Source organism: Hydrogenophaga sp. ANAO-22, assembly GCF_042466645.1.
Classification (GTDB): Bacteria; Pseudomonadota; Gammaproteobacteria; order Burkholderiales; family Burkholderiaceae_C; genus Hydrogenophaga.
In genome coordinates this window covers 5,669,855-5,783,376 of the sequence record NZ_CP159956.1, presented here as the reverse complement: position 1 = coordinate 5,783,376, position 113,522 = coordinate 5,669,855, and the positions used below count along the sequence as shown (strand labels likewise).

The 113,522-nt window shown below is 67.8% G+C and carries 95 protein-coding genes, 4 tRNA genes and 4 pseudogenes (2 of these 103 running past the window's edge); 47 read left to right on the top strand and 56 right to left on the bottom strand.

Annotation, left to right across the window (positions count from 1 at the left end; all coding sequences use genetic code 11):
* From ABSY19_RS28095 to ABSY19_RS28055, 9 genes are all read right to left on the bottom strand, one after another.
* On the bottom strand, positions 1 to 454 hold the 5' portion of the coding sequence (locus tag ABSY19_RS28095; RefSeq protein WP_382157800.1) for an acetyl-CoA C-acyltransferase. Its footprint begins 722 nt before the window's first position; 454 of the gene's 1,176 nt are visible here — the first part of the coding sequence; the start codon lies at positions 452 to 454; its stop codon lies off the left edge, out of view.
* A gap of 140 nt (positions 455 to 594) precedes the next feature.
* Positions 595 to 2,709, bottom strand: coding sequence for a 3-hydroxyacyl-CoA dehydrogenase NAD-binding domain-containing protein (locus ABSY19_RS28090; protein WP_382157798.1), 2,115 nt, complete (start codon positions 2,707 to 2,709; stop codon positions 595 to 597).
* 343 nt (positions 2,710 to 3,052) lie between these two features.
* On the bottom strand, positions 3,053 to 3,748 hold the full coding sequence (locus tag ABSY19_RS28085; RefSeq protein ID WP_382157796.1) for an ABC transporter ATP-binding protein: 696 nt from the start codon (positions 3,746 to 3,748) through the stop codon (positions 3,053 to 3,055).
* Positions 3,748 to 4,530 carry an ABC transporter ATP-binding protein gene (locus ABSY19_RS28080; protein WP_382157794.1) on the bottom strand — a complete coding sequence of 261 codons (783 nt, stop codon included), beginning with the start codon at positions 4,528 to 4,530 and terminating at the stop codon, positions 3,748 to 3,750. The genes ABSY19_RS28085 and ABSY19_RS28080 overlap by 1 nt, the downstream gene beginning before the upstream one ends.
* 2 nt (positions 4,531 to 4,532) lie before the next feature.
* Entirely contained in the window at positions 4,533 to 5,825 is a 1,293-nt protein-coding gene (locus tag ABSY19_RS28075) for a branched-chain amino acid ABC transporter permease (protein ID WP_382157792.1), read from the bottom strand.
* Positions 5,826 to 5,828: 3 nt separating this feature from the next.
* Positions 5,829 to 6,863: a branched-chain amino acid ABC transporter permease gene (locus ABSY19_RS28070; protein ID WP_382157790.1), complete on the bottom strand. Its 1,035-nt coding sequence runs from the start codon at positions 6,861 to 6,863 to the stop codon at positions 5,829 to 5,831.
* An 81-nt stretch (positions 6,864 to 6,944) separates the two neighbouring features.
* Positions 6,945 to 8,180, bottom strand: a complete 1,236-nt coding sequence (locus ABSY19_RS28065) for a branched-chain amino acid ABC transporter substrate-binding protein (RefSeq protein ID WP_382157788.1) — start codon at positions 8,178 to 8,180, stop codon at positions 6,945 to 6,947.
* Positions 8,181 to 8,316: 136 nt separating this feature from the next.
* Entirely contained in the window at positions 8,317 to 9,960 is a 1,644-nt protein-coding gene (locus tag ABSY19_RS28060; protein WP_382157786.1) for a 3-(methylthio)propionyl-CoA ligase, read from the bottom strand.
* Positions 9,961 to 10,141: 181 nt separating this feature from the next.
* Positions 10,142 to 11,860, bottom strand: a complete 1,719-nt coding sequence (locus tag ABSY19_RS28055) for a carboxylesterase/lipase family protein (protein ID WP_382157784.1) — start codon at positions 11,858 to 11,860, stop codon at positions 10,142 to 10,144.
* A gap of 219 nt (positions 11,861 to 12,079) precedes the next feature.
* On the opposite strand from ABSY19_RS28055, the gene ABSY19_RS28050 reads away from it, so the two are divergent.
* From ABSY19_RS28050 to ABSY19_RS28030, 5 genes are read left to right on the top strand one after another with little or no spacing between them, the layout of a single operon-like run.
* Positions 12,080 to 13,075 (top strand): AraC family transcriptional regulator, encoded by a 996-nt coding sequence (locus ABSY19_RS28050; protein WP_382157782.1) that lies wholly within the window; start codon positions 12,080 to 12,082, stop codon positions 13,073 to 13,075.
* Positions 13,076 to 13,119: 44 nt separating this feature from the next.
* Complete coding sequence (locus ABSY19_RS28045) at positions 13,120 to 14,607, top strand: YdiU family protein (RefSeq protein WP_382157780.1); 1,488 nt, start codon at positions 13,120 to 13,122, stop codon at positions 14,605 to 14,607.
* Between the two features lie 11 nt (positions 14,608 to 14,618).
* Positions 14,619 to 15,041, top strand: coding sequence for a peptide-methionine (R)-S-oxide reductase MsrB (gene msrB, locus ABSY19_RS28040; RefSeq protein ID WP_382157778.1), 423 nt, complete (start codon positions 14,619 to 14,621; stop codon positions 15,039 to 15,041).
* Positions 15,038 to 15,958, top strand: a complete 921-nt coding sequence (cysK, locus tag ABSY19_RS28035) for a cysteine synthase A (protein WP_382157776.1) — start codon at positions 15,038 to 15,040, stop codon at positions 15,956 to 15,958. Before msrB ends, cysK begins: the two co-directional genes overlap by 4 nt.
* Positions 15,955 to 16,980, top strand: coding sequence for an LLM class flavin-dependent oxidoreductase (locus ABSY19_RS28030; RefSeq protein WP_382157775.1), 1,026 nt, complete (start codon positions 15,955 to 15,957; stop codon positions 16,978 to 16,980). Before cysK ends, ABSY19_RS28030 begins: the two co-directional genes overlap by 4 nt.
* An 87-nt stretch (positions 16,981 to 17,067) precedes the next feature.
* Here the strand turns inward: ABSY19_RS28030 and ABSY19_RS28025 are convergent, their stop codons facing one another.
* Positions 17,068 to 18,027: a YcjF family protein gene (locus ABSY19_RS28025; protein WP_382157773.1), complete on the bottom strand. Its 960-nt coding sequence runs from the start codon at positions 18,025 to 18,027 to the stop codon at positions 17,068 to 17,070.
* A 140-nt stretch (positions 18,028 to 18,167) separates the two neighbouring features.
* Between ABSY19_RS28025 and ABSY19_RS28020 the strand changes: the two genes are divergently transcribed.
* The 3 genes from ABSY19_RS28020 to ABSY19_RS28010 all read left to right on the top strand — a co-directional run bounded on the left by ABSY19_RS28020 (position 18,168) and on the right by ABSY19_RS28010 (position 19,936).
* Positions 18,168 to 18,716, top strand: coding sequence for a septation protein A (locus ABSY19_RS28020; protein ID WP_382157771.1), 549 nt, complete (start codon positions 18,168 to 18,170; stop codon positions 18,714 to 18,716).
* A 61-nt stretch (positions 18,717 to 18,777) separates the two neighbouring features.
* Positions 18,778 to 19,056 carry a BolA family protein gene (locus ABSY19_RS28015; protein WP_382157769.1) on the top strand — a complete coding sequence of 93 codons (279 nt, stop codon included), beginning with the start codon at positions 18,778 to 18,780 and terminating at the stop codon, positions 19,054 to 19,056.
* Between the two features lie 100 nt (positions 19,057 to 19,156).
* A complete protein-coding gene (locus ABSY19_RS28010) occupies positions 19,157 to 19,936 on the top strand; it encodes a peptidylprolyl isomerase (protein ID WP_382157767.1) in 780 nt (259 codons plus the stop codon).
* Positions 19,937 to 20,005: 69 nt separating this feature from the next.
* Here the strand turns inward: ABSY19_RS28010 and ABSY19_RS28005 are convergent, their stop codons facing one another.
* Both ABSY19_RS28005 and ABSY19_RS28000 read right to left on the bottom strand, forming a co-directional pair.
* A complete protein-coding gene (locus tag ABSY19_RS28005; RefSeq protein ID WP_382163976.1) occupies positions 20,006 to 20,701 on the bottom strand; it encodes a heparan-alpha-glucosaminide N-acetyltransferase in 696 nt (231 codons plus the stop codon).
* Between the two features lie 55 nt (positions 20,702 to 20,756).
* Positions 20,757 to 21,512, bottom strand: a complete 756-nt coding sequence (locus tag ABSY19_RS28000; RefSeq protein WP_382157765.1) for an alpha/beta fold hydrolase — start codon at positions 21,510 to 21,512, stop codon at positions 20,757 to 20,759.
* A 69-nt stretch (positions 21,513 to 21,581) separates the two neighbouring features.
* On the opposite strand from ABSY19_RS28000, the gene ABSY19_RS27995 reads away from it, so the two are divergent.
* The gene (locus ABSY19_RS27995) at positions 21,582 to 23,549 is read left to right on the top strand and encodes a U32 family peptidase (RefSeq protein WP_382157763.1); all 1,968 of its coding nucleotides are present in this window, start codon (positions 21,582 to 21,584) and stop codon (positions 23,547 to 23,549) included.
* Between the two features lie 5 nt (positions 23,550 to 23,554).
* Here ABSY19_RS27995 and ABSY19_RS27990 read toward each other — a convergent pair whose 3' ends face one another.
* The 4 genes from ABSY19_RS27990 to purL are packed head-to-tail and all read right to left on the bottom strand — an operon-like array spanning position 23,555 to position 29,671.
* Positions 23,555 to 24,526: a DUF808 domain-containing protein gene (locus ABSY19_RS27990; protein WP_382157761.1), complete on the bottom strand. Its 972-nt coding sequence runs from the start codon at positions 24,524 to 24,526 to the stop codon at positions 23,555 to 23,557.
* Positions 24,527 to 24,538: 12 nt separating this feature from the next.
* On the bottom strand, positions 24,539 to 25,372 hold the full coding sequence (locus ABSY19_RS27985) for a phytanoyl-CoA dioxygenase family protein (protein ID WP_382157759.1): 834 nt from the start codon (positions 25,370 to 25,372) through the stop codon (positions 24,539 to 24,541).
* A gap of 3 nt (positions 25,373 to 25,375) precedes the next feature.
* On the bottom strand, positions 25,376 to 25,648 hold the full coding sequence (locus tag ABSY19_RS27980) for a DUF2164 domain-containing protein (RefSeq protein ID WP_291114870.1): 273 nt from the start codon (positions 25,646 to 25,648) through the stop codon (positions 25,376 to 25,378).
* A gap of 12 nt (positions 25,649 to 25,660) precedes the next feature.
* Positions 25,661 to 29,671 (bottom strand): phosphoribosylformylglycinamidine synthase, encoded by a 4,011-nt coding sequence (purL, locus tag ABSY19_RS27975; RefSeq protein ID WP_382157757.1) that lies wholly within the window; start codon positions 29,669 to 29,671, stop codon positions 25,661 to 25,663.
* 127 nt (positions 29,672 to 29,798) lie between these two features.
* Here purL and map point away from each other — a divergent pair, with 127 nt between their 5' ends.
* On the top strand, positions 29,799 to 30,623 hold the full coding sequence (map, locus tag ABSY19_RS27970) for a type I methionyl aminopeptidase (RefSeq protein ID WP_382157755.1): 825 nt from the start codon (positions 29,799 to 29,801) through the stop codon (positions 30,621 to 30,623).
* Between the two features lie 4 nt (positions 30,624 to 30,627).
* A complete protein-coding gene (locus ABSY19_RS27965) occupies positions 30,628 to 33,315 on the top strand; it encodes a [protein-PII] uridylyltransferase (protein WP_382163974.1) in 2,688 nt (895 codons plus the stop codon).
* Positions 33,316 to 33,592: 277 nt separating this feature from the next.
* Here ABSY19_RS27965 and ABSY19_RS27960 read toward each other — a convergent pair whose 3' ends face one another.
* The 4 genes from ABSY19_RS27960 to def all read right to left on the bottom strand — a co-directional run bounded on the left by ABSY19_RS27960 (position 33,593) and on the right by def (position 39,977).
* Positions 33,593 to 36,757 (bottom strand): efflux RND transporter permease subunit, encoded by a 3,165-nt coding sequence (locus tag ABSY19_RS27960; protein ID WP_382157753.1) that lies wholly within the window; start codon positions 36,755 to 36,757, stop codon positions 33,593 to 33,595.
* Between the two features lie 10 nt (positions 36,758 to 36,767).
* The gene (locus tag ABSY19_RS27955) at positions 36,768 to 37,889 is read right to left on the bottom strand and encodes an efflux RND transporter periplasmic adaptor subunit (RefSeq protein WP_382157751.1); all 1,122 of its coding nucleotides are present in this window, start codon (positions 37,887 to 37,889) and stop codon (positions 36,768 to 36,770) included.
* A complete protein-coding gene (locus ABSY19_RS27950) occupies positions 37,886 to 39,316 on the bottom strand; it encodes an efflux transporter outer membrane subunit (RefSeq protein WP_382157749.1) in 1,431 nt (476 codons plus the stop codon). The genes ABSY19_RS27955 and ABSY19_RS27950 overlap by 4 nt, the downstream gene beginning before the upstream one ends.
* Before the next feature lie 121 nt (positions 39,317 to 39,437).
* On the bottom strand, positions 39,438 to 39,977 hold the full coding sequence (gene def, locus ABSY19_RS27945) for a peptide deformylase (protein ID WP_382157747.1): 540 nt from the start codon (positions 39,975 to 39,977) through the stop codon (positions 39,438 to 39,440).
* A gap of 459 nt (positions 39,978 to 40,436) precedes the next feature.
* Between def and ABSY19_RS27940 the strand changes: the two genes are divergently transcribed.
* Together ABSY19_RS27940 and ABSY19_RS27935 are read left to right on the top strand one after the other, a co-directional pair.
* Positions 40,437 to 41,900 (top strand): collagen-like triple helix repeat-containing protein, encoded by a 1,464-nt coding sequence (locus ABSY19_RS27940; RefSeq protein WP_382157745.1) that lies wholly within the window; start codon positions 40,437 to 40,439, stop codon positions 41,898 to 41,900.
* 213 nt (positions 41,901 to 42,113) lie between these two features.
* Entirely contained in the window at positions 42,114 to 43,613 is a 1,500-nt protein-coding gene (locus ABSY19_RS27935) for a ShlB/FhaC/HecB family hemolysin secretion/activation protein (RefSeq protein ID WP_382157743.1), read from the top strand.
* 4 nt (positions 43,614 to 43,617) lie between these two features.
* Here the strand turns inward: ABSY19_RS27935 and ligA are convergent, their stop codons facing one another.
* From ligA to smc, 3 genes are read right to left on the bottom strand one after another with little or no spacing between them, the layout of a single operon-like run.
* Positions 43,618 to 45,690 carry an NAD-dependent DNA ligase LigA gene (gene ligA / locus ABSY19_RS27930; protein ID WP_382157741.1) on the bottom strand — a complete coding sequence of 691 codons (2,073 nt, stop codon included), beginning with the start codon at positions 45,688 to 45,690 and terminating at the stop codon, positions 43,618 to 43,620.
* On the bottom strand, positions 45,691 to 46,827 hold the full coding sequence (locus ABSY19_RS27925; RefSeq protein ID WP_382157739.1) for a cell division protein ZipA C-terminal FtsZ-binding domain-containing protein: 1,137 nt from the start codon (positions 46,825 to 46,827) through the stop codon (positions 45,691 to 45,693).
* A 14-nt stretch (positions 46,828 to 46,841) separates the two neighbouring features.
* Entirely contained in the window at positions 46,842 to 50,360 is a 3,519-nt protein-coding gene (gene smc, locus ABSY19_RS27920; protein WP_382157737.1) for a chromosome segregation protein SMC, read from the bottom strand.
* Positions 50,361 to 50,510: 150 nt separating this feature from the next.
* Here smc and dapC point away from each other — a divergent pair, with 150 nt between their 5' ends.
* The 8 genes from dapC to ABSY19_RS27880 all read left to right on the top strand — a co-directional run bounded on the left by dapC (position 50,511) and on the right by ABSY19_RS27880 (position 60,135).
* On the top strand, positions 50,511 to 51,734 hold the full coding sequence (gene dapC, locus ABSY19_RS27915) for a succinyldiaminopimelate transaminase (protein ID WP_382157735.1): 1,224 nt from the start codon (positions 50,511 to 50,513) through the stop codon (positions 51,732 to 51,734).
* A gap of 53 nt (positions 51,735 to 51,787) precedes the next feature.
* The gene (dapD, locus tag ABSY19_RS27910; protein ID WP_291121525.1) at positions 51,788 to 52,612 is read left to right on the top strand and encodes a 2,3,4,5-tetrahydropyridine-2,6-dicarboxylate N-succinyltransferase; all 825 of its coding nucleotides are present in this window, start codon (positions 51,788 to 51,790) and stop codon (positions 52,610 to 52,612) included.
* A gap of 145 nt (positions 52,613 to 52,757) precedes the next feature.
* Positions 52,758 to 53,918, top strand: a complete 1,161-nt coding sequence (locus tag ABSY19_RS27905; protein ID WP_382157733.1) for a PilT/PilU family type 4a pilus ATPase — start codon at positions 52,758 to 52,760, stop codon at positions 53,916 to 53,918.
* Positions 53,919 to 53,922: 4 nt separating this feature from the next.
* The gene (gene dapE, locus ABSY19_RS27900) at positions 53,923 to 55,095 is read left to right on the top strand and encodes a succinyl-diaminopimelate desuccinylase (RefSeq protein WP_382157731.1); all 1,173 of its coding nucleotides are present in this window, start codon (positions 53,923 to 53,925) and stop codon (positions 55,093 to 55,095) included.
* Between the two features lie 7 nt (positions 55,096 to 55,102).
* Complete coding sequence (prmB, locus tag ABSY19_RS27895) at positions 55,103 to 56,008, top strand: 50S ribosomal protein L3 N(5)-glutamine methyltransferase (RefSeq protein WP_382157729.1); 906 nt, start codon at positions 55,103 to 55,105, stop codon at positions 56,006 to 56,008.
* A complete protein-coding gene (locus ABSY19_RS27890) occupies positions 56,005 to 58,011 on the top strand; it encodes an ABC-F family ATP-binding cassette domain-containing protein (RefSeq protein WP_382157727.1) in 2,007 nt (668 codons plus the stop codon). Before prmB ends, ABSY19_RS27890 begins: the two co-directional genes overlap by 4 nt.
* A gap of 107 nt (positions 58,012 to 58,118) precedes the next feature.
* Complete coding sequence (locus tag ABSY19_RS27885; RefSeq protein WP_382157725.1) at positions 58,119 to 58,367, top strand: GlsB/YeaQ/YmgE family stress response membrane protein; 249 nt, start codon at positions 58,119 to 58,121, stop codon at positions 58,365 to 58,367.
* Between the two features lie 400 nt (positions 58,368 to 58,767).
* Positions 58,768 to 60,135: a cellulose biosynthesis cyclic di-GMP-binding regulatory protein BcsB gene (locus ABSY19_RS27880; protein WP_382157723.1), complete on the top strand. Its 1,368-nt coding sequence runs from the start codon at positions 58,768 to 58,770 to the stop codon at positions 60,133 to 60,135.
* 65 nt (positions 60,136 to 60,200) lie between these two features.
* Here the strand turns inward: ABSY19_RS27880 and ABSY19_RS27875 are convergent.
* The 7 genes and pseudogenes from ABSY19_RS27875 to tolB form a co-directional block, all read right to left on the bottom strand.
* A tRNA-Lys gene (locus ABSY19_RS27875) sits at positions 60,201 to 60,276 on the bottom strand.
* A gap of 44 nt (positions 60,277 to 60,320) precedes the next feature.
* Positions 60,321 to 60,396 (bottom strand) — tRNA-Lys (locus tag ABSY19_RS27870).
* Between the two features lie 74 nt (positions 60,397 to 60,470).
* A complete protein-coding gene (locus tag ABSY19_RS27865; protein ID WP_382157722.1) occupies positions 60,471 to 61,298 on the bottom strand; it encodes a ThiF family adenylyltransferase in 828 nt (275 codons plus the stop codon).
* Positions 61,295 to 62,407 (bottom strand): YeeE/YedE family protein, encoded by a 1,113-nt coding sequence (locus ABSY19_RS27860; RefSeq protein ID WP_382157720.1) that lies wholly within the window; start codon positions 62,405 to 62,407, stop codon positions 61,295 to 61,297. Before ABSY19_RS27860 ends, ABSY19_RS27865 begins: the two co-directional genes overlap by 4 nt.
* A 79-nt stretch (positions 62,408 to 62,486) precedes the next feature.
* Positions 62,487 to 63,269, bottom strand: a complete 783-nt coding sequence (gene ybgF / locus ABSY19_RS27855) for a tol-pal system protein YbgF (RefSeq protein ID WP_382157718.1) — start codon at positions 63,267 to 63,269, stop codon at positions 62,487 to 62,489.
* Between the two features lie 5 nt (positions 63,270 to 63,274).
* Positions 63,275 to 63,855, bottom strand: a pseudogene (gene pal / locus ABSY19_RS27850) (peptidoglycan-associated lipoprotein Pal).
* Between the two features lie 78 nt (positions 63,856 to 63,933).
* Positions 63,934 to 65,226: a Tol-Pal system beta propeller repeat protein TolB gene (gene tolB / locus ABSY19_RS27845; protein WP_382157716.1), complete on the bottom strand. Its 1,293-nt coding sequence runs from the start codon at positions 65,224 to 65,226 to the stop codon at positions 63,934 to 63,936.
* A 216-nt stretch (positions 65,227 to 65,442) separates the two neighbouring features.
* Here tolB and msbA point away from each other — a divergent pair, with 216 nt between their 5' ends.
* The gene (gene msbA / locus ABSY19_RS27840; protein WP_382163972.1) at positions 65,443 to 67,251 is read left to right on the top strand and encodes a lipid A export permease/ATP-binding protein MsbA; all 1,809 of its coding nucleotides are present in this window, start codon (positions 65,443 to 65,445) and stop codon (positions 67,249 to 67,251) included.
* A 100-nt stretch (positions 67,252 to 67,351) separates the two neighbouring features.
* Here msbA and ABSY19_RS27835 read toward each other — a convergent pair whose 3' ends face one another.
* Genes ABSY19_RS27835 through ABSY19_RS27795 form a run of 9 tightly spaced genes read right to left on the bottom strand, consistent with a single transcriptional unit; the run spans position 67,352 to position 74,924 of the window.
* Positions 67,352 to 68,917, bottom strand: a complete 1,566-nt coding sequence (locus ABSY19_RS27835) for a ribonuclease E/G (protein WP_382157714.1) — start codon at positions 68,915 to 68,917, stop codon at positions 67,352 to 67,354.
* A 28-nt stretch (positions 68,918 to 68,945) separates the two neighbouring features.
* Positions 68,946 to 69,563, bottom strand: coding sequence for a Maf family protein (locus tag ABSY19_RS27830; protein ID WP_382157712.1), 618 nt, complete (start codon positions 69,561 to 69,563; stop codon positions 68,946 to 68,948).
* Positions 69,560 to 70,027, bottom strand: coding sequence for a 23S rRNA (pseudouridine(1915)-N(3))-methyltransferase RlmH (gene rlmH / locus ABSY19_RS27825; protein ID WP_382157710.1), 468 nt, complete (start codon positions 70,025 to 70,027; stop codon positions 69,560 to 69,562). Before rlmH ends, ABSY19_RS27830 begins: the two co-directional genes overlap by 4 nt.
* Complete coding sequence (gene rsfS, locus ABSY19_RS27820) at positions 70,024 to 70,713, bottom strand: ribosome silencing factor (protein WP_382157708.1); 690 nt, start codon at positions 70,711 to 70,713, stop codon at positions 70,024 to 70,026. Before rsfS ends, rlmH begins: the two co-directional genes overlap by 4 nt.
* The gene (gene nadD, locus ABSY19_RS27815; protein WP_382157706.1) at positions 70,710 to 71,354 is read right to left on the bottom strand and encodes a nicotinate (nicotinamide) nucleotide adenylyltransferase; all 645 of its coding nucleotides are present in this window, start codon (positions 71,352 to 71,354) and stop codon (positions 70,710 to 70,712) included. Before nadD ends, rsfS begins: the two co-directional genes overlap by 4 nt.
* Complete coding sequence (hemF, locus tag ABSY19_RS27810) at positions 71,354 to 72,271, bottom strand: oxygen-dependent coproporphyrinogen oxidase (protein WP_382163970.1); 918 nt, start codon at positions 72,269 to 72,271, stop codon at positions 71,354 to 71,356. The genes nadD and hemF overlap by 1 nt, the downstream gene beginning before the upstream one ends.
* A 2-nt stretch (positions 72,272 to 72,273) precedes the next feature.
* On the bottom strand, positions 72,274 to 72,915 hold the full coding sequence (locus tag ABSY19_RS27805; protein ID WP_382157704.1) for a 1-acyl-sn-glycerol-3-phosphate acyltransferase: 642 nt from the start codon (positions 72,913 to 72,915) through the stop codon (positions 72,274 to 72,276).
* Positions 72,912 to 74,186, bottom strand: a complete 1,275-nt coding sequence (gene purD, locus ABSY19_RS27800) for a phosphoribosylamine--glycine ligase (protein ID WP_382157702.1) — start codon at positions 74,184 to 74,186, stop codon at positions 72,912 to 72,914. Before purD ends, ABSY19_RS27805 begins: the two co-directional genes overlap by 4 nt.
* Positions 74,187 to 74,198: 12 nt before the next feature.
* Positions 74,199 to 74,924 carry a YebC/PmpR family DNA-binding transcriptional regulator gene (locus ABSY19_RS27795; RefSeq protein WP_382157700.1) on the bottom strand — a complete coding sequence of 242 codons (726 nt, stop codon included), beginning with the start codon at positions 74,922 to 74,924 and terminating at the stop codon, positions 74,199 to 74,201.
* A gap of 91 nt (positions 74,925 to 75,015) precedes the next feature.
* On the opposite strand from ABSY19_RS27795, the gene ABSY19_RS27790 reads away from it, so the two are divergent.
* A complete protein-coding gene (locus tag ABSY19_RS27790; RefSeq protein ID WP_382157698.1) occupies positions 75,016 to 76,566 on the top strand; it encodes a helicase HerA-like C-terminal domain-containing protein in 1,551 nt (516 codons plus the stop codon).
* A gap of 68 nt (positions 76,567 to 76,634) precedes the next feature.
* Here the strand turns inward: ABSY19_RS27790 and clpA are convergent, their stop codons facing one another.
* The 3 genes and pseudogenes from clpA to icd form a co-directional block, all read right to left on the bottom strand.
* Positions 76,635 to 78,971 (bottom strand): ATP-dependent Clp protease ATP-binding subunit ClpA, encoded by a 2,337-nt coding sequence (gene clpA / locus ABSY19_RS27785; protein ID WP_291117064.1) that lies wholly within the window; start codon positions 78,969 to 78,971, stop codon positions 76,635 to 76,637.
* Between the two features lie 97 nt (positions 78,972 to 79,068).
* Positions 79,069 to 79,427: pseudogene (gene clpS / locus ABSY19_RS27780) on the bottom strand (ATP-dependent Clp protease adapter ClpS).
* A gap of 235 nt (positions 79,428 to 79,662) precedes the next feature.
* Positions 79,663 to 80,916: an NADP-dependent isocitrate dehydrogenase gene (icd, locus tag ABSY19_RS27775; RefSeq protein WP_382163968.1), complete on the bottom strand. Its 1,254-nt coding sequence runs from the start codon at positions 80,914 to 80,916 to the stop codon at positions 79,663 to 79,665.
* Positions 80,917 to 81,046: 130 nt separating this feature from the next.
* Between icd and ABSY19_RS27770 the strand changes: the two genes are divergently transcribed.
* Positions 81,047 to 81,496 (top strand): DUF192 domain-containing protein, encoded by a 450-nt coding sequence (locus ABSY19_RS27770; RefSeq protein WP_382157697.1) that lies wholly within the window; start codon positions 81,047 to 81,049, stop codon positions 81,494 to 81,496.
* Between the two features lie 46 nt (positions 81,497 to 81,542).
* Here the strand turns inward: ABSY19_RS27770 and ABSY19_RS27765 are convergent.
* The 3 genes and pseudogenes from ABSY19_RS27765 to xseA all read right to left on the bottom strand — a co-directional run bounded on the left by ABSY19_RS27765 (position 81,543) and on the right by xseA (position 86,030).
* A pseudogene (locus ABSY19_RS27765) lies at positions 81,543 to 83,779 on the bottom strand (NADP-dependent isocitrate dehydrogenase).
* 235 nt (positions 83,780 to 84,014) lie between these two features.
* The gene (locus ABSY19_RS27760; RefSeq protein WP_291117076.1) at positions 84,015 to 84,596 is read right to left on the bottom strand and encodes a superoxide dismutase; all 582 of its coding nucleotides are present in this window, start codon (positions 84,594 to 84,596) and stop codon (positions 84,015 to 84,017) included.
* Positions 84,597 to 84,731: 135 nt separating this feature from the next.
* The gene (xseA, locus tag ABSY19_RS27755; protein WP_382163967.1) at positions 84,732 to 86,030 is read right to left on the bottom strand and encodes an exodeoxyribonuclease VII large subunit; all 1,299 of its coding nucleotides are present in this window, start codon (positions 86,028 to 86,030) and stop codon (positions 84,732 to 84,734) included.
* A gap of 358 nt (positions 86,031 to 86,388) precedes the next feature.
* Here xseA and ABSY19_RS27750 point away from each other — a divergent pair, with 358 nt between their 5' ends.
* The 6 genes from ABSY19_RS27750 (at position 86,389) to adk (ending at position 90,394) form a co-directional block, all read left to right on the top strand.
* Complete coding sequence (locus ABSY19_RS27750; RefSeq protein WP_382157694.1) at positions 86,389 to 87,036, top strand: MotA/TolQ/ExbB proton channel family protein; 648 nt, start codon at positions 86,389 to 86,391, stop codon at positions 87,034 to 87,036.
* Positions 87,033 to 87,467 (top strand): biopolymer transporter ExbD, encoded by a 435-nt coding sequence (locus ABSY19_RS27745; protein ID WP_291117082.1) that lies wholly within the window; start codon positions 87,033 to 87,035, stop codon positions 87,465 to 87,467. Before ABSY19_RS27750 ends, ABSY19_RS27745 begins: the two co-directional genes overlap by 4 nt.
* Positions 87,468 to 87,486: 19 nt before the next feature.
* Positions 87,487 to 88,557: a tetraacyldisaccharide 4'-kinase gene (gene lpxK / locus ABSY19_RS27740; RefSeq protein ID WP_382157692.1), complete on the top strand. Its 1,071-nt coding sequence runs from the start codon at positions 87,487 to 87,489 to the stop codon at positions 88,555 to 88,557.
* A 35-nt stretch (positions 88,558 to 88,592) separates the two neighbouring features.
* Positions 88,593 to 88,799 (top strand): Trm112 family protein, encoded by a 207-nt coding sequence (locus tag ABSY19_RS27735; RefSeq protein ID WP_291117088.1) that lies wholly within the window; start codon positions 88,593 to 88,595, stop codon positions 88,797 to 88,799.
* Positions 88,796 to 89,581 (top strand): 3-deoxy-manno-octulosonate cytidylyltransferase, encoded by a 786-nt coding sequence (gene kdsB / locus ABSY19_RS27730; RefSeq protein ID WP_382157690.1) that lies wholly within the window; start codon positions 88,796 to 88,798, stop codon positions 89,579 to 89,581. The genes ABSY19_RS27735 and kdsB overlap by 4 nt, the downstream gene beginning before the upstream one ends.
* Before the next feature lie 156 nt (positions 89,582 to 89,737).
* Positions 89,738 to 90,394, top strand: a complete 657-nt coding sequence (adk, locus tag ABSY19_RS27725) for an adenylate kinase (protein WP_382157688.1) — start codon at positions 89,738 to 89,740, stop codon at positions 90,392 to 90,394.
* A 61-nt stretch (positions 90,395 to 90,455) separates the two neighbouring features.
* Here the strand turns inward: adk and ABSY19_RS27720 are convergent, their stop codons facing one another.
* The 3 genes from ABSY19_RS27720 to ABSY19_RS27710 are packed head-to-tail and all read right to left on the bottom strand — an operon-like array spanning position 90,456 to position 92,338.
* Positions 90,456 to 90,935, bottom strand: a complete 480-nt coding sequence (locus ABSY19_RS27720; RefSeq protein ID WP_382157686.1) for a DUF6152 family protein — start codon at positions 90,933 to 90,935, stop codon at positions 90,456 to 90,458.
* Positions 90,936 to 90,951: 16 nt separating this feature from the next.
* Entirely contained in the window at positions 90,952 to 91,371 is a 420-nt protein-coding gene (locus ABSY19_RS27715; protein ID WP_382157684.1) for a hypothetical protein, read from the bottom strand.
* Positions 91,372 to 91,375: 4 nt separating this feature from the next.
* Positions 91,376 to 92,338 carry an asparaginase gene (locus tag ABSY19_RS27710; RefSeq protein ID WP_382157682.1) on the bottom strand — a complete coding sequence of 321 codons (963 nt, stop codon included), beginning with the start codon at positions 92,336 to 92,338 and terminating at the stop codon, positions 91,376 to 91,378.
* Positions 92,339 to 92,477: 139 nt separating this feature from the next.
* Between ABSY19_RS27710 and lexA the strand changes: the two genes are divergently transcribed.
* The 3 genes from lexA (at position 92,478) to ABSY19_RS27695 (ending at position 94,786) form a co-directional block, all read left to right on the top strand.
* A complete protein-coding gene (lexA, locus tag ABSY19_RS27705) occupies positions 92,478 to 93,155 on the top strand; it encodes a transcriptional repressor LexA (protein ID WP_382163966.1) in 678 nt (225 codons plus the stop codon).
* 141 nt (positions 93,156 to 93,296) lie between these two features.
* On the top strand, positions 93,297 to 93,662 hold the full coding sequence (locus tag ABSY19_RS27700; protein WP_382157680.1) for a hypothetical protein: 366 nt from the start codon (positions 93,297 to 93,299) through the stop codon (positions 93,660 to 93,662).
* 116 nt (positions 93,663 to 93,778) lie between these two features.
* On the top strand, positions 93,779 to 94,786 hold the full coding sequence (locus ABSY19_RS27695) for a D-2-hydroxyacid dehydrogenase family protein (RefSeq protein WP_382157678.1): 1,008 nt from the start codon (positions 93,779 to 93,781) through the stop codon (positions 94,784 to 94,786).
* 70 nt (positions 94,787 to 94,856) lie between these two features.
* Here ABSY19_RS27695 and ABSY19_RS27690 read toward each other — a convergent pair whose 3' ends face one another.
* Complete coding sequence (locus tag ABSY19_RS27690) at positions 94,857 to 96,980, bottom strand: FimV family protein (protein WP_382157676.1); 2,124 nt, start codon at positions 96,978 to 96,980, stop codon at positions 94,857 to 94,859.
* 76 nt (positions 96,981 to 97,056) lie between these two features.
* Here ABSY19_RS27690 and ABSY19_RS27685 point away from each other — a divergent pair, with 76 nt between their 5' ends.
* The 14 genes from ABSY19_RS27685 to ABSY19_RS27620 all read left to right on the top strand — a co-directional run bounded on the left by ABSY19_RS27685 (position 97,057) and on the right by ABSY19_RS27620 (position 108,974).
* Entirely contained in the window at positions 97,057 to 98,577 is a 1,521-nt protein-coding gene (locus tag ABSY19_RS27685) for a 3-hydroxyacyl-CoA dehydrogenase (RefSeq protein ID WP_382157674.1), read from the top strand.
* Between the two features lie 26 nt (positions 98,578 to 98,603).
* Positions 98,604 to 99,383: an oxepin-CoA hydrolase, alternative type gene (locus ABSY19_RS27680; protein ID WP_382157672.1), complete on the top strand. Its 780-nt coding sequence runs from the start codon at positions 98,604 to 98,606 to the stop codon at positions 99,381 to 99,383.
* A gap of 85 nt (positions 99,384 to 99,468) precedes the next feature.
* Positions 99,469 to 100,188 (top strand): Crp/Fnr family transcriptional regulator, encoded by a 720-nt coding sequence (locus ABSY19_RS27675; protein ID WP_382157670.1) that lies wholly within the window; start codon positions 99,469 to 99,471, stop codon positions 100,186 to 100,188.
* 64 nt (positions 100,189 to 100,252) lie between these two features.
* A complete protein-coding gene (locus ABSY19_RS27670) occupies positions 100,253 to 101,338 on the top strand; it encodes a phosphotransferase family protein (protein WP_382157668.1) in 1,086 nt (361 codons plus the stop codon).
* Between the two features lie 39 nt (positions 101,339 to 101,377).
* Positions 101,378 to 102,637 (top strand): acyl-CoA dehydrogenase family protein, encoded by a 1,260-nt coding sequence (locus ABSY19_RS27665; RefSeq protein WP_382157666.1) that lies wholly within the window; start codon positions 101,378 to 101,380, stop codon positions 102,635 to 102,637.
* Positions 102,638 to 102,727: 90 nt separating this feature from the next.
* Entirely contained in the window at positions 102,728 to 103,432 is a 705-nt protein-coding gene (locus ABSY19_RS27660; protein WP_382157664.1) for a glutathione binding-like protein, read from the top strand.
* A 47-nt stretch (positions 103,433 to 103,479) separates the two neighbouring features.
* A tRNA-Pro gene (locus ABSY19_RS27655) sits at positions 103,480 to 103,556 on the top strand.
* A 59-nt stretch (positions 103,557 to 103,615) separates the two neighbouring features.
* Positions 103,616 to 103,692, top strand: a tRNA-Arg gene (locus tag ABSY19_RS27650).
* 89 nt (positions 103,693 to 103,781) lie between these two features.
* Complete coding sequence (locus tag ABSY19_RS27645) at positions 103,782 to 104,258, top strand: flavodoxin domain-containing protein (protein WP_382157662.1); 477 nt, start codon at positions 103,782 to 103,784, stop codon at positions 104,256 to 104,258.
* Between the two features lie 110 nt (positions 104,259 to 104,368).
* Positions 104,369 to 105,556, top strand: coding sequence for an ABC transporter substrate-binding protein (locus ABSY19_RS27640; protein WP_382157660.1), 1,188 nt, complete (start codon positions 104,369 to 104,371; stop codon positions 105,554 to 105,556).
* Between the two features lie 97 nt (positions 105,557 to 105,653).
* Positions 105,654 to 106,517 (top strand): branched-chain amino acid ABC transporter permease, encoded by an 864-nt coding sequence (locus tag ABSY19_RS27635; protein ID WP_382157657.1) that lies wholly within the window; start codon positions 105,654 to 105,656, stop codon positions 106,515 to 106,517.
* A complete protein-coding gene (locus ABSY19_RS27630) occupies positions 106,514 to 107,506 on the top strand; it encodes a branched-chain amino acid ABC transporter permease (protein WP_382157655.1) in 993 nt (330 codons plus the stop codon). Before ABSY19_RS27635 ends, ABSY19_RS27630 begins: the two co-directional genes overlap by 4 nt.
* Positions 107,503 to 108,267, top strand: coding sequence for an ABC transporter ATP-binding protein (locus ABSY19_RS27625; protein WP_382157653.1), 765 nt, complete (start codon positions 107,503 to 107,505; stop codon positions 108,265 to 108,267). The genes ABSY19_RS27630 and ABSY19_RS27625 overlap by 4 nt, the downstream gene beginning before the upstream one ends.
* Positions 108,264 to 108,974, top strand: a complete 711-nt coding sequence (locus ABSY19_RS27620) for an ABC transporter ATP-binding protein (protein ID WP_382157651.1) — start codon at positions 108,264 to 108,266, stop codon at positions 108,972 to 108,974. The genes ABSY19_RS27625 and ABSY19_RS27620 overlap by 4 nt, the downstream gene beginning before the upstream one ends.
* A 310-nt stretch (positions 108,975 to 109,284) precedes the next feature.
* Here ABSY19_RS27620 and ABSY19_RS27615 read toward each other — a convergent pair whose 3' ends face one another.
* The 7 genes and pseudogenes from ABSY19_RS27615 to ABSY19_RS27585 all read right to left on the bottom strand — a co-directional run.
* Positions 109,285 to 109,644, bottom strand: a complete 360-nt coding sequence (locus ABSY19_RS27615; protein ID WP_382157649.1) for a hypothetical protein — start codon at positions 109,642 to 109,644, stop codon at positions 109,285 to 109,287.
* 19 nt (positions 109,645 to 109,663) lie between these two features.
* Positions 109,664 to 110,308 carry a LysE family translocator gene (locus ABSY19_RS27610; protein WP_382157647.1) on the bottom strand — a complete coding sequence of 215 codons (645 nt, stop codon included), beginning with the start codon at positions 110,306 to 110,308 and terminating at the stop codon, positions 109,664 to 109,666.
* A gap of 193 nt (positions 110,309 to 110,501) precedes the next feature.
* Positions 110,502 to 111,335 carry a hypothetical protein gene (locus ABSY19_RS27605; protein WP_382157645.1) on the bottom strand — a complete coding sequence of 278 codons (834 nt, stop codon included), beginning with the start codon at positions 111,333 to 111,335 and terminating at the stop codon, positions 110,502 to 110,504.
* A 58-nt stretch (positions 111,336 to 111,393) separates the two neighbouring features.
* Entirely contained in the window at positions 111,394 to 111,927 is a 534-nt protein-coding gene (locus ABSY19_RS27600; protein ID WP_382157643.1) for a glycosyltransferase family 4 protein, read from the bottom strand.
* 95 nt (positions 111,928 to 112,022) lie between these two features.
* A pseudogene (locus ABSY19_RS27595) lies at positions 112,023 to 112,448 on the bottom strand (hypothetical protein); the annotation flags it as partial.
* Between the two features lie 3 nt (positions 112,449 to 112,451).
* Positions 112,452 to 112,874, bottom strand: coding sequence for a 6-pyruvoyl tetrahydropterin synthase family protein (locus ABSY19_RS27590; RefSeq protein WP_382157641.1), 423 nt, complete (start codon positions 112,872 to 112,874; stop codon positions 112,452 to 112,454).
* Positions 112,875 to 112,905: 31 nt separating this feature from the next.
* Positions 112,906 to 113,522, bottom strand: the 3' portion of a protein-coding gene (locus tag ABSY19_RS27585) for a zinc-binding alcohol dehydrogenase (RefSeq protein WP_382157639.1). The gene runs 388 nt beyond the window's last position; only the last 617 of its 1,005 coding nucleotides appear in the window; its start codon lies off the right edge, out of view; the stop codon is at positions 112,906 to 112,908.

Below are 113,522 nucleotides of genomic sequence, written 5' to 3'. Positions count from 1 at the left end.
CGGTCTGCAGCATGTTCCAGTAGATCTCGGGCTTGTTCTTCACCAGCCAGGGGTCGGCCAGCATGTGGGTGTTCATTTCCTGCTGCACGCAGGAAATGCTCTCCACACCGCCGGCCACGTACACGTCGCCCTCGCCCGCGATGATGCGTTGCGCGGCCATGGCGATGGTCTGCAGGCCGGACGAGCAGAAACGGTTGACCGTCATGCCCGAGGTGGTGATGGGCAGGCCGGCGCGCAGCGCGATCTGGCGCGCGATGTTGGCGCCGGTGGCGCCTTCGGGGTTGGCGCAGCCCATGATGACGTCGTCCACTTCAGCGGCTTCGATGCCGGCGCGCTGCACGGCGTGCTGCACCGCATGGCCGCCGAGCGTGGCGCCATGGGTCATGTTGAAAGCGCCCTTCCAGCTCTTGGCCAGGGGGGTGCGGGCGGTGGAAACGATGACGGCGTTGGTCATGATGAATTCCTAGTTATCTTGCGAATTGAACGGTGAGACGAGAGAGCCGCCGCAGCCCAGGGCACCCACGGAACCGGCTTCGCCGGGCCAAGGGTGCGTCCCCCCATGGGGGGAAGACGCGAAGCGGCGCAGGGGGGCCATCACGAATTGAAGGTCTTGCCTTCTGCGACCAGTCGGGCCAGCAGCGGTGCCGGCTCCCAGAATTTCGCGTCGTCCAGCGGGTTCTTGGCGAAGCGCTTCATGCTCTGCACCACGTTGAACAGGCCCACCGTGTCCGCGTAGATCATCGGACCGCCGCGGTGGATCGGGAAGCCGTAGCCGAAGATGTAGACCACGTCGATGTCGCTGGCCTTGTTGGCAATGCCCTCTTCCAGGATGTGCGCGGCCTCGTTCACCAGCGAGTACACCAGGCGCTGCACGATCTCCTCGTCGGAAATCTTGCGCGGCGTGATGCCGAGCGACTTGCGGTGGTCCTCGATCATTTTCACCACTTCGGCATTCGGGATCGCGTCGCGCTTGCCCGGCACGTAGTCGTACCAGCCGGCGCTGGTCTTCTGGCCGAAACGGCCCTTCTCGCACAGCAGGTCGGCCGTCTTGCTGTACTTCATGTCCGGCTTTTCCTGGTAGCGGCGCTTGCGGATCGCCCAGCCGATGTCGTTGCCGGCCAGGTCGCCCATGCGGAACGGGCCCATGGCCATGCCGAACTTCTCCATCGCCTTGTCCACCTGCTCGGGCGTGCAGCCCTCGTCCAGCAGGAAGCCGCCCTGGCGGCCGTACTGCTCGATCATGCGGTTGCCGATGAAGCCGTCGCACACGCCGGAGACCACCGCCGTCTTCTTGATCTTCTTGGCCACGGCCATCACGGTGGCCATCACGTCCTTGGCGGTCTTCTCGCCGCGCACCACTTCCAGCAGCTTCATCACGTTGGCCGGGCTGAAGAAGTGCAGGCCCACCACGTCCTGCGGGCGCTGGGTGAAATTGGCGATCTGGTTCACGTCCAGCGTGGAGGTGTTGGAGGCCAGGATCGCGCCGGGCTTCATCACGCGGTCGAGTTCCTTGAACACCTTTTCCTTCACGCCGATCTCTTCGAACACAGCCTCGATCACGAGGTCGGCCGAGCCGATGTCGTCGTAGCTCAGCGTGGTGCTCAGCAGGGCCATGCGCTGCTCGTACTTGTCCTGCTTGAGCTTGCCCTTCTTCACCTGGGCTTCGTAGTTCTTGCGGATGGTCGCGACGCCGCGATCCAGCGCCTCCTGCTTCATCTCCAGGATCTTCACCGGGATGCCGGCGTTGAGGAAGTTCATGGAGATGCCGCCGCCCATGGTGCCGGCGCCGATGACGGCCACCGAGGCGATCTCGCGCTTGGGCGTGTCTTCCGGCACATCGGGAATCTTGCTCGCGGCGCGCTCGGCCGTGAACAGGTGGCGCAGCGCACGGCACTCGGGCGTCCACATCAGGTTGATGAAGATCTCGCGCTCGAAGGCCATGCCGTCGTCGAACTTCTTCTTGGTGGCGGCTTCCACCGCGTCCACGCACTTGGCCGGCGCCGGGAAGTTCTTGGACATGCCCTTGACCATGTTGCGCGCGAACTGGAAGTACGCATCGCCCTTGGGGTGCTTGCACGGCAGGTCGCGCACCCGGGGCAGCGCGCTGCCGTCGGCGTGCTTCGCGGCCATCTCGCGGGCCAGGGCCAGGGCTTCCTCGGCCAGGCTCTCGGGCGAGGCCGACAGCTTGTTGAACAGCATCTGGCCGGGCACCTGCGCGAGCATCTCGCTCTTGACCGGCTCGCCGCTCACGATCATGTTCAGCGCGGGCTCCACGCCCAGCGCGCGCGGCAGGCGCTGCGTGCCGCCGGCGCCGGGAATCAGGCCCAGCTTCACTTCGGGCAGCGCCACGTTGGTGCCGGGCGCGGCGATGCGGTAGTGGCAGCCCAGGGCCAGCTCCAAGCCGCCGCCCATGGCGACGGAGTGGATCGCGGCGATGACCGGCTTGGAGGCGTTTTCCACCGCCAGGATCACCGACAGCAAGTTCGGCTCGGCCAGCGCCTTGGGCGAACCGAACTCGCGGATGTCCGCCCCACCCGAAAACGCCTTGCCCGCCCCCGTCAGCACGATGGCCTTCACGGCCGGATCGGCCTCGGCCTTGGCCAGCCCGTCGGTGATGCCCTGGCGGGTGGACAGCCCCAGGCCGTTGACCGGCGGGTTGTTCATGGTGATGACGGCCACATCGCCGTGGACCTGGTACTCAGCGGTCATGAAAAAGCTCCTTCGTTGTATGTCGGACAGTGCCTGAGGGCGTTGACTGTGACGCTCTTCTTTAAAAAGAACGATCGTTCGATTCTAGAAAGATTGTGCAACGCCGCAAGACCCGGGTGTCGCCGGCTTGTCTCGGGGAGGGCGAACCACAAAAATCCAGCCGGAGCGCGTGCCCCGATCCAGGATGCCGTGGGTCCGGCTCCGCCGGCCCACAGGCATCGCCCCCCAGTGGGGGGTGCCGCCGCAGGCGGCGCGGGGGAGTCCCGGCGCCGGGCCGCCCCAAGCCGGGAAAGCCCCCTTGGGGGGCAGCGACCCGCGCAGCGGCGGAGCGTGGGGGCCACACCTAAACCTCCAGCCACTCCTTGCGGGTGTAAGGATCGGCGCGCAGGCTCTCCGGCGTGCCCTGGAACACGATGCTGCCGTGCCCCATGACCAGCGCGCGATCCGAAATCGCCATGGCAATCGTCAGCTTCTGCTCGATCAGCAGCACCGAGATCCCGCGCGACTTGAGCGTCTGCAGGTACTGGCCGACCAGCTCCACGATCTTGGGCGCCAGGCCCTCGGTGGGCTCGTCGATGATGATGAGGTCGGGGTCGCCCATGAGGGCGCGGCACAGCGTGAGCATCTGCTGCTCGCCGCCCGAGAGCACGCCCGCTTCGGTGTGCTGGCGCTCGCGCAGGCGCGGGAACATGCCGTACATGTCCTCGAAGCTCCAGCGCGAGCCCTTGCCGCGGCCCTTCTGCCCCAGCATCAGGTTCTGGTGCACGGTGAGCGTGGGGAAGATGTCGCGGTTTTCCGGCACGTAGCCCAGACCCAGGTGGGCCACCTCATAGGCCTTCTTGCCCATGATCTGCTGGCCCTTCCAGTGGATGCTGCCCTGGCATTCCACCAGGCCCATGACGGCCTTGGCGGTGGTGGAGCGGCCCGAGCCGTTGCGGCCCAGCAGCGCGACGATCTCGCCGGGCTGCACGTCGAAGCTCACACCGTGCAGGACGTGGCTCTTGCCGTAGTAGGCGTGGAGGTTTTCGATCTTGAGCATCAGTGCGCCGCTCCTTGTGCGTCTGCCACGTGCGAGCCCAGGTAGGCCTCCTGCACGCGCTGGTTGGCCCGGACGGCGGCGGGCGTGTCGAAGGCGAGCACCTCGCCATAGACGACCACGGCGATGCGGTCTGCCAGGCCGAACACCACGCCCATGTCGTGCTCCACCGTGAGCAGGGTCTTGCCCACGGTCACTTCCTTGATGAGGCTGATGAACCGGCTGGTTTCGCTCTTGCTCATGCCGGCGGTGGGCTCGTCGAGCAGGATCACGTTGGCGCCGCCGGCGATGGTGATGCCGATCTCGAGCGCGCGCTGCTCGGCGTAGGTCAGGTTCATGGCCAGCGTGTCGCGCTTGCGGTCGAGTTTGATCATCTCCATGAGCTGCTCGGCGCGCTCGTTGGCGTCGTCCAGGTCGGCCAGGAACTTCAGGAAGGTGTACTTGTAGCCCAGGCTCCAGAGCACGCCGCAGCGCAGGTTCTCGAACACGCTGAGCTTGGGGAAGATGTTGGTGATCTGGAAGCTGCGCGAGAGCCCCGCGCGGTTGATCTCGAACGGCTTTTTGCCGTCGATGCGCTGGCCGTTGAGCAGCACCTGGCCGCTGGTGGGCGCGAAGCGCCCGCTGATGAGGTTGAACAGCGTGGACTTGCCCGCGCCGTTGGGGCCGATGATGCCCACGCGCTCGCCCGCCTTCACAGCCAGGTTCACGCCCCGGATGATCTCGGTCTTGCCGAAGCTCTTGCGCAGGTCCTTGAGTTCCAGCGCGTAGGTTGATGGTGCGTTCATGCTCACAGCGCCTCCCGCCGCTTGATTTCTTTTTCGATGTATTCCTGGATCTCGCCCCATTCGCGCAGGAAGGCGCGGCGCGTGAGTTCGAACAGGCCCAGGCCGGTGAGCATGACCATGCCCGCGCCGAACCAGCTGTTGATGCCCTTGGCGTCCAGCGGCACGCCGAGGAAGCGCAGTTCGGAGCCCAGGGTGGTGTTGAGCTGCAGGTGGTAGACCATCTCGATCATGGCCGCCGCGCCCACCAGCATCACCAGGGCGGTGCCGGCCAGCGCGAGGTAGCTCACCCAGAGTTCGCGCAGGCGCCCGAAGGCGGCCACGCGCAGGTTCATCATGATCAGGCTGGCGATGCCGCCGGGGGCGTACATCACCATGAACAGGAAGATCAGGCCCAGGTAGAGCAGCCAGGCCTTGGTGAACTCCGAGAGCAGCACGAAGGCCAGCACCATGAGGATGCCGCCGATGATGGGCCCGAAGAAGAAGGTGGCGCCACCCAGGAAGGTGAACAGCAGGTAGGCGCCCGAGCGCGCCGCGCCCACCACCTCGGCGGTGACGATCTCGAAGTTCAAGGCCCCCAGGCCGCCCGAGATGCCGGCGAAGAAGCCGGCGATGATGAACGCCATGTAGCGCACGCGCTGGGTGTCGTAGCCCACGAACTCCACGCGCTCGGGGTTGTCGCGCACGGCGTTGAGCATGCGGCCCAGCGGCGTGCGGGTGAAGGCGAACATGAGCCCGACCGAGATGAAGGTGTAGACGGCGATCAGGTAGTACACCTGCACCTGCGGCCCGTAGGTGATGCCCATGAAGGGCTTGCCGGCCATGCGGTCGCCCGAGACGCCGCCTTCGCCACCGAAGAACTCGGGGATCATGAGCGAGAGCGCGAACACGAGTTCGCCCAGGCCCAGCGTGATCATGGCGAAGGTGGTGCCCGACTTGCGGGTGGTCACGTAGCCGAACAGCACCGCGAAGCCCACGCCCGCGAGGCCGCCCACGATGGGGATCAGCGACACCGGCAGGGGCAGCGAGCCGGCGGTCACGCTGTTGAGCGCGTGGATCGCCAGAAAGGAGCCCAGGCCGGTGTAGACCGCGTGCCCGAAGCTGAGCATGCCGCCCTGCCCCAGCAGGATGTTGTAGGACAGGCAGGCGATGATGGCGATGCCCATCTGCGAGAGCACCGTCATCGCCAGGCCGCTGGTGAAGATCCTCGGCGCCACGATGAGCAGCAGCGCGAAGAGGCCCCAGGTCAGCCAGCGCCCGACGTTGAGCGGCTTGAATGCGTAATGTTTGGAGGTCATCGCTCAGCCCTCCCGTTTGCCGAGCAGGCCACGCGGCCGGAAGATCAGGATCAGCACCAGGAACAGGTACGGCAGGATGGGCGCGACCTGGGACAGCGTGAGCTTGACGTACGAGTTGTTGGCCACGGCGTCCGACAGCGGCAGGCCGATCTGCTGGGCCAGCGTCGCCAGCGAGTACTCGAAGGCCACGGCGAAGGTCTGGATGACGCCGATGAGGATGGAGGCGACGAAGGCGCCCGAGAGCGAGCCCATGCCACCGACCACCACCACCACGAAGATCACCGAGCCCACCGTGGCGGCCATGGCCGGTTCGGTGAGGAAGGTGCTGCCACCGATGACGCCGGCCAGGCCGGCCAGCGCGGAGCCCGCGCCGAACACCAGCATGAAGACGCGCGGCACGTTGTGGCCCAGCGATTCGACGGCTTCGGGGTGGGTGAGCGCGGCCTGGATCACCAGGCCGATGCGGGTGCGCGTGAGCAGCAGCCAGACCGAGGCCAGCATCACCACCGCCACCAGCATCATGAAACCGCGTGTGGCCGGGAACGGCGAGCAGACCACGCGGATGGCCGCGTCGGCGGCGCTGCACAGCTCGGGCGGCGCGGCGCCCCAGACCATGCGCAGGCCTTCGACGGAGTTGTTGATCAGGGTGAAGACCGGACCGCGCAACTCTTCGGGCGGGCGGAACTCGACCGCGATGCGGCCCCAGACGAGCTGCACCAGCTCGACGATGACGTAGGACAGGCCGAAGGTCACCAGCAGTTCAGGCACGTGGCCGTACTTGTGCACCTTGCGCAGGCACTGGCGTTCGAACGCCGCACCCAGCAGGCCCACCACGATCGGCGCGATCAGCAGCGCGGGCCAGAAGCCCACGAACTGCGCCACCGTGTAACCCACGTAGGCCCCCAGCATGTAGAAGCTGGCGTGCGCGAAGTTGAGCACGCCCATCATGCTGAAGATCAGCGTGAGACCCGAACTCAGCATGAACAGCAGGAGCCCGTAGCTCAGCCCGTTCAGCATCGAGATGATGAAAAACTCCATTCCCTCAAACCTTCCTCATCGATGAATGAAAAAGAGCCCGATACGGCAACCCGCTCGGGCTCTTTGGATGGGTGTGGTGGTTTACCCGGGGCGCTTCATCTGGCAGCTCGTGGGCGTGCTCGACACGTAGTTGGGGTACTCCGCCACCGGCGCCAGCGTCATGCCGGTCTTCTCGGGGCTGTAGGGGTACTTGGCATCGGCCTTCTGCCAGACCGACATGTACAGCGGCTGCTGCAGCTGGTGGTCGTTCTTGCGCATCTGCACCTCGCCGTTGAAGCTCTTGACGGTGAGGCCTTCCATGGCGGCGGCCACCTTCACGGGGTCGGTGGACTTGGCCTTGGCCATGGCCGCGCCGAGGAACTCGAAGATGCGGATGGTGGAGCCGGTGTAGAAGTCGTCGTTGTACTTCTGGTTGAACTCCTTCATCCAGGCGTCCATCTGCCCACCCATGTTGTAGTGGTTGTAGGCGATCTGGTAGACCCGGCCGGCGCCGTTGGAGCCCAGCGCGGTGGGCGTGCCGGTGACGCCGGCGTAGTAGGTGAAGAACTTGCCGGTGTAGCCGTTCTCGTTGGCCGCCTTGATCAGCAGCGAGAGGTCGGAACCCCAGTTGCCGGTGATCACGGTGTCGGCGCCCGAGGCCTTGATCTTGGCGATGTAGGGGGCGAAGTCGCGCGTCTGGGCCAGCGGGTGCAGGTCTTCACCGACGAACTGGATGTCCGGGCGCTTGCGCGTGAGGGCTTCCTTGCCGAACTTCACGACCTGGTGGCCGTGCGAGTAGTTCTGGTTCAGGAAGTACACCTTCTTGATGTCGGGCTGCTTGGCGATGAAGCTGGCCATGGCTTCCATCTTCATGGAGGTGTCGGCATCGAAGCGGAAGTGCCAGTAGCTGCACTTGCTGTTGGTCAGGTCCGGGTCCACGGCGGAGTCGTTGAGGTACAGGACTTCCTTGCCGGGGTTGCGGGCGTTGTGCTTCTCGACCGCGTCGGCCAGCGCCAGCGCGACGGAGGAGCCATTGCCCTGGATGATGTAGCGCGCGCCCTGGTCGATCGCGGCCTTGAGCGCGTTCAGGCTTTCGGCCGGGCTCAGCTTGTTGTCGATCGGGGTGACTTCGAACTTCACGCCGGCCGGGTTGCCCTTGCCGCTGAACTTTTCGGCGAAGAACTGGTAGCCCTTGATCTGGCTCACGCCCACGGGACCGAGCAGGCCGGTCAGCGGGTCGATCCGGATCATCTTGACGGTTTCACCCGCCTGGGCAAACGATGCGCCAGCGGCCACCAGCATGGCGGCGCCTGCAATCATCTTCACGGTCAGTTTCATACCTATGTCTCCTTGTTGTTGACGAATCGAATAGGCGCAGCGTAAGGGCTTCTGGTGCGGTGCAGCGTAGGGGATTGCCCGGGCTTCTATCACGCAGGCGACAAGGTGCCTTGCGATGGTGCGCCCGGGCCCCTTTTCACACGCCCGGCAGCACGTAGTCCTTGAGCTGCTCGCGCAGGGTCATCTTCTGCATCTTGCCGGTGGCGCCCAGCGGGATCGCCTCGACGAACACCACGTCGTCCGGGATCTGCCATTTGGCGATCTTGCCTTCGTAGAAGGCCAGCAATTCCTCGCGGCTGAGTTCGGTGCCGGGCTTCTTCACCACCACCACGATGGGGCGCTCGTCCCACTTGGGGTGCTTCATGCCCACGCAGGCGGCCATGGCCACGGACGGGTGCGCCATCGCGATGTTTTCCACGTCGATCGAGCTGATCCACTCGCCGCCGGACTTGATCACGTCCTTGCTGCGGTCGGTGATCTGCATGAAACCGTCGGCGTCGATGGTGGCCACGTCGCCGGTGGGGAACCAGCCGTGCCCCTGCGCGTCGTAGCGCAGCGGGTCGCCGCCCTCGCCCTTGAAGTAGCTGGCGATGATCCAGGGGCCGCGCACCAGCAGGTCGCCGTAGGCCTTGCCGTCCCAGGGCAGCTCTTCGCCGGCCTCGTTGACGATCTTCATGTCGGCGCCGAAGATGGCGCGGCCTTGCTTGAGGCGAACCTTGAGCTGCTCGGTCGGCGACAGCGCCAGCTGTGCGTTCTTCAGCGTGCAGACCGTGCCCAGCGGCGACATCTCGGTCATGCCCCAGGCGTGCAGCACGTCCACGCCGTACACGTCGTTGAAGGCGCTGATCATGGCCGGCGGGCAGGCCGAGCCGCCGATGACGGTGCGGTTGAGCGTGCTGAACTTGAGGTTGTTGGCCTGCAGGTGGCCCAGCAGCATCTGCCAGACGGTGGGCACGCCGGCGGCCATGGTGACCTTCTCGGCCTCGATCAGTTCGTAGACCGATTTGCCGTCCAGCGCCGCACCGGGGAACACCAGCTTGCAGCCGACGGCCGCCGCCGCGTAAGGCAGGCCCCAGGCGTTGACGTGGAACATGGGCACCACGGGCAGCACGCTGTCGCGCGCCGAGAGGCACATGGCGTCGGGCAGCGCCGCGCCGAATGCGTGCAGCAGCGTGGAGCGGTGCGAGTACAGCGCGGCCTTGGGGTTGCCGGTGGTGCCGCTCGTGTAGCACATGCTCGAGGCGGAGTTCTCGTCGAAGGTCGGCCAGTCGTAGGTCGTGGGCTGTTGGCCCATCCAGGCCTCGTAGCTCCGCAGGCCGGGAATGCCGCTGTCGGCCGGCAGCTTGTCCGCGTCGCACAGCGCGATCCAGTGCTTCACCGTCGGGCACTTGGCCGCCACCGCCTTGACCAGCGGCAGGAAAGTCATGTCGAAACAGACCGCCTTGTCTTCCGCGTGGTTGACGATCCAGACCAGTTGCTCGGGGTGCAGGCGCGGGTTGAGGGTGTGCAGCACGCGGCCGGTGCCGCTCACGCCGAAATACAGTTCCAGATGGCGATAACCGTTCCAGGCCAGCGTGGCCACGCGGTCGCCCTGGGGCAGGTCCAGGCCGTCCAGCGCATTGGCCACCTGGCGCGAGCGGCTCGCGATCTGGCCCCAGGTGCTGCGGTGGATGTCGCCTTCCACACGGCGGGACACGATTTCGCCACTCGCGTGGTGCCGCTCGGCATGCACGATCAGTGAGGAAATCAAAAGGGGTTGGCTCTGCATCTGGCCCAGCATGGGGAGTCTCCTGTCGATGAGGGGGTTGGAATCGGCGTTCATCGTAGCGGGTTGCCCCGCACGGCTGCCCCGGGGATATCCAGGGGGGATGCCCTCGGTGTCCGTTGCGGGACACGATACCTCGGCCTTCATCAACATGGTGTTGCGTCGAATGGGGTGAATGGCGGTGGCTTGATCTGCCTCAAGGCACGGCGCTGATCTGCGCGGCCGTGAGCGAGGCGTTGAAATGCAGCTGACCGGGCCAGGCCGGCCAGGCGGCGCCCAGTGTGGCGTGGTTGGGGTTGCCGGTGCGGGCGAACTGGCCGACGCTGGCCATCATGTGGCCCGACAGCGCCTCGCGCCCTGCCCGGTTGGCGTTGCCGCCGATGGCGTTGGCGAACAGCGAGGGGCCGAAGTTGCCGAACACGAACGGCAGGTCAAAGGCGTGCGCGGCGCCGTACACCGTGTTCCACGGCGCGGGTTGCTGCGCCCAGTCGAACCGGTAGTGCCAGATGTCGGCCTGCTGCGTGCGCAGCGTGTTGAGCACGTTGTCGCGGCCGGCGCCGAAGGACGCCGCCGTGAGTTGCGCGGCCCGCGCGGTCCAGCCGGTCACGGCCGCGTTGGACGGCAGGTACGCGGCGTTGAGGAAGTCGCCCTCGGTCAGCAGCGTCGGCGCATTCGGGTCGAAGCCGAACAGCAGGTTGAAGAGCTGGGCGTCGGTCACGATGAAGCCGGCGGGCCCGCCCAGCAGCGTGAGGAAGCCGGGGAACAGCTTGCCCTCTTCCGCCGTGGTGCCGGCCAGAACGGGGACCTTGTTGTAACGGCCCGCCGCGAACTCGTTGATCGGGTTCAGCGGCAGCACCGTGCCGTCGGGAATCGGGCCTGAACCTGTGAGGTTGTTGGCCAGCAAGGTGGTGAGCACGGTGCCGCCGGCCTTGCCGCGCAGGTAGTCCGCCACCTGCGGCGCCGACTGCGTGGCGATGTAGGCCTGCGCCGTGGGCAGGTCGACGGCCAGGCCATCGGCGATCACCAGCCGGGCCAGCAGCGCGTTGCCTTGCGCCAGCGAAGCCGCTGCGTCGTTCAGCGAGGGGATGGTACCCACCGGCAGGTTGCTCGCCAGGGATATGCCGCCCGAGATCGGCACGGCCTTGTGGAACAGACCCGCGCCCAGCGGCGAGGCGACCAGCGACCAGACGTTGGTCGCGCCGGCCGACTGGCCCATCAGCGTCACGTTGGCCGCGTTGCCACCGAAGACGGCGGCGTTCTGCTGCACGAACTTGAGGCCCTGCACGATGTCGAGCAGGGCGAAGTTGCCCGAATCCTCCGCGCTGTCGAGCCCGGTCTTGAGCTGCGGCAGGTTCATGAAGCCCAGCACGCCCAGGCGGTAGTTGAGCGTGACCACCACCGCATTGGCGCTGCGCGCCAGGGCCGCGCCGTCGTAGATCGGGTCGGCGGTGTAGCCGGTGATGTTGCTGCCGCCGTGCACGAAGACGATCACGGGCAGCCCGGTGGTGGCGCTGGCCGGCCGCCACACATTGAGGAACAGGCAGTCCTCGCTGCCCACCGGCGTGTTCAGCGTCGCGCCGATCGTGGCGTCGAAACGGTTGTTGGCGCCCGGCCCGTAGAGGCGGCCGTTCTGCAGACAGGCCGCGCCGAACTGGGTGGTGTCGCGTGTGCCGCTCCAGGCCGCCGCCGCCGCGGGCGCCTTCCAGCGCCGCGCGCCGACGGGCGGCTGGGCGAACGGAATGCCCTTCCAGGCATAGGTGCCGTTGGAGGCCGCGTCGTTGCGGCCCTTGATCGTGCCCTGCGCGATCTGCCGGACCTCGGGCCCGGGCGGCGTCTCGGCAGACCCGCCTCCGCCACAGGCCGCCAGAGCCAGGCAGGCTGCGCCCGCCACCCACCACCGTGTGCTGCTGCTCATGTCTTGTCTCCAGTCGTTCTTGGAAGCGATAACCCGCTTGCGCCGGGGCCTGAAATCCTTTTGAATTCCAGCTTCCCGCCGATGCCCACTGTCCTCGGAAATTCTAGGAACGGGTGCCCGATACGCCGCTATCGCAACACGACCAATCGAGTGACTTCACGACGCCACCACCCCAGCCGAAGAAGCAGTTCCGCCCTCTGGGTCAAATGCCTCGCCGACATGTTTGCCTCCCGGGGCCTGGACGCGCCGCGCCTGCTGGCCGGCGCGCGCATCGACGACGCCCTGCTGCAGGACCCGGACGGGCGGGTCGAGGTCGATGACATCACCCGCCTGTGGGAACTGGCCGTCGCCTGGTCGGGCAACCCGGCCCTGGGCATGGACCGCGAGCTGCCGGCGCGGCATGTCAACTTCGACATGGTGGGTTACGTGATGCTGGCCAGCCCCACCCTCAAGGCCGGGCTGATCAACCTCTCGCGCTACTACGCCGTGATCTCGGACGCGATCACGCTCGACCTCGAACCCGACGGCAGCAACCACTGGATGGTGCTGGGCCTCATCGGCAACACCCGGCCGCTGCCACGCCAGCGGCTCGAATACAGCCTGCTGACGGTGGCCACGCTGTGCCGCTGGATCACGCGGCGCGACGTGCAGCCCCAGGCCGTGGAGTTCGTCGACCCCGAGCCGGCGGATGCCCGGCCCTATGTGGCGGCGTTCGGCTGCCCGGTGCGCTTCGGCCAGCCGCGCAACCGGCTGCTGCTGACCAACCGGGACCTGGAGATGCCGCTGCTCTCCAGCGACCCGGTGCTGTTCGACATGCACCAGCGCGTGATCGAGTCGCGCCTGGTGCGGCTGGGCCATGCCAGCACCGGCCAGCGCGTGACCGAAGAAATCATCCACCGCCTGCACCTGGGCGAGCCGCGCCGCGAAGACATCGCCAGCAGCCTGGCCATGGCCGACCGCACCCTGCAGCGCCGCCTGCGCGAGGAAGACACCAACTTCCAGCAGCTGCTGGACGACGCCCGGCGCGACCTGGCGCAGAAGTACCTGGCCGAAGACCGCTACACCCTGGGCCAGGTGGCCGACTTGCTGGGTTTTGCCGACCAGAGCAACTTCTTCCGCGCCAACAAGCGCTGGTTCGGCGTGTCGCCGGGGCAGTACCGCGCCCGCCTGGCCGAGAGCGAGCCGCTGGCCGCGTCGCTGAACGCGTCGGATTGACCCTGCGCCCCGCCATGTCGGCCCCGATGCGGACAATGGCGGACATGAACCGACCCGTCGACATGGCCGCCCAACTGGACCTGGGCCTGGCCTGGCACAACCGCTTCGCCAGCCTGGGCGAGGCCTTCTACACCTTCAGAGCCCCCACGCCCCTGCCCTCGCCCCACTGGGTGGGCACCAGCCCGGCGGTGGCCGATCTGCTGGGCCTGGACCGGGCCTGGCTGTCCTCGCCCGCCGCGCTCGATGCCTTCACCGGCAACCTGCCCATCGCCGGCACGCAACCGCTGGCCAGCGTGTACAGCGGCCACCAGTTCGGCCACTGGGCCGGCCAGCTGGGCGATGGCCGCGCCATCCTGCTCGGCGAGGCGGACACGCCTTCGGGCCCGCAGGAGGTGCAGCTCAAGGGCGCCGGCCTCACGCCGTATTCGCGCATGGGCGACGGCCGCGCGGTGCTGCGCAGCTCCATCCGCGAATTCCTCTGCAGCGAGGCCATGCACGCCCTGGGCATTCCCACCAGCCGCGCGCTGTGCGTCACGGGCTCGCCCGCGCCGGTGCGCCGCGAAGAGATCGAAACCGCCGCCGTGGTCACGCGCGTGGCTCCCAGCTTCATCCGCTTCGGCCATTTCGAGCACTTTTCGCACCACGGGCTGCACGACGAGTTGCGCCAGCTGGCCGACTTCGTGATCGACCGCTTCTACCCGGCCTGCCGTGAAGCACCGGGCAACCCCTACGCAGCCCTGCTGGAGGCCGTGAGCGCGCGCACCGCCGAGATGGTGGCGCAGTGGCAGGCGGTGGGTTTCTGCCACGGGGTGATGAACACCGACAACATGAGCATCCTGGGCCTGACGATCGACTACGGGCCGTTCCAGTTTCTCGACGCCTTCAACCCCGGCCACATCTGCAACCACTCGGACACCGGCGGGCGCTACGCCTACAACCGCCAGCCCAACATCGCCTACTGGAACCTGTTTGCCCTGGGCCAGGCGTTGCTGCCGCTGATGGACGACCAGCAGCAGGCGTTGGACGCGCTGGAGCCCTACAAGGCGCTGATGCCGGCCGCGCTGCAGCGCCGCATGAACGCCAAGCTGGGCCTGGGCCGCACGGAAGACGGCGACGCCGAGCTCACCGAGTCGCTGATGAAGCTCATGGCCGCCGATGCGGTGGACTTCACCATCTTCTGGCGCCGCCTGATCCACGCCGTGGCCGGGCCGCTCGACCCGGTGCGCGACCTGTTCCTGCAGCGCGAGGCCTTTGACGCCTGGGCCGTTCGCTGGCGCGAGCGCCTGCAGGCCGAACCCGGTTTCGATGCCACCACCACGCAGGCCCGCATGCTGCGCACCAACCCGCAGGTGGTGCTGCGCAACCACCTGGGCGAAATCGCCATCCAGCGCGCCAAGCAAGGTGACTTCAGCGAGCTCGCCCGGTTGCAAAACGCGCTCGAGCACCCATTTGAAGCCCTTGCCGGCCAGGAAGACCTGGCCGCCTTCCCGCCCGAGTGGGCCCAACAAATCGAAATCAGCTGCTCGTCCTAGGAGACCTCCCGATGAACTTCCCCGTTCAGAAAACCGAAGCCGAGTGGCGCGAAGTGCTGGCCGCCAAAGGTGCCGAGCCGCGCGCCTTCGACGTGACCCGCCATGCCCACACCGAGCGCCCGTTCACCGGCAAGTTCGAGCAGGTCTGGGCCGATGGCAGCTACCACTGCATCTGCTGCGGCAACAAGCTGTTCGACGCCGACACCAAGTTCGACGCCGGCTGCGGCTGGCCCAGCTTCTCGCTGGCCGTGCCGGGTGCCATCACCGAAATCACCGACCGCAGCCACGGCATGGTGCGCGTGGAAACCGTGTGCAGCCAGTGCGGCGCGCACCTGGGCCACGTGTTCGAGGACGGCCCCGCCCCCACCGGCCTGCGCTACTGCATGAACTCCGCTTCGCTGGAACACCAACCCAAGAAGGACAACACGCCATGAAAGCCCAGAACGTTCTCGAAACCATCGGCCGTACCCCGCACATCCGCGTGCAGCGCCTGTTCGGCGACGCGAGCCAGCAGGTGTGGATCAAGTCCGAGCGCAGCAACCCGGGCGGCTCCATCAAGGACCGCATCGCCCTGTCCATGGTGGAAGACGCCGAGCGCTCGGGCGCGCTGCAGCCGGGCGGCACCATCGTCGAACCCACCTCGGGCAACACCGGCATCGGCCTGGCCATGGTGGCCGCCGTCAAGGGCTACAAGCTGATCCTGGTGATGCCCGACAGCATGTCGGTCGAGCGCCGCCGCCTGATGCTGGCCTACGGCGCCACCTTCGACCTGACCCCGCGTGAGAAGGGCATGAAGGGCTCGATCGCGCGCGCCGAGGAAATCGTGGCCGCCACCCCCGGTGCGTGGATGCCGCAGCAGTTCAACAACCCGGCCAACGTGGACGTGCACGTGCGCACCACCGCCGAGGAGATCGCGGCCGACTTCCCCGACGGCATCGACGTGCTCATCACCGGCGTGGGCACGGGCGGCCACATCACCGGCGTGGCGCGCGTGCTCAAGGCGCGCTGGCCCCAGCTCAAGGTGTTCGCGGTGGAGCCGGCGGCCTCGCCCGTCATCTCCGGCGGCAACCCCTCGCCCCACCCCATCCAGGGCATCGGCGCGGGCTTCATCCCCAACAACCTCGACACCAGCCTGCTCGACGGCGTGATCCAGGTCGATGCGGAGCCGGCGCGCGAGATGGCGCGGCGCAGCGCGCGCGAAGAAGGCCTCCTGGTCGGCATCTCCTCGGGTGCCACGCTGGCGGCCATCGCGCAGAAGCTGCCCGAGCTGCCGGCCAAGGCCGTGGTGCTCGGCTTCAACTACGACACCGGCGAACGGTATCTCTCGATCGAAGGCTTCCTCCCGGCATGAAAAACCTCTCCGACATCCGCCTGTCCATGCTCGACCTGGTGGCCGTGCGCGAAGGCGGCACCGTGGCCGACGCGCTGGCGGTGGCCCTGCGCACCGCCCAGCACGCCGAGTCGCTCGGTTTCACGCGCTACTGGCTGGCCGAGCACCACAACATGAGCGGCATCGCCAGCTCGGCCACGGCCGTGCTGATCGGCCACATCGCGGGCGGCACGAAGCGCATGCGCATCGGTTCGGGTGGCGTCATGCTGCCCAACCACGCGCCGCTGGTGGTGGCCGAAGCCTTCGGCACCCTGGCCGAGCTTTACCCCGGCCGCATCGACCTCGGCCTGGGCCGTGCGCCCGGCACCGACCCGCACACCATGCGCGCGCTGCGGCGCGACCGCGTGGAGACCGAGGCCGATTTCCCGCGCGACGTGGCCGAGCTGCAGCACCTGCTGGGCCCGGCCTCGCCCGGCCAGCGCCTGATCGCCAACCCCGGCGCGGGCACGAACGTGCCGATCTGGCTGCTGGGTTCGAGCCTGTTCTCCGCGCAACTGGCGGCCGAGCGCGGCCTGCCTTATGCCTTTGCCTCGCACTTCGCGCCGCGCCTGCTGCTGCAGGCGCTGGACGTGTACCGCACGCACTTCCAGCCCTCGGCCACGCTGGCCGAGCCCTACGCCGTCGTGGGCGTGCCGCTGGTGGCCGCGCCCACCGACGAAGAGGCCGAGTACCTCGCGAGCAGCACCTACCAGCGCGTGCTGGGCATCCTCACCGGCAAGCGCGGCCAGCTGCCGCCACCGGTGAAGGGCTTCATGCAAGGCCTGCACGCGCAGGAACAGGCGGCGATCGCCGATTTCCTGGCCGCCGCCGTGATCGGCGGGCCCGAGACCGTGCGCGCGGGCCTGCAGTCGCTGGCCCAGGTGACCCAGGCCGACGAGTTCATGATCGTGAGCGACCTGTTCGACCCCGCGCTGCGCCTGCGCTCGCTGAGCATCGCTGCCGAGGCGATGTCGATGCAGCAGTCGGTCGCGGACCCCGCCTGACCAGAGCGCCCGCGGAACCGGCTTTGCCGGGCCGCTGGGTGCGCCCCCTTGAGGGGGAGACGCCGAAGGCGGCGCAGGGATGCTTCTCTACACCCCGCCGCGCACCATCTGCATCACCTGGGCGGCGTCCAGCGACGCCGCCTTCTGCTGGATCTGCGGCAGGTACTGCGCCTGCATCTGCTTGGCCGGGCCCAGCAGGTCCTGGAAGCTCTGCTTGAGCAGCTCGGTGCTCATCACACGCCCGCCCGCGTAGTAGCGCCGGGCCACCTGGCCCAGCGCGTAGGTGGTGGCGAACGAAAACGCCATGCCGGTGGCCGCGCCGCCCAGGCGGCCCACGGTGCGCCCGGCGGCCTTGCCGAGCAGGCCACCGAGCAGCTTGCGGCCGAACTGCTCCAGGTACTGCGAGGTCAGGCCCACGCCCACCGCCGCGATGAACTCGCGGATGTGGCCCTGGTCCAGCTCCACGCCGTGCGCCTTGCCGATGGCGTAGACCATCTTCACCTGCAACGGGATGATGGCCATCGAGGCCCAGGACTGCGGCAGCAGCTCCAGCGCGCCGTTGAGCAGCGCGTAGTTCAGGATGGACCTGTCCAGATCCACGCCCTGCGCCACGCTGGCCGCCACCACCGGGGGCGCCACGGGCACGGCGACCGGCACCGCCTTCTCCGCCGCGTCCAGGACGGCGTCCGCCTCGCGCTCGAAGGCGGCGGCCTCGCTCGCGTCCAGCTTCAGGCGGGCCTTGAGATCGTTCAGGAAAGCCGCCTCGGCCGGGCTTTGCCGTCCGTCGGCGTCGCACACACAGACCGCCATTTCGTAGGCGAGCTGCCGTTGCCCGGCGTCCGGCAGGCCGGCCACCGCATCGGCCAGCGACACGCGCTTGAGCAGCACGTCCTGGTACAGGCGCACCAGCACGGTGCCACCCGATTCGTGCGGCAGCGATTCGGCCATGCGCCGGATCGCTTCGCGCTCGGCGTCGGCCTTGTTGCCGTCGGCGAACGCGGCCAGCAAGGCGATGGAGAGGATGGACTGCTGTTCCTGTGGGGTCATGCGCGCGAGGCTCCTGGAGAAAGGGTGAATCGGGACCGGGGACACGATAGAGAGCCTCTGCCGGGCCGCAAGTTCCGCTCGGCCGCCGCGCCCAAAGCCCCGCTTAAGGATGCGTCATATCCAAGCCCGATAATCGCCGCATGCGTTTTCTCATCGATTTTTTCCCCATCGGGCTTTTCGTCGTGGCCTACAAGATGGCCGACATCTACACCGCCACCGGTGTGCTGATGGCCGCCACCCTGGTCCAGACCGCCCTCATCTACGCGATCGACCGCAAGCTGCAGACCCTGCACAAGGTCACGCTGGTGTTGGTGCTGGTGTTCGGTGCGCTCACGCTGTTCCTGCAGGACGAGCGCTTCATCAAATGGAAGCCCACCGTGTTGTACGCGAGCATGGCCATCGTGCTGGCCGCGGCCCTGTGGATCTGGAAGAAGAATTTCCTGCAGATCCTGCTGGGCAGCCAGCTCAACCTGCCCACGAACGTGTGGGCCCGGCTCACCGTGGCCTGGGTCGGCTACTTCCTGTTCATGGCCGGCATCAACGCCTACGTAGCGGCCTATTACTCGACCGAAGACTGGGTGAACTTCAAGCTCTGGGGCTATGTGTTCCCGGTGGTCTTCATCGTCGGCCAGGGCCTGTACATCGCGCGTTACCTCAAGGACGACGACGCCGTGGAGAAGAAGCCATGAGCACCCGCCCGGCCGCTCCGAAGGGGGCTCGCACCGCAGCCCGCAGGGCGGAGGTACTCCAATGAGCGACACCGCCGTGGTCCCCACCGCCGCCGCGATCGAGGCGCGCCTGCGCGAAGCCCTCACCCCCACCCTGCTCGAAGTGCTGGACGAAAGCGCGGCCCACGCCGGCCATGCGGGCGCCAATGGCCTGGGCTATGGCACGCATTTCCGCGTGCGCATCGGCGGGCCCGCGTTCGTCGGCCGCACGCGGGTGGCGCAGCACCGCCTTGTGTATGATGCGCTGCAAAAATTCACCGAGGCGGGGCTGCATGCCCTGGCCATCGAAATCAAGGCCTGAAGGCCGACCACACCCCATTCAGCCGCTACGTTCTGATACCTGATTGCTGAAACCCTGCCCCTGGCGGCGGCTCCAACCCCCTTTTATCCCGAGGAACACCATGAAATTCTCCCTGACGGCCCTCACCGCGGCTGCCCTCATCACGGCAGCGCCCTGGGCCCTGGCCCAGAACGTGGCCATCGTCAACGGCAAGCCCGTGCCCACGGCGCGCCTGACGGTGCTGGAGCAGCAGATCGCCGCCTCGGGCCGCCCGGTGGACGACAACGTGCGCGCCCAGCTCAAGGAAGAAGTGGTGCTGCGCGAAGTCTTCATGCAGGAAGCGCAGAAGCGCGGCATCGCCGCCACCGAGGAATACAAGAACCAGATGGAACTGGCGCGCCAGACCATCATGATCCGTGCCCTCTTCACCGACTACCAGAAGAAGAACCCGGTGACCGACGCCGACGTCAAGGCCGAGTACGACAAGTTCGTGGCGGCCAACGGCGGCAAGGAATACCGCGCGCGCCACATCCTGGTGGAGAAGGAAGACGAAGCCAAGGCCATCATCGCCAGCCTCAAGAAGGGTGGCAAGTTCGAAGAGATCGCCAAGAAGCAGTCGAAGGACCCGGGATCCGGCGCCAACGGGGGTGACCTGGACTGGGCGGCCGCGGCCAGCTATGTGCCGGAATTCTCCGAAGCCATGGTCAAGCTCGAAAAGGGCCAGCTGACGCAGGAGCCGGTGAAGACGCAGTTCGGCTGGCACATCATCCGTGTGGACGACGTGCGCACCGCCGAGCTGCCCAAGCTGGAAGACATCAAGCCGCAGATCGAGCAGCAGATGCAGCAGCAGAAGCTGGCCGAGTTCCAGAAGACGCTGCGCGAAAAGGCCAAGATCCAGTAAAGCGTTTCGCCTCTTACACAAAAAAGCGCGGCCGGTCCGCGCTTTTTTTGTGCCCGGCGCTCGTCCCGCTCAGCGCATCTGGGCGGCGACCCAGACCAGGCCCAGCAGCGCCGGCTGGTGCAGCAGGTAATAAGACAGGCTCCAGCGCCCCAGCGTCACCAGGCCCCTTCGCACACCGGTGGCCGCCGCGTCGGCCGTGCCCAGCAAGTGCGGCCGGTGCCGCAGGGCCCACTGGCCGGCCGCCATGCCCCACCACATCACGCCCAGCCAGGGCGCCAGCGGCACATAGTCTTCGGTGATGGGCTTGCGGTTGATCAGGCCGAGCCAGTTGAGGGCCGGGCTGTTGAGCACGTCCAGCGCCGGCCAGGTGGCGATGGCGTGTGGCGCGGCGAACTTGAGCGCGATGACCAGCGCGCCCAGCCACCACAGACAGGCGCCCCACCCCGCCGTGAGCCGCACGATGATCAGCATGGCCGCGATGCCGTGCAGCACGCCGAAGTAGATGAAGCTGTTCGGGAACATGGCCACCGAGCCCGCCGTGACCAGCAGCGCCGCCCCGGCCACCTGCAGCCAGCGCCGCCAGAAGCGCACCCAGGTTTGCCCCTGGTGCAGGGCCACGGCCTGGGACAGGCCGGCGGTGAACAGGAACAGGCTGACGATGGCCGTTCTCTGCCCGGTCCAGACCGGGTCGCGGTAGAAGTCTTCGTTGATGAAGCCGAAGAAGTCGAGGTCAAAGCAGAAATGGAACGCGGTCATCCACAGCATGGCCGCCGCGCGCAGCAGGTCGATGCGGTCCAGGCGCTGTGCCACGGCGGTGCTTTCAGGCGGCGGCTGCGCGGTGGATGTCCAGCAGCATCTCGGCCAGGGCCTGCGGTTCGCTGACCATCGGGTCGTGCCCGGTGGCCAACTCCAGCACCTGCCAGCCGGGTTCGCGGCGCACGCGCTCGCGCGCGGGAGCGATGGTGGCCAGCGCGGGCGAGGTGCAGTCGATGAAGGTGCGGGGCACGGCATTCACGAGCGCGGCATCGAAATCCAGCGGCTGCGGGTAGAGCCGGTAAGGCTGGGGGGTCTGACGGCGGTTCACCCAGTCGCGGTCGGCGCCCTCCAGCCCGAACAGCTTGGCGTCGGGCGGCGGGAAGCTCAGGCCGCCACTGGGTTTCGCGGCATCGGCGCGGGCCTGTTTGGTTTCGGCCGAATGGTGGCTGCTCCAGCTGTCGCCGGGATACGGCACGGCCGCGTCGAGGTAGACCAGGTGCGCCAGGCAGCCGGGGCGCTCGCGCTGCAGGCGGTCGGCCACGCCGGTGACCACCACGCCCGCGTAGCTGTGGCCCACCAGCACGATGCGCTGCAGCTCTTCGGCCTCGACCAGGCCGAACACGTCCTGGATGTGGGTGTGCAGGTCCACGGCCGGGCTGAGCAGGTGGGCGCGCTCGCCCACGCCGGTGAGGGTGACGGCGTGCGCCTCCACGCCCGCGCCGCGCAGCAGTGGCAGCACGCGGCGCCAGCACCAGGCGCCGTGCCAGGCCCCGTGGACCAGCACGACAGCGGTTTTTGAGGGGTTGGGACTTGGGGTCATGGGCGTTCTCCGGGACAATATCGGGCTGTTTTTCCTGGCCCGATTCTGCCCGCTCCACGACCGACCGCCATGCTGCCCCACCAGATTGAACTGCTTTCCCCCGCCCGCGACGCCGAGATCGGCATCGAGGCGGTGAACCACGGCGCCGATGCGATCTACATCGGCGGGCCCTCGTTCGGCGCGCGCACCAGCGCCGACAACCGCGTGCAGGACATCGCGCGCGTGGCCAGGCACGCGCACCGCTTCGGCAGCCGCGTCTACGTGACCATGAACACCATCCTGCGCGACGACGAGCTGGAGGGCGCGCGCAAGCTCGCCTGGCAGCTGTACGACGCGGGCGTGGACGCGCTGATCGTGCAGGACATGGGCCTGCTGGAGATCGACCTGCCCCCGATCCAGCTGCACGCGAGCACGCAGACCGACATCCGCACGCCCGAGAAGGCGCGTTTCCTGCAGGACGCGGGCCTGTCCAAGCTGGTGCTGGCGCGCGAGCTCACGCTGCCGCAGATCGCCGCGATCCGCGACGTGCTCGACGCCGAGCGCTGCCAGATCGAGTTCTTCATCCACGGCGCGCTGTGTGTGGCCTACAGCGGCCAGTGCTACGTGAGCCATGCCCACACCGGGCGCAGCGCCAACCGGGGCGACTGCTCGCAGGCCTGCCGCCTGCCCTACGAGGTGAAGGACAGCCAGGGCCGCATCGTCGCGCACGACAAGCACGTGCTCTCGATGAAGGACAACAACCAGAGCGACAACCTGCGCGAGCTCATCGACGTGGGCGCGCGCAGCTTCAAGATCGAAGGCCGCTACAAGGACATGGGCTACGTCAAGAACATCACGGCGCACTACCGCCGCCTGTTCGATCAGATCCTGGACGAGCGGCCCGAGCTGGGCCGGGCCTCCAGCGGCCGCTGCAGCTTCGGCTTCACACCCGACCCCGGCCAGAACTTCAACCGCGAGTTCACCGACTACTTCGTGCAGGGCCGCCAGGAGGACATCGGCGCCTTCGACACGCCCAAGAACCCGGGCCGGCCCATCGGCTGGGTGAGCAAGGTCGGGCCCAACTTCGTCGAGATCGAAACCGACGACCCGGCCACCGTGGTGCACAACGGCGACGGCCTGTGTTACCTCGACCTGCACAAGGAGCTGGTGGGCCTGCAGATCAACCGCGCCGAACCCACGGGCACGCCGGGCCAGTGGCGCGTGTTCCCCAAGGACGCGATCGAGGGCCTGCGCCACCTCAAGCGCGGCACGGTGGTCAACCGCAACCGCGACATGGACTGGGTGCGCACGCTGGAGAAAAAGTCGGCCGACCGCCGCATCGGCGTCTGGCTGCGGCTGGACGAGACGCCCGAGGGCCTGACGCTGACCGCGACCGACGAGGACGGCCACTGCGCCGCTGCCACCCTGCCCGGCGCGCTGGAGCCGGCCAAGGACGCCGCCCAGGCCGAGGCCCGGCTGCGCGAAGGGCTCTCTCGCCTGGGTGAGACGGTGTTCGAGCCGATCGACGTGTCGCTGCAGCTCTCGCAACCCTGGTTCGTGCCGGCCTCGCTGCTCAACCCGCTGCGGCGCGACGCCATCGCCGCGCTGGAAGCCGCGCGCGCCTCGGCCTGGCAGCGCCTGCCCCGCGCCATCCCGGTGGAGCCACCGGTGAGCTACCCGGAAGACACCCTGACCTATCTGGCCAACGTGTTCAACCACAAGGCGCGCGACTTCTACGCGAAGCACGGCGTGAAGGTGATCGCCGCGGCCTACGAGAGCCACGAGGAAGAAGGTGAAGTGAGCCTGATGATCACCAAACACTGCGTGCGCTTCTCGCTCAGCCTGTGCCCCAAGCAGGCCAAGGGCGTCACCGGTGTGCAGGGCACGATCCGCGCCGAGCCCATGAGCATCACGCACGGCAACGAGAAACTCACGCTGCGCTTCGACTGCAAGCCCTGCGAGATGCACGTGGTCGGGCGCATCAAGCCCGCCGTGATGCAGGCCGTGCCGGCCAGTCCGCTGAAGTTCTACCGCACGCGGCCTGCCACGACCGCCTGAGGCACTCAGGCGGTCTTCGCGCCGCCGCGCAGGCGCTTGCCCAGGCTCACCAGGGCCAGCACCACCCCACCGGCGACCAGGCCCGCGAGCGCGCCCGCCAGGCTGGAAGCGAGCGAGCCGATCCAGCCCAGCGTGGCGGCGAAGGCCTCGATGCCATGGCCCAGCGCTGGGATGCCATGCACCAGGATGCCACCGCCGACCAGGAACATGGCGGCGGTGCCGACCACCGACAGCGTTTTCATCAGCCAGGGCGCAGCCGCGAGGATGCCGCGGCCCAGGGACTGTTTCCACGCCGCGGCCTGCTGGTTGAGGTGCAGGCCCAGGTCGTCGAGCTTGACGATGCCCGCCACCAGGCCGTAGACGCCGATGGTCATGATCAGCGAGATGCCCACCAGCACGGCGATGCGCTGGCCCATGCCGACGGCGGCCACCGTGCCCAGGGTGATCACGATGATCTCGGCCGACAGGATGAAGTCGGTGCGCACCGCGCCCTTGATCTTCTGCTGCTCGAACGCCACCAGATCGACGCTTTCGTTGGCCGCGGCCTCCACCAGCGCTTCGCGGTGCGCCGCGTCCTCGGCCTGGTGCGGGCCGAAGGCGTGCCAGAGCTTTTCCGCGCCTTCAAAGCACAGGAACAGGCCGCCGAGCATCAGCAGCGGCGTGATGGCCCAGGGGGCGATCACGCTGATGACCAGCGCGCTGGGCACCAGGATGGCCTTGTTGAGGAGCGAGCCCTTGGCCACCGCCCAGACCACGGGCAGTTCGCGGTCGGCCTTCACGCCGGTGACCTGCTGGGCGTTGAGCGCGAGGTCGTCGCCCAGCACGCCGGCGGTCTTCTTGGCCGCCAGCTGGGTCATGGCGGCCACGTCGTCCGCCACGGCCGCGCTCTTGCGCGCCGCCACCTTGGTCATCAGGGCCACATCGTCGAGGATGGTGGCGATGTCGTCGATCAGCGCGAGCAGGCTGGTTCCGGCCATGGGGTGGCCCTTTCAGGAGTGGGTGGGGCCGGCGGCGGGCCAGACGGAGGGGAACAGGGGATCGTCGAGCTCGGCGCCATCGGCCATGCGCTCGGCCAGACCGGGAAACGGCGGCGAGGTGCGCCAGGGCCGGGGCGCATGGCGCGCGTCTTCGCCCAGGTAGCGGGCGGAGAACACGCGCCGGCGCTGCCCCGGGCCCACACCGCTGGAGGCGTGCAGCGCGAGCATGTGGAAGGCCACGCAGTCGCCGGGCTCGAGTGCCCAGGCCAGTTGGCGGAAACGGTCGGGCTCGGCGTCGATGGCCGGCAGTTCGGCCAGCGTGCCTTCGGGGAACCAGCGGGCCTGCTGGTCGCGGAAGGTGCGCGGCATGTACCAGGTGCCGGCGTGCGAACCGGCCACGAAACGCAGCGTGCTGGCCAGCGGCACCGGGTCCACGGGAATCCAGAAGCTCACGTTCTGGCGGCCACTGACGTTGTAGTACGGCTGGTCCTGGTGCCAGGGCGTGGGCTGGCGCGTGCCGGGCTCCTTGACCAGCAAATGGTCGTGGTAGATCCGGGCCGTGCGGCTGTGCATGAGCTGGGTGGCGATGTGCGGCAGGGCCGAATCGCGCAGGATGCGCTGGTACGACGGGTTGTCCTGCCAGGTGCAGAAGTCCTCGACGAAACGGCCCGGGTCGTCGGGTTCGCTCGCCACCAGCGCCAGCGGGCTCAGATGCGCCAGGTTGTGCTCGATGCCGCGTTCGAGCAGGGCCAGTTCGTCCGCGTTGAACACCCCGCGCAGCACCACGGCGCCGTCGGTGGCGAAATCGGTGGCGGTGCCCTCAGGCAGAAAGAGTTCTCGGGCCATGTGTCATCTCCCCTTGGCGGGTTTCTCCCGCTTGCGCCAGTAGGTGAAAGCGTCCTCGTGCACTTCGATGTCGAGCTCCGCCACGCGCGCCTGCAGGCGTTCCTGCACATCGGCCACGGCCTGGTTGTAGACCGCGGGCGCGATCTCCTCCAGGAAAAAGCCCAGCAGGCCACCGGCGGCGATGTTGCCGATGCGCTCGTCCATGTTCGCGTCGAAGTAACGCTGGATCGAGGCGATCGCCTCGTCGCGGGTGGTTTTGGGCAGTTCGATGGCCATGGGTGCGTCCGGTCAGCCGACCCACTTGCGCGCGTTGCGCCACAGGCGCATCCAGGCGCTGAAAGCGGCCGGGTCCTGGTCGGTCCAGCTCATCTGGATGTTGCGGAACACGCGCTCGGGGTGCGGCATCATGGCCGTGAAGCGGCCGTCGGCCGTGGTCACCGCCGTCAGGCCGCCCGGGCTGCCGTTGGGGTTGAACGGGTAGGCCTCGGTGGCCGCGCCGCCGTGGTCGGTGAAGCGCATCGCCGCGATGGCCTTGCTGGCGTCGCCCCGGTGGTGGAAGTTGGCGTAACCCTCGCCATGCGCCACCGCGATGGGCAGGCGGCTGCCGGCCATGCCCTGCAGGAACAGGCTGGGCGAGTCCAGCACTTCCACCAGGGACAGGCGCGCCTCGAAGCGCTCGCTCTGGTTGGTGGTGAAGCGCGGCCAGGCCTCGGCACCGGGAATGATGTCGGCCAGCTCGGCGAACATCTGGCAGCCATTGCACACGCCCAGGCCGAAGGTGTCGTCGCGGCCGAAGAAGGCCTGGAACTGCTCGGACAGACCGGGGTTGAAGGTGATGCTGCGCGCCCAGCCGATGCCCGCGCCCAGCGTGTCGCCGTAGCTGAAGCCGCCGCAGGCCACCACGCCCTTGAAGTCGGCCAGCTTCGCACGGCCGGTCTGCAGGTCGGTCATGTGCACGTCGAAGGCCTCGAACCCGGCCTGGGTGAAGGCGTAGGCCATCTCCACGTGCGAGTTCACGCCCTGCTCGCGCAGGATGGCGACCTTGGGCCGGGCCAGGTTGAGGTACGGTGCGGCCACGTTGTCGGTGGCGTCGAACGTCAGCTTCGTGTGAAGGCCGGCGTCGTCGGGCCGGCCGGCGGCCGCGTGTTCGGCGTCGGCGCCCGCCGGGTTGTCGCGTTGCTGGTTGATCTTCCAGCTCACGCTGTCCCAGACCTGTTGCAGGTCGAACAGGCTCGCCGAGAACACGGCCTTGGTGTCGCGCCAGACCTGCAGCTGGCCCTTGCCGGCGTCCATGGTGGACGAGGCCGGGCGGGTTTTGCCGACGAAGTGGCTGTGTTTGGACAGGCCGTGCTCGCGCAGGGTCTGCATCACCGCGTTGCGGTCTTCGGTGCGCACCTGCAGCAGCACGCCCAGCTCTTCGCTGAACAAGGCCTTGAGCGTGAGTTCCTCGCGTCGCGCGCTGACCTGGCCGGCCCAGTTCTTGGCGTCGCCCATCTCGGCGCGGCTGTCGCTGATGCCGTCGCCTTCGGTCACGAGCAGGTCCACGTTGAGCGCCACGCCCACGTGGCCGGCGAAGGCCATTTCGGCGGCGGCGGCCAGCAGGCCCCCGTCGCTGCGGTCGTGGTAGGCCAGGATCTGGCCCTGGGCCCGCAGCGCGTTCACCGCGTTGACCAGGCTCACCAGGTCCTGGGCGTCGTCCAGGTCGGGCACCTCGCCCCCGCCCTGCCCCAGCACCTGGGCCAGCACGCTGCCGCCCATGCGGTGGCGGCCCTTGCCGAGGTCGATCAGCACCAGCGTGGTGTCTTCGAGCGCATTGTTGAGTTGCGGCGTGAGCGTGCCGCGCACGTCGGCCAGCGTGGCGAAGGCGCTCACGATCAGGCTGACCGGCGAAGTCACTTTCTTCGTCTCGCCGCCTTCGCTCCATTGGGTGCGCATGGACAGGCTGTCCTTGCCCACCGGGATGGAAATGCCCAGCGCCGGGCAGAGTTCCAGGCCCACGGCCTTGACGGTCTCGTACAGCGCCGCGTCTTCGCCCGGTTCGCCGCAGGCGGCCATCCAGTTGGCGGAGAGCTTCACGCGCGGCAGCTCGATGGGCGCGGCCAGCAGGTTGGTGATGGCCTCGGCCACCGCCATGCGGCCCGACGCGGCGGCGTCGAGCGCGGCCAGCGGCGTGCGCTCGCCCATGCTCATGGCCTCGCCGGCGAAGCCCTTGTAGTCGGCCAGCGTCACGGCGCAGTCCGCCACCGGCACCTGCCAGGGGCCGACCATCTGGTCGCGGTGCGACAGGCCGCCCACGGTGCGGTCGCCGATGGTGATGAGGAAGCGCTTGGAGGCCACGGTCGGGTGGCTGAGCACGTCGATCACGGCCTGCTGCAGGTTCACGCCGGTGAGCGCCAGCGGGGCCACCTGACGCGCCACGCTTTTCACGTCGCGGTGCATCTTGGGCGGTTTGCCCAGCAGCACGTTCATCGGCATGTCAACGGGACTCTGTTGACCCTCATCGGCCAGCACCAGCTGGCGCTCTTCGGTGGCCACGCCGATCACGGCGAACGGGCAGCGCTCGCGCTCGCAGAAGGCCTGGAACGTGGCCAGCGACTCGGGGGCGATCGCCAGCACGTAGCGCTCCTGGCTCTCGTTGCACCAGATTTCCTTGGGCGCCAGGCCGCTTTCTTCCAGCGGCACGGCGCGCAGGTCGAAGCGCGCGCCGCGGCCGGCGTCGTTGGTGAGTTCGGGGAAGGCGTTGGAGAGGCCGCCCGCGCCCACGTCGTGGATCGCCAGGATGGGATTGTTCTCGCCCTGCTGCCAGCAGTGGTTGATGACCTCCTGCGCGCGGCGCTCGATTTCGGGGTTGCCGCGCTGCACGGAGTCGAAGTCCAGCGAGGCGGCGTTGGTGCCCGTGGCCATGGAACTGGCCGCGCTGCCGCCCATGCCGATCTTCATGCCCGGGCCGCCGAGCTGGATGAGCAGGGAGCCGGCCGGGAATTCGATCTTCTTCGTCTGGATGGCGTCGATCACGCCGACACCGCCGGCGATCATGATGGGCTTGTGGTAGCCGCGCTGCACGCCGTCCACCGCCAGTTCGTACTCCCGGAAATAGCCCAGCAGGTTGGGCCGGCCGAACTCGTTGTTGAAGGCCGCGCCGCCCAGGGGGCCCTCGGTCATGATCTGCAGCGGGCTGGCGATGTGCTCGGGCTTGCCGCCCGGCTGGTCGGAGAGGCCGCCCCAGAGCTTGCCGACGGTGAAGCCGGTCAGGCCGGCCTTGGGCTTGGAACCCCGGCCGGTGGCGCCCTCGTCGCGGATTTCGCCGCCCGCGCCGGTGGAGGCGCCCGGGAACGGGGAAATGGCGGTCGGGTGGTTGTGGGTCTCCACCTTCATCAGCACGTGGTGCGTGGCGGTTTCGGCGGCGTAGGCCGGCGAGGCGTCGCCGCCGGCGCGGGCCACGAAGCGCTCGACCACGCTGCCTTCCATGATGGAGGCGTTGTCCGAGTAGGCCACCACGGTGTGCTGCGGCGCCTGCTGGTGGGTGTGGCGAATCATGCCGAACAGGCTCTTGTCCTGCGCCACGCCGTCGATGGTGAACTGCGCGTTGAAGATCTTGTGGCGGCAGTGCTCGCTGTTGGCCTGCGCGAACATCATCAGCTCGACGTCGGTCGGGTTGCGCTTGAGGCCGTTGAAGGCGTTGACGAGGTAGTCGATCTCGTCGTCGGCCAGGGCCAAGCCCCAGTCGGCGTTGGCGCGCTCCAATGCGGTGCGACCACCGCCGAGCACGTCGACCTGCTCCATGGGCGCGGGGTGCAGCTCGGTGAACAGCGCCTGGGCTTGGCTGCGATCGAGCGAGACGTTTTCCGTCATGCGGTCGTGCAGCAGGTCGGCCACGGCGCGCAGCTGCTCTTCGGACAGGCTGGCCTTCTTGCCCAGCAGGCCGGACTTGAGGCCAACCCGGTACTCGACCAGGCGCTCGACCCGGTGCAGGCTCAGCCCGCAGTTGTGGGCGATGTCGGTCGCCTTGGAGGCCCAGGGCGAGACCGTCCCCAGGCGTGGCATCACCAGCAGGGCTGGCGCGCCGGCCGTTTCCAGCTGGGCGTGCGCCGGGGTGCCCGGTTCGCCGTAGGTCAGCAGCTCGCCCACGCGCTGGAGCGTGGCCGCGTCGGGCTCGCCGTCGAAGCTCGCCAGGTGCACGAAGCGGGCCGAAAGGCCGTTGATCTTGTCGGAAATGCCCGCGAGGCGGGGCAGGAGCTGCTGGACTTTGAAGTCGCTGACGGCGTTGCCGCCTTCAAAAAAGCGCAGGTGCAGGGACACGTTGGGAGCCTGAGGTGCGTTGACCCGCCGGCGGCAGGTGGAAAACCCGGAATTTTACCCGGCCGCCCCCATGGCCTTGCCTTGCCGGGGGCCCTCCAGACGGGGTCAGATGGGATAATCGCGCCCCATGAGCATCACCTACAAAGACGAAGCCGGCATCGCGGGCATGCGCACGGCCTGCCGCCTGGCGTCCGAAGTGCTGGACTACCTCACACCGCTGATCCAGCCGGGCATCACCACGCTGGAAATCGACCGCCTGGCGGCCGAGTACATGAAGCAGCAGGGCACCGTCTCGGCCACCATCGGCTACCAGCCCAGCGGCTACCCGCCGTACCCGGGCCACCTGTGCACGTCCATCAACCACGTGGTCTGCCACGGCATCCCGAACGAAAAACCGCTCAAGAAGGGTGACATCCTCAACGTCGACGTGACGGTGATCAAGGACGGCTGGTTCGGCGACAACAGCCGCATGTTCCTGATCGGCGGCGAGGCCGCGTGCTCGGTGCAGGCGCGCCGGCTCTGCCAGGTGACCTACGAGGCGATGTGGAAGGGCATCGTGATGGTTCGCCCCGGCATCCGCCTGGGCGACATCGGCCACGCGATCCAGACCTTTGCCGAGGGCAACGGTTTCTCGGTGGTGCGCGAGTTCTGCGGCCACGGCATCGGCCAGCGCTTCCACGAAGACCCGCAGGTGCTGCACTACGGCCGCCCCGGCACGCTGGACGAGCTCAAGCCCGGCATGACCTTCACCATCGAGCCCATGATCAACGCCGGCAAGCGCGACATCAAGGAAATGGGCGACGGCTGGACCATCGTCACGCGCGACCGCTCGCTCTCGGCCCAGTGGGAACACACCGTGCTGGTCACCGAGACCGGCTACGAGGTGCTCACCCTGTCGGCCGGCAGCCTGCCCGCGCCCGCCTTCGTGACACCGGCGCCCGCCCTTGCCTGAGGCCATGGCGCCCGCGCCGGTGCCCGCCGCGCCCGACCTCGGCACCCTGCGGCAGCAATACCGCACGGACAAGGCCGCCCTGCTCGACCAGCTGGGCGTGCAGGGCTCGTCCACCCGGGGCGTGCGCAAGGCGCTGCAGCAACTCTCCCGCCTGACCGACCAGACCCTGCGCGAGCTGTGGTCCCTGGCGGGCTTCGGGCCCGGTTTCTCGCTCATCGCCGTGGGCGGTTTCGGGCGCGGCGAGCTGTTTCCCCATTCCGACGTGGACGTGCTGGTGCTGCTGCCCGACGGCAGCCGGCCCGACGACGACGCCGCGCTCAAGGCCCGCCTCGAAGGCTTCATCGGCGCCTGCTGGGACCTGGGCCTGGAGATCGGCTCCAGCGTGCGCACCATCGCCGACTGCGTGGACGAGGCGGCGAAAGACGTGACGGTGCAGACCTCGCTGCTCGAATGCCGGCTCATCGCGGGCAGCAAGAACGCCTTTTCCACCCTGGTGAACCAGCTGGCCGAGGCCATGGACCCCAAGGCCTTCTTCGTGGCCAAGACGCTGGAAATGCGCCAGCGCCACACCAAGTTCGAGAACACGCCCTACTCCCTGGAGCCCAACTGCAAGGAGTCGCCCGGTGGCCTGCGCGACCTGCAGATCATCCTGTGGGTGGCCAAAGCCGCCGGCCTGGGCCGCAGTTGGGACGAACTGGCCCGCAAGGGCCTGGCCACGCCCCTGGAGGCGCGGCAGATCAAGGCCAACGAGGCCCTGCTCAGCCTGATCCGCGCGCGCCTGCACCTGCTGGCCCACCGCCGCGAAGACCGGCTGGTGTTCGACCTGCAGAACGCCGTGGCCGAGTCCTTCGGCTTCAAGGCCCAGGTGCCCGCCGGCATGGCCAGCAGCGCCAAGGGCACGCGCCGCGCCAGCGAGGCGCTGATGAAGCGCTACTACTGGGCGGCCAAGGCCGTGACCCAGTTGAACCAGATCCTGCTGCTCAACATCCAGGAGCGGCTGCAGAGCGACGTGGCCGGCGTGGACCGCCTGCGCCCGCTCAACGAACGCTTCTTCGACAAGGGCGGCATGCTCGAGGTGGCGAGCGACAACCTGTACGTGCAGCAGCCGCACGCCATCCTGGAAACCTTCCACCTCTACCAGACCACCGTGGGCATCAAGGGCCTGTCGGCGCGCACCCTGCGCGCGCTGTACAACGCCCGCCCGGTGATGAACGCGCGCTTTCGCGCCGACCCGGTCAACCGCGCGCAGTTCCTGCAGATCCTGAAGGAGCCCGAGGGCATCACGCACGCCATGCGGCTGATGAACCAGACCTCCGTGCTCGGGCGCTACCTCTGGGTGTTCCGCCACATCGTGGGGCAGATGCAGCACGACCTGTTCCACGTCTACACGGTGGACCAGCACATCCTGATGGTGTTGCGCAACGTGCGCCGCTTCTTCATCGCCGAGCACTCGCACGAGTACCCGTTCTGCTCGCAGCTCGCGGCCGGCTGGGACAAGCCCTGGATCCTCTACATCGCGGCGCTGTTCCACGACATCGCCAAGGGCCGGGGCGGCGACCACTCCGACCTGGGCGCGCGCGACGTGCGCACCTTCTGCCACCAGCACGGCATCGACCGCGAAGACACGAAGCTGATCCAGTACCTGGTGGCCGAGCACCTCACCATGAGCCGCATGGCGCAGAAGGAGGACCTGAGCGACCCCGACGTGATCGCCGCCTTCGCCAGGCGCGTGGGCAACGAGCGTTACCTCACGGCGCTGTACCTGCTCACCGTGGCCGACATCCGGGGCACCAGCCCCAAGGTGTGGAACGCCTGGAAGGGCAAGCTGCTGGAAGACCTGTACCGCTACACCTTGCGCGCGCTGGGTGGCCGGGCGCCCGACCCCGGGGCGGTGATCGAAGGCCGCAAGCGCGAGGCGCTGTCCATGCTGGCCCTGCACGCCCTGCCCCACCAGGCGCACAAGGCGCTGTGGGACACGCTGGACGTGAGCTACTTCATGCGCCACCAGGCCGACGAGATCGCCTGGCACACGCGCGTGCTCTCTCGCCAGATCGCGCAGGCGGCGGCCAAGCCCGCCGCCAAGCTCGAAGAAGGGGCCGAGGCGCCGATCGACAAGTGCATCGTGCGCGCGCGCATCTCGCCCGAGGGTGAGGGCCTGCAGGTGCTGGTGTACGCGCCCGACCAGCCCGATTTGTTCGTGCGCATCTGCGGTTATTTCGACAGCTCGCACTTCAGCATCCTGGACGCGCGCGTGCACACCACGCTGACCGGCCATGCGCTGGACACCTTCCAGGTGGTGGCACCGACGATGTCGGAGCACTACCGGGAGCTGATCGCGATGGTGGAGAACAACCTGGCGCAGACGATCGACGAACGCGGCCCCTTGCCCGCGCCGACCAAGGGCCGGCTTTCGCGGCGGGTGAAGAGCTTCCCCATCACGCCGCGGGTGGATCTGCGGCCGGACGAGAAGGCGCAGCGCTGGTTGCTGTCGGTTTCGGCGAGCGACCGCGCTGGGCTGCTTTATGGCATCACGCGGGTTCTCGCGCGCTACGACATCAACGTGCAGCTCGCCAAGGTGACCACCCTGGGGGAACGGGTGGAAGATACCTTCCTGATCAGTGGCGCGCAGTTGCAGATGAACAAGCGGCAGATCGAGATCGAGACGGAGCTTCTGGAGACGCTTGAGGGCTGACTTGGTTGGCGGCCCGCGAGGGCGGGTGCCCTGCTCCGCGGGTGTCCCCCGGCGGCTGGTGCCGCCTCCTCCTTTACCCCGCTGCGCAGAACACCCACCCTCGCGGGCTCGGAAGCACTGTTGGCACGCCACCCACCGCCAGTCCACCCGTCGGCAGGATCAGGAGGAAGGCGGCAGGAGCAGCGCAGCGAAGTAAAGGAGGAGAGGCGGCGAAGCCGACTCGGGGGACATTCGCGGAGCTGCCCCTGCCGCCTTCCTCCTGATCTACCCAAACCCTTCAGGCGCGAAGGGTCCCCGTCTCCACAGGGTCATGCCCATCGGCCGCCGGCTTGCGCCGGAACAAGCCGGCGAACCACAGCGACACATCGTCCACGATGGTGAACACCGCCGGAATCACCAACAGGCTCAGGAAGGTCGAGGTGATCAGGCCGCCGATCACCGCCACCGCCATCGGTGAACGGAAGCTGCCATCGGCCGCGCCCCAGCCAATCGCGATCGGCAACATGCCCGCGCCCATGGCAATGGTCGTCATCACGATCGGCCGGGCCCGCTTGTGGCAGGCGTCCAGGATCGCGTCGAGCCGGCTCAACCCGTGCTCGCGCCGCGCCTCGATGGCGTACTCCACCAGCAGGATCGAGTTCTTCGTCGCCACCCCCATCAGCATGATCAGACCGATCAGCGACGGCATGGAGAAGCTCTTGTTCGCCAGCAGCAGCGCCACGAAAGCCCCGCCCAGCGACAACGGCAGCGCCGCCAGGATGGTCACCGGGTGCAGGAACGCCTTGAACAGCAGCACCAGCACGATGTAGATGCACAACACGCCGGTCAGCATCGCCAGGCCGAAGCTGGCGAACAGCTCGCCCTGCACTTCCGCGTCGCCGATCTCCAGCACCGACACGCCCGGTGGCAGGTTGCGCAGGCTGGGCAGCTTTTCCACCGCCATCTTCATGTCGCCCAGCGCGATGCCCGCGAGCTCCACCTCGAAGTTGATGTTGCGCGCGCGGTCGTAGCGGTCGATCACCGCCGGCCCGCCGCCGAAGTCGAGCTGGGCCACCTGCCCCAGCATCACCGGGCCCTTGCTGCCCGGCACCGCGAGGCGGTTGAGCACCTCGAGGTCGTGCCGCGCGCCCACGTCCAGCTTGACCACGATGGGGATCTGCCGCTCGGGCAGGTTCATCTTGGGCAAGGCGTTGTCGTAGTCGCCCACGGTGGCGATGCGCAGCGTCTCGGCGATGGCCGAGCTCGTGACGCCGAGTTCGGCGGCGCGCGCGAGATCGGGCGTGACGATGATTTCCGTGCGCACCAGCGCGGCGGTGGACTGGATGCTGCCCACCCCCTGGATGGTGCGCAGGTCGCGCTCGATGGCGCGCGCCGCGGTGCTCAGCGCATGGGCATCGCTGCCGGTGAGCGTGAGGATGTATTTCTCGCCCGAGCCGCCCAGGCCCACCTTGCTGCGCACGCCCGGCAGGTTCGACATCGCCTCGCGCAGCTGGTTTTCAATGCCCTGCTTGCGCGGCCGTTCGCCGCGCGGGTCGAGCTGGATGGTCAGCGCGGCCTTGCGCGACTCGGCCGCGCCCTGCGGCGCGAACGGGTCGGTGCCGGCCGTGCCCGAACCGATGGTGGTGTAGACCGAGCGCACGTGCGGCACCGCCGCCACCAGCACCCGCGCGCGCTCGGCCGTGGAGATGGTCTGTTCCAGCGTCGCGCCGGGCGACAGCTCCAGGAACACCTGGGTCTGCGAGTTGTCGTCGGGCGGGATGAAGCCCTGCGGCAGCAGCGGGATCAGCAACAGCGAACCGACGAAGAACAGGCCCGCGCCGATGCTGGTGATCCAGCGGTGGCGGATGCACCAGCGCGCCCAGTTCTGGTAGGTGTTGAGCCAGCCGGGCTCCTCCTGGTTGTTGACCCAGCGCCAGGCCGCGGCGGTGACGGGGTTGGACGCCGCCCAGCGCGGCATCTCTCGGGACACGAAGGGCTTGAGGATGTAGGCCGCCATCATCGGCGTGAGCGCGCGCGCCACCACCAGCGAGGCGAACACCGCGAGCGCGGCGGTCCAGCCGAACTGCTTGAAGAACTTGCCCGGAATGCCGGCCATGAAGGCCGTGGGCAGGAACACCGCGATCAGGGTGAAGGTGGTGGCGATCACCGCCAGACCGATCTCGTCGGCCGCCTCCATCGCGGCCTGGTACGGTGACTTGCCCATGCGCATGTGGCGCACGATGTTCTCCACCTCCACGATGGCGTCGTCCACCAGGATGCCGATCACCAGCGAGAGCGCCAGCAGCGTCACCACGTTGATGGTGAAGCCCATGTAGTACATGCCGATGAAAGCCGGGATGGCCGACAGCGGCAGGGCCACGGCCGAGACGATGGTGGCGCGGATGTCGCGCAGGAAGAGCCACACCACCAGCACGGCGAGCAAGGCGCCCTCGTAGAGCAGCGTCATGGAGGCGTCGAACTCTTCTTTCACCGGCGTCACGAAGTCGAACGATTCGGTGATCCGCAGGTCCGGCCGCGCCGTCTGCAGGTCCTTGAGGCGCGCGCGCACCCCGTCGCCCACCTCGATCTCGCTCGCGCCCCGGCTGCGCGCGACCTCGAAGCCCACCACCGGCTTGCCATCGAGGAAGGCGGCGGCGGTCGGTTCGGCCACGGTGTCGCGCACCTCGGCGATCTGGTCCAGGCGGATGCGGCGGCCATCGCTGAGCGCGATTTCCATCTTCGACAGCGCCTCGGCCGAGGCCAGTTGCGACAAGGTGCGCAGCGGCTGCTGGCTGCCGCCCAGGTCCACCCGGCCGCCCGCGCTCTCGATCTGCACACGCGCCAGCTGGCGCGACACGTCGGTGGCGGTGGTGCCCAGCGACTGCAGCTTGAGCGGGTCGAGCAGCACCTGCACCTCGCGGTCCACGCCGCCGACGCGGCTGACGGCGCCCACGCCGGTCACCGACAACAGCTGCTTGGACACGTCGTTGTCGACGAACCAGGACAGGGCCTCGGCGTCCATCTTGTCGGAGGACACCGTGTAGGCCAGCACCGCGCCACCGGCCAGTTCCACCTTGTTGACGATGGGGTCGCGCAGGTCGGTGGGCAGCTCGCTGCGCACCTTGGCCACCGCCGAGCGCACGTCGTCCAGCGCTTCCTGGGTGTTCTTCTCGATGCGGAACTCCACCGTCAGCGAGACCGTGCCGTCCTGCACCTTGGTGTAGATGTGCTTGAGGCCCTGCAGCGAGGCCAGGCTGTTCTCGATGATGCGGGCGACGTCGTTTTCGAGCTGGTTGGGCGAGGCGCCCGGCAGCGCCGCCACCACGGTGATGGTGGGCAGATCCAGGTCGGGGAAGTTCTGCACCTTCATCTGCTTGAAGGAGAACAGGCCCGCCAGCGTGAGCATGACGAACAGCATCGCCGCCGGGATGGGGTTCTTGATGGACCAGGCGGAGACGTTCATGGCCGCGCCCTCACTGAACGACCTTGACCAGGTCGGCTTCGTTCAGGAAGCCCGCGCCCTGCACCGCCACCGCCTCGTCCGCCTTGAGGCCTTCGAGCACCTCGACGCGCTCTTGCACCCGCCGCCCGGTCTGCACCTTGCGCTGGTTGGCCTTGCTCTGCGCGTCGATCACGAACACGTAGTTGCTGCCGTCGCGCACCACGATGGCCTGGCTGGGCACGGTGAGCGCCTCGCTCTGCCCGAGGTCGAAGCTGCCCTTGGCGAAGGTGCCGGCCTTGAGTTCGGCGTGGCGCGGCAGGTCCACGAAGACCAGGATGTTGCGCGTCTGCGGGTCGGCGCTGGGCGCGATGGCGCGCACCTGGCCGTTGATCTCCAGGCCGGTGGCCCCCGTGACCTGCACCTTCTGGCCGACGCGGATGCGGCCCACCTCGTTGGGCGTGACCTCGCCGCGCCATTCCATGCGGCTCTGGCGCACCATGCGGAACAGCTCCTGCCCGGCGCCCACCACCGCGCCCACGGTGGCGGTGCGCGCGGAGATCACGCCGTCGTCGGGCGCGAGCACGCGCGTATTGCCCAGGCGCACCTCGGTCGCGCCGAAGGCGGCCTTGGCGGCCTCGAACTGCGCGCGGGCCACCCGTTCCTGCGTGAGGTACTGCGCCACCTGCGATTTCGACAGCGCGCCGGTGTCCTGGATCGAGCGCGCGCGGTCGGCGTCGGCCTTGGCGTTCTCGAAGCTGGCCTCGGCCTGCGCCAGGCTGGCCTGGCTCTGCAGGCTGTCGGCCTTGGTGGTTTCGTTGGCGAACACGGCCAGCACCTGGCCCTTGCGCACCACGTCGCCCACGTTCACGTTCACTGAGGCCAGGCGCAGGCCGTTGACCTCGGCACCCACGCTGGCCTCCTGCCAGGCGGTGATGTTGCCGTTGGCCTGCAGGCGGATCGGCAGGTCGCCGCGCGTGGGCTTGGCCACGGTGACGGTGAGCGAGGGCCTTGGCGCGGCTTCGGCGGCGGGCGTGGGCGCGTCGGCGTTGCCCGGCTTCTTGATGAAGACCCAGAACACGCCCAGAAGGACGACGGCCAGGGCGATGGCCAGCCAGAGCCAGCGTTTGCGCGATTGCGGAGGAACGGCGTTCATGATGGGTCTTTGAGGGCGTCGGGGTTGTTCACGGGGTCGAAGCCGCCACCGAGGGCGACGTACAACTGGATCCAGGCGTTGATGCGTTCCTGCTGCAGGGCCACGGCGCTGCTGTCGGCCGCGAGCTTGAGGCGGCGCGCCTCTTCCAGCTCGTTCAGGCTGGCCAGGCCCACGCGGTAGCGCGCCTCGGTGGCCTGGAAGGATTGGCCGTAGCCGGCCACGGCGGTGTCGGTGGAGGCCACGCGCTCGCGCAGGCTGGAGATGCTCACCAGCGCCTGCTCCACCTCGGCCACGGCCTGGCGCAAGGTGCCGGCGTAGGCGATGGCGGCGGCTTCGTAGCGCGCCTGGGCGCTGTCGGTGTTGGCGCGCAGGGCATCGCGCCCGAGCAGCGGCATGCTCAGCGTGAGCGGGCCGACCGACCAGGTGTTGAAGGTGCCCTCGGCGCCGCCGCCCGAAAAGCGGTTGCGCAGCAGGCTGCCCGAGAGCGACAGGCTGGGCAGCAAGGCGGCGCGGGCCACGCCCACCTCTTCGCTCGCCGCCACGAGGTCGCGCTGGGCGCGGTACACGTCGGGGCGCTGGCGGATCACCTCGGCCGGCACGGCGTTCACCGAGAGCAACTGGTCCATGCGCGGGGATTGCAACAGCGCCTGCAGGTCGGGCGCGGCGGTCAGCCGCTGCCGCACGTCGGGCTCGGGCACGCCGGTGAGCGCGGTGAGCGACTTCACCTGGCGCTCACAGACTTCGTCCTGTTGCCGGAAGCGCGCGGCGCCCTCGGCACCGCTGGCGCGCGCCAGCGCGGCCACGGCCGGCGCCGTGAGGCCGGCGCGTTCGGAGACCGCGTTGTTCTCGGCTGTCACGGCGCGCGAGTCGCGGTCGCGCGCGGCCACCGCCAGTTGCTCGCGGCACAGGCGCTGGGCGAAGTACAGCTGCGCGAGTTCCGAGGCCACCAGCACGCGGGCCTGGTGCCAGCCGGCGCCGGCCGCTTCCTGTTGCGCCTCGGCGCTGCCGCGGCGGGCCTCGTTGCCGCCCCACAGGTCGATCGCCCATGAGGCCTGCAGGCCGGCACTCAGCGAGGTGCCCAGCGGCTGGGTCGGGTCGGTGCGGCCGCGGCTGGCGTTGGCCACCGCGTTGAGCTGCGGGCCGGTCTCGGCCTCCACACCCAGGCGTGCCGCGCGGGCGGCAAACACCTGTGCGCGCGCCGATGCGGCGGAAGGGCTTTGGGCCTGTGCGCGCGCCACCCAGTCGGTCAGCACCGGGTCATCGAACCGGCTCCACCAGGCGGTGAGCTGTTCGGTGCTGCCCTGGTGTGCCAGCGGCGGTGCGTACCAGGTGGATGGCAAGTCCACCGGCACAGTCGCGGGCGGCTTGGTCACGCTGCAGGCGCTCAGTACGGCCGCGCTGGCCGCCACGACAAGCATTCGCTTCATGGAAAGGGAGTCCCTGTTCGGTTGTTATGCCGGGGACTGACTCTAGTCGATTTCGCTGACTGGATATTTCAATACGTTTCAACTGCGGCGCGGTTTGTAACAGCCGTTTGGAGGCGGTTTTTCAGTCGTCTTCGGCGGCCGCCAGACCGGGGAACAGCACCTCGGTGAAGCCGAAGCGGCGGAAGTCGCGCACCCGCATCGGGTACAGCGTGCCCCAGAGGTGGTCGCATTCGTGCTGCACCACGCGGGCGTGAAAGCCTTCGGCTTCGCGGTCGATCGAACGGCCCTGCACGTCAACGCCCTGGTAGCGGATGCGCCGCCAGCGCGGCACCACGCCACGCATGCCCGGCACCGACAGGCAACCTTCCCAGTCTTCCTCCTCTTCGTCCCCCAGCGGCGTGATCACGGGGTTGATCAGCACCGTGCGCGGCACCGGCGGCGCATCGGGGTAGCGGGGGTTGGGCAGGCCGCTGCCGAACAGCACCACCTGCAGATCAACCCCGATCTGCGGCGCGGCCAGGCCGGCGCCGTGGGCCGCGGCCATGGTGTCCTGCAAGTCGACCACGAGCTGGTGCAGCTCGGGGGTGTCGAACGAGGTGACGGGCTGGGCGTGCCGCAGCAGGCGCGGATCCCCCATTTTGAGGATGGTCTGGATGCTCATGTCGCTTCGATGTGGAATTGGAAGTGGAAATGGGTGGTGCCGCTGCCGTGTCAAAAGTCGCGGGACATTGGGATTTCTGCCGGCAGCTCACATTTGACCAATTGGAAAATCATTCCATGGAAATTGAAATGAAAGACAGATTGCCCTGATGAATAAAGTTTGCATTTCCCGTTGCAATACAGCTTTCCCTTCGTCAAAGGGCCCAATATCGCCCGGACGCAGCGAGATTGAGCCGCTCTTTCTGAGCAAGAAAACCCTGCTGCGAATTGCAACAACAGTCTCTAGACTGGTCGCGGGAGTCAGCCATTTCGTGCCGGAGGTCCGCACCGGAAATTAATTCCGAGGCGAGGTGAAACAAATTAATGTTATTCCCCGACCCGTCGATGAATTGCTGGCAACCGCCCCCGGAATTGGCCGAGGGTGTCTGCACTTGCTTTATTTTTTACCAGGAGGATATCCATGAAAAGGATTATCGATCGTTCCCACGGCCCGGCTCGGGCCGGCTTGACCGTGCTCGCTGCGGCCCTGCTGGTCCTTGGCGGGTGCTCTGGCACGGGTTCACTCAACACCGCCGGCGACGGCGCGGCCGTTTCCTCGGGCGGAGGCTCGGGTGGTGGTGGTGGTGGCGGCAATGGCGGTGGGGGAAGCGGTGGTGGCCTCAGCGGCTCCCCGCTGGCCGCGGTCGTGCGCGAGCAAGGCAACACGGTCACCGACCTGGGCCAGGCCGTCTCCGGCCTGAGCGGCACGGTGTCCAACGTGGTCAAACCCCTGGTGGGCGGTGCCTCGGCGCAAGGCGTGGATGGCGTGGTCGGCCACACCGGCGGCGTGGTCAGCGCCCTGGGCTCGGCGGTGGCCAACGGCGTCGGCCAGATCGGCAAGGTCGACAACCCCCTGGGCGTCACCGCGGCCGGCCTGGGCGGCGCGGTGGATCAGGCGGGCAACGCGGTGTCCAGCGCGGGTGACGTCGTCACCGGCCTGGGCCAGAACCCGGCCACTTCGGCCCTGCGTCCGGTGACCAACGTCGCGGGCCAGGCCGTGGATCAGGCCGGCCAGGTGGTCAGCCGCGTGGGTCAGGGTCTGGAAACGCAGTTGGGCACGGGCCCGGCCAACCAGTTGCTGGGCGGCACCAGCAAGGTGGTGGAGACGGTGGTGAACACCGGCGTGGGCGCCACGCAGACCGTGGGCAAGGCCACGGGCCTGGGTCCCGTGGTGGACCGCGTCATCGACCCCGTTTCAGCGGCCGTGGGCCAGGCGGGCGGGCAGCTCGCGGGCAGCAACACGCCGCTCACCCGGGAAGTGGGCGAGGTCCTCGGCAACACCTCGCGCACGCTCGGCCACACGGGTGACCTGGTGAGCGGGCCCGCCAACGGCGGCGCCGTCAGCCCGGTCGAACAGGTGGGCCGCGCGATCAACACCGCGATCGTGCCCATCACCACCGGTGTGACGCAAGTGGCGACCCGGGTGGACGATGCCACCGGCGTCGGCACACCCGTCGGCAACCTGCTGGTGACCACCGGCGGCGCGGTGCAACAGCTGGGCATGGGTGTGCAGGGCAACGGCAGCCAGCCCGTGGTCAACAGCCTGGGTGAGGTGGTCAACCAGACTGGCGGCCTGGTCGCCAACATCGGCGGCGCCGTGGGCGGCACCACGGGGGGTGGCGGCGGCGCGGGGGGCGTGCTGGCACCCGTCGTCGGTGCCGTGAGCGGCCTGACCGGCGGCGCCGTTGGTGGCGGCAGCACGGGCGGTGCGGTCAACGTGCTCGCGCCCGTGGTCAACACCGTCGGCGCGTTGACCGGAGGCATCACCGCCACCGTGGGTGGCGGCGCCGCTGCCGGCGGTGGAACCTCCACCCCACTGACGACCACCCTGACCAACACCCTCGGTGGCATCACCGGTGGCCTGACCGGCGCGCTGCGCCGCTGACGCACGGAGGGCGGGAGCACATGCCAAGCCAGTTCACGCGACCACTGCTGCTGGCGGGGGCCGCCTGGTGGGTGGCCACGGGTGCGGGGGCGCAAGCCCTCGCCCCGGTCGGCAGCCCGCTGGACACCCTGCCCCGCGCTGCCCACGCAGCCGGGCGCGGATGTGCGGGTGGACGTGGATGTGCAGGCCCCCGCCCCATCAGGCGCCGAGGTGTTGAACGCGCGGCTCACACCGCGCAAGTTCGACATCGAGGGCGTGCAGTCGATTCCCTTCGAGGCGGTGGCCGCGCTGTTCGCGCCGTTGGCCGGGCAGTCGGTCACGGTGGGCGACATCGTGGCGCGCGCCCAGCAGGCGACCGCGCTGTACCAGCAGCGCGGCTACGCGCTCTCGTTCTTCTTCGTGCCCAAGCAGGACTTCCAGCACGGTGTGGTGCGCGTGGTGGCCGTGGAAGGCCATGTGCAGACGGTGCGCATCGAAGGCCACCCCGGCAAGGCCGAGGCCCGGTTGCGCGAGATCGCCGAGCACATCCGCCAGGAGAAGCCGCTGCGCACGACCACTTTCGAACACTTCACCGCCCTGCTCGGCCGTCTGCCGGGCATGGGCATCCAGGCGCAGGTGCAACTGCCCACGAGCACCGACGGGGCCAGCACACTGGTCATCCAGGCGAACCAGAAGCCCTATGACATCGCCGTGGGCCTGGAGACGCGCAAGCCGAATCCGCGCGCCGTGGTCACCGGCGTGCTGAACGATCCCCTCGTGGCCGGCAGCCAGCTCGGCGTCTCCACCCTGTTGTCCACGGCGGACAACGACCGGTACAACGCCCTGCACTACGAGCAAGTCCTCGACAGCCGAGGAGGGTCGGTCAGAGGGTCGCTTTCGCATTACCGAGGCGATCCCGACGAGCAACTCGGGGTGAGCAACCCGCTGCAGCGAAGAACCGAGGTCGAGCGGGCCGAACTCACGGCCAGCCTGCCGTTGAAACTGTCACGGGAAACCAGCTGGGTGGCCAGCACCGGGCTGTACGGCGTGAACACGCGCGACAGCCTCGCCAACCCCGCCAACGGCGCGCAATTGACCGACGACACCCAGGTGCGCGCCGTGTTCGGCCAGTTGAGCTACACCGCGCAGAAGCCCAACGACAGCGTGCAGCTCAACCTGCGGCTGACCCATGGCCTCTCGGGCCTCGGTGCCGAGGCGGGCATCACCAGCAACGTGCCCGGGCTCTCAGGCCCCAGCGCGGTGAAGCTGGACTTCGCGCGCCTGCAGGCCGAGGCCAGCCACCAGCACCGCTTCGCCAACCGCTTCGGCACCGCGGTGTCCTTCGCCATGCAATACAGCCCGCACAACCTGCCCAGCAGCGAGAAGCTGTCTTTCGGCGGCAACCGTTTCGCGCGCGGCTACGGCGCCGGTGAAGCGGTGGGCGACTCGGGCTGGGGCCTGGGGCTGGAGCTCAACCGCGTGTTCGCCGTCGACGGCACCTGGGTGCGGCAGTGGCAGCCCTATGTGCTGCTGGAGGCTGCCCGCGTGCATGCGCGCCTCGCCACGCCGATGCCCGCGCGCCTGCGTTCGGTGAGCCTGGGCTTGCGGCTGACCAACCACAAACACTACAACCTCGATCTGGCCATGTCGAAGCCGACCGGGGACCTGCCGCTGGAAAACACGCAGCGCCACTGGCGCGCGAACCTCACGCTGAGCTACCGGCTGGGCGAGTGAAGCGTCAGGCCTCGGTGCCCAGCATCGCCAGCATGGCCGCTTCGTCGATCACCGCCACGCCCAGCGTCTGCGCTTTCTCCAGCTTGCTGCCGGCTTCGGTGCCGGCCACCACGTAGTCGGTCTTCTTGCTCACCGAGCCGGCCACCTTGGCGCCGGCGGCTTCGAGCAGGTCCTTGGCCTGGTCTCGGCTGAGCGTGGGGAAGGTGCCGGTGAGCACGAAGGTCTTGCCGGCCAGGGGTTGCGGCGCGCGCGCGGCGGGCTCGCCCTCTTCCCAGCTCAGGCCGCAGGCGCGCAGCTGCTCCACCACTTCGCGGTTGTGCGGCTGTTCGAAGAAGGTGTGGATGCTCTGCGCCACCACCGGGCCCACGTCGTTGACCTCCGAGAGGGCCTCGACGCTGGCGTCCATGATGCGGTCGAGCTGGCCGAAGTGGCGCGCCAGTTCCTTGGCCGTGGCCTCGCCCACGTGGCGGATGCCCAGGCCGAAGAGGAAACGCGGCAGCGTGGTGCGCTTGGATTTCTCGAGCGCGGCCACGATGTTGTTGGCCGACTTCTCGGCCATGCGGTCCAGCCCGGCCAGGGCGGTGAAACCGAGTTTGTAGAGATCGGGCAGCGTCTTGATCAGGCCACTGTCGACCAGTTGCTCCACCAGCTTGTCGCCCAGGCCCTCGATCTCGACGGCCCGGCGGTGCGCGAAGTGCAGGATGGCCTCTTTGCGCTGCGCGGCACAGAACAGGCCCCCGGTGCAGCGGTGGTCGGCCTCGCCCTCCTCCCGCACCGCATCGCTGCCGCACACCGGGCATTGGGCGGGCATGGTGAACGGCGGCGGATCGCCGACGCGCTTGTCGGTCAGCACCGAGACGACCTCGGGTATCACATCGCCCGCGCGGCGCACGATCACCGTGTCGCCCACGCGCACGTCCTTGCGGCGCGCCTCCATCTCGTTGTGCAGGGTGGCGTTCGTCACCGTGACACCGCCCACGAACACGGGTGCCAGCTTGGCCACCGGCGTGAGCTTGCCGGTGCGGCCGACCTGCACGTCGATGGCCTGGACGGTGGTCAATTGTTCTTGCGCCGGGTACTTGTGCGCCACGGCCCAGCGAGGCTCGCGCGTGACAAAGCCCATCTGCTTCTGCTGCGCCAGGGAATCGACCTTGTAGACCACCCCGTCGATGTCGAACGGCAGCGTGTCGCGCAGTTCGCCGATGCGGCGGTGAAAGGCCACGAGCTCATCGGCACCGCGGCAGCGCGTGGTCTGCTCGGCGACCGGGAACCCCCAGGCCTTCAGGCGCATGAGCCAGTCGTACTGCGTCGCAGGCGGCTCGGCATCGCCCAGCACCTCGCCCCAGGAGTAGGCGAAGAAGCTCAGGGGACGGTCGCGCGTGATCTTCGAGTCGAGTTGCCGCACGGCCCCGGCGGCGGCGTTGCGCGGATTGACGAAGGTCTTCTCGCCCTTCGCGCCACTGGCGATCTTCTCGCGCTGGCGTTCGTTGAGCTGCTCGAACTGGTCGCGGCGCATGTACACCTCGCCACGCACCTCGAGCACCTCCGGCACGCCCTCGGGCAGGCGCAGCGGGATCTGCCCGATGGTGCGCACGTTGTGGGTCACGTCCTCGCCGGTCTCGCCGTCACCGCGCGTGGCGGCCCGCACCAGCACGCCCTGCTCGTAACGCAGGCTCATGGCCAGCCCGTCGAACTTCAGCTCGGCCAGGTAGTCGACGGGGGGATCGGTTTCGCTCAGCTTGAGCTCGCGCCGCACGCGCGCGTCGAAGGCCACCGCGCCCGTGGCTTCGGTGTCGGTCTCGGTGCGGATGCTGAGCATCGGCACCGCGTGGCGCACGGGCACCAGTTCCTTCAGGATCGCCCCGCCCACGCGCTGGGTCGGCGAGTCGGGCGTAAGCAGCTCGGGGTGCGCGGCCTCGATGGCCTGCAGCTCGCGAAACAGCCTGTCGTACTCGGCGTCGGGGATCTCCGGTTCGTCGAGCGTGTAGTAGCGGTGGGCGTGGTGGTGCAGTTGCGCGCGCAATTCGGCGGCGCGCGCGGCCGGCGACGGCGGCTCGGCAAACAGGTCAGCGGTCATTTAGGAGAAGAGTCGGCGCGCCTGCGGGGAACCGGCGGACAGGTCGCGGCTGTCGAGCGCGTCGTACAGGCTTTCGAGGTCGGCACCGATGCGGTCCATGGTGTCGGTGGACAGCGGCTGGCCGCCGTCGTCGGTGACGACGCCTTCCATGGCCTCGGCCAGCGCCGTGGCGGCCTGGCGCATGCGCACAAAGGGTTGTTCGCTGCGCGGCACGTGGGTGACTTCGAGCGAGAGCGCGATCTCGCGCAGGGCGGTCTGTTCGGGGTCTTCGGCCATGGCGGCCTGCGGGTCGAACATGAGGCTGAGGATCGGTGCCTGGCCGCTCTGGCTGCCCGAGAGCACCATGCGCCCGGGCAAGGCCCCCGCGACGAAGCCGAGCTTGGACGCGTGCTGCGCGACGTAGCCCGGGCTCCAGGCGGTGCGGCGCGCGCGCAGCGTGAAGCCCAGCTGGGCATCGTGTCCACTGGCGAAGGCGTCCAGCTCGCGGGCCCGGGCCACTTCGGCGCGCATGTCGGGGAAATCGGGCGAGGCACCGACCGCGTCGGCGAAGGCCTGGGCCTTCACCACGAATTCGGAGAACTCGATGTCGTTGAGCGGCCCCGAGCGGTTGGCCAGCTGCACGCCAGCCTGCAGCGCGCGGTAGCGCTGGCCCAGGCGCGGGCTTTCCCATTCGCCGGTGGTCTCGCTCTGGCCTTCCACGGCAAACGGTTTGCTGCCCACGCGCCGCGTGCCCGGCAGCGCGGCGAGCAAGGCGTCGCCCGAGACCTCGTGTTCCAGCAGCAGCGGTGCGATCACGTCGATCAGCGCGTCCAGGCCCGGCCGCTTTTCGGGCGGCTGGGTCATCAGGGGGTTGAGGCTCACCGCCGCGGCCGCTTGCGCGATCGCCGCCGGATCGGGTGGCGCGGGGGCACCCGGCATGTCGCCGAGCACCGGGTCGATGCGCTGGATCTCGTGCTCGGAGAGGTCCGCCGGCGTGTAAGGCAGGGTCTCGTCGCCGGCCGCTTCGTCGCGCGGCGCCTCGCTGCGTTCGCGGGCCGTGCGCGGCGCGCTGCGGCTGGTCGTCCAGGCGTTGTAGGCCACCAGGCCCGCCAGTACGAGACCGCCCATGATGGCCAGACCGATTTGCAATGTGCTCATGGTGTGGAGTGTGATCAGGTGGGTTCGAGCATGCCGGCGGCCGATTCCATGTCCACCGCCACGATGCGGGAGACGCCCTGCTCCTGCATGGTCACGCCGATCAACTGCTCGGCCATTTCCATGGCGATCTTGTTGTGGCTGATGAACAGGAACTGGGTTTCCTTGGCCATGGCGGTCACCAGTTTCGCATAGCGTTCGGTGTTGGCGTCGTCCAGCGGCGCGTCCACCTCGTCCAGCAGACAGAACGGCGCGGGGTTGAGCTGGAAGATGGCGAACACCAGCGCGATGGCGGTCAGCGCCTTCTCGCCGCCCGAGAGCAGGTGGATGGTCTGGTTCTTCTTGCCGGGCGGCTGCGCCATCACCTGCACGCCGGCATCGAGGATCTCCTCACCGGTCATCACCAGCCTGGCGTTGCCGCCCCCGAACAGCTCGGGGAACATGCGGCCGAAGTGGCCGTTGACGGTCTCGAAGGTGCTGCCCAGCAGTTCGCGGGTTTCGTTGTCGATCTTCTTGATCGCGTCTTCCAGCGTGTTCATGGCCTCGACGAGGTCGGCCGATTGCGCGTCGAGGAAGGTCTTGCGCTCGCGCGCCGCGGTGAGTTCATCGAGCGCGGCGAGGTTGACCGCACCGAGCGACTGGATCTCGCGGTGCAGGCGGTCGATCTCGCCCTGCAGGCCGGCAAGCCGCACATTGCCTTCGGTGATGCTCTGCGCCACCGCCGCCAGATCGGCCTGGGCCTCTTCGAGCAACTGGCTGTACTGCTCCACGCCCAGGCGGGCGGCCTGCTCCTTGAGCTGGAAATCGGTGATGCGGTTGCGCAGCGGTTCGAGTTCGCGTTCCAGCTGCAGGCGGCGCTCGTCGCTGGCGCGCAGCTTGGCGGTGAGTTCGTCGTACTGGCTGCGCAGCGTGCCCAGGGCCTGCTCGCGCTCCAGCTTCATGGCCAGGGCGTTCTGCAGACCGGCCTGGGCCGCCGCGTCGTTCAGCCGGGCGAGCTCGTCGCTGGCGCGCTGCTGCTCGTCCGCCAGCGATTTTTCCTGGGTGGCCGCGGTTTCCATGGCGCGCTGCAGCTCGCTCTGGCGCGCCTGCAGGCTGCGCAGCGCGAAGACGGCTTCCTGCGCGGTGCGCTCCAGCGAGCGCTGCTGCTCGCGCGCCTGGTTCAGCGCGCGCTCGGCTTCGATCACCTTGTCGTCGAACTGTGCGTGGCGCTCCTGGCTGTCGGCCAGCTGCATGTCCAGCTCTTCGAAGCGGGCCTCGGCCGTCACGCGGCGCTCCTGCAGCTCTTCGAGCTGGGCGTCCACTTCGGCCAGGTCGGCGCCGATCTGCTCGCTGCGCGCGCGGGTCTGTTCGGCCAGCTGTGTCAGGCGCAGGGCTTCCACCTGCAGCTCGTGCGCTCGGCCGCGCGACTCGGCGGCATCGCGGCGCGCGCTCACCAGGCGCTGCGAAGCGTCGGTGTAGGCCGCCTCGGCGCGGATCAGGGATGAGCGCGCCTGCTCGGCGATCAGCACCTGGGCCTTGAGCTGCTTGTCGATGTTCTCGATTTCCTGCGCCCGCGCCAGCAGGCCGGCCTGCTCGCTGTCGGGCGCGTAGAAGCTCACGCTGTGCGCCGTGACGGCGTGGCCGCTGGCGACGAAGATCACCTCGCCGGCCTGCAGCTGCGCGCGCTGGGCCAGCGCCTCTTCCAGGCTGGACGCCGTCAGGCAGCCGTGCAGCCACTCGGCCAACAGCGCCTGTTGGCCGGCGTCGTTCAGGCGCAGCCATTGCACCAGGGGTTTGAGGCCGGTGGCGCTGCTGCTCGCGGCCGCACCGGGCGGTGGGCTGTAGAAGGCCAGCTTGGCCGGTGGCGCGTCGTTGCCGAAGGCGCGCACCATGTCCAGGCGAGACACCTCCAGCGCACTCAGGCGTTCGCGCAGCGCGGCTTCCAGGGCGTTTTCCCAGCCGGTTTCGATGTGGATGCGGCTCCACAAACCCTGCAGGCTGTCCAGGCCGTGCTTGGCCAGCCAGGGCTTCAACTTGCCGTCGGTCTTGACCTTGTCCTGCAGCGCCTTGAGCGCCTCCATGCGGGCCGACAGGTCGGCCTGCTTCGCGGACTCCTGGTTCACCGCCTGCTGCGCGGCGCGGCGCGCCTCGTCGAGCTGGGGCACGCTGTCCTGCAGCTCGTGCAGCACGGCGTCGTTGAGTTCGGCGGCCTCCTGCGCGCTGGCCAGCTGGGTCTGGGCGCTGAGCAGGCGCGCCTCGTCGGGCGCGGCCAGGGCATTGCGGTCGGCCACCAGGCGCTCGCGGCGCTGGTTGAGCGTGCGGCTCTGTTCTTCGACGTTGCGCTGCTCGGCGGCCAGCACCTGGATCTGCTGCTGCACCTGCGTGACGCTGGCGCGCTGCTCGTTGGCCCGGGTCTGGGCCTGGCGCAGGTGGTCTTCCAGCGCGGGCAAGGCGCCCGACTGCTCCTCGCCCTGCGCGGCCAGCACGACCGACTGGTCCTCGGCCTGCACCATGGACTCGGCGAGCTGCTCCAGCTCCACCGCCGCGTCCTGGCTGCGCGTGGCCCAGGAGCCCATCTGTTCTTTCAGCTGCACCAGGCGCTGTTCGACGCGCTGGCGGCCCTCGACCACGAAGCGGATCTCGGCCTCGAGCTTGCCGACCTCGGCACTGGCCTCGTACAGCTTGCCCTGGGCCTGGTTCACCTGGTCACCGGCCGCGTAATGGGCCTGGCGGATGGTTTCGAGCTCGGATTCGATGCGGCGCAGGTCGGCGGTCCGCGATTCGAGGTCGTTGACCGCCTGGGCGGCATCGGTCTTCACCTTGACCTGGTCCGACTCGGCCTCGCTGCGCTTGAGGAACCACAGCTGCTGCTGCTTGAGCGTGGCGCTGGCCTGCAGATGGTTGTAGCGCGCGGCCACCTCGGCCTGTTTCTCCAGCTTGTCGAGGTTGGCGTTGAGTTCGCGCAGGATGTCTTCCACCCGCGTGAGGTTTTCGCGCGTGTCGGCCAGGCGGTGCGCGGTCTCGCGGCGGCGTTCCTTGTACTTGGAGACACCGGCGGCTTCCTCCAGGAACAGGCGCAATTCTTCGGGCTTGCTCTCGATGATGCGGCTGATGGTGCCCTGGCCGATGATGGCGTAGGCGCGCGGGCCCAGGCCGGTGCCCAGGAACACGTCCTGCACGTCGCGGCGGCGCACCGGCTGGTTGTTGATGTAGTAGCTGCTGGTGCCGTCGCGCGTGAGCACGCGCTTGACCGCGATCTCGCCGAACTGGCCCCACTGGCCGCCCGCACGGTGGTCGCTGTTGTCGAACACCAGTTCGACGCTGGAACGGCTGGCGGGCTTGCGCGAGGTCGTGCCGTTGAAGATCACGTCCTGCATGGATTCGCCGCGCAGCTCGGAGGCCTTGGACTCGCCCAACACCCAGCGCACCGCGTCCATGATGTTGGACTTGCCGCAGCCGTTGGGCCCGACCACACCCACGAGCTGGCCCGGGAGCATGAAGTTGGTGGGTTCGGCGAAGGACTTGAAGCCGGAGAGCTTGATCGAGTTGAGACGCACGCTGGGAGGCCCCCTGGCATAGCCAAGTGTTTGATTTCAAAGGCATTTCCTCCATCGCAGGCGCGATGGAGGGGTGGCTGATGATACCGTGCATGCGCCCCGGGGTACGGTACGGTGCACCCTTTGCGCCAAGCCCGATAATCGTCGGCCATGAACCCCTTGCTCTCGCGCCTGCAGCCCTACCCCTTCGAGCGGCTGCGCAAGCTCTTTGCCGACATCACCCCCAACCCCGCCCTGCGCCCCATCAGCCTGGGCATCGGCGAGCCCAAGCACGCCGCGCCCGATTTCCTGAAACAGGCCCTGGCCGCCTCGCTCGATACCGGCTTGAGCAGCTACCCCGCCACGGCGGGCACTCCGGCGCTGCGCGAAGCCTGTGCTGCCTGGGTGCAGCGGCGCTACGGCGTGGCGCTGGACGCAGCCACCCAGGTGCTGCCCGTCAATGGCTCGCGCGAGGCGCTGTTCGCGTTCGCGCAGACCGTGATCGACCCGACGCGCCCGGGCGCCACCGTGGTGATGCCCAACCCGTTCTATCAAATCTACGAAGGCGCGGCCTTCCTGGGCGGTGCCGAGCCGCACTACGTGGCCTGCGACCCCGCGCGCAACTTCGCGGCCGACTGGGACAACGTGCCCGAGGCGGTCTGGGCGCGCACGCAACTGCTGTTCGTCTGCTCGCCCGGCAACCCCGCCGGCGCCGTGATGCCGCTGGACGAATGGCAGCGCCTGTTCGAGCTGAGCGACCGCCACGGCTTCGTGATCGCCTCCGACGAGTGCTACAGCGAGATCTACTTCCGCGACGACGCCCCGCTGGGCGGCCTGGAAGCCGCGCAACGCCTGGGCCGCACCGACTTCCGCCGCCTGATGATGTTCACCAGCCTGTCCAAGCGCAGCAACGTGCCGGGCCTGCGCAGCGGCTTCGTGGCGGGCGACGCCTCGCTGATAAAACCCTTCCTGCTCTACCGCACCTACCATGGTGGCGCCATGAGCCCGGTGGTGCAGGCGGCCAGCGTGGCGGCCTGGGGCGATGAAGACCATGTGGTGGACAACCGGCGCCAGTACCGCGAGAAATTCACCCAGGTCACGCCGCTGCTGGCCCAGGTGCTCGACGTGGCCCTGCCCGACGCTTCCTTTTACCTGTGGGCCGCCGTGCCGGCCTCGTTTGCCGACGCCGCGGCCGGCCTCAGCGCCGACGAGGCTTTCGCCCGCGAGCTGCTGGCTCAATACAATGTGACGGTGCTGCCCGGCAGCTACCTGGCCCGCGAGGTCGGCGGCGCGAACCCGGGCACCGGCCGCGTGCGCATGGCCCTGGTGGCCGAACCCGCCGAATGCCTGGAAGCCGCCGGGCGCATCCAGGCCTTCCTGTCGCGCCGCGCCTGACGCGGCGCCGTCCCGCTTTCTCTCCTTTTCTTCACCCTTGCTCCTCTGAGACCATGACCCAACAACTGCAAACCCTGATCGACAACGCCTGGGACAACCGTGCCGAACTCTCCCCCGCCTCCGCTCCCAAGGAAGTGGTGGACGCGGTGGAGCATGTGATCTCCGAGCTCAACAACGGCAAGCTGCGCGTGGCCACGCGCGAAGGCGTGGGCCAGTGGACGGTGCACCAGTGGATCAAGAAGGCCGTGCTGCTCTCCTTCCGCCTGAAGGACAACGAAGTCATGCGCGCCGGCGACCTCGGCTTCTTCGACAAGGTCAAGACCAAGTTCGCCCACCTGAGCGAAGCCGAGATGAAGGCCACCGGCGTGCGTGTGGTGCCGCCGGCCGTGGCCCGCCGCGGCAGCTACATCGCCAAGGGCGCGATCCTCATGCCCAGCTACGTGAACATCGGCGCCTACGTGGACGAGAACACCATGGTCGACACCTGGGCCACGGTGGGCTCCTGCGCGCAGATCGGCAAGAACGTGCACCTCTCGGGCGGCGTGGGCATCGGCGGCGTGCTGGAGCCGCTGCAGGCCGGCCCCACCATCATCGAAGACAACTGCTTCATCGGCGCCCGCTCCGAAGTCGTCGAAGGCGTGGTGATCGAGGAGAACTCGGTCATCTCCATGGGCGTGTACATCGGCCAGAGCACCCCGATCTACGACCGCGCCACGGGCGAGGTGAGCTACGGCCGCGTGCCGGCCGGCTCGGTCGTGATCAGCGGCAACCTGCCCAAGGACGGCGGCAAGTACAGCCTGTACGCGGCGATCATCGTCAAGCGCGTGGATGCGCAGACCCGCGCCAAGACCAGCCTGAACGACCTCCTGCGCGATTGATCATGACCACCCCCGCCGCGCTCCGCGCGACCCCCTTCGAGGGGGCAGCACCTGCCGCCCGGCAAAGCCGGTTCGGCGGTGCTCTTGGACCGGCGGCCTTTCGTTGAAGTGTCTTTCTCTTGTTTGATGGCATGAAAGGTTCGGTATGAGCAGCGGAACGATGGAGCGCATCCTGCGCCTGATGGCCGACAAGAAGGCCTCGGACGTGTACCTGACGGCGCACGCGCCGGCCATGATCAAGATCAACGGCCAGACCATCCCCGTCAACAGCCAGGTGCTGCCGCCGGAGGCGCCGCGCAACCTGCTGGCCGAGATCGTGCCGCCCACCCGCATGGAAGAGCTGCAGGAAACCGGCGAGCTCAACATGGCCGTGCCGCTGGAGAACCTGGGCAACTTCCGCGTCAGCGCGTTCCGCCAGCGCGGCCACGTCGCGGTGGTGATCCGCTTCGTGTCGAGCGAGATCCCCCCGCTGGACTCGCTCAACGTGGCGCCGGTGCTGGCCGATCTCATCATGGAAAAACGCGGGCTCATGCTCATGGTCGGCGCCACCGGCGCGGGCAAGAGCACCACGCTGGCGGCCATGATCGACCACCGCAACGAGCGCGCCACGGGTCACATCCTGACGATCGAAGACCCGATCGAGTACGTCTACCGCAACAAGAAGTCGGTGGTGAACCAGCGCGAGATCGGGCCCGACACCGCCTCGCTCCAGGTCGCCCTGAAGAACGCCTTGCGCCAGGCGCCGGACGTGATCCTGATCGGCGAAATCCGCGACCGCGAGACCATGTCGGCCGCCATTTCCTATGCGCAGTCAGGCCACCTGTGCCTGGCCACGCTGCACGCCAGCAACAGCTACCAGGCGCTCAACCGCATCCTGAGCTTCTACCCGGTCGAGGTGCGCCCCACGCTGCTGGGCGACCTGGCCGCCGCGCTGCGCGCCATCGTTTCGCAACGCCTGCTGCGCACCCACACCGGTGGGCGCGTGCCGGCGACGGAGGTGATGCTCAACACCTCGCTGATTGCCGACCTGATCCAGAAGGCCGACTTTTCGGGTGTGCGCGAAGCCATGGAGAAGTCGCTGGCCGAAGGCTCGCAAAGCTTCGAGCAGGACCTGGCCCGCCTGATCAACGATGGCCTGGTCGCGCGCAACGAGGGCCTGGCCCACGCCGATTCGCCCAACAACCTGCTCTGGCGCCTGCAGAACGACTTCAACGCCAGCAAGGCGAGCGAAGCCGCGCAGGCCAGCGAAGAGGACGGGGGCGACAGCGCCACCTTCACCGAGTTCACGCTCGACGTCAAATTCTGATCCGATGACCGATACCCTGCGCCTGACCGAAGCCCTGATCGCCTGCCCCTCCGTCACCCCCCGCGACGAAGGTTGCCAGGCGCTGATCGGCGCGCGGCTGGCGCGGCTGGGCTTCGCGTGCGAGACCATCGAGAGCGGCCCGGCCGACTTTCGTGTGACCAACCTCTGGGCCCGCCTGGGCCAGGGCCGGCGGCCCACCCTGGTGTTCGCCGGCCACACCGACGTGGTGCCCACCGGCCCGCTGACCGCCTGGGCCAGCGACCCCTTCGTGCCCAGCCACCGCGACGGCAAGCTGTTCGGCCGGGGCACGGCCGACATGAAGACCTCGCTGGCGGCCATGGTGGTGGCCTGCGAAGAGTTCGTGGCCGCGAACCCGGCGCCCGCCATCGACGTGGCCTTCCTGCTCACCAGCGACGAGGAAGGCCCGGCGCTGGACGGCACGGTGATCGTCTGCAATACCCTCCAACAGCGCGGCGAGCGGCTGGACTGGTGCATCGTGGGTGAGCCAACCTCGGTCGAGCGCACCGGCGACATGATCAAGAACGGGCGCCGCGGGACCATGAGCGGCAAGCTCACCGTCAAGGGCATCCAGGGCCACATCGCCTACCCCCACCTGGCGAAGAACCCGATCCACCTCGCCGCCCCCGCGCTGGCCGAACTCGCGGCCACCGTGTGGGACGGTGGCAATGAATTCTTCCCGCCCACCAGCTGGCAGATCAGCAACATCCATGGCGGCACCGGCGCGAGCAATGTGATCCCGGGCACGGTGGTGATCGATTTCAATTTCCGCTTCTCCACCGAGTCCACACCCGAGGGCCTGCAGCAGCGGGTCGGCGAACTGCTGCAGCGCCACGGCCTGCAGCCCGGCGCCGACTTCGACCTCGACTGGACGCTGGGAGGCCGGCCCTTCCTCACGCCACCGGGCACGCTGGTCGACGCGGTGCGCGCGGCCATCCACGACGAGGTCGGCGTGGCCACCACGCTGTCCACCACCGGCGGCACCAGCGATGGCCGCTTCATCGCGCAGGTCTGCCCGCAGGTGATCGAGCTGGGCCCGCCCAACGCCACCATCCACAAGATCGACGAGCACGTCGCCGTGGCCGACATCGAACCGCTCAAGAACATCTACCGCCGCACGCTGGAGCATCTCGACGCCCAGGCCCGTGCGCCTGCTTGAGCCCACCGTGAACCTGAACGAACTCCTCATCCAAGCCCGCCAGCGCCTGGAGGCCGCGCAGCTGGCCTATGGCCACGGCACGACCAACGCCCAGGACGAGGCCGCCTGGCTGGTGCTCTGGCAACTCGGCCTGTCGCTGGACAGCGACCTGGAAGCCCTGGCCAGGCGCCGCGTGACGGCCGAAGAACAATCCGCCGTGCTGGCCCTGATCCAGCGCCGCATCGACACGCGCGAGCCCGCGGCCTACCTCACCGGCGAGGCCTGGCTGCAGGGCGTGCCGTTCTACGTGGACCGACGGGCCATCGTGCCGCGCAGCTTCATCGCCGAACTGCTGGCCGAAGGATCGATCGACCCCTGGCTGGACGAACGGTCCCGCGATGTGCTCGACCTGTGCACCGGCAACGGCAGCCTGGCCGTGCTCGCCGCCATGGCCTACCCCGATGTGCGCGTCACCGGCGCCGACATTTCGCCCGATGCGCTGGCCGTGGCCCGCATCAACGTCGATCGGCATGGGCTGCAGCACCGCATCCGGCTGGTCGAGTCCGATGGACTGGCCGCCTGCCGCGGCCCCTGGGACCTGATCCTGTGCAACCCACCCTACGTGAGCGCGCAGAGCATGGCCACGCTGCCGCCCGAGTACCTGGCCGAGCCCGGTCTGGCGCTCGATGGCAACACGGCCGGCAGCCGCGACGGCATGGACTTCGTGCGCGCCCTGCTGCGCGACGCGGCCCGCTGCCTGAAGCCTGCCGGTGTGCTGGTGCTCGAAATCGGCAACGAACGCGAGCACTTCGAAGCAGCCTTCCCTCAGCTCGAAGCCATCTGGCTCGAAACCAGCGCAGGCGACGACCAGGTCCTGCTGCTCACCCTTGAATCCCTTTTGGCGCTGCCCATCTCGCAGGCGCCCGCTCCATGATCACTTTGAAGAATGTTGTCCTTCGCCGCGGGGCGAAGGTCTTGCTCGATGGCGCCTCCTGCACCATCAACCCGGGAGAAAAAGTCGGCCTGGTGGGCCGCAACGGCGCCGGCAAATCCAGCCTGTTCCGCCTGCTCGATGGCACCCTGCACGAAGACAAGGGGGACTTCTACGTGCCCCCGCAATGGCGCATGGCGCAGGTCGCGCAGGACATGCCCGAGACCGACATGTCCGCCACGCAGTTCGTCATCGAAGGCGACTCCACGCTGCTGAAAGCCCAGCAGGAAGTGACTGCCGCCGAAGACAGCGGTGACGGCGAGCGCATGGCCCACGCCTACATGGCCTTGCACGATGCCGGCGCGCACGACGCGCCCGCGCGCGCGCAGGCCCTGATCCTCGGCCTGGGTTTTCGCACCGACGAACTCGAGCGCCCGGTCGACAGCTTCTCCGGCGGCTGGCGCATGCGCCTGCAGCTCGCGCGCGCCCTCATGTGCCCCAGCGAGCTGCTGCTGCTCGACGAACCCACCAACCACCTGGACCTCGATGCCCTGGTCTGGCTCGAAGCCTGGCTCAAGCGCTACGACGGCACCCTGCTCGTGATCAGCCACGATCGCGAGTTCCTCGACGCCATCACCAACGTCACCGTGCACATCGAGCGCGCGCTGCTCAACCGCTATGGCGGCAACTACAGCCGCTTCGAGGACATGCGCGCCGAGCAGATGGCGCTGCAGGCCACGTCGTACGCGCGCCAGCAGGAGAAGATGGCCCACCTGCAGAAGTTCATCGACCGCTTCAAGGCCAAGGCCAGCAAGGCCAAGCAGGCGCAGAGCCGGGTCAAGGCGCTGGAGCGCATGGAGAAGATCGGGCCGGTGCTGGCCGAGGCCGACTTCAACTTCGAGTTCAGCGAACCGCAGAACCTGCCCAACCCCATGCTGGCCATGGAAGGCGTCACCTTCGGCTACCCACCTCGCGAGCCCGGCGGCGAGCCGGTGGCCATCGTGCGCGGCATCAGCCGCTCGGTGCTGGCCGGCCAGCGCATCGGCATCCTGGGCGCCAACGGCCAGGGCAAGTCCACGGTGGTCAAGACCATCGCCCGCGATCTGCAGGCGCTGGCGGGCCAGATCACCGAAGGCAAGGGCCTCAACATCGGCTACTTCGCCCAGCAGGAACTCGACGTGCTGCGCCCCGCCGACACCCCGCTGGAGCACATGATCCGCCTGGTGCGCGACTGCACCGCGCAAGGGCGCCTGAGCGGCCAGCCCACGCGCGAGCAGGACCTGCGCAGCTTCCTGGGCAACTTCAACTTCACGGGCGACCAGGTCAAGCAGAGCGTGGGCAGCATGAGCGGCGGCGAGAAGGCGCGGCTGGTGCTGTGCATGATCGTCTGGCAGCGCCCCAACCTGCTGCTGCTCGACGAGCCCACCAACCATCTGGACCTGGCCACACGCGAAGCCCTGTCCGTGGCGCTCAATGAGTTCGAAGGCACCGTCATGCTGGTCAGCCACGATCGCGCCCTGCTGCGCGCCGTGTGCGACGAGTTCTGGCTGGTCTCGCGCGGAGGCATTGAACCCTTCGATGGCGACCTCGACGACTACCAGCGCTACCTGCTCGACGTGGCCAAACAATCGCGCGAGGCGCAACGCCAGGAGCAGCGTGGGCATTCGCGCAGCCCCGCGCCGCCGCCCGCAGCCGCTCCGGTGGCTGCCCCCAAGGCGCCCGAGCCCGCTCGCACGCCGGAACAGAAGCGCCAGGACGCGCAGCGCCGCCAGCAGGTGGCCGAAAAGACCAAGCCCTTGAAGAAGGAGCTCGAACAGACCGAGAAGCGCATGGCGCAACTCGCCCAGGAGAAAACGCGCCTGGAAACCGCCATGAGCCAGCCCGCCAGCCCGGCCGACATCGCCGAATCGGGCCGCCGCCTCAAGGCCGTGAACGACGAGAACAACACGCTGGAGGCGCGCTGGCTGGAACTGCACGAGGCGATCGAGGCGGCGGCAGGCGCCTGAGCCGGGCGGGACAACCCTGTAGACCCTGGCGGGAGGCGCTGGAGTATCCTGTGCAGGCCGGTCAAGCGGACCGGCCTTTCTCACACAAACCAGGAGGGTCCCTCAACATGATGTCCATTCTCGGCACGCTTTTCATCGGTCTCATTGCCGGCTTCATTGCCCGCGCGCTCAAGCCCGGCGACGATGGCATGGGCTGGATCATGACCGCCATCCTCGGTGTGGCAGGCGCCTTCGTCGCCGGCTACCTGGGCTCCGCGCTCGGCTTCTACCAACAGGGCGAACCGGTAGGCTTCATCGCCTCCGTGATCGGTGCGATCCTGCTGCTGGTGATCTACGGCCTCTTCAAGAAAAAGTGAACCTCACCGGTCCATCGCGGCTGGCATGAAACCCCCACGTCTCCATCACCGGATCTGGCACGGTCGTCGGGTGTGGAGGCCGTGGCTGGGAGACTCAAAAGTGCGTTTGGGCCATGAAAACAAGCGCCTGAATCCAGAATAGGAGCACTTCATTCTCCTGTGACTGCTGTGCGCATGGCCTGCGATATGGTTCGCAGCCATTCGCCCCATGCCCCAGCGTCCAGTGCCCCTCCTCCTCGCCGCTCCCACCCCGTTTCCCCGTTCCATCCCCGTTTCCACTTTCGCCCGCGGCCTGCGACTGGCACTCGTGCTCGCCGGCAGCTGGGCTGTCTTGCAGGGCCCTGCCTGGGCCCAGCAGCCCCCTTCTCCCCCAGCTGAGAACACCGACGCCTGGCGCACCGTGCAACTGCCTTTGCGGCAGCTCAAGGGCAACCGCCTGACGCTTCGGGGCGCGCACAGCGAGCAACGCATCCACCTGGGCGTGCGGCTCGATGAAATGGTGGTGCGCGCCCGCCTGAACCTCGCAGTCACGCCCTCCCCGGCCCTGCTGCCCACCCTGTCCCACCTACAGGTGCGCCTCAACGACAAGCTGTTGTCCGTCGTTCCCATTCGCGCGGACCACTCGGGTGAGCGGATCGTGCGGACCATCGAGCTCGACCCGCGTCTGTTCGTGGACGACAACTGGCTCAGCCTGCGCCTGGTCGGGCACTACACCCTGGCGTGCGAAGACCCGCTGCACAACAGCCTGTGGGCCGAAGTGGATGTGGACGCGACGGGTTTCGAACTCGCGATCCGACCGCTCGCCCTGGAAGACGAGCTGGCCCTGTTTCCCGCGCCCTGGTTCGATCGCCGTGGCGCCGGCCGTGTCGAGGTGCCCATGGTCCTCGGGCCCCGGCCGGGCCGCGACCGCCTGAGCACCGCGTCCATCATGGCCTCGTGGCTGGGCTCGCTCGCGGGGGAGCGCGGCGCGGTCTTCCCGGTGCGGCGCGACCGCCTGCCCAATCGCCATGCCATCGTGCTGGTCAGCCCGCAACAACCAGGCCCCGAAGGCCTTGAACTGCCCGAGGCACTGGGCCCCACGGTGCGGTTGATGCGCCATCCGAAACTGCCCCACGTCAAACTGCTGGTGCTGCAAGGGCGCAACGAGCAGGAACTCCGCACGGCGGCCCTGGGCCTGATCCTCGGCCGCCAGGCCATGAGCGGGAGCACGGTCCTGGTTCACGAGCTGGCGCCGATCCCCGTCCGCCCGCCCTATGACGCGCCCAACTGGGTCGCCACGGACAAGCCCGTGCGCCTGGGGGAGCTGGTGCCGGAGCGCGCCGCGCTCCAGCTCCAGGGCGCCCATCCCGACGCCGTGCGGGTGCGCTGGCGCACGCCGCCGGATCTCTGGCAAGGCCCCGGCCGCAGCGCGCTGCTGAACCTGCGCTACCGCACCACCGTGCCCGCGCCAACGGACAACGCGCTCATGAGTCTGGCGCTCAACGACAGCTTCGTGCGCGCCTGGCGCCTGACTGCCGCTTCTTCCTCAGACTCCCTGGGCGGGCTGGGCCGATGGCTGGGCGACGCGGACGAGGCGTCGGGGTCGGTGCGCGTGAAGGCGTCCGCCCGCCGAGGCCCTGGATGCGCTGGCCGCCGGCCGCTCCCAGGGTTCGGGAGGTCTTGGCATGGGTCTGGTGCTCTGCCAACGCGTGATGCGAAGCCTGCAGGGCGACTTCCGGATCACCCTGGCGCCCAACGAAGACACCACGGCCATCTTGCGCTTCGGTGAGACGGCATCCGATCGCGCGGAGCCAAGAAAAAGGGGCTTAGCCCTGCGGCTAAGCCCCTAGATCTTGGTAGGACGTGGCAGGCTCGAACTGCCGACCAACGGATTAAAAGTCCGCTGCTCTACCAACTGAGCTAACGTCCCATCAAAAATGGTCTGGCTGCCGTGGGGCAACCGCTGAAAAACGGTGGTGGGGCGTGAGTGACTCGAACACTCGACCTACGGATTAAGAGTCCGCTGCTCTACCAACTGAGCTAACGCCCCCGAAGGGATTCTGCGTGAATGTCAGTGCCCTGCACTGGATTCGAGTCTTGTCGACTGCTGCGCCAAGCCTCAAATTATAGCGTGGTTGTTACGGGTCTTTGAAGATGCCGCGATTTTTTTGCGTCAGCGGCCAGCGTATTCATCACCCAGCCTGCGGCACACAGGCCAAATGTGGCGGTCACGCTCACGGCCGAACCATAGCCGTGGCAATTGAGCGAGCCATCGTTGTCGTCCAGCCCGCAGGATGCATCCGGCGGTGCCACCGCCTCCCGGCTGAACACGCAGGCCACCCCCATCCGGCCGGTGCGAGAGCCGCCATGTTGCTTGCGCAACCGGTAGCGCAGCTGGGCCAGCAAGGGGTCGTGTGTGGTGTCGGCCAGGTCGGCCACCTCCACGGCCTGGGCCAGGCGTTTGCCCCCCGCAGCGCCCACCGTCACGAAGGGCACACCCTGAGACACCGACCAATCCGCCAGCGTGGTCTTGGCGCGCACCTGGTCGCAGGCATCGACCAGCGCGGAAAGTTGCCCCGCGCCCTGAGGCAGCGCCTCCAGCAGGCCGGGCCAGTTGTCCGGTGTCACGAACTCGTCGATCACATCGACCACACAGTCGGGGTGGAAGAGCGCGATGCGTTCGCGCATGGCGTCGGCCTTGGCTTGCCCCAGCGTGGGCTCCAGCGCGTGGATCTGGCGGTTGATGTTGGACTCGGACACGTGGTCCAGGTCGATCAGCGTGAGCCGCCGGACGCCGCTGCGCGCCAGTGCTTCGACCGCCCAGGACCCCACCCCGCCGATGCCAACCACCGCCACATGGGCATCGAAGATGCGCTGCGCGCCTTCAACGCCATACAGGCGCCGAAGCCCGCCAAAGCGGCGTTCGAACACCTCGGGCGTGAGGGCGCTCACTCGCGGTCCAGCAGCCACATCTGGAAGCGGAAACCGCCGATGGCGCCGAGCACGATGCCGGTAACGGCGATCATGCTGAGGAAGCTCAGGGTGGACAGGCCGGACAGACCTTGCCCCACGGTACAGCCCAGGGCGGTCACGCCACCCACGCCCATGCAGGCCGCGCCCGCGATGTGCAATGCAGTGTCCTGCGTGCTGCGAAAGCCTTCCCAGCGGAAGCTGCCTTCGATCAAGGCACAGGCGAGCGAGCCCACGACCACGCCCGCGACGGTGACCACGCCAAAGGTGAGCAACTTGGACGTGTCGCTGAAGAAGATGATCCAGTCCAGCGTGTAGGCCATCGGCGCGGTGAAGGTGAGCGACTCCATGCGCCCCGAGTTGGAGGCCAGGTAGACCGCATCGAGCGTCTCGGGATGTTCGGCCACGAAGCCCAGGTGGCCGCTGACCCACCACATGGCCACGATCACCAGGCCAATGCCCAGGCCCCCCAGCACATTGTTGAAGCTGCGGAACTCGGTGCCGAACAGCGCCCACACCACCAGCGCGCCCCCCACCAGCACCGCCAGCAACAGGCCGGCGAGCGCGGGCTCCATGCCCAGCCCGCTGGACACCCACATGGGAATGGCGCCACCAGCGGGGATGTCGAAAGCCACCTTGTCCACCGTGTTGACGCGCAGCACGGCCAGCACCCCCCGCAGGGTCGCGAAGGCGGCAAAACCCATCACGAAGAAGACGACCAGGGACTTCAGGCTGCCGGCGCCAATGCGCACCAGCGTCTTGCTGCCGCAACCCGAGGCCAGCACCATGCCGAAACCGAACAGCGCGCCGCCCACCAGGGCCGAGAGCCAGATGATCCGGCCGGAGGTGTAGATGGATTTGCCCGCGTCGATCCAGCCCAGCCACGCCATGCCGTAGAAGCCGAGCGCGGCCACGCCGACGGCCATGCCCCACATGCGCATGCGGGTCCAATCGCCCATGTTGACGATGTCGCTGATCGCGCCCATGGTGCAGAAATGGGTGCGCTGGGCGATGAAGCCAAAGGCCACGGCCACAGCGAAGGCAGCCCAGAGAACCTGGGTCTGCAGTTTGAGAAAGTCGGCAATTTCCATGGCCGCCATTGTAGGAGGCTGCCAACGACCTCACCCGGCGAAGGCCACGGCACCGCGCTGGTGCCGTGTGCCCTGCGCCTCAGCGCAGGCGCGCGAGACGCTCGCGGCCAGCCGCGGCGGCTTCCGAGTTCGGATGCGCCTTCACCAGATCCTCGAGCGTCTTGCGCGAGCCCTTGGTGTCCTTGAGTTCGATCTGGCTGTTGGCCATGGCCAGCATGGCTTCGGGCGTGCGCATGTGGGTCGGGAACTCGGTCACCAGGCGGCGGTGGGTGTCCACCGCTTCCTTGTAGGCACGGCTCGCGTACTGCGCGTTGCCCAGCCAGTACAGCACCGAAGGCCGGTAGCCGCTGGCCGGATAGCGCACCAGGAAGGCGTTGTACGCACTCGCCGCCGGGCCGAACTCGGATTTGCGCAGCAGGTCCATGGCGGCATCGAAGTCGCGCTTTTCGTTGGGTGCGACCGTGAAGCTCTGGCCATCGTGATCGATGCGCAGCGGCTCCACCTTGCGCAAGCGCTCGTCCACGCCCGCCTGCACGTCCTTCTGCTGGCGCTGCAGCTCCGACACTTCGCGGGCCAGTTGCTCGTTCTGCCCGCGCATGCGGGCGAGCTCGGCGCGCAACTGCTCGATCTGGTTGGAGAGTTCGAGCAGGCTGCGGCGGGTGGCCGCGTTGCTTTCGCGAGCCTCGGTTTTGGCGGCTTCGTCGGCCTGCTGGTTGGCATCGACCTTCTGGCGCAATTCGATGATGGCCCGGCGGGCCTCATCGTCGCCAAACAGGGCGTGTGCCTGCAGCGGCCACAACGCGGCCGCCGCCAGGGAGCCCGCACCCAGCAGGCTGGAGGCAAAACGCAAGCGGGTCACCATGGGGTTCAACGGTAGGTCAGTTCAACGCGGCGGTTCTTGCTGAACGCAGCTTCGTCGAAGCCGGTCTGAGCGGGCTTCTCTTCGCCGAAGCTCACGGCTTCCATCTGGGTCTCGGGCACGCCCAGCAGCGACAGGGCGCGGCGCACGGATTCGGCGCGCTTCTGACCCAGGGCCAGGTTGTACTCACGGCCGCCGCGCTCGTCGGTGTGGCCTTCGAGGTTCACACGGCGCGTGCGGTTGGCGTTGAGGTAGCGCGCATTGGCTTCCAGCGTGGCGGCCGACTCGGCCTTCACTTCGAAGCTGTCGTAGTCGAAGTAGATCACGCGGCTCAGGGCGTTCGGCTGGGCCGAGTCCGCACCATTGACCGACACGCCCGAAACACCACGCGGATCCACCGCGCCCGATTGGCCCCCGTGCCACCGGCACCGGCGGCCGAACCCGTGCGGTCTTCCACCGGCACGTTGTCGAGCTTCACGCCGGAGCTGCAGGCCGCCAGGGCCGCCACCAGGCTGATACCGGCGATCAGGCGCAGCCAGCGGCCCGAGGTGCGAGGAAACGAGTTGGCGGAAGTGTTGTTGTTGGACATGGAAAATTCCTTTGGGAGATAGAAAAGAAGCTGGATGGACGATAGCGGACGCGGCTCAGACTCGCTGTGCGCTGCCGCTCATTTGAGGAAGGGGCCCCATTCGGGTTCGCGGATGTCGCCCTGGGCACCAGCCAGCCGGGTCTTGATGCGTCCGTCAACGGTGGTGGTCATGAGCGCTTCCTGGCCCTTGTCGCGGGTGGCATAGATGATCATGCGGCTGTTGGCCGCGAAGCTCGGGCTTTCGTCGCCGCTGGACTCGCTCAAGGCGGTGACGGTGCCACTGCCCAGGTCCATCACGTGCAGGCGGAAGGCGCCGTTGATGCGGGAGATGAAGGCGAGCCAGCGGCCGTCCGGGCTGGGCGCGGGCGAGATATTGTAGTTGCCGGTGAACGTGAGGCGCTGGGCATTGCCGCCCTGCGCACCCATGCGGTAGACCTGCGGGGAGCCGCCCCGGTCGCTCACGAAATAGATGCTCTTGCCATCGGGGCTGAACACGGGCTCGGTGTCGATGCTGGCCGACTGGCTCAGGCGCCGGGGCTCACCGCCGTTGGCGTCCATGGTGTAGATCTGGGCGTTGCCCGAGATCGAGAGCGTGGCCACCACCGAGCGGCCGTCGGGCGACCATGAGGGCGCGCTGTTGGAGCCCTTGAAGTTGGCCAGCAGGCGGCGCTTGCCGGTGGCGACGTCGTGCGCGTAGATCACCGGCTTGCGGGCCTCGAACGACACATAGGCCAGTTGGCCGCCGCCGGGCGCCCAGCTCGGCGAGATGATGGGCTCGGGGCTGGTGAGCGCGGCGCGCGCGTTCTCGCCGTCGGCATCGGCCACCCAGAGGTTGTAGCGCTGGCCGGCCTTGGTGACGTAGGCGATGCGGGTGGAGAACACACCCTTGACGCCGGTGATCTTCTCGAACACATGGTCGGCGATGCGGTGGGCTGCCAGACGCAGGTCGGTGGCGGCCACGGGGTAGCTCAGGCCGCCGAGGTCCTGGCCGCGCACCACGTCCCAAAGGCGGAAACGCACGTCGAAGCGGCCGTCGGCCAGGCGGGTGACGCTGCCGGTCAACAGCGAATCCGAACCGCGTTCGCGCCAGGGGCCGAGGTCGGGGCGCGAGGTTTCGTCCAGACCACCGGACACCGGATCGACAAAACGGAACTGGCCGCTGCGCTCCAGGTCGGCGCGCACGATGGCGGCGATGTTTTCGCTGGCCACGTCGTTGCCGCGGAATCCGACCACGGAAAACGGGAACTGCGTCAGGCCCACGCCCGCCACTTCCACCCGGAACTGGGCGTGAGCGGACGACAGCGGCCAGGTCAGCAGGGGTAAGGAGGAAACGAGCCCGAGAACGGATCGCCTGGGAAGGGGGGCCTGCATGTCGTGTCGAGTCAAATCCAGCATCCTGTGTGTGTCGCCTGTGCCTTGGGTTGCGGCGCTGAGAATGCGTCGCAGCCAACCAACTGATAATAACGGAGGGCACCGGGCCTTCCGTGACAAGATGTGTGCATGCCGCTGCCTGCCCGGCATGCATCCGCTGCTTGATTCCCGTGGCGCCACATTGTTCCGCCGATCTGCAAGATTTCCTGAAGCGACCTGCCCTTGACCGATACCGCCCAACCGCAAAAGCCCCTGGACGGCACCCTCACGCAGCGCCTGTTGCGCCTCTGGCCCTACTTCCGCTCGGCCAAGACCGGCATTGTCCTCGCGGCCGTGGCCACTCTGATCGGGGCGCTGACCGAGCCCCTGATCCCTGCCCTGCTCAAGACCCTGCTGGACCGCGGCTTCGCCCAGGGCAATGTCGAGCTGTGGATGGTGCCGGTGGCGCTGATGGGGCTGTTCGGCATTCGGGGTGTGGCCGGCTTCACCGCCCAGTACGCGCTGTCGTACACGGCCAGCCTGGGCCTGCTGAACCTGCGCCGCGCCATGTTCGTCAAGCTCAACGACGCCCAGATGACCCTGTTTGCCCGGCAAAACGCCAGCAAGCTCTCCAACACCCTGGTGTACGAGGTGCAGACCGGCTCGCAGCTGCTGGTGACGGCCTTCCTCACGCTCACCAAGGACAGCCTGGCCGTGGTGGCCCTCATGGGCTACCTGCTCTACCTGAACTGGAAACTCACGCTCATCGTGCTGATGGTCTTTCCAGGTCTGATCCTGATCATGCGGGTGCTCTCGCGCCGCTTCTACAAGCTGACCCGCGACAGCCAGCAGGCCACCGACGAATTGGCGTATGTGGTGGAAGAAAACGTGCTCGCCCACCGCATGGTGCGCCTGCACGGCGCCCAGGCACGGCAGAGCCAGCGGTTCGACCGCCTGAGCATGGCCCTGCGGCGCCTGGCGCTCAAGTCCACCATCTCCTCGGCCGCCATGACCCCCCTGACCCAGCTGCTGGCGTCTGCCGCGCTGTCGGCCGTGATCGCGGTGGCGCTCTGGCAGAGCAGCACCAGCGGCGTGACGGTGGGCAACTTCGTGGCCTTCGTCACCGCGATGCTGATGCTGATCACCCCCATCCGGCACCTCGCCGAGATCGCCGCGCCCATCACGCGCGGGCTGGCCGCGCTCGAACGGGGCCTGGAACTCATCGAGCACACGCCCGAGCAGACCGGTGGCAGGCACACCGCCGACCGGGTCTCGGGCTCGATTTCGCTGCGCGACGTCTGGGTGCGTTACCCCGCGAAAGACGGCGGCCCCGCCCGTGGGGACGACGACAGCCTGATCGCCCTCAGGGGGGTGTCGCTGGACATCCGGCCCGGCGAGGTGGTGGCCTTCGTGGGCCCCTCGGGTTCGGGCAAGACCACGCTGGTGAACCTGCTGCCGCGCTTCGTCGAAATCGAGCGCGGCGAGGTGCTGCTCGACGGCGTACCGCTTCCCGAATGGGAGCTGCGCAGCCTGCGCCGCCAGTACGCCATGGTGAGCCAGGACGTGGTGATGCTCAACGACACGCTGGCCGCCAACGTGGCGCTGGGGGCGGCGGACGATCAGATCGATGAAATGCGCGTGCGCGCGGCGCTCGTCTCGGCCAACCTCGGCGAGCTCATCCAGCGCCTGCCCCAGGGAATCCACAGCACCGTGGGCCACAACGCGGCCGAGCTCTCGGGCGGCCAGCGCCAGCGCCTGGCGATCGCCCGCGCGATCTACAAGGACGCGCCCGTGCTGATCCTGGACGAAGCCACCTCGGCACTGGACAACGAGTCGGAACGGCTGGTGCAGGACGCCCTGGCCCGCCTCATGAAGGGCCGCACCACCCTGGTGATCGCGCACCGCCTCTCCACCATCGAGCACGCGGACCGCGTGATCGTGCTGGCCGACGGTCGCATCCGGGAACAGGGCTCGCACCGCGAGCTGCTGCAGGCCGACGGGCTGTACGCGCGCCTGCACGCGCAAAGTTTTCGGCCAGAGGTGTAGGCCGGGGAAAGCCCGCCTTCCAGAAACACCGCGGAACCGGCTTTGCCGGGCCGCAGGTGTTGCCCCCTGGGGGGGCGCCGAAGGCGGCGCGGGGGGATTCCTATAGCAGCACGATGTCGTACTGCTCCTGCGTCATCGAGCTCTCGCTCTGCAGGGAGATCGGCTTGCCGATGAAGTCCGACAGGCCCGCCAGGTGGGCACGCTCCTCGTCCAGGAACAGCTCGATCACCTTGGGCGATCCCACCACCCGGAATTCGCGCGGGTTGAAGGCACGCGCCTCGCGCAGGATCTCGCGCAGGATGTCGTAGCAGACGCTGCGCGCCGTCTTCACCGCGCCGCGCCCGCTGCAGGCCTCGCAGGACTCGCTCAGCATGTGGGCCAGGGATTCGCGCGTGCGCTTGCGCGTCATCTCCACCAGACCGAGCTGAGAAAAACCCCCTGTCATGGTCTTCACGCGGTCGCGCGCGAGCTGCTTGCGGAACTCCGTGAGGACCGCCTCGCGGTGGTCGTCGCGCACCATGTCGATGAAATCCACGATCACGATGCCGCCCAGGTTGCGCAGGCGCAGCTGGCGCGCGATGGCCTGGGCCGCTTCCAGGTTGGTGCGGAACACGGTGTCGTCGAAATTGCGCGCGCCCACGAAACCACCGGTGTTCACGTCCACCGTGGTCAGGGCCTCGGTCTGATCGATCACCAGGTAGCCGCCTGACTTCAGGTCCACCCGGCGGCTGAGCGCGCGGGCGATGTCCTCGTCGATGTTGAACAGGTCGAAGATCGGGCGCTCGCCGCTGTAGTGCTGCAGCTTGCCGACGGTGTCGGGCATGAACTCGGCCGCGAAACCCACCAGCAGCCCGTGCTGCTCGCGCGAATCGATGCGAATCGATTGCGTGTCGGCGCCCACCAGGTCGCGCAGCACGCGTTGCATCAGGTTCAGGTCTTCGTGCAGCAAGGTGGCCGGCGGCTGGCGCGTGGCGGCTTCCTTGATGCGCAGCCAGGTCTTGCGCAGGTAGGCGGTGTCGTCCACCAGTTCCTCGTCGGTGGCGTCCTCGGCGTTGGTGCGCAGGATGAAGCCGCCCGCAGGGCTACCGTCGGCGGTGGCGGTCAACCGCACGAGCCGCTGGCGCAAGGCCTCGCGCTGGGCGGGCGGGATCTTCTGCGACACACCGATGTGGTTGTCCTGCGGCAGGAACACCAGCAGGCGGCCGGCGATGCTGATCTGGGCCGTGAGGCGCGCGCCCTTGGTGCCGATCGGGTCCTTGAGCACCTGCACCATCAGGGCCTGGCCCTCGAAGATCTGGCGCTCGATGGGCAGCACGGGATTGGGCGCGAGCAGCTTGGCGCTGGCATTGACGGGAGGCGCCCCGGCCGCCGCCGGATCCACCTCGCTGGCCGACGGCGTCAGGGGACGTTCGCGCGGCGTGGCGTGTTTGGCCGCGATGTTGGGCATCAGATCGGCCACATGGAGAAAGGCCGCCCGGTCCAGGCCGATGTCGATGAAGGCCGACTGCATGCCCGGCAACACGCGCGACACTTTGCCCAGGTAGATGTTACCCACGAGTCCGCGCTCCAGGGTGCGCTCCAGGTGCACCTCCTGCACGGCCCCCTGCTCCACCACGGCCACGCGCGTCTCCTGGGGAGACCAATTGATCAGAATGTCCTGGCTCATGAAGCCCTTCTCCGTGGCGTGTGGTGTCTCAGATCAACCGCACGCCCGCGGCGTGCAGCACCTGCGCTGTCTCGTGCGCAGGCAAGCCCATGATGCCCGAATAACTGCCGCTGATGTGGCTGACCCACAAACCCGCGCGCCCCTGGATGCCGTAGGCGCCGGCCTTGCCCATGGGCTCGCCTGTGGCCACGTAGCGGCGGATCTGCGCGGCGCTCAGCGGTTCGAACGTGACCCGGGACGTGGACAAGGCCGCCCAGGTGCGATCGCCCCGGGCACCCGACTTGCCCACGGCGACTGCCGTCAGCACCCGGTGCTGCTGGCCCGCCAGATCGGCCAGCATGCGGGCGGCCTCGGCTTCATCGGCGGGTTTGCCAAGGATGCGGCGGCCCAGCGCCACGGTGGTGTCCGCGCACAGCACGGGCGCATTCGGCAGGCGGCGGCGCTTCAGACGCGCCAGCGAGGCTTCCAGCTTGAGCGCGGTGACCCGCTGCACATAGGCGGTGGGTGCTTCACCGGGCAGCACGGCTTCCAGCGTCTCCACGTCTTCCTCGGCATCGGGCAACAGCAGCTCGCAGCGCACGCCCCACTGTTCCAGCAGCTGCCGGCGGCGCGGGCTCTGGGACGCCAGGTAGATGAAATCGGTCATTCGCGGTGATAGGGATGGTTGGCGTTGACCGACCAGGCCCGGTACAGCTGCTCGATCAGCAGCACCCGCACCATGGCGTGCGGCAGGGTCAGGTCGGACAGTCGGATGCGCTGGTGGGCCGCGACGCGGAAGGCCGGCTCCAGGCCGTCGGGCCCACCGATCACCAGGGCAACGTCGTCGCCCTCCAGCTGCCACTGCTGCAGTTGTTGCGCCAGGGCCTTGGTGGTGAGCGTGGTGCCGCGTTCATCGAGCGCAACCACGCGGCTGCCACGGGGAATGGCGGCCTCGATGCGCTCTCGCTCTGCCGCGAGCAGCGTCTCCAGGGTCTTGGAGCCGCGCGGCTCGGTCTTGACGGACTTGAGTTCCACCCGCAACTCGGGCGGGAAGCGTTTGGCGTAATCGTCGTAGGCGGTCTGGGCCCAGTCAGGCACCCGCTGCCCGACCGCGACGATCAGCAGCCTCATGCCTTCTTCTTGACGGCCGGTTGGCTGGTTTTCCTGGCCGCGGGTTTGGCCACCGACTTGGCGGCGGGTTTCGCGGTCTTCTTGGCCACGGGTTTGCCGACCACCACCTTGGGCAGGGGCGCCTTCTTGGCAGCGGTGGCGCCGCGCTTGGGTGCGGCGGCCTTGCTGGTGCTGGCCGGGCTCTTCTTCGCAGGCGCGGGCGGCGCGGCCTTGGCGGCCGTCTTGCGCACCACCTTCCTGGCCGAAACGGGGGCGGCCTCAGGCGCCTTGGCGACCTTCTTCTTCGCGGCGGGTTTGGCCGGCGCGGCAGGCTTTTCCGTGCCGTGCTTGAGGCGCACGGGCTTGGCGCCCCAGATCTCTTCCAGGCGGTAGTACTGGCGGATCACGGGCTGCATCACGTGCGCCACGGCGGCGCCGCAGTCCACGATGATCCATTCGCCGTTGTCTTCCCCCTCGATGCGCGGCTTGTCGAAACCCGCTTCACGCACGGCATCGCGCACGCTGGCGGCGAGTGCCTTGGTCTGGCGGTTGGACGTGCCGCTGGCCACGATGACCCGCTCGAACAAGGGGGAGAGGTGCTCGGTGTTGAAAACCACGATGTCCTGACCCTTGACGTCCTCGAGCCCATCGACGATGGCCCTCTGGAGTCGCTGGATGTCTTTCTTGGCTGTGGTTTCGCTGGTCATGTAGGAGGCTGGTAGAGGTGGTGTTGTGAAATATAGCGTGCGACGGGCTCGGGCACCAGAACATCCAGCGCGCCGGTGCTCTGCGCGGGTTGGCCCACGCGGGCGCGCACGGCCGTCGCGCTGATGTTCTTCAGAGGCATGTTGAGCAGCTCGAAGGGAAGATCGACGCTGGAGAGGTCGGTTTCGGTGGCTTGGTCCAGGGGGGCGTCGGCACCGATGTTGGTGGCCCGGTTGGCGACGGCCAGCGTGGCCAGATCGAGCACCTCCTGCCAGCGCACCCAGTTCTTGAACGCCAGCAACTGGTCGGCGCCGAGGATCAGGAACAGCTGGGCCTGCGGGTACTCGCGCTTGAGTTCGCGCAAGGTGTCGGCGGTGTAGCTCGGGCCTTCGCGGTGGATTTCGCGCTGGTCCAGCTGCACGTGCGGCAGATCGCCAAAGGCGAGTTCGCACATGGCCACGCGGTCATCGGCGGGCGACAGCACGCGCGACTTGTGCCAGGCATGGCCCGTGGGCAGGATGTGCAGCGCATCGAGGCCAAGTTGGTTGAGCGCGGTTTCGGCCAGCGCACGGTGCGCCCAATGCGGGGGGTCGAACGCCCCACCGAACATGCCCACGCGCCGGGGTGGCGAGGTAGAGGCCATCAGATCCAGTCCTTGCGCACCAGGAACTCCTTGTACAGCCGGTCTTCCGGCGTGCCTTTTTTCGTCTTGCGGTTGTAGGCCCAGCTCACCAGCGGCGGCATGGACAGCAGGATCGACTCGGCCCGTCCACCGGACTGCAGCCCGAAATGCGTGCCGCGATCCCAGACGAGGTTGAACTCCACGTAGCGACCGCGCCGGTACAGCTGGAAGCTGCGCTCGCGCTCGCCGTAGGGTGTGTTCTTGCGGCGGTCGACGATGGGCAGGTAGGCGTCCAGGAAGGCGTCACCCACCGAACTCATCATGGCGAAGCTGCCATCGAAGCCCAACTCGGAGAAATCGTCGAAGAACACCCCGCCGATGCCGCGCTGCTCATCGCGGTGCTTGAGATAGAAATACTCGTCGCACCAGGTCTTGAAGCGCGGGTACTTGTCCACGCCGAAGGGATCGAGCGCGTTTTTCGTCGAGCGATGGAAATGCACCGCGTCCTCTTCAAAACCGTAGTACGGCGTGAGGTCCATCCCGCCACCGAACCAGCACACGGGCTCGCCACCCTCGGGAGTGGCGGCGATCATGCGCACGTTCATGTGCACCGTGGGCACATAGGGATTGCGCGGGTGGAACACCAGCGAAACACCCATGGCCTCGAAGGGTGCACCGCTCAGCTCGGGCCGGTGCTGCGTGGCCGAAGGCGGCAGGCGGGGCCCGGTGACATGGGAAAAACCGCAGCCCGCGCGCTCGAAGACGGCACCGTCCTCGAGGATCTGCGTGACCCCACTGCCCTGCAGCGGCTCGCCGGCCGGCTTGGTCCAGCGGTCCACCACGAAGCGGCCCCCATCGACCAGCGCCACGGTGGAGACGATGCGGTCCTGCAGGTCGGTGAGGTACTCACGCACAAAGGACGTGGGGGTCTGTTGCATGCTCATGCCGGATCGACGGAAAGGGGCCTGGACAAAGGTTGCACGGGGCTGGCGAGTTCGGGATGCAGGCCGCGCACGCTCTCGTACGACGCGGCCATGCGGGCGTAGTCCGCCGCCTCGTCGCCGCTCAGGCGAATGAAGTCGGTGACGTTCACCTGCTTGCGACTGTAATCGAGCTGGATCAGGGCCACGGGCACGTCCGCCCCCACCGCCACCTGGTAGAAGCCGCTGCGCCATCCTGGCGCGCGCCGGCGCGTGCCTTCGGGCGAGAGCGCCAGCCACAGCAGGCGTCCCTCCTGCCGATGCCGGGTCATCAAGGCCACCATCTCCCCCACCACGCCGCGAGGCGACTGGCGATCGAGCGGGATGCCACCCAGCCACCGCATCCAGGCGCCCAGCACGGGCACGCGGAACAGCGTGTCCTTGCCCCAGAAGCGCGCCGGCACGCCAATGGCCCACTTGGCCAGCAGCATCACGACGAAGTCCCAGTTGCTGGTGTGGGGACAAACGATGGCCACGCCCTGCAGGCGAGGAAAACCATCAAAGCGCAGCTGCCAGCCCAGGCGGGACAGCAGCCAGCGCGACAGCGAAGAACCACGGAACCGGACCGCGTGCGGCCCGGGGTAGTCGGCGAAGGGGTTCAAAGTGCGCGGTACCCGATGTCGCGGCGGCACTGCATGCCGTCGAAGTGGATGGCGTCCACCACTTCGTAGGCGCGTTGCCGGGCATCGGCCACGGAACCCGCCAGCGCCGTCACGCAGAGCACGCGCCCGCCCGACACCTGCACCGCGCCCGGCGCGCCGCTGGTGCCGGCATGGAAGACCATGCGATCAGCTTTGTCGGCCGGCAGGCCGGTGATGGCATCGCCCTTGCGTGGGCTCAGCGGGTAACCGGCGGCGGCCAGCACCACGCCCAGCGCCACACGGGGGTCCCAGTCCAGCGCCACACGATCGAGCTCGCCGCGGGTGGCGGACAACAGGACCTGGGCCAGGTTGCTGCGCAGCCGCATCATGATGGGCTGCGTCTCCGGGTCGCCCATGCGGCAGTTGAACTCCAGCGTCTTGACCTGCCCGTCGGGCGTGATCATCAGGCCCGCGTAGAGGAAACCTGTGTAGGGAATGCCATCGGCCTTCATGCCGCGCAGCGTGGGCAGAATCACCTCGTTCATGGCGCGCTCGTGCACCGCCGGCGTGACCACCGGTGCGGGGGAGTACGCCCCCATGCCACCGGTGTTGGGGCCCTGGTCGGCGTCCATCAGGCGCTTGTGGTCCTGGCTGGTCGCCAGGGCCAAGGCATGCTCGCCGTCGCACAGCACGATGAAGCTGGCTTCCTCTCCCACGAGGAATTCCTCGATCACCACACGGGCCCCTCCCTCGTTGTGGGCCACGCCCAGGGTGTTGTCGACCAGCATGAAGTCGATCGCCTCGTGCGCCTCGGCCGCCGTCATGGCCACCACCACGCCCTTGCCGGCGGCGAGGCCGTCGGCCTTGATCACGATGGGCGCGCCCTCGGTGTCCACGTAGGCGTGCGCGGCGGCCGGATCGGTGAAGGTCTGGTACTTCGCCGTGGGAATGCCATGGCGCTGCATGAAGGCCTTGGAGAACGCCTTGGAGCTCTCCAGCTGCGCGGCGGCCTTCGTGGGGCCAAAGATGGGCAGGCCATGGGCGCGGAATTCATCCACCACACCCGCCGCCAAAGGCGCTTCCGGGCCCACCACCGTGAGGGCAACGCCCTGCCCTTGCGCCCAGGCACGCAGTGCGGCCTTGTCGGTGATGTCGAGGTTCGTCAGCGCGGGGTCGCGCGCGGTGCCGGCGTTGCCGGGCGCCACGAAAACCTGTTGCACGCCTTCGGCCTGGGCCAGCTTCCAGGCCAGCGCATGTTCGCGGCCACCGCCGCCAATCACGAGTACTTTCATCCGGGCCGACCTTTATTCGCCGATTTCGGCGTTGTGGAACACGTCCTGCACATCGTCCAGGTCCTCCAGCACGTCCAGCAGCTTCTGCATGCGCGCGGCGTCGTCGCCCGTCAGCTCGATGGTGTTTTCGGCCCGCATGGTGACCTCGGCCACCTCGGGCTTGAGGCCAGCGGCCTCCAGCGCGTTGCGGACCGCCTCGAACGTCACCGGCGAGGTCAGCACCTCGATGGCGCCGTCGCCGTCGCTGATCACGTCGTCGGCACCCGCCTCCAGCGCGATTTCCATGACCTTGTCCTCGGAGGTTCCCGGCGCGAACACCAGCTGGCCGCAGTGCTTGAACTGGAACGACACCGAGCCATCGGTGCCCAGGTTGCCACCGTACTTGCTGAAAGCGTGCCGCACCTCGGCCACCGTGCGCACGCGGTTGTCGGTCATGGTGTCGACGATCACGGCCGCACCGCCGATGCCGTAGCCTTCGTAGCGGATTTCCTCCAGGGCCTGGCCTTCCAGGTTGCCCGAGGCCTTGTCCACGTTGTATTTGATGCGGTCGGCCGGCATGTTGGCGGCCTTGGCCTTGTCGATGGCCAGCCGCAGCCGCGGGTTCATTGCCGGGTCGCCGCCGCCCTGGCGGGCCGCCACGGTGATCTCGCGGATCACGCGCGTCCAGATCTTTCCGCGCTTTTCATCCTGGCGACCCTTGCGGTGCTGAATATTTGCCCATTTGCTGTGTCCGGCCACGAAATTGTCCTTTTGCCCGTTCTGGCTTTGATCTAATAAGCCTGCGATTTTACGTTTTCACCCGAACCGCCTTCCCTGAGGAACCCTTGCCATGGCCGAACCGATGCTGATCGCCCAGAACGCCACCACCACCTGCCAGCTGTTGCCCGGGCTCGCGAACCGCCACGGCCTGATCACCGGGGCCACCGGCACGGGCAAGACCGTGACCCTGCAGACGCTGGCCGAGCAGTTCTCCAACATCGGCGTGCCGGTGTTCATGGCCGACGTCAAGGGCGACCTTTCCGGCATCAGCCAGCCGGGCAGCTTCGGCGAGAAGATGAGCGCCATCCTGAAAGACCGAGGCATCACCCCACCCGCCTCCCACGCCTGCCCCACCACGCTGTGGGACGTGTTCGGCGAGCTGGGCCACCCGGTGCGCGCCACCATCAGCGACATGGGCCCGCTGCTGCTCGCGCGCATGCTCAACCTCAACGACACCCAGGCCGGCGTGCTCAACCTGGTGTTCAAGATCGCCGACGACAACGGCCTGCTGCTGCTCGACATGAAAGACCTGCGGGCCATGCTGCAGCACATCGGCGACAACGCCAAGCAGTTCACCACCGAGTACGGCAACATCAGCGCGGCCAGCATCGGCGCCATCCAGCGCGGGCTGATGCAGGTGGAGCAGCAAGGGGGCGACAAGTTCTTCGGCGAGCCCATGCTCGACATCACCGACTTCATGCAGACGGTGGACGGCAAGGGCGTGATCAACGTGCTGGCGGCCGACAAGCTGATGAACGCGCCGCGCCTGTACGCCACCTTCCTGCTGTGGATGCTGTCCGAGCTGTTCGAGACCCTGCCCGAGATCGGCGACCCGGACAAGCCCAAGCTGGTCTTCTTCTTCGACGAGGCCCACCTGCTGTTCAACGAAGCACCCAAGGTGCTGATCGAGCGCATCGAGCTCGTGGTGCGGCTGGTGCGCTCCAAGGGTGTTGGGGTCTATTTCGTCACACAGAACCCGCTGGACATCCCCGACAGCGTGCTCGGCCAGCTGGGCAACCGCGTGCAGCACGCGCTGCGCGCCTTCACGCCCCGCGACCAGAAGGCCGTGAAATCCACCGCCCAGACGATGCGCCCCAAGGCGGGGCTGGACATCGAAGCCGCGATCACTGAGCTTGCCGTGGGCGAAGCCCTGGTCAGCCTGCTCGACCCCAAGGGCCGCCCGACCGAGACCGAGCGCGTCTTCGTGGTGCCGCCAGGCAGCCAGCTGGGCCCCATCACCGACGCCCAGCGCCAGCAACTGCGCCAGAACTCGCTGGTGGCGGGCGTGTACGAAAAGGTGGTGGACCGCGAAAGCGCCTACGAGATGTTTGCCAACCACGCCGGAAAACGCGGCGCGGAGGAACCCGCCGAAGCGTCCTCGGCCGCGAAGACGCCCCGCATTCCGGGCGCGGACAAGCAGCAGGCGCCGGCCGAGAGCGGCGGCTTCGGCAACATGGTCAACGAAGCGCTGTTCGGCCGCACGGGCCCCCGTGGCGGGCAGTACGACGGCCTGGTGCAGACGATGGCCAAAACCGCGGCCCGCAGCGTGGCCAGTGGCCTGGGCCGCCAGATCGTGCGCGGCATGCTCGGTGGCCTGCTGGGCGGCAGCAAGAAGCGCTGATCCGGCGATCGCCCAAGAAAAAAGGCCCGGAATGACCGGGCCTTTTTTCATTCAGACGTCGTCGGAACTCAGCCCGCCGTGGCTTCCTCGGGCTTGGCCTTGCCTTCCTTCTTCGACAAAGGCTGGATGTCGAGCATGACCTCCTGCGTTTCCTTGCCCGCTTCGTCCTGCTTGGTCTCGATGTCCACCGTCAGGCGCCCACCTTCGGTGAGGCGACCGAACAGCAGTTCGTCGGCCAGGGCACGGCGGATCGTGTCCTGAATCAGGCGCTGCATCGGACGCGCGCCCATCAGCGGGTCGAAGCCCTTCTTCGCCAGGTGCTTGCGCAGCCCGTCGGTGAACGTGACCTCGACCTTCTTCTCGGCCAGTTGCGTTTCCAGCTGGAGCAGGAACTTGTCGACCACGCGCATGATGATGTTCTCATCCAGCGCCTTGAAGCTGACGGTCGCATCCAGGCGGTTGCGGAACTCGGGCGTGAACAGGCGCTTGATGTCGGCCATCTCGTCACCCGCTTCGCGCGGATTCGTGAAGCCGATGGTCGCCTTGTTCATGGTCTCGGCACCCGCGTTCGTCGTCATGATGATGATGACGTTGCGGAAGTCGGCCTTGCGCCCGTTGTTGTCGGTCAGGGTGCCGTGGTCCATCACCTGCAGCAACACGTTGAAGATGTCCGGGTGCGCCTTCTCGATCTCGTCGAGCAGCAGCACGCAGTGCGGCTTCTTGGTGATGGCCTCGGTCAGCAGGCCACCCTGGTCGAAGCCCACATAGCCTGGAGGCGCGCCGATCAGGCGGCTCACGGCATGGCGCTCCATGTACTCCGACATGTCGAAGCGGATCAGGTCGATGCCCATGATGTAGGCCAGCTGTTTGGCGGCTTCGGTCTTGCCGACGCCGGTGGGGCCGCTGAACAGGAAGGCACCAATCGGCTTGTCCGCCTTGCCCAGGCCCGAACGCGCCATCTTGACCGACGACGCCAGCACTTCCAGTGCCTTGTCCTGGCCGAACACCACGCTCTTGAGGTCGCGCTCCAGCGTCTGCAGCTTGCTGCGGTCGTCGTTGGACACGTTCGCCGGGGGAATGCGGGCGATCTTGGCCACGATTTCCTCGACCTCGGCCTTGCTGATGGTCTTCTTGCGCTTGGACACCGGCAGGATGCGCTGGGCGGCGCCGGCCTCGTCGATCACGTCGATGGCCTTGTCGGGCAGGTGGCGGTCGTTGATGTACTTCGCGCTGAGCTCGGCGGCTGCCTGCAGGGCGGCCACAGCGTATTTCACGCCATGGTGCTCCTCAAAGCGCGACTTCAGCCCCTTGAGGATGTCCACCGTCTCGGCCACCGTCGGCTCGACCACGTCCACCTTCTGAAAACGGCGCGACAAGGCCGCGTCTTTTTCGAAGATGCCGCGGTACTCGCTGAAGGTGGTCGCGCCGATGCACTTGAGCTGGCCGCTGGAGAGCGCCGGCTTGAGCAGGTTGGACGCGTCCAGCGTGCCACCCGAGGCGGCACCCGCACCGATCAGCGTGTGGATCTCGTCGATGAACAGGATGGCGTTGGGCTTGTCCTTGAGCGACTTGAGCACGCCCTTGAGGCGTTGTTCGAAATCACCGCGGTACTTGGTGCCGGCCAGCAAAGCGCCCATGTCGAGCGAGTAGACGGCCGACTCGGCGAGGATCTCGGGCACGTCGCCCTGGGTGATGCGCCAGGCCAGGCCCTCGGCGATGGCGGTCTTGCCCACGCCGGCTTCGCCCACCAGCAGCGGGTTGTTCTTGCGGCGGCGGCAGAGGATCTGGATCACGCGCTCGACCTCGTACTCGCGGCCGATCAGCGGATCGATCTTGCCGTCCTTGGCCATCTGGTTCAGGTTCTGGGTGAACTGCTCCAGGGGCGAGGCTTTCTCGTTGCCCTTGGCTTCGCTGGCTTCCTCGTTCTCGGCCGCGCTTTCGCCCGACTTGGTGGGCTCCGGCGGGTCGCTCTTGCGGATGCCGTGGGCGATGAAGTTCACCACGTCCAGGCGCGTCACGCCCTGCTGGTGCAGGTAGTACACGGCATGCGAGTCCTTCTCGCCGAAGATGGCCACCAGCACGTTGGCGCCGGTGACTTCCTTCTTGCCATTGCCGGTGGACTGCACGTGCATGATGGCGCGCTGGATGACGCGCTGGAAGCCCAGCGTGGGCTGGGTGTCCACCTCGTCGGTGCCGGCCACCTGCGGGGTGTTGTCCTTGATGAAGTTCGTCAAGGATTTGCGAAGGTCGTCGATGTTGGCCGAGCAGGCGCGCAACACCTCGGCGGCGCTGGGGTTGTCCAGCAGCGCGAGCAACAGGTGCTCCACCGTGATGAATTCGTGCCGCTGCTGCCGGGCCTCGACAAAGGCCATATGCAAGCTGACTTCAAGTTCCTGGGCAATCATTGGGCACGTCCTTTGGGCTGGGTGATCGAAGAGGCAATCGTCTGGTTCAAAAAGGTCAAAAGGGGCTGACTAGGGCTCAGATGGGGTGGATTCGGATTTATTCAACCGGTTCACTCAGACATTGCAACGGATGCCCCGCCGCCCGGGCGGCCTGGAGCACCTGATCCACTTTGGTGCTGGCGACGTCGCGCGAATACACGCCGCAGATGCCTTTTCCTTCCAGATGGATCTTGAGCATGATCTGGGTAGCGGTCTCCCGGTCCTTGCTGAAAAACTCCTGGATGACATGCACCACGAATTCCATTGGCGTGAAATCGTCGTTGAGCAGGACCACCTGGAACATCTGGGGGGTTGGGTGCGTTGCGCGCGCCGCTCCAGCACCACCGAGTCGTCGCTGCCCGTGCTGGGGGGCGAGACGACAGGGTTGGGCGGTTTCTTGGGGTTCTGGGTGGCCATGAAAATGATTCTAGCGGTGCGCATTGCACCGCCGCATCGTGCGGGAATACAACAGCCTCCCGACGGCCCGAAACAGCATTGCCTTCGGGTCGGCGGGGGGTGTGGCAACCTGCATCAGCCATGCCTCATTGTGAAGCGAAAGCGGGCTTGAAAACCACCGAGTTGGGCGGCATTCGTGCGCTTCTTCCCACCGCACGCCCGGGCGAGGGAATGGATTTGGCCGCCCGGGCGCGATTTACATGCTCTCGATCATCACGTCGCCAAAACCGGAGCAGCTGACCTGGGTGGCGCCGGACATCAGCCGGGCGAAGTCGTGGGTGACCTGCTTGCTGCCGATGGCGCTGCGCAGGGCGGCGATGACCACGTCGGCGGCCTCCTTCCAGCCCAGGTGCCGAAGCATCATCTCGGCGGCGAGGATTTCGGCGCATGGGTTGGCGTAGTCCTTGCCCGCGAACCTGGGCACGGGGCCGTGGGTGGGCTCGAAGCACGCCAGGGAATCGGACAGGTTGGCACCCGGCGCGATGCCGATGCCGCCCACCTGGGCCGCCAGCGCGTCGGCGATGTAGTCGCCGTTGAGGTTGAGCGTGGCCACCACCGAGAAGTCCAGCGGGCGCAGCAGGATCTGCTGAAGGAAGTCGTCGGCGAAACAATCCTTGATGAGGATGTCCCGGCCGGTCTTCGGGTTGCGAAACTGGCACCACGGCCCGCCGTCGAGCAAGGCCGCACCGAATTCCTTCTGGGCCAGCGCGTAAGCCCAGTCGCGGAAGCCGCCTTCCGTGTAGCGCATGATGTTGCCCTTGTGCACGATGGTCACGCTGGGCTTGTCGTGGTCGATGGCGTACTGGATCGCCTTGCGCATCAGGCGCTCGGTGCCCTCCATGGACACCGTCTTGATGCCGATGCCCGACGTGGCCGGGAAGCGGATGCTGGTCACGCCCATTTCGTCCTGAAGCAGGCGGATCAGGCTTTGCGCCTGGGGAGAGCCCGCCTCGTACTCGATCCCCGCATAGATGTCTTCCGAGTTCTCGCGGAACACCACCATGTTGGTTTTTTCGGGCTCCTTCAGCGGCGAGGGAACGCCCTCGAAGTACTGCACCGGGCGCAGGCAGACATAGAGGTCGAGCGCCTGGCGCAGCGCCACGTTCAGCGAGCGGAACGGCCCACCGGCAGGCGTGGACAAGGGCCCCTTGATGGACACCACGTGGGCGCGCAAGGCGTCCAGGGTTTCCTCCGGCAGCCAGACGTCCGGCCCGTAGACCTGGGTGGCCTTCTGGCCGACATAGACCTCCATCCAGTGGATTTTCCGGCGGCCACCATAGGCCTTGGCCACGGCGGCGTCCACCACCTTGAGCATCACCGGCGTGATGTCCAGGCCGGTGCCGTCGCCTTCGATGTAAGGCACGATGGGTTCGTCAGGCACCTGGAGCGACATGTCGGCATTGACGGCGATCTTCTGACCTTGGGCGGGCACGCGGATGTGCTGGTACATGTCGATGGGAATCCAGAGGGCTGAGGAAGGGAACAAGAGCGCGAATTCTAGACTCGGAGCTTCAGCCCCCGCCCGGCCGTGCCACGATGGCAGACAATGCGGGCCTGACCCGACTCACCCGCCTCACCGCATGAAACGCCTGCTCACGCCCCTGATCTGCCTGTTCTTCCTGCTGTCGGGACCTGCCTGGTCCCAGGAAGGTCCTCAGCTCCAGTTGCCGCGCGTCGGCCTGTCGGCCGGCATGCACCTGATCCAGGCACAGGTCGCGGCCACGCCCCAGGAACGCGCGGTGGGCCTGATGTTCCGCAAGGACATGCCCGTCAATGAGGGCATGCTGTTCGTGTTCGAACAACCCTCCGGCCAGTGCTTCTGGATGAAGAACACGCTGCTGCCGCTGACCGCCGCTTTCGTGGCCGATGACGGCACCATCGTCAACCTCGCGAACATGCAGCCCCAGAGCCTGGACTCGCACTGCTCGGCCAAGCCGGTGCGCTACGTGCTCGAGATGCATCAGGGCTGGTTCGACAAACGCGGCATCAAGGCCGGCTCGCGCCTGAACGGCGCTCCGTTCACCAAATAAACCTCTGGAAAGAAAAAGGCCACCGTTTCCGGTGGCCTTTTTTGCGTCAGGCCTTCAGCGAAGCCAGCGCCGCGTTGAACGTCTTGCTGGGGCGCATGATGGTCTCCAGCTTGGCGAAGTCCGGCTTGTAGTAACCGCCGATGTCGACTGGCTTGCCCTGCACGTCGGCCAATTCCTTGACGATGGTCTTCTCGTTCTCGGTCAGCGCCTTGGCCAGGGGCGCGAACTTCTCGGCCAGCGCCTTGTCTTCGGTCTGCGCGGCCAGTTCCTGGGCCCAGTACAGCGCCAGGTAGAACTGGCTGCCGCGGTTGTCGAGCTGGCCGGTCTTGGGCGACGGGTTCTTGTTGTTGTCCAGCAGCTTGCCGGTGGCCGCGTCCAGGGTCTTGGCCAGCAGCTTGGCGGAGGCATTGTTGTTCTTCAGGCCCAGGTCCTCGAAGCTCACGGCCAGGGCCAGGAACTCACCCAGGGAATCCCAGCGCAGGTGGTTCTCCTCCACCAGCTGCTGCACATGCTTGGGGGCGGAGCCGCCGGCACCGGTTTCGTACATGCCGCCACCAGCCATCAGGGGCACGATGGACAGCATCTTGGCGCTGGTGCCCAGTTCCATGATCGGGAACAGGTCGGTCAGGTAGTCGCGCAAGATGTTGCCGGTGGCGCTGATGGTGTCCTGGCCTCGGATCACGCGCTCCAGGGTGTAACGCATGGCGCGCACCTGGCTCATGATCTGGATGTCCAGACCCGCCGTGTTGTGCTCGTGCAGGTACATCTTGACCTTGGTGATCAGCTGGGCTTCGTGCGGGCGGTAGGCGTCGAGCCAGAACACCACGGGCATGCCCGAGTTGCGCGCGCGCGTCACGGCCAGCTTGACCCAGTCGCGGATGGCAGCGTCCTTGACTTGGCACATGCGCCAGATGTCGCCCTGCTCCACATCCTGGCTCATCAGCACCTCGCCGGTGGCCAGGTCGGTGATGTTGGCCACGCCGTCTTCGGGGATCTCGAAGGTCTTGTCGTGCGAGCCGTACTCCTCGGCCTGCTGGGCCATCAGGCCCACGTTGGGCACGGTGCCCATGGTCTTGGGGTCGAACGCGCCGTGCCACTTGCAGAAGTTGATGATTTCCTGGTAGATGCGGGCGAAGGTCGATTCGGGCATCACGGCCTTCACGTCCTTCAGACGGCCGTCGGCGCCCCACATCTTGCCGCTGTTGCGGATCATCGCCGGCATGGAGGCGTCGACGATCACGTCGTTGGGTGAATGGAAGTTGGTGATGCCCTTGGCCGAATCCACCATCGCCAGTTCAGGGCGGCCTTCGTGGCAAGCGTGCAGGTCGCGCTTGATCTCGTCCTGCTTGCTCTGCGGCAGCGTGGTGATCTTGTTGTACAGATCCACCATGCCGTTGTTGACGTTCACGCCCAGCTCATCGAACAGCTTGCCGTGTTTCTCGAAGGCTTCGCGGTAGAAGATGCGCACGCAGTGGCCGAACACGATGGGGTGCGAGACCTTCATCATGGTCGCCTTGACGTGCAGCGAGAACATCACGCCGGTCTTGCGCGCGTCCTCGATCTCCTTCTCGTAGAAGTCCAGCAGCGCCTTCTTGCTCATGAACATCGAGTCGATCACCTCGCGGTCCAGCAGCGCGACCTTGGGCTTGAGCACGATGGTCTTGCCGCTCTTGGTGATCAGCTCCATCTTGACGTCGCGCGCCTTGTCCAGGGTCATGGACTTCTCACCGTGGTAGAAGTCGCCGTGGTGCATGTGCGAGACGTGCGAACGCGAAGCCTGGCTCCACTCGCCCATGCTGTGCGGGTTCTTGCGGGCGTATTCCTTCACCGCGCGGGGGCGCGGCGGTCCGAGTTGCCCTCGCGCAGCACCGGGTTCACCGCACTGCCGGTGCACTTGTTGTAGCGGGCACGGATGTCCTTTTCCTCGTCCGTCTTCGGGTTCTCGGGGAAGTCCGGGATCTTGTAGCCCTTTTGCTGCAGTTCGCTGATGGCGGCCTTCAGCTGCGCCACCGACGCGCTGATGTTGGGCAGCTTGATGATGTTGGCCTCGGGCTTGAGCGTGAGCTTGCCCAGCGCGGCGAGGTCGTCGCTGACGCGCTGTTCCTCGGACAGGCACTCAGGGAAAGCCGCCAGCACGCGCCCGGCCACCGAGATGTCGGCGGTGGTGACATTGATGCCTGCCGGCGCCGCGAAGGTGCGGATGACAGGGAGAAACGCACTGGTGGCCAGCAAGGGGGCCTCGTCCGTCAGGGTGTAGATGATGGTGGGTTGCTGGCTGCTCATTGCTTATCTCCAGAGGTTGTTGGGTGCGGCGCCGACCGGCATCCAGGCGGGTCGCGCGGATACGGTGATCGGTATCCCGTGATTGTGCTTTCAGCGCAAGGGCCAGGCCTTCGTTTTTGGGATCACATTCCCACAATACAAAACACGCACAAAAAAATTTGCATGCTTTCATGCCGCCAGACAGCAAAAAGGGCCCGAAGGTCACCCTCCGAGCCCTTGATGCTGGCGCATGCGATCAGGCGAAGTTGGCTTCGGCGAACGACCAGTTCACCAGTTTGTCGAGGAAGGTCTCGACGAACTTGGGACGCAGGTTGCGGTAGTCGATGTAGTAGGCGTGCTCCCACACGTCCACGGTCAGCAGGGCCTTGTCGCCCGTGGTCAGCGGGGTGCCGGCGGCGCCCATGTTGACGATGTCGACCGAGCCGTCGGCCTTCTTCACCAGCCAGGTCCAGCCCGAGCCGAAGTTGCCCACGGCGGACTTGACGAAGGCTTCCTTGAAGGCGGCATAGCTGCCCCACTTGGCCGTGATGGCCGCGGCCAGCGCGCCGGAAGGCTCACCGCCGCCGTTGGGCTTCATGCAGTTCCAGAAGAAGGTGTGGTTCCAGATCTGGGCCGAGTTGTTGTAGATGCCACCGCTGGACTTCTTGATGATGGACTCGAGGTCCATGTTCTCGAACTCCGTGCCCTTTTGCAGGTTGTTCAGGTTGACCACATACGCGTTGTGGTGCTTGCCGTGGTGGTACTCGAGCGTCTCGCGGCTGTAGTGCGGGGCCAGGGCGTCCAGGTCGTAAGGCAGTTTGGGCAGGGTGTGTTCCATGGGGGTTCCTCTTGCGTTGGTGTTGTGAAATGGCGCGCTTGGCCGCGGGAAGCGGAGCACAAGGCAATCGTGCCTCCGCATTGTAGGCAAGGCCAGTGACGGCAGAGCGATCAGGGTTTCTCGGCCCTCAGGGATTCAGCCTTCCACCCTCACGTCCAGCGAGCCATCGGCCAGCGTCGCGCGCAGCGGCTGCCCGGGTCGGGCCTGAGCGGCGCGCGTGAGCGCAGCACCATGCTCGTCGGTGAGAAAGGCATAGCCCCGCTGCAGCACGAGTTGCGGATCGAGCAGGCCCAGCGCGGTCTGGCCGCGCTGCAACCGCTGCCGCTGCGCTTGCAGCGCGCGCTGCAAGGATGGCGGCAACTGGGTCTGCAAGGTCTGCAGGCGGTTGTGCTGGCGCTGGATCGCCAGCGAACCACTGCGCTGCAAGCCGTGCTCCAGACTGGCCAGGTGCCGCAGGCTGTCGTGGATGCGCCCGGAGGGCCGCCCCAGGCGCTGGGCCAGGCGGTCAAGCCGCTGACCGCGCTGATCGATGTCCGAATAGGCGCCATTGTTCAGGCGCTCCTGCAGGTAGGCCAGTTCGCCGAGGCGCTGCACTTTCGTGGGTGCGCACAGCTCGGCCGCCGCGGTCGGCGTGGGGGCGCGCAGGTCGGCCACGAAATCGGCCAAAGTGAAGTCGGTCTCGTGTCCGACGCCGCACACCACGGGCATCGGAGCCTGCGCGATGGTGCGCACCAGCACCGGGTCGTTGAACGACCACAGGTCTTCCAGCGACCCGCCTCCGCGCACGAGCAGCAGCACCTCGCTCTCGCCGGTGTCGGCATGCCGCCGGTAAGCGGTTTGCAGCGCGGCGCACAGCTCGGCAGGCGCCTGCGCGCCCTGCACGGCCGCCGGGTAGATGACCACCGGAATATGGGGCACCCGCCGCTTCAACGCCGTGACCACATCGCGCAAGGCCGCCGCACCCAGGGACGTGACGATGCCGATGCTGCGCGGCTGCACGGGCAGCGGACGTTTGCGGGCCTCCTCGAACAGGCCCTCGGCCTCCAGCTGGGCCTTGAGCTTGAGGAATTGTTCAAACAGCGCGCCCTGCCCCGCGGGCTGCAGCGACTCGACAATGAGCTGCAGATCGCCGCGCGCACCGTAGACATCGAGCTTGCCACGCGCCTCGACCAGCTGGCCATCGCGCGGGGCAAAACTCAACTGCTCGGCCGAGCGCCTGAACATGGCGCAACGCACCTGGCCGATGTCGTCCTTGAGCGAAAAATAACAATGGCCGCTGGCCGCCCTCGAAAAGCCCGAAAGCTCCCCCCGAACCGCCACCGGATTGAATCGGGCCGACACGGTGTCGGCCACGGCTCGCATCAGCGGACCAACTGCCCACACACGCCGCGCGGACGGCTGATCGGCATCGAACAAGGATTCAGCCACGCGCATCTCCGGGGCAAATGTGTCCACAAGCCGCGCCGTTGCTGGCGATGTCGAAACACCCTTCAATGGCGCCGCGCGATGCCGCCAAGAGCCTTGATTCCAAAGACATTTGCAGTGCCTGTTTTGTGATCGACGTGTCGCCGGCCCTGCCAGGACGGGGGTTCGTGCGCATCGCGGGTGAGTTTTTCACAAAGTTATCCACAGAATTTGTGCATCAGGGAGAGGAATCAGGCCCGACTGGCTGGACGGCATGGGCAGGGGCCGAATGGTCGGTCCCTTCAGAGGGCCGCACATGGGCCTGAGACATAATCGTTCGCACCCTCAAGGCCACCCGCGTCCGGTGGCACTAGCCTGGAGTTCTGATTTGTTTTCCATCATACAAGCCGCTGGCTGGCCCATCTGGCCCCTGATCGCCTGTTCCGTGCTCGGCATGGCCCTGGTCATCGAACGCTTCGTCAGCCTCAAAACGCGCAAGATCTTCCCGCCCAAGCTGCTCGACGAAGCCATCATGGTCTCGCGCAACGGCATCCCGGGCCCGGACGTGGTCAAGCAGCTTGAACAGAACTCCGTGCTGGGCACGGTGCTCGCCACCGGTTTCCGCACCTACAACGTCAACCCGCGCGCCACCGAAGACGATCTGCGCGCCAGCCTGGAAGGCGCGGGCCGCGAGGCCGCCGCCAAGCTGCAGCGCTACCTGGGCGCGCTGGCCACGATCGCGTCGGCCGCGCCCCTGCTGGGCCTGCTTGGCACCGTCATCGGCATGATCGAGATCTTTGGCTCGCAGGCGGTGGACACCGTTGGTGCCGTGCCCGGCATGGGCAACCCCGGCCAGCTCGCGCACGGCATCTCGATCGCCCTCTACAACACCGCGTTCGGCCTGATCATCGCCATCCCCGCGCTGATCTTCTGGCGCTACTTCCGCGCCCGGGTGGACAGCTACCTGCTGTCCATGGAACTCGCGGCCGAGCGCTTCGCCCGGCACCTGCTGAGCCTGCGGAAGCCCACGCTATGAACTTCCGCACCGGTGAGCACGATGAGCCCGAGATCAACCTGATCCCGTTCATCGACATCCTGCTGGTGGTGCTGATCTTCCTGATGCTCACCACCACTTACAGCAAGTTCACCGAACTGAAGGTGAACCTTCCCGTGGCCGATGCGCAGGCGCCCAAACAGAACCCGCGCGAGATCGTGGTGGCGGTGGGCAGCGACGGCCGCTACTCCATCAACCGGCAGGTGCTCGAGGGCGCGGGCGTCGAGGTCCTCACGCGCGTGCTCTCGGAAGCCTCGCAGGACAACCGCGACACGGTCATCGTCATCAGCGCGGACGCCGCCGCCACCCACCAGTCGGTCATCAATGTGATGGACGCCGCCCGCCGGGCTGGCCTGGTGCAGATCACGTTCGCCACCCAGCAGACGGGTGCCCCCGCCCGCGGCAAACCCTGACGCGCCACGGGTGCCCGCCATGAGCCAGGCCCAGGGGCAGACGCGGGAAGCCGCCTGGCTGCGGCGCGCCCAGCAACGCGGCCCGCTGTCCTGCCTGCTCTGGCCCGTCTCCCTGCTGTACCGCTCGCTCGTGGCCCTGCGCCGCGGGCTGTATGCCCGTGGGCTGCTGAAGGTTCACCAGATCGATGTGCCGGTCGTCGTGGTCGGCAACGTGGTGGTCGGCGGTGCGGGCAAGACACCCTGCACCATCGCGCTGGTCAAGCACCTTCAGGTGCAGGGCTGGCATCCCGGTGTGGTCTCGCGGGGTCATGGCCGGCACGCCACCGGCGTGACCCATGTGCACGCCGACACGCCAGCCAGCGAAGCCGGGGACGAGCCCCTCTTGATCCACCAGCGCACTGGCGTCCCCGTCTGCGTGGCGGCTCGCCGGGTCGATGCCGCGCGCGCGCTGCGCGCCACCCACCCCGACGTGGATGTGCTGGTGTGCGACGACGGGCTGCAGCACCTCGCGTTGGCGAGGCAACTGGCCATCGCGGTGTTTGACGACCGCGGCGTGGGCAACGGTTGGCTGCTGCCCGCCGGCCTGCTGCGCGAACCCTGGCCGCCCGCGCGCCACGCGCCGTTCAGGCCCGACCTTCTCCTGCGGCAAGGCCGCGCCGGTGCACCGGCCGCCACGGGTGTGGCGGCGCCGGACATGTCCGCGTTCGGGGCGGTGCGGCAACTGGCCGCCCATGCCGTCGGCCCCCGGGGCCAGCGCATCGAACTGTCGCGATTGAAGGGCGCGCCGCTGACCGCGGTTGCCGGCATCGCCCGGCCCGAGGTGTTCTTTGACATGCTGCGGGAGGCCGGCCTCGCCCCCACGCAGCAGGTGGCCCTGCCGGATCACGCCGACCCGGCGGCCTACGCCGAGCTGGTGCACGGCGCGCGGCACCCCTTGGTCTGCACCGAGAAGGACGCGACCAAACTCTTTGCCCTTTTGCCGGCAGACGGCTCCGCGCAAGCCTGGGCCGTCCCGCTCGAACTCACGCCCGACCCGGCGTTTTTCGAGGCGGTCGACGCCCATCTGGCCGCCTGGCGCCCCGCGCCTTGAAACCCGGATCCAGCCGGCGCGACTATCATTCCGCCATGGACACCAAACTGCTCGAACTGCTGGTCTGCCCGGTCACCAAGGGCCCTCTGATCTTTGACCGCGACAAGCAGGAACTGCTCTCGCGCAGCGCGCGACTGGCCTACCCGGTGCGCGACGGCATTCCCATCCTGCTCGAACACGAGGCCCGCACGATCAGCGAAGAGGAAGCGGCGCGCCCATCGGCCCCCGCCCCGCTCGCATGAGCCTGCCCACCGCGGCGGCCGACTTCACCGTCCTCATTCCCGCCCGGCTGGCCTCCACTCGCCTGCCCGACAAACCCCTGGCCGACATCGCCGGCGTGCCCATGGTGGTGCGCGTGGCGCAGCGCGCGATGCAGAGCGGCGCCTCGCGCTGCGTGGTGGCGGCCGACGATCCGCGCATCGTCGACGCCTGCGCCGCCCACGGCGTGCAAGCCCTGCTCACGCGAACCGACCACCCCTCCGGCAGCGACCGCCTAGCCGAAGCCTGCGCCCTGCTCGGCTTGGCGGATGAGGCGTTGGTGGTCAATGTGCAAGGCGACGAACCACTGATCGAGCCGACGCTGATCGACGCCGTGGCGGCCGAACTGCGGCGCCGCGACGATTGCGTAATGAGCACCGCCGCCCACCCCCTCGACAGCACGACCGACTTCCTCAATCCCAATGTGGTGAAGGTGGTGCTCGACCGCATGGGCACCGCGCTGTACTTCAGCCGCGCACCCATCGCCTGGTGGCGCGATGGCATGGCACCCGGCCAACCCATGAGCACGCTGCCGACCCCTGCGCCACTGCGCCACGTCGGCATCTACGCCTATCGCGCCGGCTTCCTGCGGCAGTTTCCCCAGCTGGAGCCTTCGTCGCTGGAAGCCATCGAGTCGCTGGAGCAATTGCGCGTGCTCTGGCACGGCTACCGCATCGCGGTGCACATGACGGCCCATGCACCGGGCCCCGGCGTGGACACGCCGCAAGATCTTCAACGGGTGCGCGAGCTGCTCGCCAAGGCCTGAATTACGGGCCTTGCGGCGGGCGGCGGAGCCCTTTTCCTGTCAGCCAGAGCGAAGGGTGCCCGTGCTATCCTCGACCGGTCGCCCCGGCTCCCACGCCCTGGGGCCGCCGCTCGAGACAAGCGGCCACGCCATTGAAACTCTGAAAAAAGGAAAGCGATGAGACTGATTCTGTTGGGCGCCCCGGGTGCCGGCAAAGGAACGCAAGCCACGTTCATTTGCCAAAAATACGGCATCCCCCAGATCTCCACCGGCGACATGCTGCGCGCGGCGGTGAAGGCCGGCACCCCCCTGGGGCTGCAAGCCAAGGCCGTGATGGAATCCGGCGGTCTGGTCAGCGACGACCTCATCATCAACCTGGTCAAGGAACGCATTGCCCAGTCCGACTGCGCCAACGGCTTCCTGTTCGACGGCTTCCCGCGCACCATTCCGCAGGCCGATGCCATGAAGTCCGCCGGCGTGAAGCTGGACTACGTGCTGGAAATCGACGTGCCGTTCGACGCCATCATCGAACGCATGAGCGGCCGCCGTTCGCACCCCGCCTCGGGCCGCACCTACCACGTCAAGTTCAACCCGCCCAAGGTGGAAGGCAAGGACGACGTGACCGGCGAACCGCTGATCCAGCGCGAAGACGACAAGGAAGAGACCGTGAAGAAGCGGCTCGAGGTCTACAGCGCACAGACCCGTCCCCTCGTGGACTACTACAGCAGCTGGGCGCGCTCGGACGCGGCCGCCGCGCCCAAGTACCGCGCCATCAGCGGCATGGGCTCGGTCGAGGACATCACGGCACGCGCCTTCGAGGCGCTGTCGAAGTAAGCCACCCCGGCGTCCCGCAGAACACCCGGCCACGTGCCGGGTGTTCTGCTTTCAGAAGAACTCAAGCCGGGCTGGAGCGCAGGCCGTAGGCCTTGCCCTCCAGAAACACGTACTCGGCGCGCAGGATCGCTTCGCCCTTCTCGTCCTTGAACGTGAAGCCCACGGTGGACAGGGAGGCCCCGGTCTTGACCTCAGGCATCTGCCATTGCCCCAACCGGAACAGCGGCGCCAGTTCGATCTCCCAGCGCCGGTCGCGGCGCGTGGGCAACACGGTCTTGGCCAACAGCGCGGGCCCGTCGATGCCCGCCGTCTGGGCAGGCAAAGGGCGTTGGCCGAGGTCGGTCGGCAGGCGCAGGGCCTCGGGCAACTCCAGCACCAGCTCGGCGTGCGGGTTGCGCCACTTCACCTCGACCACCCGCCCCTCCAGGTAGATCGGCCGGTCCTGGTCGAAGCTGCTCCAGCCATGGTGGGCCAGCGCCCCACCCGCCCAACCCCCCAGGCCCAGCCAGGCGCCGGTCTGAATCACATCACGTCGTTGCATGAAGATCTCCTTCCCATCACACGTAACCGATCCAACGGCCGCAGGTCAGCACCAGCAGCCACAAGGCCGACGACAGCAGCATCAAGAGGCGCGCGGTGCGGTCCTGGCACTGCAGCGATCGGCGGGCGTGAAACCAGCCGGCGTTGCATCCCGCCAGCATGATCAACACCATCTTGGCTGTGAACACGCGATTGGCCAGCAGTTCCCCGGCCTGGGTACCGAACATCAGAAGGCCCGACACGGCGGCCAGCGCGAAACCCACCGCCACCAGGCCCAGGCTCAGTTTCGCTAGAGGCTCCATAGGCAGGCTCTGGCCCCAGCCGAACACCCGCAGTTCCAGCAGCGTCAGGTTGCCGAGCAACAGCGCCACGCCCAGCAGATGGGCCACTTCCAGCATGGGGTACGCCCAGGCGTGGGCACCGAGCGCGGCGAACATCGCGTCATTCCATCAGCAGGTCCAGCGCCAGCGCCAACCGGGCCTTGACCGGCGAGAGCCCGGCCGAGTGCGCGAACGGCAGGCCAGCGTGCGGCACCACCCTTCCGCGCGCACAACGCGTCGCCAGCACCACCCGCACCCCTTGTGCCTGCGCGGCATTCAGCGCATCGGTCAGCGCCTGGTGAACGGTGCCGTTGCCCGTGCCGGCCACCACGATGCCCCGCAAGGGACGGGCAGCGCCTGGCGCCATCAAGGCCCGCACCAGGCTGCCGTCCGCGTCGGCATGGCTGGTCACCAGTTCGACCCGAGGCAGGGCATCGGCCGCCAGGAAGCGGGCCAGCGGGGCTGGATCGTGGGAAGCAACGGAGGCGCCCCGGGATCGGAAACGGCGCACCTCCCCCTCCTCCACACAAGCCAGCGGCCCCGCGTCTCCGGAGTCAAAAGCGTCCAGGCGGTAAGTGTGCACCTTCGCCACCTCCAGCGCGCCGTGCACCTCTCCGGCACACACCACCACCACGCCGGCCTCCCCCTGCCGCACCACGGCCAGCGCGTCGGCAAGATTCTGCGGCCCATCCGGCACCAGCGCGGAAGCCGGGCGCATCGCGCAGGTCAGCACCACGGGCTTGGTGGGTTGGAGCAGGCGCTGCAGCACGAACGCCGTTTCCTCCAGGGTGTCGGTGCCGTGCGTCACGATCACCGCGGACACCTGGCAATCGTCCAGATGCACCTGGAGCCGTGCCGCCAGCGCCTGCCACACCGGCAGGCCCATGTCCTTGCTGTCGATCTGGGCGACTTGTTCCACTGCCAGAGGCATGCCGGCCAAAGCCGGCACGGCCGCCACCAGATCGGCCACGCCGACCTGCCCCGCCACGTAGCCCACATTGTCGCCCGCCTGCGCCGCACGCCCGGCGATGGTGCCGCCCGTGCCCAGGATCACGAGCCGCCGGCCCTGATTTGTGTCCACCACTTGCCAATCCTTGAAAACTGGTTAAAAATACAGATACTGGATAAGAAAACAGGTATCAGCCACTTCCCGCGTTGTTCCTGTCTTCCCAGATGGCGTTCCCCTTGGCCACCACGTTCCCGACGAGGTCCTCATGCTCGACATGCCCCATACCGCACCGAAGCTCACCGCCCGGCAGCAACAGATTCTGGAATTGATCCAGACGGCGATCGCACGCACCGGCGCACCGCCCACCCGTGCCGAAATTGCCAGCGAACTCGGGTTCAAGTCGGCCAATGCCGCCGAAGAGCATCTGCAAGCGCTGGCGCGCAAGGGCGTGATCGAACTGGTCAGTGGCACTTCGCGAGGCATCCGCCTGCGCAGCGAAGACCTGCAGTCCATCAACGATTCGCGCGGGCGCCAGCTTACACTGCCGATCCCCAGCCTGGCCCAGCTGGTGCTCCCCCTGATCGGTCGCGTCGCAGCCGGTTCGCCCATCCTGGCGCAGGAGCATGTGGACCAGACCTACCAGGTCGAGCGCAGCCTGTTCCAGCGCACGCCCGACTACCTGCTCAAGGTGCGTGGCATGTCCATGCGCGACATCGGCATCATGGACGGCGACCTGCTCGCCGTGCAGGCCACGAAGGAAGCCAAGAACGGCCAGATCGTGGTGGCCCGCCTGGGTGACGACGTCACCGTCAAACGCTTCATGCGGCGCCAGCACCTGATTGAATTGCACGCGGAAAACCCCGACTACAAGACCATCGTCGTCGAGCCGGGCGAACCCTTCGAAATCGAAGGACTCGCCGTGGGCCTGATCCGCAACAGCTTCCAGCTCTGACCGATCCCGGTCCGTGTCGCCTCAGCAGGTGGCGGGCGTTTGGTCCCGGTGGGTGCACAACCCACCACAAGGACACATCCCTGCGAAGGCGTTTGATTTTGCAATCCTGCCTGTGTTCAACCCCACCCAATGGAGTTTCGCATGGGAAAAATTTTCAACACCAACACGTGGCGCGCCCCTTTGCAGTTGATCGACTGCTGGTTGCCCTCTCCCGCTCTTCGCCGGGCACCGGCCGCCAACGAGCCCGTGGCCACGCGGGCTGTGCAGCGATTTGCGCGTGCCGGGTGGCTCAAGCGCGCCAGCACGGCCCGCACGTCACCTGTCTTGCGGGCCGTGCCACCGGCAGCGGAGCCTGTGCCTCGCGTGCGCGTGCTGCAGCAGACTGGTCCCGCGGCAGCGCACCGGGCCGGTGTCAGGCTGGTGATCTCGGGCCGCATCAACGATGTGTGCGCCGAACTCGATCGACTGGCCGACCAGGAACGCCAGCTGTCCACGCGCGCGGCCTGAACTCGGCCGCCGCCAGCGAGCACACGGCCATCCTCCAGGCTCCCGGCGCGCCGTGCCTGCTTGTAACCAGGGGTCAGCGGCCCGGAAGGCCTGGGAGGTGAAGGCACAATAGGGTCATGAATATTGTGATCCTTGATGACTATCAGGACGCTGTGCGCAAACTGCGGTGTGCCGAGAAACTGGAGCCTTACCCGGCCAAAGTCTTCACCAACACGGTCAAGGGCGTGGGCCAGCTGTCCATCCGATTGCGCGATGCCGATGTGCTGGTCCTGATCCGGGAACGCACCGCCATCACCCGTCAACTGGTTGAAAAACTCCCCCGGCTCAAACTCATCGCCCAGACCGGGCGCGTGGGCGGGCATGTGGACGTCAATGCCTGCACCGAGCGTGGCATCGCGGTGGCCGAGGGCGTGGGTTCACCCGTCTCCACCGCCGAGCTCACCTGGGCCCTGATGCTTGCGGCCATGCGCCGCATCCCGCAATACGTCTCCAACCTCAAGCATGGCGCCTGGCAACAGGCCGGGCTGAAGGCCGCGGCCATGCCGGCCAACTTCGGCGTGGGCATGGTGCTGCGTGGCAAGACGCTGGGCATCTGGAGCTACGGCCGCATCGGGCAGATGGTGGCAGGTTACGGGCGGGCCTTCGGCATGCGCGTGATCGTGTGGGGCAGCGAAGAAAGCTGTGCCCGCGCCGCGTCCGATGGTTTCGATGTGGCCCCCAGCAAGGCAGCCCTGTTTGAAACGGCCGACGTGCTGAGCCTGCACTTGCGGCTGAGCGAGACCAACGCGGGCTGTGTGACACCCGAAGACCTCGCCGCCATGAAGACCTCCGCGCTGCTGGTCAACACCTCCCGCGCCGAGCTCATCCAGCCCGAGGCGCTGATCGCCGCGCTGAACCGGGGTCGCCCGGGCATGGCCGCGATCGACGTGTTCGAATCCGAGCCCATCCTGCAAGGCCATGCCCTGCTGCGGCTCGAAAACTGCATCTGCACGCCCCACATCGGCTATGTCGAGCAGGACAGCTACGAGATGTACTTCTCCTCCGCGTTCGACAACGTGGTCAACTACATCAAGGGCACACCGACCAATATCGTCAATCCAGGCGCGCTGCAGGTTCGACGCTGATGGCTGCGATCGACCTCACCCCAGAAAAAACGCCGGTTGTCACCGGCGTTTTTTCTGGGTCCCAAGGGCGTCAGCGTTTGCCATCCGGCTTCGAGCCTGGCTCGTCGTCGGGCGGCATGAAGTCCAACACCTCGAAATCGATCAGGTTGCTCAGGGGCAGGTCCTGGGCGTCACCCGCCTTGGCGGTCGGCTCCACAGGCGGCGATACCTCTGGCAACAAGGCCTCGAAGGCAGAGAACTCGGAGAGGTCGTTCAGGTTGATGTCCAGGCCCAGGTGGGAGGACGCAGGCACCAGCACACCCAGGTCCATCGGCTGGGTGTTGCGACCGCCAGCAGGCTCTTCAGCGACGGGGGGCTTCTTGCCGGCTGGCGCGCTCGGACGCCGGCCGTCGGCTTTCAGCGGTTGCATGTTCGTGTGCCGGAATTCGCTGTGCTTTGCCGCGGACGGCTCGTCTCGCTTGATCAGCTCCTTGGCCATCGCGTGCAACAGCAACAGCTCCCGGTACGCCTCGAGATCGAACACCTCGACTTCGTCGTCGCTGGCGTCGCGGAAGATCGATTCCTCGATCAGGTCCAGCACCCGGGGCTCCGGCCACAGCGACTGAATGCGGCTGAAGGCCGTTTCGTAGGCTTCAAGGCCTCGGCCACCGTCGGTGTAGCGGTTGAAGGGCGGCGCGCCGGCATTGAAGACGTGGTTGAACTCGTCGCGCAGGGCGTCGTAGTCTTCGCGGCGCCCCAGGCGGTGATAGAGCTTGAACAGATCCAGGTAAGCCAGGGGGCTGGGCTCATGGCTCTCGGCCAGGTGGTTGCGCAGCACCTGGATGGCCTGTTCGTCCTCACCCAGCGACACGAAAAAGTCGGCCTGCTGCTGAATGTCGAACAACTCTTCCGTGGCCACCGAACGGGAGATGCCCAAGGCGCTCGGTGAAAAATCCCGACGGTCGCGCGATGGCAGCGCAACCGCCGATTCCGGCTGTGGATCGCTCTCGCGCGCAGCGGCGCCATCGAGGGCCTGCAAATCGTCCAGCGACGAATCCTGATCCAGGTGGAGGTCGAGTTCCACGCCGCCGGGCGCGGGTGCCGCCACCGTCGGAGCGCCCTGGCGCACGGGTTTGCGAAGCTGTGCCGGCAGGGTTTTGTCTTCAGGCGTCGAGGACCACCACGCACGGGATGCCTCGGACCCGGCCTGCGCTGGACGGCGGCGCGACGCCATCAGCAGCGCCAGAAGCGTCAGCAACAGCAGCGCGCCCAGCAGGTACACCAGCCAGTTGCGGTAGCGCTGGTCACGCGCCTCGTTCAGTTGGGCGTTCAGCTCGCCAATGCTGTTCTGGCTCTGGGCCCGGGCGTTGCGCAGTTGCTCGGCTTCCGCCTCCAGCGCCGCGAGTTTCTGAGCGTCCCGCAGGATGTCTTCCGGCGACGCGCTGAGAGACTTCCAGAGCAGGCCGGCGGCGGCGCGGGCTTCTTCGGAGGTGGCGGGCTCACTCAGCAAGAAGGGCGAGAGCTTGAGCGTCGGATCGCGCTCGATGCCCGCATCCAGATCGATCGGGTCCAGCTGCAGGCGGGGCGCCGCAGGGGGTGCCGGTGGACGGCGCACCACACTGCTCGCACGGGGCGACGCGGTGGCACCCGGTTTCGCGGCGGGCTTGGGCGCAGGCCGTGCCGATGGCGAAGCCACAGGGCCAGCCGCAACGGGCGGCCGAGCGCTGGCGGTGCTGCTCTCAACCGGGCTGCCGCCCGCGACACCGGGACCCGCAGGCGTGGAAGGCGCCTGCGCCACCGCCGGGGGCGTCACGGCCACCGGGTTGTTGGATCGGTCGACCGGCGCCATCGGCTCGTTGAGCGGGTCGGCCAGCAGCACGAAGCGGCGGGTGAACGCGGTGCCGCAGCCGGCGCGCACGTACAAGGTGACGATGGGTTCGTTGATGGGCTGCCGGGTCTGGATGCGCACCGAGGACTCGGCCTCGGCTTTCTGGGGCGTGCTGCGAACCAGACCGGGCGACACTTGCGTATCGCCAAAAAAGACATCCGCATTGAGGCACTGGTTGGTGAGATCCTCACCCGGAGCGAGAAGAACCTGGACCCGGACATCGAGAGGTTGTCCGATGACAGCTGCACCACTGTGCCGCCCCAGCGTGGCCGCCGAACTGCCCAGCGCAGTTAATAGCAAAATACAGCCTGTCCATGTCTGGCGCACGTTGGAAGCCCTTCGTTCTTTCGTTGGATCATTTTGTCATAGCTCCAGGCACCCTCATTCCAAATACAACACACTTATGCAACCCATATTTCTTCATACGGGCATCGTCGGGACCGGTGCCATGGGCCGCGGCATTGCCCAGATGGCGGCCCAGGCCGGCAGCCAGGTCTGGCTCTTCGACGTGCAGGCCGGCGCGGCGGAGGCCGCCCGCGCCGCCCTTCAAGGCACCTGGCAGACGCTGGTGGGCAAGAACCGCATGGAGGCCAGCCAGATGGAAGACTGCCTTGCACGGGTGCATTTGGCCGGCGCGCTGACCGACCTCGCGCCCTGCGATCTGGTGGTGGAAGCCATCGTCGAACGGCTCGACGTCAAGCAACGCCTGTTTGCCGATCTCGAAGCCATCGTCCAACCCGATGCGGTGCTGGCCACCAACACCTCGTCGCTCTCGGTCACCTCGATCGGTGCCGCGCTCAAGCGCCCGGCCCAACTCGCTGGCTACCACTTCTTCAACCCGGTGCCCCTGATGAAGGTGGTCGAGGTCATTGCCGGCCTCAAGACCAGCGCCACGGTCTGCCAGCGCCTGACGGACTACACCCGCCAGTTCGGCCACACGCCGGTCTCGGCACAGGACACGCCGGGCTTCATCGTCAACCACGCCGGCCGCGGCTACGGCACCGAAGCCCTGCGCGTGGTGGGCGAACGCGTGGCCGATTTCGCCACCATCGACCGCATCCTCAAGGACCAGATGGGCTTCAAGCTCGGCCCGTTCGAGCTGATGGACCTGACGGCGCTGGACGTGTCGCACCCCGTGATGGAGTCGATCTACCACCAGTATTTCGAGGAGCCGCGCTACCGCCCCAGCGTGATCACCGCCCAGCGCCTGGCTGGGGGCGTGGTGGGCAAGAAGGTCGGTGAAGGTTTCTATGCCTACGACAAGGGCGTGGCCCAGGTGCCGGCCGACGTGGCCGCGCCGACCGTCGCGGAGCTGCCACCGGTCTGGGTCTCGCCCAAGGCAGCCCGCCGGGCCGAGCTCTATCAGTTGCTCAAGAACCTGGGCGCGCAGATCGAGACCGCCGCCGCACCGTCGGCCGCCGCGCTCATTCTGGTGGCGCCGCTGGGTCTGGACGTGACCACGCTGGCCGCCGTGGAACGCCTGGACGCGTCGCGCACCGTGGGCATCGACATGATGCTCGACGACGCCTCCACCCGCCGCCGCGTGCTGGCCACCAACCCCGCCACCCGGGCCGACATGCGCGACGCCGCGCACGCCCTGTTCGCCAGCGACGGCAAGGCCGTGAGCGTGGTGCGCGACAGCGGTGGTTTCGTCACGCAGCGCGTGGTGGCCACCATCGTCAACATCGCGACCGACATGTGCCAGCAGGGCATCTGCTCGCCGGCCGACCTGGACGTGGCGGTCACCCTCGGCCTGGGCTACCCGATGGGGCCGCTGGCCATGGGTGACCGCATTGGTCCCACCAACCTGCTGGAGATCCTGTTCAACCTGCAGACGGTGTACGGCGACCCGCGTTACCGCCCTTCCCCCTGGCTGCGCCGCCGTGGTGCGCTGGGCCTGAGCCTGACGCACGAAGAAGCCTGATTCCCGACCGCAAGGACCGACACCGCATGACCGCCAGCCTCAAGAGCCACAGCCATGGCCAGACCATGGTGCTGACCATCAGCAACCCGGAACACCGCAACGCCCTCGGCCCCGACATGTACGCCGCTGGCGTGGAAGCGCTCAACGTGGCCGAAAGCAGCCCCGAAGTGCGCAGCGTGGTGCTCACGGGCGAAGGCGCGCACTTCTGTGCCGGCGGCAACCTGCAGCGGCTGCTGGCCAACCGGCAGCAGCCGCCCGAGGTGCAGGCGCAGAGCATCGAGGGTTTGCACAACTGGATCGAGACCATCCGCGCCTTCCCCAAGCCCGTGGTGGCGGCCGTGGAAGGCGCGTGCGCCGGTGCCGGTTTTTCACTGGCGCTTGCCTGCGACCTGGTGATCGCCGCGCAGAACAGCGTGTTCGCGATGTCGTACAGCAGCGTGGGCCTGTCGCCCGATGGCGGGGCCACCTGGAGCCTGATGCGCGCCCTGCCCCGGGCCACGGCGCTGCAGTTGCTGTTGTGCGGTGAACGCATCGGCGCCGAGCGGCTGCAGCAACTGGGCGTCATCACCCAGACCAGCACGCCTGGAGAAGCGCTGCACGACGCGCTGACGCTGTGCGAACGCCTCAATGCGCGCGCGCCCAACGCGCTCAGCAGCATCAAGGAACTCGCCAACGACGCCCCGACGGTCACGCTGCACGCGCAGCTGTCGGCCGAGCGCGATCATTTCGTGCGCAACCTGCACCACGCCAACGCGGGCGAAGGCATCACGGCCTTCATGGAAAAGCGGGCCGCCAACTACCGTTGACGCGGTCTGCGCGCATACCCTGATCTGTCCGCCGCGTCCCAGTGGCGACAATGAAGGCCACCCTCAGTCACTCAAAAGACAGCCCATGGACGAACCGATTCTGACAATGGAAGAACGCGAGGCGATCAACAACGGTCGCTGGTTCAGCAGCCTTTCACCTTCCCTGCGTCACGACATCCTCCGATGCGCCCACGTCAAGCGATTCAAGGACGGCGACCTCATCGTCGCACGCGGCGACCCACCGACCGAATGGTCGGCGGTCGCCCGTGGGGCGGTGCGCGTGAGTTCGACCTCGCTCTCGGGCAAGCAGATCACGCTGACCTATGTGGAGCCCGGGGTGTGGTTCGGCGATGTGGCGATGTTCGACGGCGACCAGCGCACGCACGATGCCTACGCGCATGGCGCCACCACCTTGCTGTGCGTGGCGCGCACCGATTTCCAGAAGATCCTGGCCTCGCACGTGGAGCTGTACGAAGCGCTCATGCGACTGCAGGCACGGCGCATCCGCACGCTGTTCGGCCTGGTAGAAGACCTCAACACCCTGCCCCTGCGCGCGCGGCTGGCCAAACAGCTGCTGCACCTGGTGCGCAGCTACGGCGTGCCCTGCCTGGCCGACGGCAGCGAAATGCGCATCGGCCTGCAACTCGCGCAGGAGGAACTGGCGCAGCTGCTGGGCGCGTCGCGGCAGCGCGTGAACCAGGAGCTCAAGTCGATGGAGCGCGAGGACGCGATCCGCATCGAACAAGGCGGTGTGGTGGTGCGCAACCGCGACATGCTCATGCGCATCGCCGAAGCCGAGTCCTGACCCCGGCGTTGTCGCCACTGCTGCTTCAGGCCCGTCAACCCACAACGGCCTTGAGCCGCACACCATGAGCGACACCCAGAATTTCGTCGGCACCCGGCCCGTTGCGGCACAACACATCTTCGACATCCCGGCCCTCGAACGCTGGCTGACAGACCGGCTGCCGGGCTTCGCCGGCCCGCTCTCGGTGGAGATGTTCAAGGGCGGCCAGTCCAACCCCACCTACAAGCTCATCACGCCGCAACGCGCCTACGTGATGCGGGCCAAGCCCGGGCCCGTGGCCAAGCTGCTGCCCTCGGCCCATGCGATCGAGCGTGAGTTCCGTGTGATGAGCGCGCTGCACGGCACGGGTGTGCCGGTGGCGCGGATGCACGTGCTGTGCGAAGACGAATCGGTGATCGGCCGGGCCTTCTATGTCATGGAGTGCGTGGACGGGCGCGTGCTCTGGGAACAGTCGCTGCCCGGCATGGACCGCGCGCAACGCGCCGCCCTCTACGACGAGATGAACCGCGTCATGGCGGCGCTGCACACCGTCAAGCCCGACGCGATCGGCCTGGCCGACTATGGCAAGCCCGGCAACTATTTCGAGCGCCAGATCGGCCGCTGGAGCAAGCAGTACCAGGCCTCCATCACGCAGCCCATCCCGGAGATGGACCGCCTCATGGAATGGCTGCCGCAGAACATCCCGGCCATGGCGCGCGACGAGTCCATGGTGTCGGTGGTGCATGGCGACTTCCGCCTCGACAACCTGATGTTCCACGCCACCGAGCCGCGCGTGCTCGCCGTGCTCGACTGGGAACTCTCGACGCTGGGCCACCCGCTGGCCGATTTCAGCTACCACTGCATGTCCTGGCACATCCCGCCCGGCATGTTCCGCGGCATCCAGGGACTCGACCTGGCCGAGCTGGGCATCCCTTCCGAAGACGCCTACATCTCGCGCTACTGCGAACGCACCGGCATCGCCAGCCCCGAGCAACTCAAAGCGGACTGGAACTTCTACCTGGCATACAACATGTTCCGCCTCGCGGCCATCCTGCAGGGCATTGCCAAGCGGGTGGAAACCGGCACCGCGTCCAACGAACAGGCGGTGAAATCCGCCGCCGGCGCCCGCCCCCTGGCCGAGATGGCCTGGGGCTTCGCCAGCGCCCGCTGACCCTCTTCACACCCACACCCTTTTTCCACTGGAGCCAAGATGAATTTCGACTACACCGACAAGGTCAAGGACATGCGCGAGCGTTTGCTGGCGTTCATGGACGAGCACATCTACCCCAACGAAGCGCGCTTCTTCGCCGAGATCGCCGCCAACCGCGCCAAGGGCAACCCCTGGCTGCCCACCACGATCATCGAGGAACTCAAGCCCAAGGCGCTCAAGGCCGGCCTGTGGAACCTGTTCCTGCCGCGCAGCCCGCGCGCGCCGCAGGGCCTGTCCAACCTCGAGTACGCGCCCATGTGCGAGATCATGGGCCGCGTGCCTTTCGCGGCCGAGGTCTTCAACTGCTCGGCCCCCGACACCGGCAACATGGAAACCTTCGAGCGCTACGCCAGCGAGGAACTCAAGGACGAGTGGCTGGAGCCGCTGCTGCGCGGCGAGATCCGCTCGGCCTTCCTGATGACCGAACCCGAGGTCGCCTCGTCGGACGCCACCAACATCCAGTGCCGCATCGAGCGCGACGGCGACCACTACGTCATCAACGGCCGCAAGTGGTGGTCCTCCGGCGCCGGTGACCCGCGCTGCGCGGTCTACATCGTGATGGGCAAGACCAACCCCGATGCGCCGCGCCACTCGCAGCAGTCCATGATCATCGTGCCAGCCAACAGCAAGGGCATCACCGTGGTGCGACCGCTGTCGGTGTTCGGTTACGACGACGCGCCGCACGGCCACATGGAAGTGGTGCTCAAGGACGTGCGCGTGCCGGTGGGCAACATCCTGCTCGGCGAAGGCCGGGGGTTCGAGATCGCGCAGGGCCGCTTGGGCCCGGGCCGCATCCACCACTGCATGCGCTCCATCGGCGCGGCCGAGCGCGCGCTGGAGCTGATGTGCAAGCGCCTGAACAGCCGCGTGGCCTTCGGCAAGCCGGTGTCGGCCCAGTCGGTCTGGCACGAGCGCATCGCCGATGCGCGCTGCCGCATCGAGATGGCGCGCCTGCTCACGCTCAAGGCCGCGTACATGATGGACACCGTCGGCAACAAGGTCGCCAAGGCCGAGATCGCCATGATCAAGGTGGTGGCACCCAACATGGCCTGCGACATCATCGACATGGCCATCCAGGCCCATGGCGGCGGCGGCGTGAGCGACGATTTCCCGCTGGCCTACGCCTATGCTGGCCAGCGCACCCTGCGCCTGGCCGATGGCCCCGACGAGGTGCACCGCCAGTCCATCGCCAAGCTGGAACTGGCCAAGCACATGCTGGTGAAGACCGAGGTGGACATGCCTGTCACGCGCGGCTTCTGAGCCGGCATGCCGGGAGGGTGAGCACGGGTTTTTGAATTCCCGTAGAGTGGCCTGCTCCTCATCCACCCTCCCGCAAGAAAGGCAAGTCCCATGATCGACGTCCACTCCTGGCCAACCCCCAATGGACACAAGGTCCACATCATGCTGGAGGAGTGTGGACTGCGGCTCGGCCGGGACTGGCGGGTCCACCCCGTCAACATCGGCAAGGGCGATCAGTTCGAACCGGCCTTTCTGAAGATCAGCCCGAACAACAAGATTCCGGCACTGGTCGACCCCGACGGTCCCGATGGCCAGCCCATCAGCCTGTTCGAGTCGGGCGCGATCCTGCTCTACCTCGCGGCCAAGACCGGCAAGTTCCTGCCCAAAAGCGACCGCGCCAAATTCAAGGTGCTGGAGTGGTTGATGTTCCAGATGGGCGGCGTGGGCCCCATGCTCGGCCAGAACCACCACTTCCGGCAGTACGCGCCCGAGAAGATCGGCTATGCCATCGATCGCTACACCAACGAAGCCAGGCGGCTCTACGGCGTCATGGACCGGCAACTCGAGGCGCAGAAGTTCATCGCCGGCAACCAGTACAGCATCGCCGACATCGCGATCTTCCCCTGGCTGCGCAACTGGCAGAACCAGGGCATCGACTGGGCCGACTTCCCGCACCTGAAACAGTGGTTCGACACCATTGCCGCCCGCCCCGCGGTGCAACGCGGCGTGGCGGTGCTGGCCGACGCGCGCAAACCGATCACCGATGACAAGTCGCGCGAAGTGCTGTTTGGCAAGACGCAGTACGAAAAACGCTGAGCCCGGCCGGAACACCTCATTTCAGCAGGTACAATTCGCCGCTTAGTCGGAGCGTAGCGCAGCCTGGTAGCGCATCTGCTTTGGGAGCAGAGGGTCGCGAGTTCGAATCCCGCCGCTCCGACCATTCATCAAGAACAAAAAGGCCCACAGTGTGGGCCTTTTTTGCATCGCCAGTCGCCCTGTCTGCCCGTAGCTCAACCGGATAGAGCAGCTGCCTTCTAAGCAGCAGGTCGGGGGTTCGAGTCCCTCCGGGCAGGCCACCCAAGGGGCCACGCGACACCAGCGCATCAACGAGGGTTTACCCGATGATTCATCGGGAGTTCATGAAGTATATTGCAGCTTCTGAATCATGAACCCACCCTCCAGACTCCTCATCCTCGTTGGCACGATGACCAACACCGCCGAGTACGTGGCTCAGGCCATCGAGATGGATTGCGCCGACCTTATCCCCGAGATCGAGGTGCGCATGATGGACGGATTGGACATCCGTGTTTTTGACGGGGATGCACTATATCTCATATGTACATCCACCTACGGCTCGGGTGACGTGCCGGACAACGCCCGGTCGCTGTACGAATCCCTGGGCAACGAGCCCAAGTTTCTGGGCCACGTGCGCTACGGCGTGATCGCGCTGGGCGACCACGGCACCCATCCGCAGACGTTCTGTCAGGGTGGTCGGCGGTTCGACGAGCGTCTCGCCGATCTGGGCGCCGTGCGTGTGGGAGACGTGTTCTGCCATGACGCGTCGGCGGGCACCGAGGCCGAGGTGGTCGGCGCGGCTTGGTGCCGCGAGTGGCTCGCGCTGGCCATGCAACCCGCCTCTTAAATTCAGACATAAATGTTTTAGACCTCAAGTACGGGTAATTCTGGATCGTCAATCCCCTACCCCGCGTCTACAGTGAACCGCATTCCGGCAACCACCCACAGGAGAACTCCATGACCACCCGCCGAATCGTCCTGACCCGCAGCGCCGCCGTGATCGGCGCCGCATCCACCGGCCTGCTGCTGCCCGAGTTGGCACGTGCGCAGTCGGACAAGGTGCGCGTGGGTTTCATGCTGCCGTACACCGGCACCTTCGCCCAGCTCGGCGTGGCGATCGAGAACGGTTTCCGCATGGCCCTCAACGAGCAAGGCGGCAAGCTCGGTGGCCGTGAAGTCGAGTACTTCAAGGTGGACGACGAATCCAACCCGGCCAAGGGCATCGAGAACGCGACCCGCCTGGTGCAGCGCGACAAGGTGGACGTGCTCGTGGGCACCGTGCACTCGGGCGTGCAGATGGGCATCCACAAGGTGGCGCGCGATACCGGCGTGCTCAACCTGATCCCCAACGCAGGCGTGCACGTGGCCACCCGCGCCCAGTGCGCCCCCAACGTGTTCCGCACCTCGTTCACCAACTCGCAGCCCACGCTGGCGCTGGGCAAGGCCATGGTGGCCAACGGCCACAAGAAGGCGGTGTGGATCACCTGGAACTACGCGGCCGGCGACGAAGCCTTCGAAGGCTTCGAGCAGAGCTACACCGCGGCGGGCGGCACCATCATGAAGAAGCTGGGCCTGCCCTTCCCGAACGTGGAATTCCAGGCGCTGCTGACCGAGATCGCCTCCCTCAAGCCCGATGCCGTGGCCTGCTTCTTCGCCGGCGGCGGCGCGGCCAAGTTCATGAGCGACTACGCCGCGGCGGGCCTGAACAAGACCATCCAGCTCTACGGCTCAGGCTTCCTGACCGAAGGCGTGCTGGAAGCGGCCGGCCCTGCAGCCAACGGCGTGCTGACCACCATGCACTACGGTGACTCGCTGAACACGCCGCGCGACAAGCAGTTCCGCCTGGAGTACGCCAAGGCCTTCCGCCTGCAGCCCGACGTGTACGCCGTGCAGGGCTACGACACCGGCCTGCTGCTGATCAAGGGTGCCAACGCCGTCAAGGGTGACTTCAACAACAAGAAGGCGCTGTACGCCGCCATGGAAGGCGCGACCATCGACAGCCCGCGCGGCAAGTGGACCATGAGCAAGGCCCACAACCCGATCCAGGACATCTACATGCGCAAGGTCGAGAACAAGGAAAACAAGGTGATCGGCGTCGCACAGAAAGCCGTGGCCGACCCCGCCACCGGCTGCCGCATGGGCTGATCGCCCGCGCCTCACTCGTGCCTCCACAGACCGGCGCCCACAGGCGCTGGTCTGGTTTTTGCTCGCCTTCCTGGCCTGATCCTCACCGCCCCGCTTCATGGACTTCGCCAACTTCCTGATCCAGTTGCTCAACAGCCTGCAGTACGGCCTGTTGCTGTTCATGCTGGCGGCCGGGCTCACCCTGATCTTCGGCATCATGGGCGTGGTCAATCTCGCGCATGGCAGCTTCTACATGCTGGGCGCCTACCTGGCCTGGTTCCTGGTGTCGCAGCTCGACAGCCTGGTGCTGGCCATCGTGCTGGGCACGGTCATCGCCGTCGTGCTGGGCTGGCTGCTCGAATGGCTGCTGTTCCGCCACTTCTACCGCCGCGACCACCTGGACCAGGTGCTGCTGACCTTCGGCCTGATCTACATCTTCGAGGAAGTGCGCTCCATTCTCTGGGGCGACGACGTGCACTCGGTGCAGGTCCCGGAGATGCTGAACTGGTCGATCCCGCTCACGGACAATCTGTCCTACCCGGTCTACCGGCTGGTGATGTCGGGCGTGTGCATCGCGCTCGCCCTCGGCCTGTACCTGCTCATCTCCAGGACCCGCCTGGGCATGAAGATCCGCGCGGGTGCCTTCAACCGCGAGATGACCGAGTCGCTCGGCATCAACATCCGGCTCATCCATGGCGTGGTGTTCGCGCTGGGCGTGGCCCTGGCGGCCATCGCCGGCATGATCGCCTCGCCCGTTTCCAGCGTGTACCCCGGCATGGGCAGCTCGGTGCTGATCATGTGCTTCGTGGTGGTCGTCATCGGTGGCATCGGCTCGGTGCGCGGGGCCCTCGTGGCCGCGCTGCTGGTGGGCCTGGTCGACACCTTCGGCAAGGTGCTGGTGCCGCAGATCGCTGGCATGGCCGTCTACATGCTCATGGCCGCCGTGCTGCTTTACAAGCCTGAAGGGCTGTTCAAACAATGAGTTCGCCCAAAGCCCAGCTGGAAAAGCTGCCGCGCAGCATGCAGGTGATCCTGCTGCTGGGCGCCATCGCCCTCGCCGCCTTCCCGCTCATGCCCCTGACGGGTGTCGACTTCTACCTGCAGATGCTCTCGCAGATGATGATCCTGGCCATCTTCGCGATGAGCCTCGATCTGCTGCAGGGCGTGACCGGCCTGGTCTCGCTCGGCCACGCCGCCTACTTCGGTCTGGCGGGTTACGCCCTGGCCTTCCTCACGCCGGCCGACACGCCCATCAGCCTGTGGTGGGCGCTGCCCGTCTCGGCCCTGGGCGCGGGCCTGGCGGCGCTGATCATCGGCTTCTTCGTGGTGCGCACGCACGGCATCTACTTCATCATGGTCACCATGGCCTTCGCGCAGATGGTGTTCTTCCTGTTCTTCGACAACAAGGCGCTCGGCGGCTCCGACGGCCTGTACGTGAACTTCCGGCCCGACGCCTCGCTGTTCGGCTGGACCGGCATCGACCTGGACAACAAGACCACCTTCTATTACTTCACCCTGCTGCTGCTGGTGCTGGTCTACGCCTTCCTGCGGCGCCTGCTGTTCTCGCCCTTCGGGCGCGTGCTCGCCGGCATCCGCGTGAACGAGCACCGCATGCGCGCGGTGGGCTACGGCACCTTCGGCTACAAGCTCGCCGCTTTCACCCTGGCCGGCGCGCTGGCCGGCGTGGCGGGCTTCCTGTGGGCCGCGCAGACCGGCTACGTGAACCCCGAACTCATGGGCTTTCACATGAGCGCGCACGCCATCATGATGGTCATCCTCGGCGGCATGGGCAACTTCGCGGGCGCCATCGTGGGGGCCTTCGCGTTCGAGTACGTCATGCACTTCTTCAAGGACCTCACCAAGCATTGGCAGTTGCTGATGGGCAGCTTCATCGTGCTGATCGTGGTGTTCGCGCCGCGCGGCTTGCTGGGCCTGGTGGCGCAGTTCTCCCGCAAGCGGGGTGCCCCATGAGCGAGCTCCTGCTCTCGGCGAAAAGCCTCACCAAGCGCTTCGGCGGCCTGGCCGCCGTCAACGACGTGTCGGTGGATCTGCACCGCGACCGCATCCACGCGGTGATCGGCCCCAACGGCGCGGGCAAGTCCACCTTGACCAACCTGCTCTCGGGCGATCTGCCACCCACCTCCGGCCGCATCACGCTCAACGGCACCGAAACGGCCGGCAAGAACCCCGAACGCATCTCGCGCCTGGGCCTGGGCCGCAGCTACCAGAAGACCAACATCTTCCTGCCCTTCTCCGTGTGGGACAACGTGCGCCTGGCCGCCCAGTCGCGTGAACGGCATGGCCCGTGGAACCCGCTGCGCTGGCTCTCGGCGGCCAGTGCGATGACCGAAGTCAACCGCCGCTGCGAACGCGCCATCGAACTCGCCGGCCTCACGGCCCGCGTGGGCACCATCGCGGGCACCACCAGCCACGGCGAGCAGCGCCAGCTGGAGATTGCCATGACCCTGGCCACCGAACCCACCGTGCTGCTGCTCGACGAGCCTCTGGCCGGCATGGGCCACGCCGAGGCCGAGCGCATGGTCGAGCTGCTGCTCAAAATCAAGAAGGACCACGCCATGATGCTCGTGGAGCACGACATGGATGCCGTGTTCACCCTGGCCGACCGGCTCACCGTCATGGTCAACGGCCAGGTGATCGCCAGCGGCACGCCGGCCGAAGTCCGCGCCGACGCGGGCGTGCAGGCGGCCTACCTCGGCGAGGAGCACGAATGAGCGCGCTGATCCAGGCCAGGGGCCTTCACACCCACTACGGCGCCAGCCACATCCTGCGCGGCGTGGACTTCACCGTCGACAAGGGCCAGACCATCGGCCTGATGGGCCGCAACGGCATGGGCAAGACGACCTTGCTCAAGTCGATCATGGGCATCGTCAAACCCAGTGGTGGCAAGGTGCATGTGAAGGGCCAGGACATGACCGCCGCCCCCACCTTCGAGATCGCCCGCCTGGGCATCGCCTATGTGCCCGAAGGCCGCGGCATCTTCGGCAACCTGAGCGTGCGCGAGAACCTGGTGATGTCGGCGCGCGCCGGCACGCAGGGCCAGCGCGACTGGACCTACGAGCGTGTGCTCGACACCTTCCCACGTCTGGCCGAGCGCCTGAACCACGGCGGGCAGCAGCTCAGCGGTGGCGAGCAGCAGATGCTCACCATCGGCCGCGCGCTCATGACCAACCCCGACCTGCTCATCCTCGACGAGGCCACCGAGGGCCTGGCGCCCCTGATCGCGCGCGAGATCTGGCGCATCTGCGGCCTGATCCGGGGGAGCGGCATCAGCAGCGTGATCGTGGACAAGAACTGGAAGCACGTCACCCAGATCACCGACCGCAACGTGATCCTCGTCAAAGGTGAGGTGGTCTTCGAAGGCAGCTCGGAACAGCTGCACGCGCAACCGGAGTTGCTGGAACAGTACCTGGGCGTCTGAGCCGCGGCAACGACCCGGCCCTATTCATCGTCCGGGCTCGCCGCGCGCCGGTAGACATAACGGCCTTGCTGGCAGGGACTGCAGAAGGCCCATCGGCTGGCCTGCCATTTGAGCGCAGCCTGGCTCAACACAAAGACCGCCATCCCGCCGACCCACCAGGGCCACAGCGGCACCCCGGCCAAGTACAGCCCAACGGCAACGGCGGCCAGGACCGCGGCGAATGCCAGGAACTGCCGGCACCGCCGCAGCTCCTCCTGTCTGGTGGGCGTGAAAGAAACTGGCCGCTGGCAACGGCTGCACGACAAGCGCTTCATGTGGGCCCGGTGGGCGCCACGTCAGCGGCAGCGACCTGGTGTTCGACCCAGGGGTCCGAGGGAGCGTCCCGGTGCCAGCAGCGCCAGCCATGGGTGTAGGCGTGCTGAATGTAGGGTCCTCGCAGCACCCGAGGGACGTCGTCCCTCGCCTGCTCGACGCCCAGGAGGTGGACGGCGCCGGCCCAGTTTTCAACCACCGGCGATGGTCGCCTGGCCAACTCGGCGTCGGCCAGACTGGCCGCCTGCTCCACCGAGCCGGCGCGAACGAGGAAGCAGGTGTCGGGGCCGTTGGGGCCGCCGGTGAAGACGTCGTCCGAGTCGTTGCCCCAGCGGATGACTTCGTAGAGGTTCATCATGCAGCGCGTCGGTCCCTCATCAACGCGAAGGCCGCGACCCCATTGCCGTGAGCACGCCCAGGCCGATGAAGGACGTGCCAGCGATCCGGTTGCCCCAGACACCGTGCCGTGCCGCGCGGCCCAGGCGCGGTGCGACCAGGCTGGCGGTGAGCACGTAGAGGATGTCGGTGCAGCACGCGATGGCCACGAACACGCCGCCGAGCGCCAGGGTCTGCAGCAAAGGGTTGGCGCCGTGCGCGTCCATGAACTGCGGCAGGAAGGCGGCGAAGAACAGGGTGGTTTTCGGGTTCAGCAGCGCCACCAGGAAGCCGTCGCGGAAGACGCGCCGCAGGGGTTGCGACGGCACCTTGGGCGTGGCGCCGTCGGCCACCGGCGGCGGCGCCATCCACATGCGCACACCCAGGTACACGAGGTAGGCCGCACCGGCCCACTTCACCACCGTGAAGGCCACCGACGACACGGCGAACAGGGCGGCCAGCCCGAGCGCGGCGCCGAGGGCGTTGGCGAGGTTGCCGAGGGCCACGCCCAGCACGGACGAAAGACCGCAGGCGCGCCCTTGCGCCAGGGTGCGGGCCACGATGTAGACGACGGCGGGACCGGGGGTCAGGGCCAGCACCAGGCTGGCGCCCACGAAAGCCAGAAGCAAAGGCGTGTCGGGAAGCATGGGAACTCCAGAAATCGGTATCGCCAGTATCGCCGCAGCCCGGAAAAAACTCGAGGATGTCGATGGAAACCGGCCTCGAACGTCGGGACTGTGAAAGGAAAAAAATTTCTCATGGACCCCACCATCACCGCTTTTGAATGCTCGCCCGATCACGGCCAGGGGCTCGCGCGCGCAGCGGCGGGTTGAGGGCCGGTCAGGGCATGGCGAGCAGGTCCACATGGCCCACGCGCAGGCTGCCCGAAGTGGCCTTCGCGTGCCGCCGTTGCCGCCACGCTTCCAGCGCGGCGAGGGACGCGGGCTCCTGCTCGCACGCGGCGTGGGCGATGCCGTCGACCAGCGCGTGGTGCAGCGCGCCGGCCTGTGCGCTTTCCAGGCTGTGGATGCGCCAGTCGCTGGCCGCGCTGAACACGCGGTAGCCGCTGCCCTGCAGCGCGCGGCGCAAGGCCGGCAAGGCAGCCGCGCCGAGCGCGGGGCCAAAGCCCTTGTCGCGCCGCTGGTGCCGGGCGAAGAGCCGGCCCACGGTCGAGTCCAGCGGGTCGCCGGGCTCCCAGTCGTGGCGGCCGTCCACGCTGAGCGTGAAGAGCATGGCCGCGCGCGCACCCACGGCGTGCGACACCAGCCGTCGCAGCCAGTCGGCGCTCACGAGATCAAGCAAGGCCGACGCGGTGACGAGGTGGGCCGCGTGCCAGGGCAGCGTGTCCAGATGCCGCGCGAGGTCCAGTTGCCGGCAGACGATGGACGCCTCGAAACCCGGGCCGCTGGCGCCGGGTGGCCAGCCGCGCAGCAGTGCGGCGTCGTGGTCCACCACCAGCCATTGCTGCGGTCCGCCCAGGCGGGGCGCGAGCCAGCGCTGGTTCGCGCCGGTGCCGCAGCCCAGGTCGATCACGCGCCAGGGTGTGCCCGCCGGTGGGGCCATGGCATGGAACCGCGCGGCCAGTTGCAGGTGCCTGGCGGCCTCGTCGCGCGCCGCGGTGTCGAAAGGTTCGCGCTGTTGCAGCCAGTCGGCGCTGAAGTGGGCGCCGCTCACGGGTATACCTTCGGCTTCGCCTGCGGTGCGAGCTTGCTGGGGCGGCCCGGCGCGGCGTTCATGCCATGGCCTCCAGCACGGCCGCGTAGCGCGCGGCCTGCTGCGGCCAGGTGGGCAGCGCGGCGGCGGCTTCGCGCGCGCCAGCGCCCAGGCGCTCGCGCAGCCCGGCATCGGCCAGCACGCGCTCCAGCGCGGCCTGCAGCGCGGCCACATCACCGGCGGGCACCTGCAGACCAGCGCCGGGCGGCAGCGTGTGGGCCAGCGCCCCGCCGTCGGTGGTGACCACCGGCAGGCCGTGGGCGATGGCCTCGGCGATCACCATGCCGTAGCCCTCGTAGAGCGAGGGCAGCACGAACACATCGGCCGCCAGGTAGTGCGCGCGCAGCGCTGGGCCCGGCAGCTCACCGTGCCAGACGACGCGTTCGCCCAGCGGCGCGGCCAGGGCCTGCAGGCGCGCGGCGGTGCCGGGGTCGCGCTCGGCGCTGCCCACCAGGTGCAGCACCCACTGCAGTTGCGTGAGGCTGGCAATCGCTTGCAGCAGCAGGGCATGGCCCTTGCGCGGCGTGAGCGTGGCCACGCAGAGCAGTTGCACCGGGCCGTCGCGCCGGGGGTGGGCTGTGGTGGGAGCGACGGGTCGGTGCCCGGCTCCACCACGGCGATGCGCCCGGGCGGGACGCCCAGGGCGGCCACGTCGTCGAGCGTGCGGCGGCTGGGCACCACCACCTGCCGAACCAGTTGCAGGGCTTGCGCCTCGGCCGTGCGCAGGTGTGCGCTGTCCGCCGCGCTCAGACCCGTTTCCAGGTGCAGCGGATGGTGCACATGGGCAACCCAGCGCAGGCGCTGGGCATGCGGCCGCACCACGCGCGCCAGGGCGCCGAAGGCCAGGCCGTCGGCGATCACCAGCGCGCCATCGGGCAGGGCCGCGATGCGGGCCAGGGCGGCCGAGAGGCCGCTGTCGTCGGGCCAGGGCCAGGCGCCTTCCAGCACCTCAGGCAGCACCGTCCACCCCTGCTCGCGCAGGGCGAGCGAGAGCCGGCGGTCGTAGGTGTAGCCGCCCGTGGGGATGTGCCAGTCGCCCGGCAGCAGGAAGTGGCAGACGCGCTGGCCGGGCATGGCTCAGACCGGCAGCGTGCCTTCGTACGAGGCCCAGGCCACGTGCGATTCGTGCAGGGTCACCTTCATCTGCCGCAGGCCGGCCGACTGCGCGGTGGGCAGCGCCTGCGCACCGAGCGCGCCGGCCGCGATGCGCACGGCGATGTGGTCGAAGATCACGCGCGCCAGGAACTCGGTGGTGGTGTTGCGGCCCTTGAACTCGGGCATCTCGTCCAGGTTCTGGAAGTTGAGCACGGCCAGCGTCTCGCGCAGCACCTGCGTGGCCAGGCCGATGTCGACCACGATGCCGTCGGCATCCAGCGCCTCGCGGCGCAGTTCGAGGTCCACCACGTAGGTGGCGCCGTGCATGCGCTGGGCCGGCCCGAACACCGCGCCCTGGAAGCTGTGGGCGATCATGAAATGGTCTCTGACGTTGACGGCGTACATCGGTCGGGGGTCCTTTGAAAGGCGGGAAGGATCACGCAGGGTAGTCGATGCGCTGGCACAGGGTGTCGGGCGCATCGGCGCCGGCCAGCCGCGCGAGCACCTGCGGCAGCTCGGCGAAGGGCGCGGTGTGGGTGACCAGCGCGTCCAGCGCCGGCTCGGTGAGCAGCGAGAGCGCGAGTTCCAGGCGCTGGCGGTGGCTCCAGCGGTCGCGCTGGCGCTTGGCCACATGGCCCACCTGCGAGCTCTTGAGCGTGAGCCGCTGCGAATGGAAGGCCTCGCCCAGCGGCACGCTGACCGGGCGGCTGCCGTACCAGCTGAGTTCGAGCACCGTGGCCTCGAAGGCCGCAAGCCGCAGCGCGGTGGCCAGCCCGGCCGACTGGCCGCTGGTGTGGATGACCAGATCGGCCTGCGGCTGCGCCGCTTCGGGCAGGGCAAAACCGGCACCGAGCGTGGCCGCGATGCCCGCGCGCGCGGGGCTCGTGTCCACCACCTGCACGCTGCCCTCGGGCAGGCGCGCCGCGAGCCAGGCCACCAGCAGGCCGAGCGTGCCCCCGCCCACCACGGCGATGCGGTCGCCTGGGCTGGGCTGGCCGTCCCACAGGGCGTTGATGGCGGTTTCCAGGTTCGCGGCCAGCACGGCGCGCGCGG

What these genes read in the sequence shown, in the direction of transcription:
- ABSY19_RS28090 (WP_382157798.1), bottom strand. Translation starts at nt 2,709, where the DNA reads ATGACCGCTGAGTACCAGGTCCACGGCGATGTGGCCGTCATCACCATG.
- ABSY19_RS28085 (WP_382157796.1), bottom strand. Translation starts at nt 3,748, where the DNA reads ATGCTCAAGATCGAAAACCTCCACGCCTACTACGGCAAGAGCCACGTC.
- ABSY19_RS28080 (WP_382157794.1), bottom strand. Translation starts at nt 4,530, where the DNA reads ATGAACGCACCATCAACCTACGCGCTGGAACTCAAGGACCTGCGCAAG.
- ABSY19_RS28075 (WP_382157792.1), bottom strand. Translation starts at nt 5,825, where the DNA reads ATGACCTCCAAACATTACGCATTCAAGCCGCTCAACGTCGGGCGCTGG.
- ABSY19_RS28070 (WP_382157790.1), bottom strand. Translation starts at nt 6,863, where the DNA reads ATGGAGTTTTTCATCATCTCGATGCTGAACGGGCTGAGCTACGGGCTC.
- ABSY19_RS28065 (WP_382157788.1), bottom strand. Translation starts at nt 8,180, where the DNA reads ATGAAACTGACCGTGAAGATGATTGCAGGCGCCGCCATGCTGGTGGCC.
- ABSY19_RS28060 (WP_382157786.1), bottom strand. Translation starts at nt 9,960, where the DNA reads ATGCTGGGCCAGATGCAGAGCCAACCCCTTTTGATTTCCTCACTGATC.
- ABSY19_RS28055 (WP_382157784.1), bottom strand. Translation starts at nt 11,860, where the DNA reads ATGAGCAGCAGCACACGGTGGTGGGTGGCGGGCGCAGCCTGCCTGGCT.
- ABSY19_RS28050 (WP_382157782.1), top strand. Translation starts at nt 12,080, where the DNA reads ATGTTTGCCTCCCGGGGCCTGGACGCGCCGCGCCTGCTGGCCGGCGCG.
- ABSY19_RS28045 (WP_382157780.1), top strand. Translation starts at nt 13,120, where the DNA reads ATGAACCGACCCGTCGACATGGCCGCCCAACTGGACCTGGGCCTGGCC.
- msrB (WP_382157778.1), top strand. Translation starts at nt 14,619, where the DNA reads ATGAACTTCCCCGTTCAGAAAACCGAAGCCGAGTGGCGCGAAGTGCTG.
- cysK (WP_382157776.1), top strand. Translation starts at nt 15,038, where the DNA reads ATGAAAGCCCAGAACGTTCTCGAAACCATCGGCCGTACCCCGCACATC.
- ABSY19_RS28030 (WP_382157775.1), top strand. Translation starts at nt 15,955, where the DNA reads ATGAAAAACCTCTCCGACATCCGCCTGTCCATGCTCGACCTGGTGGCC.
- ABSY19_RS28025 (WP_382157773.1), bottom strand. Translation starts at nt 18,027, where the DNA reads ATGACCCCACAGGAACAGCAGTCCATCCTCTCCATCGCCTTGCTGGCC.
- ABSY19_RS28020 (WP_382157771.1), top strand. Translation starts at nt 18,168, where the DNA reads ATGCGTTTTCTCATCGATTTTTTCCCCATCGGGCTTTTCGTCGTGGCC.
- ABSY19_RS28015 (WP_382157769.1), top strand. Translation starts at nt 18,778, where the DNA reads ATGAGCGACACCGCCGTGGTCCCCACCGCCGCCGCGATCGAGGCGCGC.
- ABSY19_RS28010 (WP_382157767.1), top strand. Translation starts at nt 19,157, where the DNA reads ATGAAATTCTCCCTGACGGCCCTCACCGCGGCTGCCCTCATCACGGCA.
- ABSY19_RS28005 (WP_382163976.1), bottom strand. Translation starts at nt 20,701, where the DNA reads ATGCTGTGGATGACCGCGTTCCATTTCTGCTTTGACCTCGACTTCTTC.
- ABSY19_RS28000 (WP_382157765.1), bottom strand. Translation starts at nt 21,512, where the DNA reads ATGACCCCAAGTCCCAACCCCTCAAAAACCGCTGTCGTGCTGGTCCAC.
- ABSY19_RS27995 (WP_382157763.1), top strand. Translation starts at nt 21,582, where the DNA reads ATGCTGCCCCACCAGATTGAACTGCTTTCCCCCGCCCGCGACGCCGAG.
- ABSY19_RS27990 (WP_382157761.1), bottom strand. Translation starts at nt 24,526, where the DNA reads ATGGCCGGAACCAGCCTGCTCGCGCTGATCGACGACATCGCCACCATC.
- ABSY19_RS27985 (WP_382157759.1), bottom strand. Translation starts at nt 25,372, where the DNA reads ATGGCCCGAGAACTCTTTCTGCCTGAGGGCACCGCCACCGATTTCGCC.
- ABSY19_RS27980 (WP_291114870.1), bottom strand. Translation starts at nt 25,648, where the DNA reads ATGGCCATCGAACTGCCCAAAACCACCCGCGACGAGGCGATCGCCTCG.
- map (WP_382157755.1), top strand. Translation starts at nt 29,799, where the DNA reads ATGAGCATCACCTACAAAGACGAAGCCGGCATCGCGGGCATGCGCACG.
- ABSY19_RS27965 (WP_382163974.1), top strand. Translation starts at nt 30,628, where the DNA reads ATGGCGCCCGCGCCGGTGCCCGCCGCGCCCGACCTCGGCACCCTGCGG.
- ABSY19_RS27960 (WP_382157753.1), bottom strand. Translation starts at nt 36,757, where the DNA reads ATGAACGTCTCCGCCTGGTCCATCAAGAACCCCATCCCGGCGGCGATG.
- ABSY19_RS27955 (WP_382157751.1), bottom strand. Translation starts at nt 37,889, where the DNA reads ATGAACGCCGTTCCTCCGCAATCGCGCAAACGCTGGCTCTGGCTGGCC.
- ABSY19_RS27950 (WP_382157749.1), bottom strand. Translation starts at nt 39,316, where the DNA reads ATGAAGCGAATGCTTGTCGTGGCGGCCAGCGCGGCCGTACTGAGCGCC.
- def (WP_382157747.1), bottom strand. Translation starts at nt 39,977, where the DNA reads ATGAGCATCCAGACCATCCTCAAAATGGGGGATCCGCGCCTGCTGCGG.
- ABSY19_RS27940 (WP_382157745.1), top strand. Translation starts at nt 40,437, where the DNA reads ATGAAAAGGATTATCGATCGTTCCCACGGCCCGGCTCGGGCCGGCTTG.
- ligA (WP_382157741.1), bottom strand. Translation starts at nt 45,690, where the DNA reads ATGACCGCTGACCTGTTTGCCGAGCCGCCGTCGCCGGCCGCGCGCGCC.
- ABSY19_RS27925 (WP_382157739.1), bottom strand. Translation starts at nt 46,827, where the DNA reads ATGAGCACATTGCAAATCGGTCTGGCCATCATGGGCGGTCTCGTACTG.
- dapC (WP_382157735.1), top strand. Translation starts at nt 50,511, where the DNA reads ATGAACCCCTTGCTCTCGCGCCTGCAGCCCTACCCCTTCGAGCGGCTG.
- dapD (WP_291121525.1), top strand. Translation starts at nt 51,788, where the DNA reads ATGACCCAACAACTGCAAACCCTGATCGACAACGCCTGGGACAACCGT.
- ABSY19_RS27905 (WP_382157733.1), top strand. Translation starts at nt 52,758, where the DNA reads ATGAGCAGCGGAACGATGGAGCGCATCCTGCGCCTGATGGCCGACAAG.
- dapE (WP_382157731.1), top strand. Translation starts at nt 53,923, where the DNA reads ATGACCGATACCCTGCGCCTGACCGAAGCCCTGATCGCCTGCCCCTCC.
- ABSY19_RS27890 (WP_382157727.1), top strand. Translation starts at nt 56,005, where the DNA reads ATGATCACTTTGAAGAATGTTGTCCTTCGCCGCGGGGCGAAGGTCTTG.
- ABSY19_RS27885 (WP_382157725.1), top strand. Translation starts at nt 58,119, where the DNA reads ATGATGTCCATTCTCGGCACGCTTTTCATCGGTCTCATTGCCGGCTTC.
- ABSY19_RS27860 (WP_382157720.1), bottom strand. Translation starts at nt 62,407, where the DNA reads ATGGAAATTGCCGACTTTCTCAAACTGCAGACCCAGGTTCTCTGGGCT.
- ybgF (WP_382157718.1), bottom strand. Translation starts at nt 63,269, where the DNA reads ATGGTGACCCGCTTGCGTTTTGCCTCCAGCCTGCTGGGTGCGGGCTCC.
- tolB (WP_382157716.1), bottom strand. Translation starts at nt 65,226, where the DNA reads ATGCAGGCCCCCCTTCCCAGGCGATCCGTTCTCGGGCTCGTTTCCTCC.
- ABSY19_RS27835 (WP_382157714.1), bottom strand. Translation starts at nt 68,917, where the DNA reads ATGAGCCAGGACATTCTGATCAATTGGTCTCCCCAGGAGACGCGCGTG.
- ABSY19_RS27830 (WP_382157712.1), bottom strand. Translation starts at nt 69,563, where the DNA reads ATGACCGATTTCATCTACCTGGCGTCCCAGAGCCCGCGCCGCCGGCAG.
- rlmH (WP_382157710.1), bottom strand. Translation starts at nt 70,027, where the DNA reads ATGAGGCTGCTGATCGTCGCGGTCGGGCAGCGGGTGCCTGACTGGGCC.
- rsfS (WP_382157708.1), bottom strand. Translation starts at nt 70,713, where the DNA reads ATGACCAGCGAAACCACAGCCAAGAAAGACATCCAGCGACTCCAGAGG.
- nadD (WP_382157706.1), bottom strand. Translation starts at nt 71,354, where the DNA reads ATGGCCTCTACCTCGCCACCCCGGCGCGTGGGCATGTTCGGTGGGGCG.
- hemF (WP_382163970.1), bottom strand. Translation starts at nt 72,271, where the DNA reads ATGCAACAGACCCCCACGTCCTTTGTGCGTGAGTACCTCACCGACCTG.
- purD (WP_382157702.1), bottom strand. Translation starts at nt 74,186, where the DNA reads ATGAAAGTACTCGTGATTGGCGGCGGTGGCCGCGAACATGCGCTGGCC.
- ABSY19_RS27790 (WP_382157698.1), top strand. Translation starts at nt 75,016, where the DNA reads ATGGCCGAACCGATGCTGATCGCCCAGAACGCCACCACCACCTGCCAG.
- clpA (WP_291117064.1), bottom strand. Translation starts at nt 78,971, where the DNA reads ATGATTGCCCAGGAACTTGAAGTCAGCTTGCATATGGCCTTTGTCGAG.
- icd (WP_382163968.1), bottom strand. Translation starts at nt 80,916, where the DNA reads ATGTACCAGCACATCCGCGTGCCCGCCCAAGGTCAGAAGATCGCCGTC.
- ABSY19_RS27770 (WP_382157697.1), top strand. Translation starts at nt 81,047, where the DNA reads ATGAAACGCCTGCTCACGCCCCTGATCTGCCTGTTCTTCCTGCTGTCG.
- ABSY19_RS27760 (WP_291117076.1), bottom strand. Translation starts at nt 84,596, where the DNA reads ATGGAACACACCCTGCCCAAACTGCCTTACGACCTGGACGCCCTGGCC.
- xseA (WP_382163967.1), bottom strand. Translation starts at nt 86,030, where the DNA reads ATGCGCGTGGCTGAATCCTTGTTCGATGCCGATCAGCCGTCCGCGCGG.
- ABSY19_RS27745 (WP_291117082.1), top strand. Translation starts at nt 87,033, where the DNA reads ATGAACTTCCGCACCGGTGAGCACGATGAGCCCGAGATCAACCTGATC.
- lpxK (WP_382157692.1), top strand. Translation starts at nt 87,487, where the DNA reads ATGAGCCAGGCCCAGGGGCAGACGCGGGAAGCCGCCTGGCTGCGGCGC.
- ABSY19_RS27735 (WP_291117088.1), top strand. Translation starts at nt 88,593, where the DNA reads ATGGACACCAAACTGCTCGAACTGCTGGTCTGCCCGGTCACCAAGGGC.
- kdsB (WP_382157690.1), top strand. Translation starts at nt 88,796, where the DNA reads ATGAGCCTGCCCACCGCGGCGGCCGACTTCACCGTCCTCATTCCCGCC.
- adk (WP_382157688.1), top strand. Translation starts at nt 89,738, where the DNA reads ATGAGACTGATTCTGTTGGGCGCCCCGGGTGCCGGCAAAGGAACGCAA.
- ABSY19_RS27720 (WP_382157686.1), bottom strand. Translation starts at nt 90,935, where the DNA reads ATGCAACGACGTGATGTGATTCAGACCGGCGCCTGGCTGGGCCTGGGG.
- ABSY19_RS27715 (WP_382157684.1), bottom strand. Translation starts at nt 91,371, where the DNA reads ATGTTCGCCGCGCTCGGTGCCCACGCCTGGGCGTACCCCATGCTGGAA.
- lexA (WP_382163966.1), top strand. Translation starts at nt 92,478, where the DNA reads ATGCCCCATACCGCACCGAAGCTCACCGCCCGGCAGCAACAGATTCTG.
- ABSY19_RS27700 (WP_382157680.1), top strand. Translation starts at nt 93,297, where the DNA reads ATGGGAAAAATTTTCAACACCAACACGTGGCGCGCCCCTTTGCAGTTG.
- ABSY19_RS27695 (WP_382157678.1), top strand. Translation starts at nt 93,779, where the DNA reads ATGAATATTGTGATCCTTGATGACTATCAGGACGCTGTGCGCAAACTG.
- ABSY19_RS27685 (WP_382157674.1), top strand. Translation starts at nt 97,057, where the DNA reads ATGCAACCCATATTTCTTCATACGGGCATCGTCGGGACCGGTGCCATG.
- ABSY19_RS27680 (WP_382157672.1), top strand. Translation starts at nt 98,604, where the DNA reads ATGACCGCCAGCCTCAAGAGCCACAGCCATGGCCAGACCATGGTGCTG.
- ABSY19_RS27675 (WP_382157670.1), top strand. Translation starts at nt 99,469, where the DNA reads ATGGACGAACCGATTCTGACAATGGAAGAACGCGAGGCGATCAACAAC.
- ABSY19_RS27670 (WP_382157668.1), top strand. Translation starts at nt 100,253, where the DNA reads ATGAGCGACACCCAGAATTTCGTCGGCACCCGGCCCGTTGCGGCACAA.
- ABSY19_RS27665 (WP_382157666.1), top strand. Translation starts at nt 101,378, where the DNA reads ATGAATTTCGACTACACCGACAAGGTCAAGGACATGCGCGAGCGTTTG.
- ABSY19_RS27660 (WP_382157664.1), top strand. Translation starts at nt 102,728, where the DNA reads ATGATCGACGTCCACTCCTGGCCAACCCCCAATGGACACAAGGTCCAC.
- ABSY19_RS27645 (WP_382157662.1), top strand. Translation starts at nt 103,782, where the DNA reads ATGAACCCACCCTCCAGACTCCTCATCCTCGTTGGCACGATGACCAAC.
- ABSY19_RS27640 (WP_382157660.1), top strand. Translation starts at nt 104,369, where the DNA reads ATGACCACCCGCCGAATCGTCCTGACCCGCAGCGCCGCCGTGATCGGC.
- ABSY19_RS27635 (WP_382157657.1), top strand. Translation starts at nt 105,654, where the DNA reads ATGGACTTCGCCAACTTCCTGATCCAGTTGCTCAACAGCCTGCAGTAC.
- ABSY19_RS27630 (WP_382157655.1), top strand. Translation starts at nt 106,514, where the DNA reads ATGAGTTCGCCCAAAGCCCAGCTGGAAAAGCTGCCGCGCAGCATGCAG.
- ABSY19_RS27625 (WP_382157653.1), top strand. Translation starts at nt 107,503, where the DNA reads ATGAGCGAGCTCCTGCTCTCGGCGAAAAGCCTCACCAAGCGCTTCGGC.
- ABSY19_RS27620 (WP_382157651.1), top strand. Translation starts at nt 108,264, where the DNA reads ATGAGCGCGCTGATCCAGGCCAGGGGCCTTCACACCCACTACGGCGCC.
- ABSY19_RS27615 (WP_382157649.1), bottom strand. Translation starts at nt 109,644, where the DNA reads ATGATGAACCTCTACGAAGTCATCCGCTGGGGCAACGACTCGGACGAC.
- ABSY19_RS27610 (WP_382157647.1), bottom strand. Translation starts at nt 110,308, where the DNA reads ATGCTTCCCGACACGCCTTTGCTTCTGGCTTTCGTGGGCGCCAGCCTG.
- ABSY19_RS27590 (WP_382157641.1), bottom strand. Translation starts at nt 112,874, where the DNA reads ATGTACGCCGTCAACGTCAGAGACCATTTCATGATCGCCCACAGCTTC.